We start from the raw sequence: 115,343 nt of genomic DNA, 5'->3' as shown, positions 1-115,343 counted from the left end.
GTCCTTGATAGCTGCGACGGCGTCCGAGACGTTGAGGTCGTCGTAATCTGCAATCGGCAGCTCGTCGGCGTCGAGAATTCCGCCGGCGGAGCGGGCGGTGTGAATTGCGTCGGCCACCGAGTCGACTCCCTCGCTGCGGGTGAAGTCCTCGGCTGCCTCGAGAGCTGCGTCGCGGCTTGCCGCCAGCGTTTTGACTGCCACGTCTCCGGCGTGTGCGCCGCGACCGAGCAAGGCGCTGAGCCGGTCCGGCGTGCCGCGAGCAGCGTCGAGTGCCCGGTCGAGACCACGCGCAGACCAGTTGGCCGGAGCGTTGACGATCTTCACCGCTGTACCCGCGGCAGCCTGGAACGGGGTGCGGCGCAGTGCCGCGGGTCCGCCCAGAGCGTCTTCTGCGAGCACGGTCTCGAGCCAGTCGACTGTGGCAGCATGCGCCGTGGACAGCCGAGTTGCCAGAGCGACCACGGTCGGTTCGTTCGCTGCGGTCGCCAGTGCCTTGATGTACTTGGCGCGGCCCAGCAGCTGCTGCTCGAGTGCGAGATCGCCCAGCAGGGCTTCGTCGAACGGCTGCGCCTGCTCGGCAACCGACTTCACTGCCGCGAGCGTGCGTCCCAGGAACGGCGCGATGACATCGGGCAATCCGCCGAGATGGCGAAGTGCCTCCTCGATGGCGACAGCGCGGTCGCGGCCGTTCGCGGCGTTCTGGGTCAATTCCCTACGAACCGCCTCGGTGCGCGCCTGAACGACGCGGGTTTCCGCGATCTGGATCTCGGTGTTCGTCAGCTGCAGCGCTACGCGCAACTGGGCGATCAACGTGTTCGTGCTCATGGTGCCCCTTCCGGTGGTGGTCGATTTCTTACGGCCGATGCTTGTGGGTCACAGCGTCATACTCGGCCCTGTTCGGTCATTACCCGTCGGTAGGTTCGATCAAACAGGAGTCGCGGATGTGTGAACAGCGACACGTACCGGTCGGTTGTGTTCGTGAGCCGTCCAGATGCGTCGGTTTCGACCGACCGCCGAGTGGACATCCGAGACCGATGAACACCGCGCTCTACACAGCAACAGTCTCTGCCACCGCAACGGGAGTGACCTCCGACGATGGGGGCCTTTCGCTCGAAGTACGCGAACCCGAGCCGCTCGGAGGGCCGGGGAATGCCACCAACCCCGAGCAGTTGATGGCCGCCGCTCTGTCGAGTTGCCTGGTCGAGTCTCTGCGTATCGCGCTGGGAACGGTCGGCGGCAGCACCGATGAGATGGCAGTGAAAGGCATCGTCGTTCTCACCGACTCGGACGAATCCGGTTACGACGCGTCGTTCGCGCTCTCGGTTTCGCTGCCCGGCACGGACAACCCCGAAGCGGTACTGGCACAAGCTACGTCGATCTGCCCGTTCTTGAAGGTCATCGACGGTGTGGACGTGACCCTTGAATGACGCCGTATCGGCGTCGTGTGGCACATTTCCCACGTGACGACGATTCGTACCCGGGCGGGTAGGGGGCTCGACGCGATCAGAGCCGGCTTTGCCCGCGAGGACACCACGTTGATCGCGGGTGGCCTCACCTTCTACGCCGTCATCGCCGTCGTGCCACTGCTCCTGCTCACCATTCGCGCCACTGCTCTGCTGGGATCGGCGGAATGGGTGCGTGCCGGATTCGATGCCGTGTCGGCTCTGCTACCCGATGCGTTGGACGCGCGGGCTGCGGTGAACGGTTTGGCTACCGCCGGAATCGAACTCGGTCCGCTCGGGGTCCTGATCTCGATCTTTCCGGCAACGTTCTACGGGGAAGGACTACGCAGGGCAATCGTGCGGTTCTCTCCGACGCGGGAATCCTTCACCGGCTGGCGCGGCCGATTGGCGATGGTGCCGTTCTTCGCGGCCGCACCGATACTGCTGGCAGGTGTGCTGGCCGTTGCGCGGCTTCTCGAAGCAACGACCGGTGGCGGCGGCGTCGGTGCCATGGCGGTGCGCGTGTTCCTCGGCTTCAATTGCCTGTGGCTGATCTTGGCGATCCCCCTGGCATGGACGTATCGGGTGATCGCGCCGCGCGCTGTCGGGTGGCGGGCGTTGACGGTCGGATCACTGGTCACCTCGTCCATAGTCACCGGTTTCGTACACGGGTTCATCCTCTTCCTGGCCATACCGGTGGATCTGGGTGCGCCGTTCGGCGGCCTCACTGCTATCGGCGGGGGTGTGGCAATCATGCTGTGGATGTTCGTATTTCATGTGTTGGCACTCGCCGGCTGGCTGGTCACCGCGGAGCTCGATCGGCCCGACGATGCAACCCGAACATCAACTGGGTGAAGCCGAGAACGGCAAGTGTGCACGTCACGGAAATACCGATGGTCGCCGAAGTACCGGCACTCGCCGGAGCGGCACCGGCAACCGTTGCCGTGACCGCTGCAGCGATCACCCGAGAAGGACGCTCCCACACCGTCAGAAAGCCGACGTCGGGGATGCCCGCACCCACTGCCCGGGCTCGGGCCATCTCGTGCAGCAATGTCGTCACCCCGACAGCGACGACGAGAGGCATCGGGGCTCCCAGCGCGAACCCGCTCGCCAGCAGCAGCAGGTCGCTGCAGCGATCCGCGACGGTATCGAGCAGATAACCCCACTGAGATTGGGAACGGCCGATCATCGCGACGCCGCCGTCGATACTGTCGAGCAGGCCGGAGAGGGCGATGAGCACGGCCGCGAGCAGCGGTGCCGAGGTGCCGGGCCGAGACAGCGCGACCGCCGCCCCGGCTACGACGACGGCGGTGCAGGTGACGGCATGGGCGGACACGGATGCTCGGACCAGCGGAGCACTCAGCGCGTAGACCGCTCTGAGCCACCACCTGACCAGCGTCGACGAGGACGGATCGATGTCGTTGTGCAGCGTCGACCACGTCGACATGTATTCGGCGCGGGTCGCCGGGCGAACCGGAGCGTCCAGCCGACTGGACGCATTGCCCTGACTGGACGCATTGCCCTGACTGGACGCATTGCCCTGACTGGACGCACTGCGTTGATTGACCATCGACGATCCTTGCTCGGCACCGATACTGGAGACCCGACGATCAACCGAACACGCGGTGTGGTCGAGACTTCCATTCCGAGTACCCGTCGCAGGCAGTCTCAATCGGTGTCGGAGTTGCTCTCTCGCCTGCGTGCCTTCAACCGAGCGATCTTGATGCTCACGGCCGCGAGCACGATCAACCATCCCGAGATCAGTACGCCGCCACCTACGAACGCCGCGCGGCGCAGCGGATGCGCTTCGGCATAGACGTAACCGACTGTGCCCCATAACAATGCAACGAAGGCGATGATCGCCATCATGCAGATCATCGAATACAGCGTTCTGTTCATCTCTACCCGACCTTGCTGTTCACGTCGTCCCGACCAGCTCTGACATGTTCTTTCCTCAACGATCTTCACTGAATGGTTCGCTCTGTTCCGACACGGTATTACCCGTTACCAGGCCAGGTGCGGCTGCTGCTCGCCGATCGACAACCCGAATTCGACACCCGTGCGATGCGAACAACCGAACAACGACTCCGCCAATTCCTGCGGTGCGTGCCCGAGGATCGGTGCCCACCGCGCCGCACGCGCACTCGACCGTGAACTACAGAACTCGACGACTCCCGTACCGCCGACGTCCACTGTCATTCGGTCGGCCCCGCTGGCAAGCATTCGGCGAAGAGACTGCTCGCCGAACAACACCGGGCCGCGGACGTGCACGACGGCGTGGCTTCGCCCGGTATCGCTCGGCTGCCCCTCGTTCACCCGCGGATCGATGTCCCCCCACGGCCGCCGTAACTCGGCTGCGGCGGGGCCGTGAATCCACACCGCGCAATCACGTTCGCGCAGGACAGATCCAACCGTTCGAAGTAGAGAAGCCGAGGTGTGTCCCGCGGAATCGACGAAGGCCACGATCTCGGGTACGGCGTAGACCAGACCGTGGGTGCGCGCGGCCGGGTCCGTGATGCGCGAGGCCAGCATCATGGCCTCCAGGTTCTTTCGTTCGCGGTCTCCGCCCGTCCGCTCGGCCCAGTCCGGCCCGTCGTGCCAGGCGATTGCGCGGGGCAGGTGCGCCAGCACCGCGCCGGCGTCGTAGGCGCGGTGCGCGAAATCCCAGTCCTCTCCGCCGTATCCGACGATGCTCTCGTCGAATCCGCCGATCTCCGTGAAGAGTTCACGAGTGCACGACATGACGGCACTGATGATGTACCGGTATGACCGTCGATCGGCGTCGAGCAAATCACGGGAGTCCGCGTACCCGTCCCGGAGCCACTGCGGCTCCGGCAATTCCGGCGGTCCGGCCGATCGTCCGACGAGCCACTCTCGAACGTCCTCGCCGGACCAGCCGTCCAGATCGGCGTGTCGTCGGCGCCCCACGGCGAGGGCGTCGGGGACGGCAGAGATCAGCCGAGCCGATTCCGCGACGTATCCGGGCTCGGGAACGGTATCCGCGTCGAGAAAACAGAGAATCTCACCCACCGCGACCGACGCGCCGAGATTGCGCGCGGCCGCCGCACGAAAGCCGAGATCGGGCTGCCGTACGACAGTGACGTCGAGCATCGAACGAAAGGCATCGACGTTCGGCGGTTCGGGGGACCCGTCGTCGGCCACGATCACTTGAATACGAGCGGCCGGATACGTTTGCACGGTCAGCGCCGTCAGAACGAACGCCAACCGGCGTTGCTGCTCGAAGTACGGAATCACCACCGACACCAACGGGGCCCGGTCGACGGCCGGCGCCGAGTCCCACCGATTGCCCGGTACCACCCAGCGGCCGTCGGGTAGCTCCTGCGCGCTCGAGGGACGCTGCTCGCGAAACAGTGCGCGGTACAGAGCGGCTGCCTGGTGAAGCGTCGGATAGGGAACGACGCCCGGCCGCTGCCAGGTCTTGTCGGGACGACGCATCGCGTCGGTCATCGCCGCAGCGAGGCCGTCGACGGAGTTCTCGTGAATCCAGAGTGTCCCCGGAGAATTCGCCTCGATCTCCTCCACGTACCGACCGCGCGGGACGAGCGGTCTGCGGCCTGCCGCGATCCAGGAGTTGATCGAACCGGATGCCGACAGGTGACGGTGAAATGCGACCGGTATTGCGATCGACCGAAGTAGCTCGTCGAGATCGGCATCGGGAACGAAACCGGTCGAATCGAACGAGCGGCCGAGTGTCTTTGCAGTACAAGCAAGTTCGTCGATCATGGTCTCGTGGCCCGGCGATGCGGATCCGATCGAGAGGAGGTCGACAGCGGTATCCAGAGACCTCATGGCCGCGAGTACCTCCTCGTGCCCCTTGCCCGGGTACACGAAACCCAGCACGCCGACGGCGCTGAGCACGGTGCCGCGCTGTCCTGGGGGCGGCGTGGCGCGGTCGATCGGGAGCGGGATGACGCGAACGTCGACACGACGGTGCGGTACGTCATCGAGTAGCAGCCGCTCGTGCATGCTGGATACGACGACCGCAGAGGCGCAGTCGATCACCCGTCGGTAGCAATCCTTCCGCACGTCGAATGCACGTCCGTCCGATGGCTGCGGGATGTCGTGCAGCGTGACGGTGATCGGAGCTCGGTGCCGTGTCGCCGCTGAGACGAATGCGTCAGCGGCCTCGTCCGCGGTTCGGCCGAAGAGCCGGTCGGTGAAATGTATGTGAACGGGAACATCGGAGGGGAGCTCCTGCAAGTCGGAGATCATCGGACTGGCAGTCGCGGCGGCCAACTCGCGCGCGCAGCGAACGACGCCGTGCTCGGGTGGGCCCGTGACGAGGTGGTGCACCGGGTGCGTCACGGCAACAGCTCCAGAATGCGAACCAGTTCGGCGTGCCGGACCAGCGCGGCATCGACGAACTCGGGATGGGCTGCGTACCAATGTAAGTGAGCACGGTGGACCGAGTCCGGTGAGTACGCGGTGCCGTTCACCGACCAGTCCGTCCGTGCATCACCGTCGAAGCCGAGAGCGTCGAGCACTCGCCGCTCGACGGGAGCCCGGACACCACCGAGCAACTCGCGACCCGGATCCCGGACGATGCAGCCGGTATCGAGGTGGTCGAGTATCCGCTGGGCCAGAGCAGTGAGCACCACATTCGTCGGGTGGTTGATCGTGTGGGTCGCGTTGTGCTCGGCGTCCGCGAACAGGTCGGATACAGCGATGTCGGTGTCTCGGCTCTCGCGTCGACGTAGCTCGTCGAGGCTCGCCTCGGCTGCGCGTCGTAGGCCGTCGTTCGAGACCGTCCGGTCCCAGGGTTCGGCTTCGTCGAGTCCGAGCCGAGCTGCGATTATCGTGCGTAAATCGTGGTAGGGCACCATGTCCGGGACGGCCGCGGGGTCGCTCGGGTGTCTGACGATGACCTGAAAAGGGTGCAGCCCCGCATACCTGAGCACTGGCCATCGCACGACAGTTGCGTCGGGGGGCAGTGCCTCGACGAGGTCCGGAACCCCGAGCGGTAGTGAACGATAGCCGGCCCGAACCGGTTGGGTGAGAAGCACCGATGTCCGATCGAGGAGCCGGCCGACATGGCGTAGGTCCGAGGCGTCGAGTTCGTGAACGGGCGGCACACGCACTGTCCTCAGGGGCATGGTCGGATCCGAAGCGAGCAGGATGCGCAATGCCTCTGCCTGACAATTTCCCCACACGAGAAGTAGTGGCCTGTGGTCGTCCGTCGCGGCGGAACGATCGAGGTCTGTCAGCGCGTAGAAATCGCCGTAGTGGCGGGTGTGACCGTCCATGCGTGCCCCGGCGTCGTGAATTGGTTCGTGTTGGTCCATTCTCTCGTCAACGTAGCCCCGGCAGACCCGCTGCGCCAACCCGGATTGAAGCCCGCGGCAAGTGGGTACTGGAGACTTGTCGCGTGTCGGGAACAGGCACGATTCACCAGCTCACACCCGAAGGACATCATGATTCGCGTGGCATCGGTTCCGTCTTCGCACGTCTACGTGCAGCATCTGCAGACCGTGTTCGGCAGTACCGACGCAGCGGGGTCCACCCGTGGATCGTTCACGTTGCTGCCCGATCCTTCCCCGGTCCGCGTGGATGTACCAGGGCAGTGGTGGCCGCCGCGATTGCTCGATGCCCAATGGCTCTCCGAACAGACCGATGTCGACTTCGACGTCCTGCACGTCCACTTCGGATTCGAATCGTTCGATCCCGAGGAGCTGGCGCGTACCGTCGCCCATCTGCGTGCCCACCGTCAGCCGCTGGTTCTGACCGTGCACGATCTGCACAATCCGCATTTCGCGGACGACAGCGTTCACCTGCGGCAACTGGACGTTCTGGTGCGCGGTGCCGATGCCGTGATCACCTTGACCACAGGCGCGGCCGGCTGGATCCACGATCGTTGGGGGGTGCGGACGACGGTGGTGGAGCATCCGCATGTCGTGCCGCTCGAACGAATGAACCGTGCACGTTCGCCGTCGGACTCGTTCGTGATCGGCGTGCACGCCAAGAATTTGCGGGCCAACATCGACCCGTTGGCAGTGATGGATGCGGTGGTCGAGAGCGCGAGATCGCTGCCCGACGCGACGGTTCGATTGGATATCGACGAGGACGTCTTCGAGTACACCAGTCATTGGTACAACCCGACAATCGGGGCAAAATTATTGAACTACAACGCTTTTCCTGATGTCGATGTGCGAGTGCACCGCCGTTTCGACGACGACGAACTGTGGGATTATCTCTGCGAGATCGACGTCTCGGTGCTGCCGTATCGATTCGGCACCCACTCGGGCTGGCTCGAAGCGTGCCGCGATCTCGGAACGTCCGTGGTGGTATCGGATTGCGGTTTCCATGCAGACCAGGCCTCGGTGCACAGCTTCCGAATGGGACTCGATTCGTTCGATGCAGACACCCTCGTCGCTGCCGTTCGGGCATCACACACCCATCGCGCGCCCGCTCTCGATCCTGCTGTCCGCGCGGAGCAAAGGCAGCGAATAGCGCACACCCATGCAGCAATCTATTCGGCAGTGACAGAGGAGATGCGTTGAACGAGAATCCACTTCGCATCGCGGTGCTGGCATCGTCGAGTTTTCCGGTGGCGCAGCCTTTCGCGGGCGGTCTGGAGGCACATGTCTACAACCTGGTGCGGGCGCTCACCGAGCGTGGGCATCAGGTGAGTCTGTTCGCAGCACCGGGATCGAGTATCGATCTGGACGCCACGCTGTTGCCGGTGAGGACACTGGACCTGACCCCGATATCCATCGCCGACGTCGCGATCACACCGGTCGCCATTCGCGAACATCACGCGTATCTGGCGATCATGATGGAACTGGCCGGGACACTGTCGGAGTCGTTCGACATCGTCCACAACCACAGCTTGCACTACCTGCCGCTGGCGATGTCGTCCACGCTGTCGGTGCCGATGGTGACGACCCTGCACACGCCGCCGTTCGCGTGGTTGGAGTCGGCCGTGGCCCTGGCCCCTCCAGGTGTCAATACCTTCGCTGCGGTCAGTGAGTTCGCTGCCTCGCAATGGGCCGATGTGACTGCCGGGACCGTCGTCATTCGCAACGGGATTTCGTTGGAGGAGTGGCCCTTCGGCACCGGCGGTGACTACCTGGTGTGGTCGGGGAGGGTGGTCCCGGAAAAGGGATTGCACCTGGCCATCGCCGCCGCGAAGCACGCAGGACGCACGCTGCGCATCGCGGGCCCACTGAGCAACCTCGACTACTTCCACACCGCCGTCGAACCGCTGCTGGACGACGATATTCGCTACGTCGGGCACCTCGATCAGCCCGCGTTGGCGGCGTTGGTGGCCGGTGCCGAGGTCGCGCTGGTCTCGCCGGTGTGGTCCGAGCCGTACGGTCTTGTGGTTGCGGAAGCGTTGGCGTGCGGCACCCCCGTTGCCGCGTTCGCCAGAGGCGGTATTCCGGAGATCGTCGACGCGTCCTCGGGAGTTCTCGTCCCGGCCGACGATGTGCAGGGCCTCGCCGCGGCAATCCCGCAGGCGGCCGCTCTGAACAGACGTGATGTCCGGGCGCGAGCCGAAGACGTGTGCTCGATGGATCGAATGGTCGACGAGTACGAGGAGCTGTATCGCTCGACGCTTGCCCCGGCCGTCGACTCGATCGACGATCGGCTCGCGATCGCATGATCGGCTACTACGCGCACCACCAAGGGGTCGGGCACATCACCCGCGCCGACGCCATCGCGCGCTCGATGGCGCAGTCGGTGACCGTGCTGTCCTCGCGTAGTCGACCGGCAGGGCATGCGGCGACCGAGTGGCTCTCACTGCCGCTCGATGTGGACGAGTCCACGGACGCTCTCGCACAGGACAGTTCGGCGGGAGGTGTGCTGCACTGGGCCCCGCACGACGTGGACGGCCTGACCGAGCGGATGGCATTGATCGCGGAGTGGGTGGCTCGCGAGAACCCGTCGGCGGTCGTGGTCGACGTATCGGTGGAAGTGGCGATGTTTCTGCGTCTCATGGGTGTTCGGGTCATCGTCATGGCCGTACCGGGGGAGCGAGAGGATCCGATCCACAGCATCGCCTATCGGGCGGCGACGCACATCGTCGCGCCGTGGTCACAACAGGTCTACGACCCGGTCTGGTTGCACCCCCATGCCGACAAGACGACGTACTCGGGCTCGATCAGCCGATTCGCCGGTCGCGAGCGAACGTCGGTGCCCAGGGATCGGACTGTCGTGATTCTGGGTGCGGCAGGCGGTACGTCGCTGAACCGGGATCTGGTGGCTTCCTGGTCGGCGGTGGACGCCCGCTTCGAGTTTCGCGCACTCGGGGTCGCCGGCGGCGGTTGGGTGGACGACGTCTGGCCGCTGTTGTGCTCGGCGGCACTCGTAATCACCCATGCCGGGCAGAATGCCGTCGCCGACGTGGCCGCGTCCGGCGTACCCGCCATCGTCGTGCCGCAGGCTCGGCCCTTCGGCGAGCAGCGCGCGACGGGTAAGGCATTGGCGGACTGCTCGATCGCCGAAGTACTCGACGCGTGGCCGTCCGTCGCACAGTGGTGCGCTGCTGCGGACCGAGCTCTCGATCTGGGGGGCGACGGGTGGTCGATGCTGCACACCGACGGCGCACCCGCGCGAGCGGCACAGGCCATCGAGCAGGCGGCAACCAGGCGGAGCCGGAAGTGAAGATCGTCCTCGTCACCGTGGTGTCGGGTCGCCACGAGCACCTGGTCGCGCAGGTACGCGGCCTGCAGAGCTCCACCGTGGCACCGGTCGAGCACATTGTCGTATCCATGGGCGACACGGCTATTGCCGGCGTCCTCGCCCGCTGCGGTTCTTCTGCCACGTGTATCGAGATGCCTGCGAACAACACGCTGCCGCTGGCACGGGCGCGCAACCTCGGCGCGGCGGCGGCCGTCGCTCGCGGTGCCGAATTGCTCGTGTTTCTCGACGTCGACTGCATCCCAGGCGCGGAGTTGATCGAGCGATACCGCGGCGCTGCAACAACACCCGGTAACGAACGGTCCTTGCTCTGCGGCCCGGTGACCTATTTGAAGGAAGACGTCGCCACTGATACCGCGGCGCTGGCCTCACTGACCGCGCCGCATCCAGCGCGCCCGAATCCGCCCGTCGGTGCCGTCGAGCACGGCGACAACTTCGACCTGTTCTGGTCTCTGTCTTTCGCGGTCGACAGCGCAACCTGGCGCGAACTCGGTGGTTTCTGTGAGGACTACACCGGTTACGGCGGCGAGGACACCGATTTCGCTGCTACCGCGGAGGCGTCGGGAATGGGGTTGCGGTGGGTGGGCGGGGCGCACGCCTATCACCAGTTCCATCCGGTGTCCGATCCTCCGGTCGAGCACCTCGACGACATCGTGCTCAATGCCCGAACGTTCTTCGATCGATGGGGACGGTGGCCGATGATCGGCTGGCTCGACGCCTTCGCAGCCCGCGGGCTCGTCGAGTTCGACGCCATCGGGATTCGCCGCACTGCCGGATGAATCGATGCGCGCAGCAGTGCGGGCGATCGGCCGTCCGGCCGATCGCCCGCACTGGGTAGAGCTGCGCGAGTTGATTATCCGCCGGTGATGGGCGAGTTGTATGCACATGGGATCGACTTCGTGGAGAAGCCCTTCGGATCCAGTGCATTCTTCACGATTCCGATGGCACGCAGCGAGACCGAAATGGACAGGTGGTCCGACAGGTCGATCGGGCAGCCGTCCTGCAGGGTGACGTTCTTGACCGTGGCACCGGGGCCCGCGGTGAGAAACGTCGTCTTGTACGGAGTGACGACCTCGTCGTACTTGGTGCCGATCACGGTGTAGTTGATGCCGGGGTCGGTGTCACCGCCCACAGCCAATCCCTTGACCAGCGGTGAGTCGATGACCTGATCCGAGGCGGCCGGCCCGGCGATGGCACCGACGACGCCGAGCACGTTCAGACCCAGGTTGTTGATGGTGCGACCCAGGGTGCCGATTCCGACGAGAGTCGTGCCGTGGTTGGAGCCGGCGACGCTGACGACGGTGTTCACCTTGTTCTGCGTGGGGTCGGCCAGGTTGGCACCGCCCTCGAAACGTAGGTACTGACGGGTGACGAGTCCACCCTGCGAGTGGCCGACGATATCGACCTGGGCGGAGCCGGTGGCGGCCCGGACTGCGTCGACGTAGGTGGCGATCTCCTTGGCGCTCGAGGCGACGGAGGCCGTGCCGCGCAGCGACTTGAGGTGACCGACCGCGCTCGCGTCCTGGTCACCGTAGTTCAACGCGAAGACGCAGTAGCCCTCCTTTTTCAGAGAAGGCGACATGCGCGCGAAGTTGTTGAAGGCGTTCTCCCAGGTACCGTGCAGCAGAACCACCGGACGCGGATGCGCCGCGGACGGCTTGCAGTTCCAGTCGTTGGCACCCTGCGGCGCTACGTCGGGGTTGACGACGCTGTAGAGGAAGCCGGCCAGGAAGTTCGTGAACGCCGGCCCGTATCCCTTGGTCTCGGTCTGCGGATCGTAGGTGCTGGTCGCGGGGGTAGCGGAGTCGATGCTCGGCGGAACGATGCCCTGGTCGGCAGCCTTGGGTGTCGCCTCGGTCGGTTCGGGCGGGATGACTTCGTCTCCCTGCACGGTGGCGGGCGGAGCGGGAGCGGTAGCGGGCTGGGCCTGTGCCGCAACACCGGAACCGAGGGCAAGAGAGCACGCCATTGCCGCAATCATCGCAGCGCGCACCGTGGTGGCCTTCCTCGTTGTGCGGAAGGTGGACCGAGTAGTGGTCATTGAGCCTGACTTTCGACGAGGGTTGCTTGGACAAGTCGGAACAGTAGGCCTCCGTTTCGTCGAATCATGCTCACTGGCATGGCGTTTGGAATCTGCCGGTAACCGATGCGTCATTTGTGAGATGGGATCACAACTGACGGGATCCGCCCGATTTCCGAACGGACTGCCGGATAGATTGGCGAAAACAATCCTTGGGTTTGATTTTTGGCCTAGTATTCGTGAGGCTGCTCATCCGTCATCGGATCGGTGCTGGGTGCAGTCGAGCGACGGACATGGTCGGTGCTGCAGCGTGCGGGCATCGACCGAAGTTGACACAGACCTGTTGCAGGTTTCGAGTTCGAGGGGTGGGTTTTGGTGACCGCGACTGAAAGCGTGCATGTGCCGCAAGAGGATTACGTCGGTGGGCGCCGAGCCTCGGACCGTCTGCGGACGCCGCGGGAGACGGCAGCGCGGATGTTGGATCAGTACATAGCTGAACCCGAGGACACTCCACCGCCGCGTGATTGTGCCCGTGGTGAGCTCGACGACATGACGACGACCTGCTGCGAACTGGCGGCAGGAGTCCTCGATTCCGGTCGGCTACCCGTAGCGGGTGCCATGGACATCTTTCGCGACGCGGCCACCCGTTGGGCCCGCGACGGCGTTCCGCTCGGGCGGATCCAGCACGCGATCAACGAGGGCTGCGCACTGGGATTGCGCAGTGGGTCGCGCGTGGTCGAGGAGAGTGCGAGCAGTCCGGTGGTCGACGGCACCATCCTTGTCATGGAGCTCCTCGACGTCGTCACCGAAGCAGTGTCCGATGCCTACCTTGCAGAATTTCGCACCCTGACTCAGAACGGTCCCCGGCACGATGCGGAACTGCTCGATGCGCTGCTCACCGGTGACGGGACGGCTCGCAAGATCGCTGATCGTATGGGAGCGCTGCTTGCTGAGGATTATCACGTTGTCGCCCTGCACTTTCCGGCGCATACCGACGAAGGCGGCAGGCGCGGCGACACAGCTATGATGGCGGCAAGAAAGCTGCGACGGATTCACGCGGCGCTGGCGACGTACGACGGAGAGGGTGCCCCGATCGCGTCGATGAGCACCAACGGTGGAACCGTTCTGCTGCCCGACGTCGCAGGCACCGACGTCGGCGAGCTCGTCGAGCGGCTCGCGGAGGCCGGTCAGGTTCCGGTGACGGCGACAACCGGGTCCGCTGCGGCCGACGACATCGCCGTCACCGCACCGCACCTGTACGAACTGCTCGGTCTCGTTCGCCGGCTGCGGTACGCGCCGGGTCTGTATCGGATGTCGGATCTGGTGTTCGAGTACCAGGTGAGCAGGCCGGGCCTGGGTCGCAAGCACCTCGTGACCTTGATCGATCCGCTGCGCGACTCGGTCGATCTGCTGCCGACGCTGCACGCGTTCGTCGACTCGGATTCCAACCGAAAGAAGACTGCCACCTGGCTGACGGTGCACCCCAATACCGTCGATTACCGGCTCAAGCGGGTGGAACAGCTCACCGGACTCGATCCGATGAAGCCGTCCGGACTTCGCCGTCTTCACGCTGCGCTGATCGCCGACCGCCTCGAAGCACGTCGAGTCACGGTGGACGAGCGACAACTATGACGGTTCCGAACGGTGCTGTGCTGGCAGCATCGGCAGCGCTCGACTCGGTCGAGTCCGTCGCTGCGATGTTTCAACCCGTTGTCGAGCTGTCCACCGGGACCGTCGTCGGATACGAGGCTCTGGCCAGGTGGCCTTCTCCGAGCCTGGCGCTTCCCGAGGACGTGTTCGCCCTGGCCCGTGAGCGCGGAATGGTGGGCCGCGTCGATGTCGCATGCAGGGCGGCTGCGCTGCGGGCAGCCCGCGAGCGCGCGTACTCGCATCGGGTGCGGTTCTTTCTCAACATCGAACCGGGCTGCTTCGTCGACGAACAGGATGTCGACGCGCACCTCGACGCGATCGGTGACGATCTGGACGTCGTGCTCGAGATAACCGAGCGTGACCTCGACCGCAACGTACCGCTGTTGATGGCTCTGGTTCGAGGTGCTCGCGCCCGCGGACTGGCGGTGGCCATGGACGATGTCGGGGCTACGCCGGCAACACTGGAGTTGCTGGCTGCGGTCGCGCCGGACATCGTCAAACTCGACGCATCGATTGTGCGGTCACCGTTCCGGTCGCGCGCCGCGATGCGGCAAGTGCAAGCATATGTGCGAACGAGCGATGCAGTCCTGCTGGCCGAAGGGATCGAGAACCGCCGGCACCTTCGTCGAGCGATAGCGCTCGGCGCAACCCTGGGGCAAGGGTGGCTGTTCGGTCGCCCGATGCCACTGCCCAGCATCTGACGACAGACGAGTTGTGGAAACGAAGAACCCCGCACCCTTCGAAGGCCGATGAGCCTGGGTACGGGGTCCTGACAGACCGATCGATCCGTTCAGTTCGTGAACTTGTCCTTGATGTCGCCTGCGGTATCGGAGATGTCGTCGCCGACCTGCTTGGTCTTGCCCGACGCCTGATCCTTCGCGCCTTCGGCAGCAAGGTCGTCGTTGTCGGTCTTCTCGCCGGCAGTTTCCTTGGCGTTGCCCATGAGCTCTTCAGCCTTGTGCTTTGCCTTGTCGATGAAATCAGCCATGTGCACTCCTCGAGATCGATTGTTCTATCCTTCCGCAGAAGCTATACCCGGGAACGAAAGCAGTAATCATCGATGCCTGGTCGGGTTGTTCGGGTGTGATCCGGGTAAGCGTCGGCCATGAATTCAGAGATCAGTGCACAGCAGACGCCCTCGCCCGCACATCAGCGTCCGAGCGGTGTGGATGATGCAACCGTGGCCGCCACGGGGAAGCTGTCCGAGGCGCTCGAATGCGTCGAGCGTGCCCGAGGCCACCTCTATTCGTTCCACCAATTGATGGGGCACTCCGACCTCTTGCTCGGAGAAGCCGTCGAGGCCTTGGCCGAAGCGGGCCACGAGGCGATCGCGCAGCGAATCGACGACGACATGATCGGCAGAAACATCGCGCCCGGGCGCTGGACGTTCCAGCTCGTCGAGGAATTCGACGACGGATACTGGAGTCCACTGCGCGAGCACGATCGGGCTGTTCGGGACGAGTTGCTGGAGGGCCGTCGCCACGTTTTCGAAGCCGAAATGAAGGAGCGCCGTCGAACCCATGGCCGTAGCGGGCACGAAGCGCGACCGTCCGATTGACGCTGGTCGTACATCTGAAAAAGCACCGACCCGCGCCGGTAGCGGCGGGGTCGGTGCTCGGGGCGTGATTTTTCAGCCTGCCTGCGACGCTGCGTCGATCTCGCTGTCGGCGTGCGCGGTGGACAGCTGGCCGCCGGAGTTCTCCAGGTGCGCACGGACGAACCAGTGGAAAAGCTCGAGCTGAGCGCTCTGACCGATGAGCATGTCCTCGGTGATGGGGTCGATATCGCCGACCTCCGCGATGTTCTTGCGGGTGGTCTCGATGACGCCGGTGTAGACCAGGTCGAGAGCGCCGAGGTGTTCGATCGCAGTTGCGCGGCCGATCGAGTAGTCGTCCCAGGTGCGTTCGGAAACGATGGTCCCTGGTGTGCCCTTGGCCGACGAGCCCAGCGTCGCGATGCGCTCGGCAACGTCGTCCGCAAATCCGCGAACCGCTTCGACCTGCGGATCGAGCATCTCGTGAACCGAGATGAAATTCGGCCCGACGACGTTCCAGTGGATGTGCTTGAGCGTCAGGTGGAGATCGTTGAATGCGTTGAGACGATCCTGCAGAATCGCGGCGACGCGTGCGCCCTTTTCCGAGGTGAGTCCGGGAACGGTGTACGAGTTCTTTTCAGCCATGTTCATGGTTTGCCCCAACCCTTCCGAACACAAACATGCCCCGCCGAACCGAATCGGCGGGGCACGAGTGACGACGGGTCAGGACTCGTCGAGTCTCGGTGTCTCCCTACCCGACGTTCCGCCGGGCGAAGTGCCGGCCGAGGACGTTCCGTCGGTCGGGTCGACGATCGGGCTGTCGGCAGCCACCTCCTCGATCACGTCGGCAGTGTCGTCTTCCTTCGGGGGGTTCTTCAGGCTCAGGACGATCGATCCTGCCAGAACCGCGATGATGACGACCAGGCTGACCAACGACGGAATCTCGGGGATCGAGGTGCTGATCACCTTGTGTCCGGCCTGCAGAATCAGCTTCACACCGATGAACGCGAGGATGATCGCCAGTCCCTTGGACAGGTAGTGGAACTTCTCCAGCAGCCCTGCGAGCAGGAAGTACAGGGCACGCAGGCCGAGGATGGCGAACGCGTTCGAGGAGTAGACGATGAACGGGTCATCGGTCACCGCCAGAACCGCAGGGACGCTGTCCACCGCGAACACCAGGTCGGCGGCCTCGATCGCCACCACGACGGCGAGCAGTGGCGTGGCCACGCGCTTGCCGGCTTCCTTGACGAAGAACTTGGTGCCGGCGTACTCGTCACGGACGGGCACGATCTTGCGGAGCAGTCGAACCGCGATCGAGGTGCTCGGGTCGTACGACTCTTCCTCGTCTTTCATCAGCTTCCATGCGCTGTAGAGCAGGATGGCCGCGAAGACGAACAGAACTGCAGCGAACTTGCTGACGATGGCCACGCCTGCGGCCAGGAAGATCGCCCGGAACACGAGGGCACCGATCACACCGAAGAACAGCACCCGGTGCTGGTACTCACGGGGAACCTTGAAGTAGCCGAAGATCAACGCGAAGACGAAGAGATTGTCGACCGACAGACTCTTCTCCAGCAGCCAAGCCGTGGTGTATTCGACGCCGGCCGTGGTGCCCAGCGTGAAGAACACGACGATGCCGAAGACGATCGCCACGCCGACCCAGAGGGCACTCCACCAGGCGGCCTCCTTGAAGCCGATGATGTGCGCACCGCGGTGCGCCAGTAGGTCGATTGCCAAGAGGATCAGGACGACGGCACCGAATGCCGCCCATGCCCACCACGGGACACTCATGAACGGGCCCCCTCACTCGTGAATGTGCTGCCGAGCTTCTGCGTCGATGCCATCTGGCACACGCTCCTTACGTTCTCGTCTGTCCGATCGTGCGGTTCGACCGCGATTACTCCAGTGTGGCTGTTCGGTTTCCTGCAGGCATGGTCGTTTTGCGGATATGTTTCGTCTGATTCGATTGCCGGGTTACGGCAATTCGACTGCGCCGACGAAGGCTAGGTCGGTCGGCGGTTGTTCGGCCAGTCGAGCAGCGTTGCGCCGAGCACCGCCGTGTGCAGCGCGAATGCCTCGACGGGATTGCTCACATCCTGGCCGGTCAGATCCTTTATTCGCGACAACCTGTACGTGACTGCTCGCACGGACAGGTGCATTCGTCTGGCGGTGGACGCGGAATTCGCGCCGGTGTCGAAGTACACCTGCAATGTCTGCATCAGTGGGCCCGGACCACCGCGGGCAGCGAGCAGCGGGGTCAGCAGTGTGTCGATCAGATCGGCGATGGCGGCGCGATCACTGATCAGAACTCGGTAGACGAGCAGATCACGGGCATCGACCATGGGTGTATCGAGCCCGAGCACAGAGGCCAGTTCGAGTGCGTCGAGCGCCTCTCGGTAGGACGCCGCCACCCCGACCGCTCCACTGCGGGCGCGGCCGACGCCGATCTGCGCCCGCCCGTACTCACCCTTCCGCCGGAGGTCCACCGATCCACTCGGACCGCGCGGGGACATTCCCAGGGCACGCCCGGCCCGAGTGAGCACGTGGTCGACGGCCTCGCGATCGGGTGCCGGGAACACCAGGACCAACCGGTCCTGCTTGGTTGCGACGAGCAATTCGGCATCACCCTTGCTGCCCTGCACGCTGCGTTCGACGAGGCCGATAGCAGAGCTGGCATCGGTGAAGGGCTTGGTCGACGTCACCACGGCCACCGTGTGCGGACTCGACAGGTCGAGTCCGAATGTCCGGGCTCGCCCGAGTACGCCTGCGAGATCGGCGGTACCCGAGAGCAGATCGTCGACGAATTCACGCCGGGCAAGCACCTCGACGCGCACAAGGGTGCGTCGGGCGAGCTGATAGCCCTCGGCCAGTTCGGCCACCGCGTCGTCGACGGCACGCAGCATGACCTCGCCTGCTGTGACGACACCGGCGGGATTCTCGGCGGCCGCCTTCACCGCGGGCAGCTCTCGCCACAGCCGCCACGCGGAGCTCAGATACAGGTCGAGCAGGGCGCGCAGTGCCACGCCTGCGCGGGCCGCGGCGTCGCCCTGCGCGCGAAATTCGCGTAGTTGCTTGCGGCTCAACGGGACGCCTGCATCCACTGCATCGGTGAGAACGTCCAGAAAGCTGCCCAGGAGGGTGGCGTCGAGTCCGCCGGCGTCCGACGCAGCCAGCGCAGCGACTGCGTCGAGCGGTCCCGCGTCCCGCTGTGTGGCCATCTCTCTCGTATCTCCCATCCGACTGAAGGTCAATGGTAGGCACCGCAACGCCGGTCCTGAAACTTTCTCTGCCTCTATCGGCGCATTTCGTGGCGTGTTCGATGTGCGAGAGGCGCTACCTGGGAGCACAATCAGCCGATCCGCACGTTCGTCTCCACGTTGGGAGTCGGTTACATGACCTCGTCGAGCAGACCCGCATCGGGCCTGAGAGCACAGCTGCTCCGCAAGAAGCCGATCACCGATCCCGACCAGCAAGCGGACGGCGGACTGGAACGGACCATCGGCACGTTCCAGCTGACCATGTTCGGTGTCGGTGCCACCATCGGCACCGGTATCTTCTTCGTGCTGTCGCTGGCGGTCCCCGAAGCCGGTCCTGCAGTGGTGCTTTCGTTCCTGGCGGCGGGTATCGCGGCCGGTCTCGCCGCTATCTGTTACGCCGAAATGGCCTCGGCGGTGCCGGTATCGGGCTCGACCTATTCCTACGCCTACGTGACGATGGGCGAGGTGGTCGCGATGGGAGTCGCGGCCTGCCTGCTGCTCGAGTACGGAGTGTCGAGCGCTGCCGTTGCCGTCGGGTGGAGCGGTTACCTCAACGAACTGCTGAACAACCTCTTCGGCTTCACCATCCCGCACGCGCTGTCCGCTGCGCCCGGCGACTCCGACCCTGGCGTCATGAATCTGCCCGCCGTCGTGCTGATAGTGCTGTGCGCTCTGTTGCTCATTCGCGGTGCCAGCGAATCCGCGGCCGTCAACGCAGTCATGGTCGTCATCAAACTCGGTGTATTGGCGCTGTTCGCCATCGTCGGATTCAGTGCCTTCGACTCGGGCAATTTCTCCGATTTCATGCCGCTGGGAACGGCAGGTGTCACTGCTGCCGCAGGGACCATCTTCTTCTCGTTCATCGGTCTCGATGCGGTGTCCACCGCAGGCGACGAGGTGAAAAATCCGCAGAAGACCATGCCGCGAGCCATCATTGCTGCGCTGATCGTCGTCATCGTCTTCTACCTCGTGGTTGCGGTGGCCGCTCTCGGCACCCAACCGTGGACCGCCTTCGCGGGCCAGGAGGAAGCCGGGTTGGCCGAGATCCTGCGCAACGTCACCGGGCGGGCCTGGCCCGCAACGATCCTCGCCGCGGGAGCAGTGATCTCGATCTTCTCGGTGACGCTGGTGACGATGTACGGGCAGACTCGTATTCTCTTCGCGATGGGGCGAGACGGCATGTTGCCCAAAGCCTTCGCCAAGGTCAGTCCCCGTACTCACACCCCGGTGAACAATACGATCGTCGTTGCAGTGATAATCTCGATTCTCGCTGCGTTCGTTCCTCTGGACAAGCTGGCCGATCTGGTGTCGATCGGCACCCTCGTCGCGTTCATCGTCGTGGCGATCGGGGTGATGGTGCTTCGTCGGACCATGCCGAACCTCGAACGGCCGTTCAAGGTACCGGGATATCCGGTGACGCCGGTGCTGTCGGTCCTGGCCTGTGTGTACATCCTCTCCGGCCTGCGGTGGACGACGTGGTTCTGGTTCGGGCTCTGGCTCGCAGTGGTTCTCGCGTTCTACTTTCTGTGGGGTCGGCATCATTCGGCGCTCCGATCGGTCGCAAAGGATGCGCGATGAGCACTCTGATCGCCTTCGCGCCGGGAAAGGGAAGTGTGGGCGCACTCGATCTCGGGGCGCAATTGGCAAGGTCGTCGGGAACGACGATCGACGTCGCGACGGTGGTGCCCAAGCCGTGGTCGACGCCGTCGATGGCACGCGTCGATGCCGAGTTCGCGGACTGGGCTGCGGCCACGGCAGCCGAGTCGGAGGCGAAGGCGCGGCACTACCTCGAGGATCGGGCACCCGACATCGCCGCGTCGTTCCACCGCCTGGCCCACCGCTCGGTGTCGACGGCGTTGACGGAAGCCGCACAGAGCCTGTCGGCATCGGTGCTGGTACTCGGGTCATCGGGCGACGGCGCACTCGGACAGGTCGTCGTGGGGTCGACAGCAGACAAACTTCTGCACTCCTCGCCGGTGACCGTGGCCCTGGCACCTCGCGGTTACCGCGTGCGCGAACGGGCGACCCTGACGCGGATCACGGTTGCGTTCTCCGGTGACAGTGAGGCCTCGCGTGTGGTGGGGCCGACTGCGGAGCTGGCCCGGGATGCGGGAATTCCGCTGAGGCTGGCGTCGTTCGTCGTCCGCGGGGCGTCGATGTATCCACCCGAAGTGGGACTACGCGCAGAGGACGACGTGGCCGCCGAGCTTTCTCGAGGGCTGAGCGAGGCACTCACCGCCGCGGTGGACGACGCAGTGGCGGTGGGACTATCGGCAGATCAGGTGACGACCGAACTGGCCTCGGCCGGTAGTTGGCGCGAAGCCCTCGACGAACTGCAGTGGCAGGACGGCGAGGTGCTGACCATCGGATCGTCCGGACCACTGGGACCGATTGCTCGCGTGTTCCTCGGCTCACGGGCAACCAAGATCATTCGTCATTCACCGGTCCCGATCCTGGTGTTGCCGCGGCGGTGACTGCCGGGATCGACGTCAGCGGTTGAGTGCCAGTACCGAAAGCAATTCGTAGGCAACGTGAGCCGCCGCGATTCCGGTGATCTCGGCGTGGTCGTATGCGGGTGCCACCTCGACGATGTCGGCACCGACCACGTTCAGCCCGACCAGTCCGCGCAGAGTGTTCAACAGTTCGCGGGAGGTCATGCCGCCGGCCTCGGGAGTGCCGGTGCCCGGCGCGTGTGCGGGGTCGAGAACGTCGATGTCGACCGAGACGTAGACGGGGCCGCCGTCGAGGCGTTTACGCATGCGCTCGACGATGCTGGCCACTCCGTCGACCTCGTAGTCGTCGGAACGAATCACCTGGAAACCGAGCACACGATCGTCCTCGAGATCCTGCTCGCTGTAGAGCGGGCCACGAATACCGATGTGCTGTGATCGTTCGAGGTCGATGAGTCCCTCCTCGCTGGCCCGCCGGAAGGGGGTGCCGTGCGTGTAGGGCGCACCGAAGTATGTGTCCCAGGTGTCGAGGTGAGCATCGAAGTGCAGCACTGCTATCGGTCCGTGGTCGCGTGCGAGCGAACGCAGGATCGGCAGAGCGATGGTGTGATCGCCGCCGAGAGTCAGAACCGCCGAGCCGTCGGCGCGCAGGTCCGTCACCGCGTCGTGCACCGTGGTCAGCGCCTCGGTGATGTCGAACGGATTGACCCCGATATCACCGAAGTCCGCCACTTGCTGACGGGCGAAGGGCGAGACCTTCAGGGCGGGGTTGTAGGGCCGCAACAGCTTCGAGGCCGCTCTGATGTGGCCCGGACCGAAACGTGCACCGGGCCGATAGCTCACCCCGGAATCGAACGGCACGCCGAGGATGGTGACGTCGGCACGAGAGACCTCGTCGAGTCGGGGTAGCCGGGCGAACGTGGTCGGTTCGGCGAAGCGCGGAACCTTGGTGGCGTCGACCGGACCGACCGGTGGGTGCTCGGGATTGCTCGGGTTCATCGAGAATTCCTTTTCGAAGTCGAGGAGTCCGGTGACAGTTGAGTCGACCAGTTCGCTCGGCAAGCGTTACTCTGATGCACGATCTTGTCAACACGAGTTTCCTGAGAGGTGAGAACGGTGTCTGTTGCTACGTCGGTCGAGAACGACGCACCGCGTATCGGTGCGCGGCTCAAGGAGGCGCGGCAGAAGAAGCGACTGACTCTCGACGCGCTCGCCGACACCTGTGGGGTCACCAAGGGGTACCTGTCCAAGCTCGAGCGCGATCAGGTGAACGCGTCGGTCGCGTCGTTGGTGCGGGTCTGCGCTGCCCTCGACGTGCCGGTCGGCTCGCTGTTCGACGATGCTCCGGCGGGTGAGGTGGTGCGGGCAGAGTCGCTGCCGCGCATCGTCTTCGGGGGCGAGGCAATGACCGAGTATCTGCTGACGCCGGTGGGGGAGCGTCGCGTTCAAGTGCTGCTGGGCCACATCGAGGCCGGCGGCGGGAGCGGTGCGGAGGCGTACACCCTGCCGTTGGACGTCACCTTCGTGCATGTGCTGTCCGGCGAGGTTCGGGTGATCTTCGAGGCCGATCCCGACGGCACTTTCGGCAGTGACGACGTTCTGCTCGGCGCGGGCGACGCATTCACGTTCTCACCGCGGCGACCGCACAGCTTTCGCAGCGAAGGGGGCGGCGATGCCCGAGTTCTGTGGGTATTGGCCCCGGCGCTGCCCGAGGAGTTGCCCATGAAGAAACAGGAGTTTCGATCGTGACAGCAACCGTGTCCCTCTTTCAAGGGCCCGAACTTTCCGGCGATGTCGAGGCCAACCTCGCCGCGCTCGACGCCGCTGCGGCCGGCGCGGCCGCAGCGGGGGCGTCGATCCTGGTGACCCCGGAGATGTCGGTCAGCGGCTACGACATCGGTGACCTCGTGCTCGAGCGGGCGGAGCCGTTCGACGGTCCCAACTTTCAGCGCGTCGCCGCGATCGCTCGAACCCGTTCTGTCGCAATCGTGTACGGATATCCCGAGCGCAGTGGTGACTCGGTGTTCAATTCGGTGCAGGTGGTCGATGCATCCGGACGATCACTGGCGCGCTACCGCAAGACCCACCTGTTCGGCGAACTCGATCGCACTCACTTCGCTCCCGGGCCGGAGTTGCTGGTGCAGTTCGACTTCGACGGCCTGCGCTGCGGTCTGCTCACCTGCTACGACGTCGAATTCCCGGAAACGGTGCGCGCGCACGCCGATGCCGGAACGCAATGGTTGATCGTTCCTACCGGTTTGATGACCCCGTTCGAGATCATCGCAACCCATGTGGTTCCGACGAGGGCGTACGAGAGCCAACTGTTCATCACCTACGTCAACCGCTGTGGAACCGAGGCGAGCCTGACGTACTGCGGGTTGAGCTGTGCTGTCGCGCCGGGTGGCAACGACATCGCGCGAGCCGGTGCACACGAACAACTTCTGACGGTGCAGCTCGATCCCGCCGAACTCACTCGATCACGCGCCGTCAACACCCATCTGACCGATCGCCGACCCGATCTGTACCGGACAGTTCTCTACCCGACAGGACCCTCGCGGGCCGAGCAGGAGACCGACCGATGACCACACCCGTCACCCCGGACAGCGCAATCGCATCCGAGGACGAGCAGCCGCTGACCATGTTCGGCCCGGACTTCCCGTTTGCCTACGACGACTACCTCGCGCACCCGGCCGGTCTCGGCAGCATTCCCGACGCGGCCCTCGGTACCCAGGTTGCCGTGATCGGCGGTGGCCTCGCGGGCATGGTCGTCGCCCATGAACTGCTGCGTCTCGGTCTCGAACCGGTTGTGTACGAATCGGATCGGATCGGCGGACGAATGCGCTCGGTTCCGTTCGACGGATATCCAGGTGTGGTGGCCGAGATGGGTGCGATGCGGTTTCCGCCGTCGTCTACGGCACTGTTCCACTACCTCGATGCCGTCGGGCTCGAGACGACGCCGTTCCCGAATCCTCTGGCCGAGGTGACCCCCAGCACGGTGATCGACCTCAAAGGCGAGAGCCATTACGCGCAGAAGCTGGACGACCTCCCCCCGATATTCGCCGAAGTTGCCGAGGCGTGGAACAACACGCTCGAGGAACACGCCGAACTGGTTCCACTGCAGCGCGCCATTCGAATGCGGGACGTAGCGGAGATCAAACGAATCTGGAACGAACTGATCGTGAAGTTCGACGATCAGACGTTCTACGGATTCCTCGCCGCGTCCGAGCATTTCTCGTCGTTTCGGACGCGAGAGCTGTTCGGCCAGGTCGGTTTCGGAACGGGTGGTTGGGACACCGACTATCCCAACTCCATCCTCGAGATCCTTCGAGTCGTCAGCACGGCGGCGGACGACCACCATCGAGGGATTGTCGGAGGGTCACAGCAGTTGCCGATGCGGCTGTGGACCGACTCGCCCGCGAACATGGTGCACTGGCCCGAGGGCACCTCGGTGGCTTCGCTGGGCGGCGGTGCCACCATGCCTCGCGTCACCGAAATCAGGCGCACCGACGGGGGAACCACGATCCACGACGATCGCGGCAACATCCGTACGTACGCCGCTGCCGTGGTGACCGCCCAGAGTTGGATGTTGCTCAGCAACATCAGATGTGACGACGATCTGTTCCCCATCGATCACTGGACGGCCATCGAGCGCACCCACTACATGGGGTCGACCAAAGTATTCGCACTAGTCGATCGACCGTTCTGGAAGGACAAGGATCCGGTCACCGGTCGCGACCTGGTCAGCATGACGCTGACCGACAGGATGAGCCGCGGAACCTACCTACTCGATCAGGGCGAGGGTAAGCCGGGACTTATCTGCCTGTCCTACACCTGGTCCGACGACTCGCTCAAGCTGCTCGCCCTCGACCCGACCGAGCGGATGAACATCATGCTGCGATCCCTGGAAGAGATCTATCCCGGGGTCGACTTCCGCAGCCACATCATCTCCACACCGGTGACGCTCTCCTGGGAAACCGAGCGCAATTTCATGGGTGCATTCAAGGCAAACCTGCCGGGGCACTACCGGTACCAGGAAAGACTGTTCACCCACTTCGTTCAGGACGAACTCGAGCCTCGGCACCGAGGAATCTTCCTCGCCGGCGACGACATCTCCTGGACCGCAGGTTGGGCGGAAGGTGCTATCCACACCGCACTGAACGCCGTCTGGGGCGTGGTGCATCACCTGGGCGGAGCGTCGGCCGAAAGCAACCCGGGACCGGGCGACGTCTTCGAGTCCATCGCACCGCTTCGGTTGGGCGACTAGCCCTTCGACGATGCGGCGAGAAGTGACAGCAACAATTCCGCGCGCACCCGGGCCGACGTCAGATCCACCGCCAGCAATTCCTCGCACCGCGTGATCCGGTTGCGCAGCGTGTGACGATGAACGGACAGGCGCACCGCGGCGGTTTCCCAATGCCCGTTGGCCTCGAGGAAAGCGCGAAGTGAACCCACCAGATCGGCACTGTGGCTGCGGTCGTACTCCGCGAGTACCGCGATGGTCATGGCGGCCATGGCGCGCAACGATTCCTGCACCGGTTCCGAGGCCAGCAGCATCGACCCGGAGAACTCCACGGTGCGATCGTGGGGCCCGGCGGCGGCGCACGCGAGCGTGGCTTGTCGCAGACCCGCGGGGGATTCGGTGATGGGTAGGCGAGAACTGAGACCGACACACACCGAGCGCGGAAGTGAATCGACGAGGCGTGCAACGAACGCAGCGTCGTCGGAGCCGCGCAGCAGGAGGTCGCAGCCGGTGTCGGTGACTCGGGCGAAGGTGGGCCGTGACCTGAGCCGGCACTGCGCATCGAGTGCCTCGACGATCCGCTCGGACGGTCCGCGGACCACCGCGACCCGGATTGCCGAGTCGTCGTCGGCAGCATCGGCGAGATAACTCGGCGGGTGCTCATCGAGGGCAGAGAGCAGATGCCCGTCGAGCAGCAACCCGAGTGCGAGGCTGTTGAGTCGAGATTGCTCGGCGCGTAGCCGCGTTGGCTTCTCGAGTTCGAGGGTCACCAGCGATACGGCATGGCCCAGCAGGATTTGCTCGACTCCCGTCATCGGGCCGGTGGTTCGAATGGCCAGGAAGGTCGGAGCGCTGCCGGTGATCGGCACGGAGTGCAGGCTCACGGTGCGCCCCGGTTCGCTCACCGACACCGTGGCCGGCGCCGAGGACGGGCGGATGCTGCGCGCGATCTCGCCGGCCTGCTCCACGAGATCGGATGCGTCCATCGGATGGAACGACTCGGTGCGCCTGCCGATCAGCGCCACCGCCGTCGACGTGGCAAGGGCGAGTTCACGGACGATCGCGTCGACCCCGCCGTGCAGGGCTGCCCGGGTGATCCGGTTCTGCACCGACGCAGCACGAACGACCTGCTCGTACTCCTGCTCGGAAATACGTTTCATGATCGCGCGAATGACGGCAGCGAACGGAATGTCGTAGGGAACCTCCACGACCGGAAGTCCCACGTCGTCTGCCGCATCGAGAATATTCCGCGGAATGGTGCTGTGCGAGAGGCCGATTCCGAAACCGAGGCAGGCAACGCCGGCAGTCGCCAGGGTTCGGACGTAGGTGTCGAGCGAGGGGCCGTCGGAGTCGAAACCGAGACCGGTGGTCAGAATCAGCTCACCGCCCGACAGCCAGGGGCTGGGATCGGTGAGCTCGGTCGCCTGCGCGAACGTGATGGGTGCAGCGCTGCGCTCGGGTCCGCCGCGATGGCTCAGTCGAAGGTGTCGCTGCCTCAGCAGCCAGGACATCTGCACGCTCACTCGGTGCACTGTAATCGACCTATGGACGAAATGGTGTGCAACTGCTCCATGTACTGGACGAAATGGCACGCGTTCCCTCGGGGTGGACAGTCGCATACTTGCTGAACAAGCCCAGACGAAAGGTGCGACCATGGCCTCGATCGAGTACCGACTTCCGCAGGAGCGCAAGATCGTCACCGCGTTCCCCGGACCCAGATCGTCCGCGTTGGCGGAGCGGCGTAAGGCCGTTGTCGGTGCAGGGGTGGCGTCGACGCTGCCGGTCTACGTGGCCGACGCAAACGGCGGCGTCGTCGTCGATGTGGACGGCAACTCGTTGATCGACCTGGGCGCCGGAATCGCTGTGACGACCGTGGGTGCCTCCAACCCGGCCGTCGTTGCCGCCGTGCAGGATCAGGTCGCGCACTTCACCCACACCTGTTTCATGATCGCCCCGTACGAGGGCTACATCGCGGTTGCCGAGAAGCTGGCCGAACTGACACCCGGTGATCACGACAAGCGCACTGTGTTGTTCAACAGCGGGGCCGAGGCCGTCGAGAATGCAGTCAAGATCGCGCGTCATGCCACCGGCCGCTCCGCTGTCGTCGTGTTCGACCACGCCTACCACGGACGCACCAACCTGACGATGGCACTGACCTCGAAGTCGATGCCGTACAAGAGTGGTTTCGGCCCGTTCGCTCCCGAGGTGTACCGGGTTCCGATGTCCTACCCGTTCCGCGAGGGCCTGAACGCCGACGGTTCCTCGGTGACCGGTGCCGACGCTGCTGCCCGAGCGATCTCTGCGATCGAAAAGCAGGTGGGTGCAGGTAATCTCGCCGCCATTCTGATCGAGCCGATTCAGGGCGAAGGCGGGTTCGTGGTTCCTGCAGAAGGGTTCTTGCCTGCACTGGCCACCTGGGCGCGAGAGAACGACGTCGTGTTCATCGCCGATGAGGTGCAGTCCGGATTCACCCGCACGGGGGCCTGGTTCGCCAGCGATCACGAGGGCATCGTGCCGGACCTGATCACGATGGCGAAAGGAATTGCGGGCGGGATGCCGCTGGCGGCGGTCACCGGCCGCGCCGACCTGATCGATGCCGTGCACCCGGGCGGACTCGGCGGTACCTACGGCGGCAACCCCGTTGCCTGCGCCGCAGCGCTGGCGTCGATCGAGCAGATGGACACTCTCGATCTCAACGCGCGTGCTCGCGACATCGAGCGCATCGTGCTCGATCGACTCAACGCATTGACACCCGCCGTCGGCATCATCGGTGAGGTCCGGGGCCGCGGAGCCATGCTGGCCGTGGAGCTCGTCGTACCGGGTGGGCGCGAGCCGAACCCCGAGGCCACCAAAGCAGTTGCGGCTGCGGCACTCGAGGCCGGCGTCATCGTGCTGACGTGCGGCACCTACGGCAACGTGATCCGTCTGCTCCCGCCACTGGTGATCTCGGACGAGCTGCTCGATGAGGCGCTCACCGTCCTCGAGGACGCGCTTCGCAACGCGGCACAGGCCCACTGACATGGTGGTCCGCGAGCTGATCTCTTCTTTGCCCACCGACCTGTGGCTCGGCGGGCAGCAGACCCCGGCCGCCTCGGGGGCGCGATTCGCTGTGATCGACCCGGCCACCGGCGACGAACTCACGACCGTCGCCGACGCCACAGCGGCCGACGGCATCACGGCACTGGATCTCGCGGCTGCGGTACAACCGGAGTGGGCGGCGACGCCTCCGCGCGAGCGAGCGGAGATTCTGCGGCGTGCGTTCGAGCTACTACAGGACCGCGCAGCCGATTTCGCTCTGCTGATGACACTCGAAATGGGAAAGTCGTTGGCGGAGAGCCGCGGTGAGGTGAACTACGGCAGCGAATTCCTGCGCTGGTTCAGCGAGGAGGCCGTGCGGATCGGTGGTCGGTTCAGCTCTGCACCGGCAGGTAACGGCCGAATCCTGGTGACCAAGTCGCCGGTCGGCCCGGTCTTGGCCATCACGCCCTGGAATTTTCCGTTGGCGATGGGTACTCGCAAGATCGGGCCCGCACTGGCCGCGGGGTGCACCGTCATCGTCAAGCCGGCCGAGGACACTCCGCTGACGATGCTTCTTCTCGGGCAGGTCTTCGCCGACGCCGGTCTGCCCAGCGGCGTGCTTTCGATCCTCCCGACCTCCGATGCGGCGGCCGTCAGCGGCCCGTTGATGGATGATCCGAGACTCAGGAAGATCACGTTCACCGGATCGACCGGCGTGGGAAAGCTGTTGGTACGTAACGCCGCCGATCGATTGCTGCGCACCTCGATGGAGCTCGGCGGCAACGCCCCGTTCATCGTGTTCGACGACGCGAACATCGACGCCGCCGTCGACGGGGCGATGCTGGCCAAGATGCGCAACGGCGGCGAGGCGTGCACGGCGGCCAACCGTCTGTACGTCGCGAACTCCGTACGTGAGGAGTTCACCGCGAAGTTGACCGCGCGGATCGAGGCGCTGACAGTGGGACCGGGTGATCGGAACGGTACCGACATCGGGCCGCTCATCAACGACAAGCAGCGCAAGACCGTGTCTGCACTCGTCGACGATGCCGTCGCAAAGGGTGCTCGGGTGCGCACCGGAGGAAAGGCGAAGGAGGGGCCCGGATTCTTCTATGCGCCCACGGTGCTGGACCGGATACCCGTGGATGCACATCTGTTGCAGGAGGAGATCTTCGGGCCGGTCGCGGTGATCGTCGGATTCGACACCGAGGACGAGGCGATCGCTGCGGCGAACGACACCCGATACGGTTTGGTGGCGTACTTCTTCACCGAGAGCCTCGACCGCACCCTGCGGGTATCGGCGGCGCTCGACACCGGGATGGTCGGCGTCAATCGTGGTGCCATCTCCGACGCCGCAGCTCCCTTCGGAGGCGTCAAGGAATCGGGATTCGGACGCGAGGGCGGCTCGGAAGGCATCGAGGAATACCTCGAGACCAAGTACATCGCGCTTGCATAGACGTGCACGTATCGCTCCACTCCATGGCAGAGGATCCGGTAATCCCTGATCGACAGCCCGGAGTGGAGCGAGAAGTGCTCGGCCGTTGCTCAGTGCCCGGCGGCCGCGATGCGGTTCTCGGCCAGGCGATCGGCCGCTGCACCCAGCAGCATGCCCTCGGCCCGCGCGATGGCGAAGATGCCGGCAACGGTGTCGCGGATCTGTCCGATCGTGGCCATCACCTCGGCCGAATCCTTGCCGCGCAGTTCACCTTCCACCTGGATCAACCCGCCTGCGTTGGCGACGTAATCGGGCACCCAGACGATTCCGCGCGCAGCCAGCATCATCTCGACGTCGGGCGTGAGCAGCTGGTTGTTGGCCGCGCCGCAGACGATGGATGCCGACAAACGGGCCACCGAGGTTGCGTCGAGGGTTGCTCCCATGGCGCACGGTGCGTAGACGTCGATATCGGCACCGATGATGTCGGATCCGATGGTGACGCCGGGGAAGTTGTCGACGATGCGATCGAGTGCGGGCGCGTAGGAGTCGCCGACGACCACCTCGGCGCCGGCATCTCGGAGTAGGCCGACGAGGTTGTAGCCCACTTTGCCCGCACCTTCGACGCCGACGCGCCTTCCGGCCAGATCATCGGAGCCCCAGCATGATTCGGCTGCAGCGCGGAGCGAGAGAAAGACCCCGAGCGCAGTCTGCGGTCCACTGTCGCCGGTGCCGCCGGCGGTGGTGTTCTTGCCCACCACGTGTGTGGTCTCTTCTGCGATGATGTCGAGATCGTCACTGTTCGTGCCCACATCGCCTGCCGTGACGTAGCTTCCACCGAGCGACTCGACGAACCGGCCGTAGGCGTTCAGCAACGTCGGGGTCTTGACGGCAGTGGGATCGCCGATGATCACCGCTTTGCCGCCACCGAGATCGACTCCCGCAACCGCCGCCTTGTAGGTCATCCCGCGCGAGAGCCGCAGCACATCGGTCAACGCGTCCTGCTCGGATGCGTAGGGGTAGAAGCGCGTTCCGCCCAGAGCCGGTCCGAGTGCAGTGGAGTGGACCGCGATGATCGCTCGCAGCCCGGTGTCGCGATCCTGGCAGAACACGACGCGTTCGTGCGCCGAGTCGTGCGGCATATCAGGACGGTCGAAGACGCCTGCTGCGGCTGAGGACGCGTCGGACGAGGGGCTGGATACGGCGGCGGAACGGTCGGCAACGACGGACACAGGCGGACTCTTTCGGTGATGAACGGCGGCACCCGAGACGGTGATACCCGGGAAGGCTTGTTCGTCAGAGACTGTCGCGAAGGTGCACGGTGGTCAACCTCGGCTGCCGAAAACGTGCATGTTGCACGGTGTGGCCCCGGCTCGACCCGGCAGCGGTGGTCGGCATGCTCAGCGGCGTCCGTCCTCGGCGAGTTGTTCGAGCAGCGGCTTGGTGCGGTACTGGATGAGCTCCGACATCGCGATGGACATATTGGTGCGCTCGACTCCTGGGATGTCGAGGATGAGACCGGCAATGCGATAGAGGTCCTCGGCGTCGACAGCGGCGATACGAATATGCATGTCCGCGGCCCCCGACAGTCCGAACACTTCGAGTACCTCCGGGATCGTGCGCAGGTGCTCGGTTACCGCTGCCAGGGTGTGTTGGTTGACCTGTGCAGTGACGAAGGCCTGCAGCGGGCGACCCAACGATCTCGGCGGGATGCGGTGATCGATCGGGGTGAGCGACCCCTTCTCGTCCCATCGGCCGAGCCGCGCCTGCACCGTGTTGCGAGACAGGCCGAGCGTCGTCGCCAGCTCGACGCCGGTGGCCCGCGGCTTACCGCAGAGGGCGAGGAGGAGTCGGGCGTCGGTCTTGTCCAGATCGGTCATTGCGCACTTCCTGTAGCTCGGTCGTCACCCAATATTGTGCATGGTGCGCAGTTGTGAAGTCATCACTTGTGCACACTGGACGTCGGTGGTGTCCTTGTGAAGGACATCACACCAGGACGGAGAGTGCCGCGACCATGAACACCACCTCGCTGGTACAGCTGATCAAAGAGTCGGGAACCGTGGTCCGCAACGAGACCTACTCGCCTCTCGTTGCAGACATCGACACCGCCGCAATGATGGATATGTATCGCGATCTCGTTGTCGTTCGACGCATCGATACCGAGGCCACTGCGCTGCAGAGACAAGGTGAACTGGGGTTGTGGGCACCGTTGCTGGGTCAGGAAGCAGCGCAGGTCGGTTCGGCGCGGGCGCTGGAGACCGAGGACTTCGTGTTCGCCAGCTACCGAGAGCACGGCGTCGCCTACTGCCGCGGTGTGGATCCCACCCGGATGCTGCGGTTCTGGCGTGGATCGACCCTGTCCGGTTGGGACCCGTACGAATACCGCATGACCACTCCGGCGATCATCGTCGGATCGCAGGGCCTGCACGCGACCGGGTACGCAATCGGCATGCAGCTCGAGGGTGCCGACGGTGCCGCCATCACCTACTTCGGTGATGGCGCGACCAGCCAGGGGGACATCTCCGAGGCGCTCGGTTTCGCGGCCAGCTTCCACGCTCCGGTGGTGTTCTTCTGTCAGAACAACCAGTGGGCGATCTCCGAACCGGTGACCGTGCAGACGAAGGCGACGATCGCAGCCCGAGGCGAGGGGTACGGAATCCCCTCGGTGCGCGTCGACGGCAACGACGTTCTCGCCGTACTGGCGGTGACCAGGGCGGCGCTGGCCCGAGCACGGGAAGGCAGTGGCCCGACGCTCATCGAGGCCGTCACCTACCGCATGGGCCCGCACACCACGTCCGACGATCCGACGCGGTACCGCTCCGGTGCCACCGACGACGAATGGCGTGCGAAAGATCCGATCGACCGAATCGAGAAGCTGCTCACACGAATCGGCGTGTTCGACGACGCATTCGTCGCCTCGGTGAAGCGCACCGCCGACGACGTCGCCGCCGAGCTTCGTCGTGGGTGCCTCGAGACCGTCGAACCCCCGGCGATGTCGGTGTTCGACAACGTATACGCCGACCCGCACCCCCTCCTGGACGAGGAACGCGCGCAATACGCCGCGTACCAGGCCGGATTCGAAGGAGCCACGTCATGACCACGCTGGAGCATCCTGTGCAGCAACGGCCCACCGGCCTTCCGTTGGGCAAGGCCATCAACGCAGGTCTGCGGCGAGCGATGGAGGACGATCCGAAAGTCCTGCTGATGGGCGAGGACATCGGCAAGCTCGGTGGCGTCTTCCGCATCACCGACGGCCTGCAGAAGGACTTCGGTCCCGGCCGCGTACTCGATATGCCACTGGCCGAGTCGGGCATCATCGGCACCGCAGTCGGCCTGGCGATGCGGGGATTTCGGCCGGTGTGCGAGATCCAGTTCGACGGTTTCATCTACCCGGCGTTCGACCAAATCGTCTCTCAGGTCGCCAAACTGCATTACCGCACGAGCGGAAATGTCAAGATTCCGATGACGATTCGAGTGCCGTACGGCGGCGGAATCGGTGCCGTAGAGCACCATTCGGAGTCTCCCGAGGGATATTTCGCGCAGACCGCGGGCCTTCGCGTCGTCACCTGCGCCAACGCCGCCGACGGCTACTCGATGATTCAGCAGGCCATCGCCAGCGACGACCCGGTGCTGTTCTTCGAGCCCAAGCGCCGGTACTGGGAGAAGGGCCCGATCGATCTGGATGACACCGATCTGGCCGGGGCGTATCCACTGCATCGGGCACGGGTGGTCACCGAGGGCACCGATGTCACCCTGCTCGCCTACGGGCCGCTCGTCTCCACCGCCCGCAAAGCCGCCGAAGTTGCTGCGCACGAGGGCATCTCGATCGAGGTCATCGATCTGCGATCGCTCTCGCCGATCGACTTCGAGACCATCGAGGCCTCGGTGCGCAAGACCGGACGGCTGGTGGTAACCCATGAGGCTCCGGTATTCATGGGACTCGGATCGGAGATCGCCGCCCGAATTTCCGAACGGTGTTTCTACAACCTCGAAGCACCGGTGCTACGCGTCGGCGGATTCGGCACCCCGTACCCCGCGTCGAAACTCGAGAAGTTCTACCTACCCGACGTAGACCGGATGCTCGACGCGGTAGACCGCTGCCGCTCTCACTGACCTCGCCTACACCGACCACTGACGCTGCATACCGAACAGGATTCGATGATGCCCACCATCAAGAGCTTTCCGTTGCCCGATCTCGGGGAGGGCCTCACCGAGGCCGATCTGTTGACCTGGCTGGTCGGCGTCGGTGACACCGTCGAGTTGAACCAGAACATCGCCGAGGTCGAAACAGCCAAGGCGGCCGTCGAACTTCCGTCACCGTTCGCGGGTGTCGTCGCTGCACTGCACGTGTCCGAAGGCGACACCGTCGAGGTCGGGGTGCCGATCATCGACATCAGGGTCGACGGTGGCGACGAGGACGTGGCCGCGCCCGAGAGCCCAGCAGCCGAGAGCCCAGCCCCCGAGAGTGTCGAGGACGCTCCCGAGGCGGACCGAGCACGCTCGCCCGAGGACGGCGAGGAGCGCGTTCCGGTTCTGGTCGGATACGGAGTGGTGAAGGAAGGCTCGAGTCGACGCGGCGGTAGAGCGGGAGCACCGGTCTCGACGGTGCCGAACGGGCAGAACGGCAAGCCGTTGGCGGCGCCGCCGGTGCGAAAGCTCGCGAAGGACAACGCGGTCGACCTTGCCGAGATACCCGCGACCGGAACGCGCGGTGACGTCACCCGCGAGGACGTCGAGTCGTACCTGCAGGGAGAGAACACGGTAGGAGAGGTGGAACCGCAGCGAAGCGGCCGTGAAGAGCGCACCCCGATCAAAGGGGTGCGCAAACACACCGCGGATGCCATGGTGCGCAGTGCGTTCACGGCCCCGCATGTCACCGAATTCGTCACTGTGGACGTCACCGAGACCCTGACGTTGTTGGACTCGCTGCGGTCCTCGGCCCACTTCGCGGAGGTTCGGCTGACCCCGCTGGCATTGGTGGCCAAAGCGGTTCTTGTGGCGTTGAAATCGAATCCGTCGCTGAACTCCTCGTGGGACGAGGCGAATCAGGAGATCGTCACCAAGTACTACGTCAACCTGGGGATCGCCGCGGCGACCCCACGCGGATTGATGGTGCCCAACATCAAGAATGCGCACGAACTCTCGTTCGTGGACCTCGCGCGCGCACTGGCAGATCTGACCCGCACCGCCAAAGAAGGCAAGAGCAGTCCGGTCGATCTTTCCGACGGCACGATCACGATCACCAATGTGGGCGTTTTCGGAGTCGATGCCGGTACGCCGATCCTCAACCCCGGCGAAGCCGGCATCCTGTGTTTCGGTTCGATCCGCCGTATGCCCTGGGAATATCAGGGCGAGATCGCTTTGCGGTCGGTGACGACGTTGTCACTGTCGTTCGATCACCGGCTCGTCGACGGCCGGCAAGGGTCTGAGTTCCTCGCCCTCGTCGGGCGATTGTTGTCCGATCCGCTGAACCTGATCGCTCTGGGCTGAGTACTGCTGAATCAGTGCTCGGCGGGTGTCGACAGACCCGGTCGATCGGCCGACAGATCGACGCCGCGTAGACCTCTGTCCGCTACGTCCTCCGGAAGTGCCTGTCCACGAACGAGTGCCGCGCCCACTCTGGCGAGTGCCGCACACGTCTGGATCCCGTAGCCACCCTGCCCGGCGCACCAGAAGAAACCCTCGACTTCCGAATCGAATCCGACGACCGGGGTGCGGTCGGGAACGAAACTGCGTAGACCGGCCCAGGACGAACGAACATGCCGCGCAGTCAACGTGGTGGCCTCGGCAATGTCGTCGAACGCCCGCGCGATCTCGAGCTCGTCCGGGCGGGCGTCACTCGGCTCGGTGGGGTTTCATCGGCAGGTGAGCACAGGAGTTGTGCGCCTTCGGGTTTGATGTAGAACTTCTCGTCGATATCGCTCAAGGTCGCCAGATCTGCGGTACTCAGGCCGTCGGGTGCGGCAACCATGAACACCGATCGGCGCATGGGTACGAGTCCGATGGGGTGGGCCCCGGCCATCGCGCCGAGGACATCCGCCCACGCGCCGGCCGCGTCGACGACGAGGGGAGCCGTGAATCTGGAGCCGTCCGAGGTGGTGATATGCCACAGGCCGTCGACGCGCTCGAGTGATGTCACCCCGGCTCCGGTGTGTACTCGTCCGCCGCGATCGCGCAACCCCCGCACGAAGCCCTGATGCAACGCGTGCACATCGACCTCCATCGAATGTGGCTCGTACAGAGCGCAATCGATCAGTTCGGGGCGTAGTGGCGGAAAGAACTCACGAGCCTCGGAAGGGGAAATGAGCTGCGCGTCCGGGGTGAGGCCGGTGATGTCGGCGTACATCGCTTCCAACGCGTGGCCACGTCCGGTGGCCGCGAGCTGCAGCAGTGGGCGCGGGGTGAGGAGTTCGGATCGAAAGTGCTCCGGTGGGTTCACCAAGAAGTCTCGACTGGCCGTCGTCAGGGCGCGAATGGTGCTGTTGCCGTAGGTTTCGAGGAACAGCGCAGCCGAGCGCCCGGTGGTGTGAAAGGCCAGGGTCTTCTCGCGCTCGAGCAGCGTGACTCGGCGATCGCTCGCAAGCTCGTAGCCGAGCGATACGCCACCGATTCCACCCCCGACGACGATCACGTCGCTACGGTTCGTGTCGCCGTTGGAAGTGTTCATGGCTTTCTCCCTTTCGTCTTCTCCGCAGACCACTGCGCGCCGGGCCCGATCGCCTCGTCGAAGATCAGCCAGGTTCGCGTCGACAGTATCCCGTCGAGTCCCTGGAGCTTGTCGAGCACCAGATGTCGCAGCGCCGACGTATCTGGAGCCCGGACCAGAACGAGCGCGTCGAAATCACCGCCCATGAGGCTGACGTGTTCGACGAACGGAAAGGTGCTCAGGTCGTCGGCGACGGCACGCCACGAATCCTGCCGAATGGACAGTGCCACGTAGGCGGATGCGCTCAAACCGGCCTTCTCGTATGCGATGCGCGCGGTGAAGCCCTCGATGACGCCTTCGTCGATGAGCCGATCGACGCGCACGTAAGCATGCGCTCGGGAGATGTGGGTCGCTTCGGCCAGGGCCCGCATGGACATGCGTCCGTCGCGGCTGAGCTCGGTGACGATGCGTCGATCCACGTCGTCGAGTTCGTACTCGGGTTCGTACTCGGGTTCGTACTCGGGTTCGGTCTGTGCCATCCGTCCACTCCAGGTCGTTCGAGAGAGGCAATCGTGGACGAATCGTCACACGCAGCTCCGGTGGGAGCCATCAATCTTCGATTGTGCTCTCGGTTTGATGTTAGGTCCACCAGGAACCAGGCTGTGTAGAACATCCATGTTCAGGGAGAACACGCAGAAGGGGTACCGAATGACCACGGCCGACACGCTCGATCACGTCACGACCTCGGTTGCGCGACGTGTTCGCCAGGGCTACGAAGCAGAGTTCGTGGAGTGGACCGAGCGCGGAATCGATCTCGTCCGAACCTTTCCCGGATTCCTCGGTGGCGGTTGGTTGCGCAGTTCCGGCGACTCGACCGATTACCACGTGATGTACCGATTCGAGACCCACGATCACCTCGACGCATGGCTGCAGTCCCAGGCTCGACGCGGCTGGCTCAGCACCGGCCGTTCCATCGCCGATGATGTTGCGACACATCGACTGTCCGGTGTGGAGGGGTGGTTCGAGCCGCAGTCCAACCTCACCGAGGCGGTTCGAGTGATCGGTGGTCCGCCGCCGCGGTGGAAGCAGGCCGTGTCGATCGGTGTGGCCTTCTATGCCGTCAGTCTGCTGGTCAACATCGTCGTCACGCCGCACCTGACGAGTGTGAACGTAGCGCTGCGCACTGCCCTCGTGGTGATGATGTGTACGCCGCTCATGGTGTACGTCGTGATGCCGTTCGTCACTGCGCGGCTGCGCCGGTGGCTGGTGCCGCGCAGCTAGAACAGGTGTCGGCCTTCGGTACAGTCGAGCCCATGCCGGACGCCTGTGTAGACGATCAATTCTTCCTCGACGGGGCATGGAACTTCCGCGATCTCGGCGGTGTGCGCGCGAGGGACGGTGCGGCCGTCCGCCCCGGATCGTTCTATCGCGCTTCCGAATTGAGCGCCCTGAGCGACGAAGGCCGGCGCGCTGTCGCAGGCCTCGGAATCAGCACGGTGTTCGACTTCCGTGGTGACTCGGAGATCGGTCGAAGCGGCAAAGATCGAGTTCCGTCAGGCGTGGAGTCGATCTCGGTACCGTTCGACAACGAACGAGGCGAGCGCGCCCCACACGAGGCGCCGATTCAGGACGAGCACAGTCAAGTGGACTACATGATGCGGGCCTATGCGTCGTTCCCGACCCTCGACGGGGCGTCACACGCGATCAAGCGGGTGGTGGACGCACTCGCCGAGCGGCGCGGTGGAGTTCTGGTGCATTGCGCCGCGGGCAAGGACCGCGCGGGCTGGACGGTCGCGACCGTCCTGCGGGCGGCCGGGGTCAGCGAGGACGACATCGTCGCGGACTACCTGAAGAGCAATGACGCCATGGCGCCGCTGCTGGCTCACGTGCGTCGAACCTGGGCGGGAGCCGCCGACGCGGACGGCTTTGCCGCCGACGCGATGTTGGGCGTGCGCGTGTCCTATCTCGAGCACGGTATGGCGGCCATGGAGTCGGCGCACGGCTCGTTCGATGGGTATCTGGCACATCTGGGGATCGATTCCGATCTACGACGGCGATTGAGTGCGGCCCTGGTCGATTCGTAGCGGTAGCCTCGCCGCATGCGTATCGGGACGACGGCACCGGATTTCGACCTACCGGATCATTCCGGCGAATTTCGTGCACTCACGGAGCTGACTGCAGCGGGGCCGGTCGTCCTGTTCTTCTACCCGGCCGCCAACACTCCCATCTGCACCGCCGAGGCTTGTCACTTTCGGGACCTGGGTGCGGAATTCGACAGGTTCGGCGCTCAGCGGGTCGGCATCAGCACCGACACCCGCGACAGAAATCTTCATTTCGCGCTGCAGAGGTCGTTCGATTTTCCGTTGCTGTCCGATTCGGATGGCGCGGTCGCCGAGCAGTTCGGGGTGCGGCGGGGTGGGTGGTTCGCCCGCAGGCATCGGCTTCGTGAGCTCGAACGCGGGCACTCGAACGCCGCTCGACGAGGTCTGTTGCGGCAATTGCTGTCCGTCAAGCGGACGACGTTCGTGATCGATCGACAGCGAGTGGTGCGAATGGTGGTGCAGAGCGAGCGCGGTCATGTCCATGCGACCAAGGCATTGGAGTACCTGCGCTACCTGTCGTGACGGTGCAGTGCGTCGTTATTCGTTGGTGCCGCTGAACAGAGCGGTGTAGACGGCCGGCTTCGACGACTCGGCGTGCGCATCGGTGGACGCATCGTCGGGGTGGCTGAAGAGCGCCTCGTTCTTTTCTTTGTGTTCCATTCCTCGAGCATGCCCCTGATCGACTGCAATAGCCACTCGCCGCGCGCAATATGCACGCGTACCGGATGGGATACTGCTCGGATGCCCGATGAATCCCTGTTCGACGCCCTGCGCCGCGAGCCCGACGCCGAGGCACCCAACCTGCACGCCGTCGACGCCGCGGATCGACTCGTTCTCGACACCGTCGACGAGCGGCCGGACATCGACAGAACGGCACCGATCGCGGTGATCGGTGACCGATACGGTGCTCTCACGCTCGGTGCCGTCGGGTTGGGATTCACGAACGTGCGGGTTCACCAGGACGCGGTCACCGGCATACGGGCACTCGAGTTGAACGCCGCGCGGGTGTCGATGATCGGCTCGTACACCCAGCACGAACTCGGTGCCGCGCTGCTCGACGGCGTCGGCACGGTGTTGATGCAGTTGCCGCGAGGTCTGGCCGAGCTCACCGAGATGGCCGAGCACATCGCGGCCCATGCGCGGGCGGACGTCGTCGTACTGGCCGGTGGGCGGGACAAGCACATGACCCCCGCGATGAACGACGTACTGCGACGGTCGTTCGAGACGGTCACGGCCGGCCGAGGACGGCAGAAGGCGCGAGTGCTCACCGCAACCGGGGCGGTGGCGTCGGGCCCGACGTATCCGGTGAGCAAGCGAATCGCAGACCTGGACATGACGGTCGTCGCGCACGGTGCGGTGTTCGCGGGAGCCGGTCTCGACCTGGGCACGCGGTTTCTGCTCGAGTACGTTCCCAAGATGTCGCCGCGAGCTCGCACGGCTGTCGACTTGGGTTGCGGCACAGGAATTCTCGCAACCGAACTCGCTCGCACCAGGCCCGGTCTCGACGTGATCGCCACCGACCGCTCGTCTGCAGCCACCGCCTCGGCGGCGGCGACAGCGGTGGCCAACGGAACCACGATTTCGGTCGTCGCGGACGACGCGATGTCGACATTCGAGTCCGAGTCGATCGACCTGGTGGTGTGCAACCCGCCGTTCCACGAGGGCGCGGCAGTGCACACGGGTGGAGCGAGCAAATTGTTCGCCGCCGCCGGTCGGGTCCTGCGGCCGGGCGGACAACTGTGGACGGTGTACAACACTCATCTGAACTATCGACGCGAACTGGCCGACGCCGTGGGCCCGACCGACTCGATGGGACGCAACAGCAAGTTCACCGTCGCTCGCTCGGTACGCCCGAGCGAGCGGTGAACGTCAGGTGACGGGGCCGCCGTCTTCCGGAGATCCGTCGATCTGGCCCCGGTTGCGGCCGAGGTCCTCGACGAGAGTGCCCTCGACGATCTCGGCCTGACGCTGACCTTCCGCGTAGTCGATGTCGGGATCCTCGTCCGATTCCTCGACGACATGGTCGACCAATTCCTCGGTCAACTCGGCGTCGGGAGTCTCGGCGACCGGGCGGTCCAGATCTTCCTCGACGCTGACATCGGGCTCTTCCTCGCTGAGCTTGAGGTCGAGGCTCTCGCCCTCGGAAGCCTCACGAGCGGTGGTTCCGAAACTGTTGGCCTCGCTCCAATGGTCGGGGGCATCGACCACGGTGTCGCCGTCGTCGTTGCGTACCTCGTCCGAGTCGACGCTTTCGCTGGTGTCCAAAGTCTGGTCGGGTCCGTCTTCGATTGCCATTCCCTCATAGTGCCCGTTTCGATTCGGTGTCACACACGCGGTCGTCCACGCGTGTCGAGGTTGCACCCGGTAGAGTCCGTTTTGTCCGTCGTCGAAGTATCCCCTCGGGAACTTTTGTCCGGATGTCGGACGTTGACATGATGACCGACGGGGAGATCCCCGGTGGGGATCAGAACTTACGAAGGGAAGAGACACGGTGCGCACCTCCAGCAACCCGGTGTTCCGCAACCTGCCCAAACAGCAGGGCGGCGGCTACGCCACATTCGGATCTGCGACGGCTGGAGCCTCGCAGGCCGCAACCTTCGGCCAGCATCCCGGAACGCAGGCCGAGCCCTACACCACACAGCCCGCGCAGCGGGCCATGACGATCGACGACGTCGTCACCAAGACCGGCATCACCCTCGGCGTGCTGAGCGTCACCGCGATCATCTCGTACCTGTACGCCTCGGCGAATCCATCGGTAGCGCCCGCGCTGCTCATCGCCGGTGGCCTCATCGGCTTCGGTCTGGTCATGTTCGCGACATTCGGGCGCAAAATGGACAACAAGTTCATCGTGCTTGCCTACGCTGCCGCGGAGGGAGTATTCCTCGGCGCACTGTCGCTGGTGTTCACCGGTGAGTCGTTCGGAATGAGTGGCGGGTCCGCACTCATCGGCCAGGCAATCCTCGGCACGTTCGGCGTGTTCTTCGGCATGCTGATCGTCTACAAGACCGGCGCAATTCGGGTCACCCCGCGTTTGACCCGCATGATCGTCGGTGCCCTGATCGGCGTCGTCGTACTGATGCTCGGCAACCTGGTTGCCAGCTTCTTCATGGACGGTGGATTCGGACTGCGTGACGGCGGACCCATCGCCATCATCTTCAGCCTCGTCTGCATCGGTATCGCAGCGTTCAGCTTCCTGCTCGACTTCGACCAGGCGGATCAGCTGATCCGTGCACAGGCTCCCGAGAAGGCAGCCTGGGGCGTCGCCCTCGGCCTGACCATCACCCTGGTGTGGCTGTACGTCGAAATCCTGCGTCTGCTGAGCTACTTCCAGAACGACTAGTACTCACGAGAAAAGCCCCGCACTCCATCGAAGAGGGCGGGGCTTTTTCGTTGTCCAAGGGAGCTACGGCTCAGCTGAGTCGTTCCAGCACCATGGCCATACCCATGCCGCCGCCGACGCACATGGTCTCGACGCCGAACGTCTTGTCCTGTGTCGTCAGGTTGTTGAGCAGCGTGGTGGTGATGCGGGCACCGGTCATTCCGAACGGGTGGCCGACCGCAATAGCGCCACCGGAGATGTTCAGCTTGTCCTCCTCGATGCCGAGGTCGCGGGCCGAACCGAGGACCTGCACTGCGAAGGCCTCGTTGATCTCGAACAGGTCGATGTCGGAGATCGACATGCCCGCGATCTTCAGTGCCTTGCGGGTGGCCTCGATGGGTCCCAGGCCCATGATCTCGGGAGACGTGCCGGTGACTCCGGTGGAAACGATGCGGGCCAGCGGCGTCAGGCCGAGTTCCTTGGCCTTGGTGTCGCTCATGATGACGAGCGCTGCTGCGCCGTCGTTCAGCGGGCACGCGTTACCGGCGGTGATGGTGCCGTTCGGACGGAAGACCGGCTTGAGCTGGCTGATCTTCTCGTACGTGGTGCCGGCGCGGGGCCCATCGTCGGTGTTGACGACGGTGCCGTCGGGCAAGGTCACCGGGGTGATCTCGCGCTCGAAGAAGCCGGAGTTGATGGCCTCTTCGGCGCGGTTCTGGCTGCGGACGCCCCAGTGGTCCTGATCCTCACGGCTGATGCCGGTGAGCAGGGCGACGTTCTCGGCCGTCTGGCCCATCGCGATGTACGCGTCGGGCAGCTCGCCGTTCTCGCGGGGGTCGGTCCAGCTGTCCGCGCCCTCTTCCTGTGCCTTCTTGGTGCGGGCCTCGGCGTCGGCGAAGATCGGGTTGTGGCTCTCGGGAAGCGAGTCGGAGCTGCCGTGGATGAAGCTCGACACACTCTCGACGCCGGCGGAGATGAACACGTCACCCTCGCCTGCCTTGATCGCGTGCAGCGCCATCCGGGTGGTCTGCAGCGAAGACGAGCAGTATCGGGTGATCGTCGTTCCGGGCAGAGAGTCGTAGCCGAGCTGCACTGCGACGATCCGGGCGAGGTTGTTGCCCTGCATGCCGCCGGGCAGGCCACAGCCCAGGAGTAGATCGTCGATGTCCTTCGGATCGAGCGAGGGCACCTTGGCCAGCGCAGCGGCGACCATCTGAGCGGTGAGGTCGTCGGGACGAATGTCTTTGAGCGAACCCTTCATCGCTCGGCCGATCGGTGAGCGCGCGGTGGCGACGATGACTGCCTCTGGCATGAGATCTCCTTGTGAATCGATATTGCCGAACTGCTGTGTTACCGCCGGGTAGGCGATGTCTCCTGTCCGAACTTACAACGCTGCCGATCCGCCCCCGACAGGACGTACGAGATCCTCCGACGCTGTGCTGATTTCGGCGTCGAGCTCAGCGGTTCTTCGCCGGAGGAAGCGGTCGAATGCGGCCGTGGCGCGGGGGATTGCTCTGCGTGATTCGGCGGCAGCGGAGACGGTCGGTAGCTCGGGCAACGGGCCACCGTGCCATACACCCAAGGCGGACGCGAGCACCGGCAGAATCTGTTGGGCGGCCAATTCGTACCCCGCCGCCGACGGGTGGAAGCGGTCCGCCGAGAACATGGTGTCCGGGGCCGCGAGAAACTCGGGGGAGAGCAGATCCGCCAGCGCCACCGGATGGCCGCCCGCGCCGAGAGTCCTGGCCGTCTGGGCATGGGCGAGGCGTCGACCCCAATTGCGGACGACGGTGCGCAGCGGCTGCGGAATGGCCGTCACGACGCCGAGATCCGGGCACGTGCCCACGGCGACGACGCAGCCCTTGGCCGTCAGTCGCTCGACCGCGTCACCCAGTCTTGCCGCCGATGCGGGAATGGAGAACTTCTTGGTGACGTCGTTCGCGCCGATGAAGATCACCGCAGCGTCGGGTGGCGGTCCGGCGACGAACATGGCGTCGACCTGGCCTTCGAGTCCCTTGGAGGTGGCACCGGCGATTGCTTTGGTACTCAATCGAATTCGTTGGCCGGTTTCCTCGGCCAGCCCGCGAGCGAGCAATACGCCGGGCACTTCGTCGGCAACGATGCAGCCCACGCCGGCCGCGGTGGAGTCGCCGAAGATCATCAGATGAATATCTGCTGAACTTCCCATCCGCCACCGTTCCGGGGCCGCGCAGCCCGCGGTGTAGACGCCGTCCGCCTCGGGTGGTTTGGCGGTGGTGCGCCCGATCACCCCGCGCGCCGCAGCGGCCTGGCCCATCAAATGTCGGTACGCGGCCCAGGACGCCGTCCCTGCTCCGGAGCCTGCAAGTACCGTTGCGGCGCTCGCCTTCGCAGCGGTACGCCATCCGCTCGCCGTCACAGATCGATCCCTCTCCTCGCGCCGTCGACACCATCGTATGCGGGGTATCGACGGCCGTGACCGAGAGTGAAATACGCGCATCTGGGAAGATGGGGCAATGCGCATTGCTCAGCACATCACCGAACTCATCGGCAACACCCCGTTGGTGAAGTTGTCCACCGTCATCGGCGACGGTGCCGGAACGGTCGCGGCCAAGATCGAGTACCTCAACCCGGGGGGTTCGTCCAAGGACCGCATCGCGGTGAAGATGATCGACGCAGCCGAGGCGTCCGGCGAATTGAAGCCCGGCGGCACCATCGTCGAACCGACGTCCGGCAACACCGGCGTCGGCCTCGCACTCGTTGCTCAGCAGCGCGGCTACAAGTGCGTGTTCGTGTGCCCCGACAAGGTCGGTGAGGACAAGCGCAACGTGCTGCGCGCCTACGGAGCCGAGGTCGTCGTCTGCCCCACGGCCGTTGCGCCCGACGACCCCAACAGCTACTACAGCGTCTCCGATCGACTCGTCCGCGAGATCGACGGAGCCTGGAAGCCGAACCAGTACTCCAATCCGGCCGGCCCGGCCAGCCACTACGAGACCACCGGTCCCGAGATCTGGGCCGACACCGATGGCAAGATCACGCACTTCGTCGCGGGAGTCGGTACCGGCGGAACCATCTCCGGCACCGGCAAGTACCTCAAGGAGGTCTCCGGCGGCAAGGTCAAGGTCATCGGCGTCGACCCCGAGGGCTCGGTGTACTCGGGCGGCACCGGACGGCCGTACCTCGTCGAGGGCGTCGGTGAGGACTTCTGGCCGACCGCCTACGACCCGTCCATCCCGGACGAGATCATCGCCGTGTCCGACAACGACTCGTTCGACATGACCCGTCGCCTCGCACGGGAAGAGGGCCTGTTGGTCGGCGGCTCGTGCGGCATGGCTGCTGTGGCTGCGATCCAGGTCGCCGAGCGCGAAGGGCCCGACGCACTGGTCGTCGTGCTACTGCCCGACGGCGGTCGCGGCTACCTGGCCAAGATCTTCAACGACTCGTGGATGTCCTCGTACGGGTTCCTGCGTTCACGTCTGGACGGCACCACGAAGGAGACGTCGGTCGGCGCTGTCTTGCGCGGAAAGTCCGGTGCCCTGCCGGACCTGGTGCACACCCACCCGTCGGAGACCGTGCGCGACGCCATCGAGATCCTGCGTGAATACGGCGTCTCGCAGATGCCGGTCGTCGGTGCCGAGCCGCCCGTCATGGCAGGCGAGGTCGCCGGCAGCGTCACCGAACGCGATCTGCTCAGCGCCGTGTTCGAGGGTCGCGCCACATTGGCCGACCCGGTCGCCCAGCACATGAGCGAGCCGTTCCCGCTCATCGGTGCCGGTGAAACCGTCTCCGACGCCACCAAGGCACTCGGCGAATCCGATGCGCTGATGGTCGTCGAAGAAGGTAAGCCCGTCGGCGTCATCACCCGGCACGACCTGCTCGGATTCCTCAGCAAGGCCTAGGCCTGGCGGCCTCGTGCGCCTTTTGCATACCTGGAGGGGTGCAAAAGGCGCACGAGGGCGAAGCCCTACCTGAACGCGCTCGAGCCGGTCAGTGCCTGCCCGATCACCAGTTGATGAACCTCGGACGTGCCCTCGTAGGTGAGTACGGATTCGAGGTTGTTGGCGTGACGGAGCACCGGGTACTCCAGTGTGATTCCGTTGGCGGCCAGAATTGTTCGGCACTCGCGAGCGATCTTGATGGCCTCGCGCACATTGTTGAGCTTGCCCAGCGACACCCGTTCGCCGGGCAGCTCGCCCTTGTCCTTGAGTCGGCCCAGGTGCAGCGCGAGCAGCTCGCCCTTGCCGAGTTCGAGAGCCATGTTCGCAAGCTTGGCCTGCGTGAGCTGGTACGCGGCGAGGGGCTTGTCGAACACCGCGCGGGTCGTGGAGTACTCGACGGCCGATTCGATGCAATCTCGAGCCGCGCCCATCGCGCCGAAGATGATGCCGAAGCGAGCCTCGTTCAGGCAGCTCAACGGTCCGCTCAGGCCGCGGGCCTCGGGCAGCATGGCGTCTGCCGGCAATCGGACGTCGTCGAAGACCAGCTCACCGGTGATCGACGCCCGCAGCGACAGCTTCTTCTTCACCGTGTTGGCGGTGAATCCCGGGCTGTCGGTGGGGACGACGAAACCGCGGACCTTGTCGTCGGTCTGCGCCCACACGACGGCGACGTCGGCGACCGGACCGTTGGTGATCCACATCTTGCTGCCGTTGAGAATCCAATCGTCACCGTCGCGCTTGGCGCGGGTGAGCATGCCGCCGGGATTGGAGCCGAAATCGGCTTCGGTGAGCCCGAAGCAGCCGATCAGCGATCCCTCGGCCATCCCCGGTAGCCACTGCTGCTTCTGCTCCTCCGAGCCGTACTTCCAGATGGCGAACATCGCCAGCGAACCCTGTACCGAGACCAGCGAGCGGATGCCGGAATCGATGGCTTCGAGTTCGAGGCAGGCCAGGCCGTATGCCGTCGCAGACGTTCCGGCGCAGCCGTAGCCCTCGAGGTGCATGCCCAGCAGTCCGAGAGACCCCAGCTCTTTGGCCAGTTCGCGGACCGGCACCGTGCCTTCTTCGAACCAATCGGCGATGTGCGGTCTGATGCGTTCGTTGCCGAGCTTGCGGACGGTATCTCGGATCTGGCGTTCCTCGTCGTCGAGGAGTGAATCGATCGCGAACAGTTCGTCGACGCTCTGGGAGTTGGCCACGGTGCCTCTTTCCGCTGGGGGTGGTCTTCGCAGGCTACCCACGCCCGCAGCCGATGACGCAGGCCGATTACTGTGGAGGCCATGAGTGAGCAGCGCAGCAAGGCAGACAACTCGTCCTGGCAGGGCTTTTCCACCAAGGCGGTGCATGCCGGTTACGAGCCGGATCCCCTGACCGGCGCAGTGAATGTGCCGATCTACGCCAGCTCCACCTTCGCGCAGGACGGCGTCGGCGGCATGCGCAGCGGATTCGAGTACGCGCGCACCGGCAACCCGACGCGTCGGCCGCTCGAGGCCAACCTGGCGGCGCTGGAGTCCGGTCACTTCGGGAGGGCGTTCTCCTCCGGTATGGCAGCTACGGACTGCGCGCTGCGCACCATCCTGCGGCCCGGCGATCACCTCGTCATTCCGAACGACGCATACGGCGGCACGTTTCGGTTGATCGACAAGGTCTTCACCCAGTGGGGCATCGAGTATTCGGTGGCACCGGTGTCCGACGTCGACGCCGTGCGCGACGCCATTCGGCCGAACACCAAGCTCGTCTGGGTCGAGACCCCCACCAACCCGCTGCTCAACGTCGGCGACATCGAAGCACTGGCGGCCGTCGCGCACGAGGCCGGAACGAAGATGTTGGTGGACAACACCTTTGCGTCTCCCTACCTGCAGCAGCCCCTCACACTAGGGGCCGACATAGTGCTGCATTCGACCACCAAGTACATCGGCGGACACTCCGATGTGGTCGGCGGCGCACTGATCACCAACGACGAAGAGCTCGACACCGGCTTCGCATTCCTGCAGAACGGTTCCGGCGGCGTACCGGGCCCGTTCGACGCGTTCCTGACGATGCGCGGCATCAAGACGCTCGCTCTGCGCATGGAGCAGCACAGCACCAACGCCGAGAAGATCGTCGAATTCCTCGACAGCCATCCGGCTATCTCTCAGGTCATCTACCCCGGACTCGAATCCCACCCGTCCCACGCGGTCGCCGCGAAGCAGATGCGACGCTTCGGCGGCATGGTCTCGGTGCGGTTGGCCGGCGGCAAGCAGGCAGCGCTCGACTTCTGCGCGAAGACCGAGATCTTCACTCTCGCCGAGTCGCTGGGCGGCGTCGAATCGTTGATCGAGCACCCCGGTGCGATGACACACGCATCGACGGCCGGTTCGTTGCTCGAGGTGCCCGACGACCTGGTGCGGCTGTCGGTGGGTATCGAGGACGGTGCCGACCTGGTCGGTGACGTCGAGCAAGCATTGGCATGATCGTCGCACTGATCGACTCGGGCCTGGGAATGGTTCCGACGGCAGCGAGGCTGCGCCACCTGCGTCCCGAGCTCGATCTGGTGCTGATGATGGATCCCGAGAACGCCCCGTGGGGACCGAAGCCGGACGCGTGGGTAGTCGATCGGGTGGTCGGCACGGCGCAACATGCCGTCGAACTCGGTGCCGAGGTGGTCGTACTACCGTGCAATACCGCCAGTGTGACGGCGCTGAGCCACGTCCGGGCCGCGCTGGGCGAATCGGTACCTGTGGTGGGTACGGTTCCCGCGATCAAACCCGCTGCGGCGGTCAGTGATCGCATCGCGATCTGGGCAACGGCAGCAACGACGGCCAGCGCGTATCAAGCGCGCTTGATCGAGGAGTTCGCTTCGCGTCGGACGGTGACGAGCGTGGCGTGCCACGGTTTGGCCGACTCGATCGACCGGGGAGATGCGCGCGGTATCAGCGCAGCCATCGCCGCCGCGGTGGCAGCCACTCCGGACGATGTCGAGTCGATCGTGATGGGTTGCACGCATTACCCGCTGGTACTCGAGGAGATCGTCTCGCAGCTGCCCAGCGACGTCACGATGTTCGACAGCGCCGAGGCCGTCGCCAACCAGACGGTACGACGCGTGGACGAGGTCGGTTCGAGCAGTTCCGGTACCGGCCGCGTATCGGTGTGGCTCAGTGGGGTCGAGGGCGAATTGCCCGTGAGCGCGCAGCGCTACCGCGAGGGAAAGCTGCTGCTCGAAGGGGTCGGAGCCGACCAACACTGACCCGGCGGGAATGCGCGAGGTTGTCAGGCGTTGTCCTTCACTGAGCTAATGGGTCGGTGCGGTGGAGGGAAAACACATGGTCGACGTCGAAGTACGGGGTGGTGCTGGAAGAGCTGCGGTGCGGATGCCGCATCGGTATGCCTTCTGGGTGGTGGGCGTCGCCTTCGTCGTTCTGATGGCATCCTCGGCGGCACCGTCCCCGTTGTATCCCGTGTACCAGCAATCCTGGGGATTCAGCGCGATCACGCTCACGGTGATCTTTGCGGTCTATGCGGTCGCGTTGCTGTCGACGTTGCTCACCGTCGGCAGTTTGTCGGACCACATCGGGCGCAAACCGATCTTGATCTCGTCGCTGCTGTTGCTGGTCGTGAGCCTGGTGTTGTTCATCGTCGCCGACAGCGTCCCTCTCCTCATTGCCGCACGCATCGTGCAGGGAATTGCAGCGGGTGCAGCCACGGGTGCGATGAGCGCGGCGGTCATCGATCTGCAGCCCGACGCCTCCACCGGACCGTTGCTCAACAGCGTCGCTCCTTCCCTCGGGTTGGCGGGTGGAGCGCTCGGTGCCGGGCTGTTGGTGCAGTTGGCACCTGCGCCGGAGATCCTCGTGTTCGCGCTGTTGATCGCCGCCGCGTTGACCCTGGCCCTGGCGCTGCTGTTCGTTCCCGAGACGTCGGCGTTGCGCGGCTTCGATTCCAGGCGTCACCTCGCGTCGACTCTGCTTCCACGAGCGTCGATCCCGAAATCGGTACGGGCACCGTTCCTTCTCATCGCTCCTGCTCTGTTCGCGACCTGGTCGCTCGGCGGGTTCCATCTCTCGCTCGGACCGTCGATCGTCGGCACCGTCTTCGGTATCGACAATCACATCGTGGGCGGGTTGGAGATCTTCGCGCTGTTCGCGTCGGGTTCGGTGGCGGCGGCTGTGGTGCGCAACCAGTTTCCCCGCACGGTGATGATGATCGGGGCGTCGGTGTTGGCGGCGGGCGTGGCGCTGACGTTGGTGTCGGTGCAGATCGATTCGATCGCGGCGTATTTCGTCGGGGCCGTGATCGCCGGCGCGGGCTGGGGAGCGACCTTTCTCGGCGCTATGCGCACACTCGGCGCACTGGTCCCCGCCGCCGAGCGAGGCGGAGTGTTCGCCACGACGTTCGTCATCAGCTATCTGGCATTCAGCGTGCCCGCGGTGGTTGCCGGGCTGGCCGTGCACCGACTCGGGCTCAGCACGACGGTGGAGTTGTACGGGTCGTTCGTCATCGCGCTCGCACTGATTTCAGTTGTCGGATTCTCGCTTGCCCAGCGGCGAGATCGATAGAGCAGCGGCGAGATCGATAGTGCGGCAATCTCGGTCGGGCGTCCCCTACCGACGATGAGCGAACGGTCCTGCCCGATCGGGTAGTTCGCCCGGCTCGTTGGCAGGGTTCGCAGCTCGAGGTGTTCCCATTGCGCCGTCGGGCAGACAGTGTGGTCCTCAGTGAGACGCCAATCACAAGACAGTGCGTCTTTCACTCACACTCACCGAGGAGACACCGATGGCTATCGAGCTCAATCAGATCTGGGAATTCCCCATCAAGGAGTTTCACCCCCTGCCGCGCGCCAAGCTGGGGGTCGGCGCTCACGACATGATCGGCGTCGAGGCGAAGGAACTCGGATTCAAGCGTGCGTTGCTCGTCACCACGGGACTGCGCGGGTCCGGAATCATCGAGGAATTGACCGGCAAGATCGAGTACCAGGGCGTCGAGGTGGTTCTGTACGACAAGGTCGAGTCCAACCCCAAGGACTACAACGTCATGGACGGTGCCGCGCTCTACCAGAAGGAGAAGTGCGACAGCGTCATCTCCGTCGGTGGTGGCTCGAGCCACGATGCAGCCAAAGGCATCCGCGTCGTCGTCGCGCACGACGGCCGCAACATCAACGAGTTCGAGGGATTCTCCAAGTCCACGAACAAGCAGAACCCGCCGCACATCGCCGTATCGACCACTGCCGGAACGGGTTCGGAGACCTCGTGGGCCTATGTCATCACCGACACCTCGGACATGGAGAAGCCGCACAAGTGGCTCGCCTTCGACGAGGCGTCCACACCCACTCTGGCACTCGATGATCCGCTGCTCTACTACACCTGCCCCCAGCAGTGGACGGCGTTCTGCGGCTTCGACGTCCTCGCCCACGGTGCCGAGCCGTACGTGTCGCGGCTGGACTTCGCGCCGTCGCTGGGCAATGCGATCTACTCGATCGGCTTGGTGTCCAAGCACCTTCGCGAGGCCGTGTACGACCCGGGCAACCTGAAGGCACGCGAGGGCATGATGAACGCCCAGTACATTGCCACGCAGGCCTTCAACTCCGGCGGACTCGGCGTCATTCACTCGATCTCGCACGCCGTCAGCGCCTTCTACGACAGCGCTCACGGTCTGAACAACGCCATCGCCCTGCCGCGCGTGTGGGAGTACAACCTGCCTTCGCGCTTCGAGCGATACGCCGAGATCGCCGTCGCCATGGGCGTCGACACCAAGAACATGACCACCGTGCAAGCTGCCGACGCTGCAGTGGAAGCGGCTATCAGGCTCGCCAAGGACGTCGGCATTCCCGACAACTTCGGCTCGATTCGTTCTGCGACGTATGACAAGAACCGGATGAACACCGGCAAGTATGCGGGTAAGGGCGACGTGATCAAGGGCGACGAGAAGTCGGTTCTGAAGATCTCCGAGCACATCCAGGACGACTGGTGCACCCCGGGCAACCCCCGAGAGGTGACCGTCGAGTCGATGATCCCTGTCGTCTCGCACGCGATCAACGAGTCGTACTAACTGCCACCCATGTGAGCGGAACTTCGTAGCAGGGTACGAAGTTCCGCTCACATGCGGCGCAGCCGCCTCCCGAAGGGAAACACATGACCTCGCTGTCGACAGTGCGTAGCGACGACACCGGCACAGTTCGATTCACCGACGCGGCTCATCTGCAGCGCGCACTCGCGGAGCAGGACTACATCGCCGACGACGACCTCGCCACCGTGGTGCATCTGGCGACAGCGCTGGACCGGCCGCTGTTGCTCGAAGGCCCCGCGGGAGTGGGCAAGACCGAGCTCGCGAAATCCCTCGCTGCGGCGAGCGGCCGAAAGCTGGTTCGCCTGCAGTGCTACGAGGGTCTCGACGACAACCGCGCACTGTACGAGTGGGACTACGCCAAACAGCTTCTGCACGTGCAGATGCTGCGCGAACACATCGGCGCACTCACCCAGCATGTCACCGACATCGACGATGCCTCGACACTGCTTGCTGCCAAGGACTTCGGCCTGTACTCGGAGCCATTTCTCTCCGTGCGGCCCCTGTTGGAATCGGTACTGTCCGAGGAACCGGTGGTGCTGCTCGTCGACGAGGTGGACCGCACCGAGGAATCGATGGAGGCGCTGTTGCTCGAGGTGCTCGCCGAGAAGCAGGTGACGATCCCCGAGGTCGGCACCTTCACTGCGCGCAGCGATCCGTGGGTAATATTGACGTCCAACGATACTCGCGAGCTGTCCTCGGCCCTCAAGCGTCGTTGCCTGCACTTCCACCTCGATTACCCGACCGCCGCACGGGAACGCGAAATCGTCACCGCCCGCGCCCCCGAAGTGCCGGCGGACGTCGCCGCCGAGATTGTCGCGCTGGCAACGGAACTGCGCGGGTTACCCCTTCGCAAGAGTCCGTCGATCTCGGAAGTGATCGACGCGGCTCGCATCGCCACAGTCCTCGGGTGCACCGACGACACGCGCAAATACCTGCTCGCCGCGCTGGTGAAGTACTCGTCGGACATGAAGATCGCGCTCGCCGGCCCGGTCGTGCAGACACCCTCTGCGGCACCATCGCTGGGAGTCGTTGCCAATACGACCGCTACGGCATTCCGCGGGCACGGTGGACGCGACAAGGGTGGCATCGGAATACGACGATGACTGTGGCACAGACCTTCTCGGCATCGGTGGTACTCGACGTGCTGGCGGCGGTGTTCGGGCGGATGCTGCGCCGCTTCGGAGTCGCCGCATCGCCCGCCGAGGTCATCGAGGTACGACGCGTCCTCGGCCTGCTCGGGGCCCGTCATCTCACGGTATTGCAGGCGGCGCTGCGCGCGACCTGCGCGAAGTACGACCACGAACAGCACGGTTTCGATCTCGCGTTCGAGTCGATGTTCGGGGCCTTCGTCGACAATGCCGAGGACGAGCAGCGTTCACACCTCGGCGCGCAGGTAGCGGGCGGACTGCCGACCGATCTGGATGTGGGAGCAGACCAGGAGGCAGCGAAATACGCCGAGTACAACGAGCGTGCCGTCGAAATCGGGGACCTGCTCGACGCCCCGGAGGCAGACAAGGGCTTCAACCCGCACAAGGACGACGACGACATCAGCCTCTCGTCCGAGGACCACGATCTGTCCATCGATACGGACGGTGACATGGGTCGACGGGGTGTCACCTACACCGTCGACCTGGAGCGCTCCGGTTCGACCGCGGCGGGGGAGTTGGCGTCGAGCACCAGTGGAGCGGTTGCGGGCCAACTGAACTGGGAGGATCCGGCGGGAATTCTGGCGTGGTTCGATGCCTACGATCCGCGCAGCGTCTACGGCGATAGTGGTGATTTGGGTCCGCTCAGTGCAGCGTTGCTCGACCGGATCACCGATGCCGTCGAAGCCTTCGTGGCGGCACTGGGGGACGTGACGGGGACGATGTCGTCACCTGTGCCGGTCGACGGCGCGGAGCAGGCGATCGGCCGGCACGCCGAGATCGAACGTGCCAGCCACGAAGTGCTGCGGCACATGCGCGGTACTCCGCGCCCGCGGCCCCGCGAGCACTCACGCGGGCCGCTGGACATGCGGCGGACCGTGCGGTCGAGTCTGCGTACCGACGGGATCCCGTTCCGACTCATCACGAAAACACCGGTCCCCGACAAGGTCCGACTCCTCGTTCTGGCGGACGTGTCGCTGTCGGTTCGGCCGATCACGGCGTTCACACTGCGACTGGCGCAGGCCATGCATTCGCGCGCGCACCGGTGCACGGTGATGGGGTTCGTCGATGCGCCGGTGGACGTGACGACCACCCTGCTCGGCAGTACCGGAGACGGTGCGCTGGCTGCGGTTCTCGCCGACGCGCGACTGGACCTCGAAGCCAGCAGTGACTACGGCAGAACCTTCGGCGATCTGCTGGATTCGCACGGGGACGTGTTGAACAAGCGCACCGCCGTCATCATCGTGGGGGACGGCCGGTGCAACGGACGGCCACCGGGACTGGAGGCGTTGGAAAAGATTCGGTCCAAGGTGCACCGCATCGCGTGGATCACCCCCGAAGCGCGGCGCTATTGGGCGCAGGCAGCGTGCTCGATGCAGGACTACGAGCAGATATGCGACCGCGTGGTGGTGGCGCGCGACGGCGAACAGTTGACCGCGCAGGCGGCCGAACTGGGGCATGCATTGTCCTGATCGGGTTCCTACCTGACCGTCCACATCGCCGTACCTGCCCGATCGGGCAGGTACGGAACTGGTCCGGTGCTGGTGGGAACGAATCGGTTTACCTCGTAAGGTTGTAACCTGAATCACAGGTCTGGATGTTTTCGGACCGGAGGACAGCGAGGGTGAACCGTGGACCAGGCAGCCACTGCGGATGTCGGTAGGGCTCTGCACGATCTCGACGTGCAGCGCAGCCGCGCCGAGGCACCGCGAGTACTGAAGTTCCATGCTCCCGAGATCGTGTTCGGTCAGAACTCGTTGGGCGAGGCGGCCCACGCAGCTCGTCGTCTGGGCGGGGTCCGTCCGATGGTCGTCACGGACGCGGGGTTGATCGACAGCGGCTGGGCCGGGCAACTGGTCGACCTGCTCGTTGCGCAGGGCCTCGAGCCTCAGGTGTGGAGCGCTCTGACGCCCAATCCCAAGGACTTCGAGATCGAGGCAGGGAACGTCGCTTACACCGAACTCGGCTGCGATGTGCTGGTAGCAATCGGCGGGGGTCGGTGATGGATGCGGCCAAAGGGATTGCCATCCTTGCCGGCAACGGCGGCAGAATCCTCGATTACGAGGGTGTCGATCAGGCCACGCGGCCGATCCCACCTCTGGTGATGGTGCCGACGACATCGGGCACCGGGGCCGACGTCTCGCAGTTCTGCATCGTCACCGATACCGCACGCTCGACCAAGATCACCATTCTCGGCCGGGCACTCGTTCCCGATATCACCGTGATCGATCCGGTGTTGCTGACCACGATGCCCGAATGGCTCAATGCTGCAACGGGTTTGGATGCCCTGACGCACGGAATCGAGGCATTCGTCTCGCTCGGTCACAACCAGCTCACCGATCACCACGCACTCCGAGCGATCACCATGGTGATGTCCCAATTGGCTCGGACCATCGACGATCCCACCGACATGGTCGCACGGGCATCGATGGCGCAGGCCAGCTTGGAGGCCGGGTTGGCGTTCACCAACGCGATTCTCGGTGCCACGCATGCGATGAGCCATCAGGTGGGGGGACTGCTCGACCTACCGCACGGGGTGATCAACGGCGTGTTGCTGCCCCACGTCATCCGCTTCAACGCCGCGCAGGATCCATTGCCGTACGTGGCGATCGCGACGAGCCTGGGATTGCCCGAGGGCAGAGCTACGCCGGAAGAGGCTGCCATGGCCGTCGCAGACCGCGTGGATCGCCTCGCGCGTCGAGTCGGGGTTCCTACCGGTCTGGCTCAGATCGGTGTCAGTGAGTCCGATCTGGATGTGTTGGCGACCAACGCACTCCTCGATGCGTGCATGTCCACCAATCCCCGTTCGGCCACACATCGCGAGATGGTCGATCTGTTCAGGGTGGCACTGTGACGTCTGAACCTGATGTCACGTCCGGACCGGATTTGTCTCTGTTGACTGGGCTGCGCTCGGGAAAGAACACGTTCTATCCCCAGTATCGCGGCGCGGCAGAGCGTTTGGAACGCGTGGTCTATGCGCTGGAGCTCATTTCACGCGCGCTGGTACGCACGGTCGACGGTCCGGAAACGCTGGTATGCGCGGTGGCCGAGGCTGCTCGCGCTCACCTGAGTGCACGGTGGGTCGTGTTCGCTCTCGCCGATGGTGCGCTCCCGGACGCCGGCCCTCGACGGTTGGTGCTCGGACCCGATGCAACGCCGTTCCTGGTCGACAACGTCGAGGGGCCGCCGCTGCCGGACGACGTCATCGACTGCCTCGAGTCGATCCAGAAGTCGACGTGCGGGGGCGGCCTGACTCCGGTGATCTCGGCCCATCACGCCTTCGTGCCGATCGCGTTCGACGGAGGTGTCGTCGGGGCGTTCGCGGCGTGGACCGGCGAGCAGCGGGTCCTCGACGGCACGGACGCCGCGGTGTTGAGCATTCTCGCCAGCCAAACTGCGGTGGCACTGCAGAATTCGGCTCTGTTCCAGAGTCGAAGGCAACTGCTCGAGCGCACCGAGAACGCCTATGCTCAGGCGAACCGGACAGCAGCCGATCTGGCGGCCCGAAATGCCGAACTGCAGCTGACGCAGCGACAGCTGGGTGCCGCGCATCAGCATCAGGTGCTCGACGACGAACGCCACCGCATTGCCCGCGAACTGCACGACAGCGTCACCCAGGCGGTTCTGTCCGCGGGTATGCAGATCGAAGTGTGTCGCAGCGACATCTCCGTCGAGGAGCGTGGTGAAAGACTGGATCTGGCCAAGGATCTGACGCGACGAGCAGTGGAACAGCTGCGGTCGGCGATCTACGCGCTCAATCATCCACAGGACGTCGATAGAACGTCGCTTCCCGAAATGCTCGAACAGCTCTCGATAGTCCACATGCCCGACGAGCTGCAGGTGTCGTTGCGGGTCGAAGGAACTCCCGTCGAATTGAGTGGCGAATGCGAGCATTCACTGCTCCGCATCGCGGGCGAAGCACTGTTCAACACCGCGGTGCACGCACACGCATCGCGGGCAATACTTCGATTGACGTATTCGCCCGATCAGGTGCAGCTCTCGATTGCCGATGATGGCGACGGAGATCCGGCCCATCTGCGCATGATGCTGCATATGGCCGAGACCACCGACGTCGATGGCCGGCACCGCGGATTGGCGAACATGGCGGCCCGCACCCGCGAACACGGTGGCACTCTCGAGATCCGCCGCGCCCGTACCGGGGGTGTGCGCGTGGCAGTGCGTATTCCCTTCCAGGAACAATCCGAGAAGGGCGAAACACAGTGAGCGTTCCGACGGTTCGCACGGGCATCGGTCAGGTGGCGGCACCCACCGTCCGCATCGTGCTGGTCGACGATCATGCCATTCTCAGGGACGGGCTGCGGTCGGTGCTCCAACGCGAGTCGGATCTGACGATCGTGGGGGAGGCGTCGAACCGGGAAGAGGGATTGGCCGTTGTCGCGCGGGTCGAGCCCGACATCGTGTTGATGGACCTCAAGCTCTCCGCCAGCTCGGACTACGAGGGCCTGGCGCTGTGTGCGCAATTGGCCAAGGTACACAACGGAATCGGTCTGCTCGTGTTGACGACCTTTCTGGACGACCGACTCGTGGTGGAGGCCGTGCACGCCGGAGCTCGGGGATACGTGGTCAAGGACGTCGATACCACCGAGTTGGTTCGGGCAATCCGGGCCGTCTCGCGTGGGGAGAGCGCCTTCGATTCGCGCAGCGCCTCGGCTGTCGTCCGATCACTCAACGGCACTCCGAGCAGCATCGAGCGCTTGACCGAGCGCGAACTCGAGGTGCTTCGACTGCTTGCGACAGGACTGTCCAACAACATGATCGGAACACGACTGTTCATCTCGGCCACGACGGTGAAATTTCACGTCAGCAATATCATGCGGAAACTCGCGGTCAGCCGAAGAGCGGAAGCGGTGTATGCGGCAAGTAAGCAGGGGCTGATCTGACATCCACCGGCTTGTCGAGACCATCGGCAGGTCAGGCGAACTGGGGTGCCGAGATCTTGTCGATCACGAGCCACCCGCCGTGGTGCTCCGAGGTCTGGAATTCCAGCCCCGTCGAGCGACCGAGCTCGACCAATGCAGCCTCGTCGAACGTGCGGACGTGTCCGTGGCAGGCGGTGGTCGCGGTCTCGAAGGGCACGGCGATGACGACGCGGCAGCGTGCGGTGCGCAAGGCTTCGGCAACGATGCGGGAGCCGGTATCGGCGTCGACGTGTTCGAGAAGATGCAGTGCCGTCACGGTGTCGACGCTGTTGTCCGCAACTGGGACGTCAGTCGCGTCGCAGACCAGAGTGTCGAGAGTGATCCCGAGATGCGGAGCAACGGTAGCGAGCAACCGCATGGTGCCGGCGGACAGGTCCGTGGCAGTGACGGAGTGGCCCTTCATCGCCAGTCGCAGCGGAAAGAAACCGAAGCACGATCCGAGATCGAGTACCGAGCCGACGATCAAGGACTCTGCGCGCTCATGGACGGGAGCGAAATCGGCAGAGCCGGAAACCAGCTCGTCCAATGAGTTTCGGTAGTACGTGGCCCAGGCATCGATCGGATCGGACACAGTGCTGCGGACGATTCCCACCAACACCAACTCGAACTCACGCTGGGAAAGGCCGACGTGGCGGGCTTGGGCAGTAACGATGGGAACGAGACGTTCACCGATCTCGGCCGAGGTGAGCCCGTGGCTTACTTGCACGGTGGATCCTGTTCTCACAGCATCGAACTCGAGTCCGGGTATGCGTCGCACCACGACGTTCTCGTGAGCCCAGACGTCGTCGGGACTCGGTGCGAGTGCGTCAAGTTCGGTCATCTCGATAGCCTTCTGTATTCGGGTGCGCTAAGGCGGTGGTTTCAGGCCGGACTGCAGTGGTGCGATCCCGGCGGTGAGTAGCTCGGCCAAATCCTCGCGGTCATCGGTCAGCCACTGCTCGTATGCCGAGATTGCCACACCGAGGACCATCCAGCCCACCGTTCGCGGAAAGTGGTCTGTGGGATCGGAAGCGCTTCGTGCGGCGACGTATTCGGCGATGACAGCTCGCCATCCCTCGTACATGACCATCGAATAGCTCTGCAGTGCCGGATTGCCCAGAATCAACGCCATCCGCTGCCGGTGAACCGCGGCTTCTTCCTCGGGAAAAGTATTGAACTGCACCAAAGCGGAACGCAATCCATCCGCTAGGCCCATATCTTCGGGAAGGCCGTCGAGATGGATCCTCAGCGCGGCGAGTTGAGACTCGAAGTCACCCCAGGGAACCGCGTTCTTGGACGGGAAGTAGCGGAAGAACGTTCGCCTCGCGATGCCTGCCGCGTCGGCTATGTCGTCGACGCTGGTCTCCTCGAAGCCTTTGGAGGCGAACAATTCGATCCCGATATCGCTCAGTTCGCCCAGCGTCGTGGACGGGCGCCGACCTACCCGACTGGACGGTTTCGCGCTCCTGGCCATATTTTCCTCGCATCTTCTGTCTTTATGCACCCAGTGCCATTATGGTAGTGATCCAAGCCACTGTCGATCTCGAGTGTGGTCCCCATCAATCTCCGGAGGTTTCAGATGTCGAAGAAGAACGAGAACGCTGTGGTCGGCACGGCTGTCGTCGAGTCCGATCTGGTCGAAGAATCGTTGGTCGAGGAAGTATCCATCGACGGCATGTGCGGCGTGTACTGATCATGACTGCTGCAGTGCAGGACGCACTCGATCTGGACGTGCCGTGGGCATTGCATCCGCAGGTGGCGCTGCGTCCCGAATCATTCGGGGCGCTGCTCTACCACTTCGGAACCCGCAAGCTCTCGTTTCTGAAGAACCGCACGATCGTGGCGATCATCGAATCTTTCCCCGATCACCCGGACATGCGCTCCGCGATCACGGCTGCGGGCATCACCGAGTCGGGATCGGCTCCCTATGTGAAAGCACTCGCGACGTTGGCCGACTCGAAGATGATCACGCGCCGCTAAGGACCCTTGACCCTCGAACTTTTTCTGGACAGGACAGCCCCCATGACTTCCACACTCGAAAGACCAGCTCCGGTAGGAAAACTGGTCGATCAATTCGAACTCGGACTCGACGCGCCCATCTGTCTGACGTGGGAGTTGACCTACGCCTGCAATCTCTCGTGCGTGCATTGCCTGTCCTCGTCGGGTCGCCGTGATCCGCGCGAACTCAGTACCGAACAGTGCAAGTCGATCATCGACGAGCTGCAGAAGATGCAGGTGTTCTACGTCAATATCGGCGGCGGTGAGCCGACGGTGCGGTCGGATTTCTGGGAGCTCGTCGACTATGCGACGGCGCATCAGGTAGGTGTGAAGTTCTCCACCAACGGGGTCAAGATCGACAAGAAGGTCGCCGCGCGCCTCGCTGCGTCGGACTACGTCGATGTACAGATCTCCATCGACGGCGCGACCGCGGAGGTCAACGACGCGGTGCGCGGACCCGGTTCGTTCGACATGGCGTGCCGCGCCCTGGAGAACCTGAAGGAAGCGGGATTCCGGGACGCGAAGATCTCGGTCGTCGTCACCCGTCACAATGTCTCGCAGCTCGACGACTTCAAGGCCCTGGCCGACAAATATGCTGCAACGCTGCGCATTACGCGATTACGGCCGTCGGGTCGTGGTGCGGATGTGTGGGACGATCTGCACCCCACGGCGGGTCAACAGCGCGAGCTGTACAACTGGCTCGTCGCCAACGGTGAAGGCGTTCTGACCGGTGACTCGTTCTTCCATCTGTCCGCTTTCGGTGACGCGTTGCCGGGTCTGAACCTGTGCGGTGCCGGACGCGTCGTGTGCTTGATCGACCCGATCGGCGATGTGTACGCGTGCCCGTTCGCCATTCACGAGAACTTCCTTGCCGGCAACATCGTCCGTGACGCAAAAGATGGCATGGGCGGCTTCCAAACGGTGTGGCAAACATCGGAACTGTTCCAGGAGTTGCGCTCACCGCAGACCTCGGGTGCGTGCACCAAGTGTGCGCATTTCGATTCGTGCCGCGGCGGTTGTATGGCGGCGAAATTCTTCACCGGACTGCCCATGGACGGTCCGGATCCCGAATGCGTCATCGGTAACGGTGAAATGGCGTTGGCGGCGGCGGGGGAGATCCCGAAGTCGAGTGTCGACCATTCCCGTACCGGGGAACGGAAGACCCCTCGAAAGTCGGTGCCGCTCACGTTGATGATGCGTCCCCCGGCGAAAATCTGCGACGAGAACCCGCTCGCGGGAATGGAACAGGAAGCACAGTAATGGCCAAGAGTGCGTGGTTCGAGACCGTTGCCGAAGCGCAGCGGCGGGCGAAGAAGCGTCTACCGAAGTCCGTGTACGCCGCCCTGGTGGCGGGCTCGGAGCGTGGTCTGACGATCGATGACAACATGGCGGCGTTCGGCGAACTCGGGTTCGCTCCGCATGTGGCGGGGTTGTCGGACAAACGTGATCTGTCGACGACGGTGATGGGGCAGTCGCTGTCGTTTCCGGTGATGATCTCCCCGACGGGTGTGCAGGCGGTGCATCCGGACGGTGAGGTCGCAGTCGCGAGAGCTGCTGCGGCGCGGGGTATTCCGATCGGCTTGTCGTCGTTCGCCAGCAAGTCCGTCGAAGAGGTAGCGGCGGCGAATCCGCAGACCTTCTTCCAGATGTACTGGGTGGGTTCGCGCGAGGTTCTTCTGCAACGGATGGAGCGGGCCCGCGCAGCGGGGGCAGTCGGGTTGATCATGACCCTGGACTGGTCGTTCTCCAACGGCCGTGATTGGGGCAGCCCGTCGATCCCGGAGAAGATGGACCTCAAGGCGATGGTGCGGTTCGCGCCAGAGGGCATCATGCGGCCGAAGTGGTTGTGGGAGTTCGGCAAGACGGGCAAGATCCCCGATTTGACGACTCCGAACCTGACGCCGCCCACCGGCGGTCCTGCTCCGACGTTCTTCGGTGCGTACGGCGAGTGGATGGGTACCCCGTTGCCGACGTGGGAGGACGTTGCGTGGCTGCGTGAGCAGTGGGGCGGTCCGTTCATGCTCAAGGGCGTCATGCGGGTCGACGACGCGAAGAAGGCAGTCGACGCCGGCGTCACGGCCATCTCCGTGTCCAATCATGGCGGCAACAATCTCGACGGAACTCCGGCTCCGATTCGGGCGTTGCCCGCGATCGCGGAGGCTGTAGGCGATCAAATCGAGATCACCCTCGACGGCGGAATCCGGCGTGGCAGTGATGTGGTGAAGGCGCTGGCACTCGGTGCGCGTGCGGTGCTGATCGGGCGGGCGTATCTGTGGGGTCTGTCGGCGAACGGTCAGGCCGGTGTGGAGAACGTGCTCGACATCCTCCGCGGCGGAGTCGATTCCGCGGTCCTGGGGCTCGGGCACACCTCGGTACACGATCTGTCACCGTCGGATGTGGTGATGCCGGCAGGGTTCGATCGCAGGCTGGGTGTGTGACCGACTGGTTCGAGTCGGTTGCCGAGGCGCAGCGGCGAGCGCGGAAGCGACTTCCCAGGTCGGTGTATTCGGCGCTGGTGGCGGGATCGGAGGAGGGTCTGACCACCCGTGACAACACCGACGCGTTCGCTGAACTCGGGTTCGCTCCGCACGTGGCGGGGCTGTCGGATACGCGTGGGCTGTCGACGACGCTGATGGGGCAACCGCTGTCGTTTCCGGTGATGATCTCCCCGACGGGCGTGCAAGCAGTGCATCCCGATGGGGAGGTCGCCGTCGCGAGGGCGGCAGCGGCCCGTGGCGTATCGATGGGTTTGTCGTTGTTCGCGAGCAAGCCGATCGAGGAGGTCGTCGCGGCGAACCCGCAGACGTTCTTTCAGCTCCATTGGGTCGGTTCGCGAGAATTGTTGCTGCACATGCTCTATCGCGCTGAAGAGGCAGGTGCCGTCGGCCTGATTCTGACGATGGACTGGTCGTTCTCCGAAGGCCGAGACTGGGGGAGTCCGGTGATACCGGAACGCCTCGACGCGCGGGCCATTGTGCGGTTGGCACCGGAAGTGCTGGCCCGTCCGCGGTGGCTCGCGCAGTGGGCTCGGTCGGGTACGTATCCGGATCTGACGGCACCGAATCTCGCCGAGCCCGGAAAATCAGCGCCGACGTTCTTCGCGGCCTACCAGGAGTGGACGTCCACCCCGCTGCCGACGTGGGAGGACATCGCCTGGCTACGCGAGCAGTGGGACGGCCCGTTCATGCTCAAGGGCATTTCGCGGGTCGACGACGCACTGCGGGCCGTCGACGCCGGTGCCACGGCGATCTCGGTGTCCAATCACGGCGGCAACAATCTCGACGGTGCACCGGCGTCGATCCGAGTGTTACCTACCATTGTCGAGGCCGTGGGGGACCAGGTCGAGATCGCCGTCGACGGCGGTATTCGGCGGGGCAGTGACGTGGCGAAAGCGCTCGCACTCGGTGCCCGGGCGGTGCTGATCGGACGAGCATATCTGTGGGGCTTGGCGGCGAACGGTCAGGCCGGGGTCGAGAATGTGCTCGACATCCTGCGCGCCGGCCTGGACTCCGCGGTACTCGGGCTCGGACATTCATCGGTACACACGCTCGGACCGTCGGATGTTGTCGTGCCCGTGGACTTCGCTCGCGCGAATCAGCTCCCCGGTCTGGGATATCCGACGCCGATCGGAGTCCGATACACAGAACCGAGGGGCTGATTCGGTAGGAACAGCACAGTGGTGCCGTCTCAGAGACGGCTGAAACCCTGCAGCATCCCGGTGTACCGCTTGGTCGGAGGGTTTGCGAATTCGCCGCGTTTTCCCGTGCCCAGCCCCAGAGAGATCAGGGACTGCACGAACAGCGTTCCCGCGGCCACACCGTCGACCACCGGTACGCCGATTTCGTCCGAAATATGACTGCACAGATCGGCCATCCCCGCGCATCCGAGGACCACGGCATCGCTGCCGTCCGTCTCGACGGCGACGCGGCACGCCTCGGTGACGATCTTGCGGGCGTCGGGGTCGGTCTCGAGATCCAGTACAGGCAGCTCGCAGGCATGTACGCCGAGGCACTGTCGTCCGAAGCCGTAGTGGTTCGCCAGATCCTGTGCTCGCCCGATGGTGCGTCCGAGCGTGGTGACGACACTGAATCCTCGGCCGAGGAAAGTCGCGGCGTGCATCGCGGCCTCGGCGATACCGATGACCGGCCCCGATGCCAGTTCACGGGCTGCATCGATGCCGGGATCGCCGAAGCAGGCTATGACGTAACCGTCGACGCCTGCGGCCTCGCCGCTGGCGATCTCGGCGAGAATGCCGGGGACACTGAGGGCTTCGTCGACGTGACTTTCGATCGACGCCGGCCCCATGGAGGGACTGACCGCCTCGACGACGGTGCCCGGGCCGATTACGGCCCGGGCACAATCGCCGATCGTTGCGGTCATCGAACTGGTGGTGTTCGGATTGATGACCTTGATGAGCACGTACGAAATCCTATGCTTTCGCTGGAACGTCGAAGTTGGTGACTGCCAGCTTGGTTCGCGTCGCCAGGTAGTAGTACATGACGAATCCGATGCCGCAACCGATGAACCAGCTGTACTTCGACGCCGTCGACATACCAGCGATCTCCATGCCGTCGATGGCCCCGTTGAAGAGCACGGTGAACATGGCTACCACCGCGCCGACGATAGTGGAGTACACCGCTGCCGGGTTGTAGCCCTTTGAGTACCAGTAGAGCCCGGTGGGCGACATCGAGAACAGTTCGTCGACCACGACCTTCTGCTTGCGAACGAGGTAGTAGTCGGCGATGAGGATGCCGAACAACGGCCCGATGAATGCGCCGAGGGTCTCCAGCGTCAGGTGAATGACATCGGGATTGTTGTACAGATTCCACGGCGTGATCAGGATCGAACCGATGGCCGCGATCATGCCACCTGCGCGCCAGCTGATGCGCTGTGGGCTGACGTTGGAGAAGTCGAACGCCGGGGAGATGAAGTTGGCGACGATGTTGATGCCGATGGTGGCGATCGTGAAGGTCAAGGCGCCGAGGACGATGGCGAACGTGCTGTCGATCCGTGCGACGGTTTCGACCGGGTCGGTGATGAGCTCGCCGAACACCGGAAGCGTCAGAGATGCGGTGACGACGACGAGAATCGAGAACACCAAGAAGTTGACCGGCAGGCCGAGGAAGTTGCCCTTCTTCACCGCGGCGTAGGACTTTCCGTAGCGCGAGAAGTCGCCGAAGTTGAGCATCGGACCGGAGAAGTAGGAGACGACCAGCGCGATGGCGCCGAGCATGACCGGGACCGAGCTCCAGCCGGTGTGCTCCACCCCCTGAAGATTGAGATCGATTGCACCCCAACCGGCTTTCCATATCAGGTAGCCGCACAGCATGAACATCACGACGTAGACGGCAGGACCACAGAAGTCGATGAACTTCCGAATGGACTCCATGCCGCGCCAGAACACCGCGGCCTGGACGACCCACAGGAACAGGAAGCTTGCCCAGCCCAGCAGCGAGAGTCCTGCGAAACCGTAGTCGGCGGTGATGGCGTACGGAGCCAGCGACGGGAACAGCTTGATCAGCACGATGTCGAGGGCAGCCGACGCGAGGAACGTCTGAATGCCGTACCAGGCCACTGCGATCAAACCGCGAATGATGGCCGGGATATTGGCTCCGAGAACACCGAACACGCTGCGGCAGATGACCGGATAAGGAACTCCCGACACCTGACTCGGCTTGGCGACGAGGTTACAGAAGAAGTAGACGATCGAGATGCCGACGAGGAGAGCGATCAACACCTGCCAGCTGGCCAACCCGAGCGCGAACAGACTGCCCGCCGTCACGTACCCACCGACCGAGTGCACGTCCGACATCCAGAAGGCGAAAAGGTTGTACGAGGTCCAGGTCTGCTTCTTCAGTGGAGCGAGGTCTTCGTTGGTCAGCCGTGGGTCGTAGCTGTCCTTGATCAGTCCACCACCGACGGGTTGGCCCGCGGCTTCCACGAGATCTCCCGTTTGGACGGGACCGTGCGCTGTATCTGTCATCGATGCTCCTGACGGCATGGCGTATGAGGTGAACGAAGGAGATGAACGAGTGAATGAGGAAAAGTTAGCGGGGAAGTGTTGCGCACTCGTGACGAGAGCGATATATCTTTTGGATCGCTCATCCGGGCTCCACCCGAGTAACTCGCGCGGGCCTATTCCGGCGACGGATCCGCAAGTAATCCGTGATCGTTGGACAGTGTCGAAATGACCGAATTGAGACGCGTGTGATGGTGCTGGGCGGCACGTAGCAAGGCCGCTGAATCTCCGGCGAGGAAAGCGGTGATCATATCGGCGTGATCGCCGTGCAGCGATGCTCTGTCCGACCCGTCGACATGCACCATCGGCTGCACTGGTTCGGTTATGTTCCAGGCTGATTCGAGCATGTGCAGTAGCCGATGCATGCGCGACGGACGGGTCAGAGACAGGTGGAATTCGCGGGAGAGGCGATGGTATTCCCGCGAGTCGTCCTGCGTCAGCGACGCCTCGAGCTGTCGATTCACCTCGATGAGATGTGCTCGGTCGGCGTCGGTGGCGAGCTCGACCGCCACCGGTAGTGCTGCTGTCTCGAGAACCTCTCGCACGATGTACATTTCGCGAAGTTCAGCTGCGGTCAGCTGCGCAACCGTGTACCCCAGATTCGGACGATGGTCGACCAAACCCTCGCCGATCAGAGTCTTGAGCGATTCGCGCACCGGTATTCTGCTCACTCCGAACAGTTCCGCCACTTCGTTGAGCGGAATAGGTGTATTCGGCGGAGCGTCGCCGGCGAGAATTACTCGTCGTAGTTCTTGCAGAATCGAGGGCTGCGGGCCACCCGGTGCCGATATCGACAATTGAGAGAGCAATATCGACCGACGGCGGGGTGGCACGAAGGGAACATTAGTGACCCTGTGTTTCATCGGCGTGACGACCCGGTTCCATCCGATAGCATCAGCATCCATGGCCACGGACCCACTCGGCACTCAGTTCTGGCCACGCGTCGACGGTTCGAGAATTCTGGTGGTCCCGGTCGGTTCGATCGAACAGCACGGGCCGCATCTTCCGCTCGATACCGACACCCGCATCGCCGACGCGGTGGCGCACACCATTCCGGATGCGCTGGTGGGTCCCGCGATCGCGTACGGAGCCAGTGGCGAACACGAGGGCTTTCCCGGCACTGTCTCGATCGGAACCGCTGCGCTCGAAGCGGTGCTGGTGGAGTACGGGCGCTCCGCGTGCCGATGGTCGGACCGAGTGGTGTTCGTCAACGGGCACGGCGGCAACGGACCCGCCGTGCGTTCGGCAGTGCTGCTGCTGCGCTACGAGGGCCGCGACGTCGTCTGGTTCCCGTGCGCGGTGCCGGGAGCAGATGCTCACGCCGGGCGTACCGAAACGTCGATGCTGCTGCACGTTTCGCCCGAGGTGGTGGATATGACGAAGGCGGAGGTGGGAAATGTGACCGACATCGCGTCGTTGCTCCCTGCGCTCCGCGGCGGCGGCTTGGCACCGATCACCGCCAACGGTGTGCTCGGCGACCCCACCGGGGCCGATTCGGAGGAGGGGCGTCGGGTGTTCGAGCAACTGTGCACCCGCGCGGCCGATGCGGTGCAGAGATGGAGTCCCTCCGAGCACGGAGTGATCTCGTGACCGAGCGTGGAAATACGCCTGGTGAGAGCCCGATCGTCGAGTCCGCAGAAACAGGGGGCAGGTATGTTCCGCCCGATTTCTCGGGTGGTCGACACTTCGGCGTGTTGTCCGCTTACGATCTCCTGATGGGTGAAGGTCGATTGCCTGATGGCTTCGGGGTGCGAGTCGATCCACGCGTACGTACTTACTCCGAAGGGCGCGTCCTGATCGGTGGCTCACCGACACGAATGCTCAAGCTCGCACCGACGGCCGCCGCGATGATCGGCGACGGTTTCATCGAAGTGACCGACTCACAATCCGCTCTGGTGGCACGCAAACTGCTCGACTCGGGCGTCGGTAACCCACGCCCGATGTCCATTCCGTCGCCGTCCGACGTCACGGTCGTCGTGCCGCTCAAGAACAACGAGGCAGGGCTCGCACGCCTGATCACTGCGCTTCACGGCCTGCACGTCATCATCATCGACGACGGGTCCGACGTTCCGGTCGCAGTGCCACGGATCTCGTGGAGTGTGGGCAGTGTGACGGTATTGCGGCACGAGCGCTCGCGCGGTCCCGCAGCAGCGCGAAACACGGGATTGCGATGCGCTACAACAGACTTTGTCGCTTTTCTTGATTCGGACGTCGTTCCGCGCAAGGGATGGCTCGAAGTGATGCTCGGGCACTTCTCGGATCCGGCCGTCGCCTTGGTTGCACCCAGAATCGTCGCTCTCGAACCCGAGGGCAGTGCACTCGCCCGATACGAACACGCCCGCTCGTCCCTGGATCTCGGGCGCAAGGAGGCGGCTGTGCGAGCAGGCAGTGCGGTGTCCTACGTGCCCAGCGCCGCGATGTTGATGCGCCGATCGGTGGCACTGGATTGCGACGGGTTCGACGAGTCGATGCACGTGGCCGAGGATGTCGACCTGTGCTGGCGGCTGCAGGAGGCCGGCTGGCGGTTGCGGTACGAACCCGTCGCCCACGTCGCGCACGAGCATCGCGTCACGTTCGTCGAGTGGTTCGCACGCAAGCTGTTCTACGGGACCGGAGCAACACCGTTGTCCGCTCGCCATCCGGGAATGGTGCCGCCGATCGCGATGTCTCCGTGGACGCTGGTGGCTTGCCTGATGGCAGCGAGCCTGACGCGGCTCGGACTCCTCGGTGCAGCCGCAACACTGTCCGTCACGATAGTTCGCCTGCGCAAGATGTTCGTCGGTCTGGATCAGCCCACGCGGATCGCGGCCATTCTCGCCGCCGAGGGTTTCGTTGCGGGGCTGTGGCAGCTGGCCTCGGCGCTGTGTCGACACTATTGGCCGATCACGTTGCTTGCGGTGCTGCTGTCCAGTCGAATCCGAAAGATCGCGCTGGGATTAGCTGTGGCAGAAGCATTTTCGGATTGGTACAAGCATCGCGAACTCGGTGGACTCGATCCCGTGCGCTACGCCTTCTTCAAGCGAGCCGACGACATCGCCTACGGCGCCGGCTTGTGGACAGGTGCCCTGTCCGCGCGAAGCATCGACGCGCTCAAACCCCGCCTGGATGGTTGACGGGGTGCGAGCCCTTCTCGCATCGCGGACGGCGTGAAGCCGATCGAGTTCGCCGACGTCGTCGTCGTCGGAGGTGGCTCGTGCGGAAGTGTGGTGGCCGCACGTCTGAGCGAGAATCCAGATCGTTCGGTGTTGCTCCTCGAGGCGGGCCCCACTTTCTCCGGTGTCGCCGATGTCCCGGCCGCGTTGGTCGATGCGTCGATGCTGCCCGTAGGACCCGGCAGTGAATGGGTGGGAACGTACGGTGCCGAACTCGCCCCTGGCATCGGCCGGACGATCGCCCGGGGTCGAGTGCTGGGCGGTTCCGGTGCAGTGAACGGCGGCTACTTCGTCCGCGCCACTCCCGGCGACTTCGACGCCTGGCCGCAGTCGGTGTGGTCCTTCGATCAGGTGCTGCCGTACTACGTCCGATCCGAAACCGACATCGATGGTTGCGGGTCGAGCCAGTGGCACGGGTCGCGCGGGCCGATGCCGGTGGCGCGCACCCCCGAGAACGCTCGGCATCCGCTGACCGCGGCATTCGTGGACTCTGCGGTGCGCGCCGGATTTCGGATGTACGAGGACATGAACGCTCCCGACGCGGCCTCAGGGGGAGTGGGAGCCGTGCCGCTGAACATTCGCAACGGGACCCGGGTAAGCGCAGCCCTCGCATATCTTTTGCCGATCACCGGTCGAAATAACTTACGCGTGCAGGGAAATACGACGGTGGCATCGTTGATGTTCAAGGGCACCAGGGTGATCGGCGTCGAGATGATCGTCGACGGGGTGCGCAGAATCGTGAGGTCCGACACCGTGATTCTGTCGGCCGGAGCCGTGCACACCCCGGCAGTGCTGCTTCGATCCGGCATCGGGTGTGCTGACGACGCTGTGGCGCTGGGGATCTCGGTGACAGTCGACAGTCCGGGAGTGGGTCATGGCTTCAGCGACCATCCTGAGATTACTGTTCCCGTCGCAACTGGCAACGATCCTTCCGCGACCTCGCCTGCGTTGGAGGCGGTACTGCATGCCGGCGATGTGGAGATCAGGCCGTACACCCGAAGGTTCGACCAACTCATCCACGGTCTCCCTCGTGGACCGCATGTGGTGGGCGTCGGCCTCATGCGATCGGCGGGTCGCGGGAGTATTGCGTTGCGCAGCACGGACCCCTTCGAGGCACCCGAGGTGAGGTATCGCTATCTCGAATCGGAGGGCGACCGGCGGGCGATGCGAGAGGGCGTCGAACTCACGCGAGAATTGCTGGCGTCGGCGCGCCTGTCCGGCGAGGTTGCAGCCCCGGGAACCGACGATCCGCTCTCAGCGCTCGGTACGTCACTGCACCTGTCCAGCAGCGCCAAGATGGGCCCGGAATCCGATCCGGTGTCGGTGCTCGACGATCATTGCCGCGTGCGCGGCGTCGAGGGGCTGCTCGTGATCGATACCTCGGCGTTTCCGGTGGTGCCCAGTCGTGGACCGCATGCGACGGCGATCATGTTCGCCGAGCGCGCCGTAGCGCTCATGGGAGTGGAGCCTGCGGAATGACCCGTGTGTTCGGAGTGGAGCCTGCGGAATGACCCGTGTGTTCGGAGTGGAGCCTGCGGAATGACCCGTGTGTTCGGAGTGGAGCCTGCGGAATGACCCGTGTGTTCGGAGTGGAGCCTGCGGAATGACCCGTGTGTTCGGAGTGGAGCCTGCGGAACGACCCTTTGCGGTTGCTGACCACGCCGGGCCTGCGGAGGCGTAGCGTTCGTGGTCTGGGGACCGTTCAGGTTCCCCAATAGATGGGTTACTGCCATGTCGGACAAATCGCCCCGCAACACGATGACCAAGAAATCCGGCAAATCTCTCAAGGACAAGCGCGCTGACAAGCGGGCCAAGTCCAGTGGTGACACCAGCAACGACATCATCACCTCGGCCGTCAAGAAGAAGTAGGGCCGGAAGCCGACGCGACCGGGCCTGCCGCTCGTGTCGGCCACGGCTGTATCCTTGTTTGTGAGCTGGGTTACAGCACTGTGGACGGGTCACGGAGGAAGTGTCGAATGGCAAGCCGATCGAACAGTGGCGGAAACCCCTGGGTCGCAGTGCGACCCGGTGAGGACGTCGCTGTGCTCGCGCGCCAAATGTCCACTGCCCATCAATCTTTCGTCGACGACATCCGTACTCACGGCTCGACGGTCAGGTCCGTCGTGCTCGACTCGTGGATGCGCAGTCGCATCAAGGGCGTCGATCCCGACGGTGGTAACAACACGCCGACGCTGACCGGGCCCGACCTCGAGCGCTACCGCAACGGTCATCCGATGGCCATCATCCGCCCGGTCATTCGTAAGTTGCTGGTCGAGGACGCGTCCGATACCGGATTGCTCGTCGCGATCTCCGATGCGGAGGGGCGACTGCTGTGGGTCGAGGGCGACTCCGCGGCGAAGGATCGAGCCGTTGCGATGGAGTTCGCCGAAGGGGTCGACTGGAGCGAGGAGAGCAAAGGCACCAATGCCCCCGGTACCGCGCTTGCGGTCGATCACAGTGTGCAGATCTTCGCGTCCGAGCACTTTTCTCGGTCGGTGCACGAGTGGAGTTGCTCTGCTGCTCCGGTTCACCACCCCACCAGCGGTCACATTCTGGGAGCCATCGACATCACCGGCGGCCCCCGAGTGGCGGTCCCCGAGGTGCTGTCGCTGGTACGCGCGACTGTCGCCGCTGCCGAATCCGAGTTGCGCCTACACCTGATGAACTCGCCGAAATCATTGGGCGACATGGCTCCTCGGCTCGAGGTCCTCGGATCGGGACGGCCGGGAGTGGTTCGTGGATCCGGCCGGATACCGCTCTCTCAGCGGCACGCCGAGATTCTGCTGCTCCTGGGCGAGCACCCCGAAGGGCTCAGTTCGGACCACCTCGCGGTGCTCCTGGACGAGCAAGAACTCGACTCCGTGACCATCCGCGCCGAGATGTCGAGACTGCGCAAGACCTTCGGTACTGCCGGCCTGGCGTCGCGGCCCTACCGTCTGGTCGGCGAGTTGTCCTCCGATGTCGGCGATATCCGACGCGCCCTGGATCGCGGCGACGTCGACGCTGCTCTGCGTATCTACTCCGGCCCGGTGCTCCCGGGGTCGTCCGCTCCCGGTATCGAGGAAATTCGCGAGGAGTTGCGGGTGCGGATGCAGGCCGCACTGATGAGGGCGGGCGATCCGGTGCTGCTGGCTCGCTGGACCGCGTCGGTGCACGGCCGCGAGGATGCGACGGCATGGACCGCCTATCTGTCTTCGCTGGATCCGGCCACCGCGCTGTATTCGCAAGTCGAGGCTCGTCTGGACATGCTCGGTCAGTGAACGGTGTCACCGCCTGGTCGACTGCGGTGAATGGAGTTGTCGAGCCACTGGGCCAGGCGTGGGACAACGGCCTCCAGGTTCGGTTCGACCTCGGTGTCGAGCATGTCCGATGCGAGCTGGCGTACGGCGTAGACGATGCCGACGAGGGCATCGATGGAGAGATCCGGATCGAGATCGGGGTCGTCCTGCGCGTGTCGTCGTAGTTCGGCGTGAAGCAGTTCGGCCACTCCGCGCAGGGCGGTTCGTCGCCTTACACGGGTGAGGGATCCGGCTGAATCCATCTCCACCTGAAAGGCTCTCGCGACGACGAGGTCCGACTGTAGGGCGGAGAAGTACGTCGACAGAACTCGAAACACATCCTGCGTCGATCGGTGAACGAGGTGGCTCATCATCCGGTCGACGAGTACCGATATGAACCGGCCGTATGCGGCCTCGGCGCAGGACTCCTTCGAGTCGAAGCAGTCGTAGAACGCAGATCTCGACACACTCGAGCGTTCTACGATCTCGCGCACCCCGGCATCGGAATATCCGTTCGCCGCCACCAGTTCGGTGAACGAGATCATCAGTCGTTCGCGGTGCGTGGTGAGTACTTCCTCGCGTGAGAGGCGGTGGGGCCCGCGCGGAAGTTTCGGTGGCGTTGTGAAGAAGATTCCCTCGGTGATGCGCGGTACATCCGATTCGTCCGAAGTGGTGTCCATTTCCGTCTTCCCGTTGTAAAGTACGCACTCGTACTTTACAACGTTCGATCATGGGGGAGAGCATGAGGCACAGGTTTCGGCGTGCTGGGTCGTTGGCAATGGCGGGGTGCGTGGCGGCCGCGGGCGTACTGATGGGGACGGGGCATGCCGGCGCGGACCCTGCGGCCGACTTCTCGAGCGACGACATGATGGAGACGGTTCGAGACCTGACGGAGATCGCACCGCGGGCGACCGGTTCGCCGGGAGGGCTCGAGGCCGCGGAATACGTAGCAGATCGCTACCGCCGTGCCGGCCTGTCGGACGTGCACTTCGAGGAAGTGACGTCCTACGACTGGACGGCCTCCGGTGCCGCCCTCGCCGTCGGTGATTCTGCGATCGACGCAGCACCCGTTGCGCATTCGTTCATTCCCGCCGACGCCGGTCCCGGATACCGCACGACAGGAACCGACGGACTGACCGCTCCGGTAGTGGACATCGGCACGGGTTCGGTCGAGGGTGTCGACGTACGCGGGAAGATCGTGCTGTTCGACCTCGACTTCATTCTGCCGGTGTTTGGGTTGCTTCCTTTCGCGGAAGCGATCCACGACCCCGACAACGATCGCTTCGATCCCGAGTTGCTGTTCGGTGCCAATCCCTATGTCACCTCCCTCGAATCCACGGTGCGCGCTGCTCAGGCCGCAGGCGCAGTGGGCTTCGTGGGTGTGCTGGCCGAGTACTTCGACTCGAACCGCTACCACAACGAGTACTACCGCCGACTCGCGATGACGATCCCCGGCATGTGGGTGACCCGAAACGAAGGCGCACGGGTTCGAGATCTGTTGCCGCAGAACGCCGGAAACATCCGCATCGACCTCACCGTCGATCGCCGACCCGTGACGGCACGGACCGTGGTCGGAATGCTCCCGGGCCGGTCGGCGGATACCGTCATGATTCAGTCCCACCACGACTCGGTCGGAACGGGAGCGGTGGAAGACGCCAGCGGCACCGCAGAGGTCATCGCTCTCGCCGACCACTACGGCGCCGAGGCGCAGCGTCCCGGTGCGTCGCTGCGCGAAAAGAGCCTGATGTTCGTCACCTTCGATACCCACTTCACCGGATATCAAAGTCATATGGCGTTCGTGAAGAAGTACATCCAGGACCGCGCGACACCGTGGAACATCGTGGCCAACGCGACCATCGAGCACGTCGGAAAACATGCGCGTATCGCGGAAGACGGGAAACTCATCACCCTCGACCGTCCGGAACCGAAGGGCATTTTCGAGAACCTCAACCTCGGGATGAAGTTCGAGATGGCAGAGACGCTGCGTCGCAACGATGTCCGCGGTACGACGTTGCTCAACGCCACGATTCCGCAAGCACTGGGGGGAATCCCCACCGATGCGTCCTTCGTGCTCGTGGCAGGTGTGCCGACGGTGAGCCTGATCGCGGGACCGCTGTACATGTACGACGACGCGGACACGATCGACAAGGTCGACACCACACAACTGGTTCCCGTCGCGCAGTTCTACCGCGATGTCGTCGACCGGCTCGACTTCGAACCGTCTGCCGGGATCGGACTCCTCCCCGGACCGATCCGGTGATCCGCCGAACTGCGCTGATCGGTTCGCTGATCACGATGAGCATGCTCGTCTGTCCCGTCGCTTCCGCCGAGCGCGCGACCGGTCCGGTGATCGTCTCGGAGAAGACGGTCGCCGACGGTCCGGTAGCTCATCCCAACGCCGCGCGGACGGTCGTCTTCCGGCACACCTCGCACGGTGTGGACGGGTCGGCGGTGGAGATGTCCGGGTCGTATCTGCTTCCGCGAACACCGCCACCGCCGGGTGGGTGGCCGATTGCGGTCTTCTCGCACATGACCGTCGGCGGAGCCGACAAGTGTGCGCCGTCCTCGATGGTCGCCGGGCACCCGGAGATCGTCCGAGCCAACTCCGGTGACGCGATAGTCGCCCGCATGCTGGACGCAGGCTTCGTCGTTGTGCGGCCGGATTACGAAGGGATCGGTACACCGGGTCCGCACCCATATCTCATGGGTGCCTCGCTCGCCCGCGCAGTCATCGACGGCGCGCTGGCAGTGCACGCGAGGGAGGCCAGTGTGGGGTCGGACGTGGTCCTCGTCGGCCATTCCGAAGGAGCCGTGGCATCGCTCTTCGCGGCTGCGTCCGATCCTGCAGAGTGGGGCCCGCTGAGACTGCGCGGGGTAGCGGCGGTCACCCCGCCGACGGAGATGCGGGCTGTGCTCGAACTCTTCTCAGTGGTACCGGTGGCAGCACCGGGGATCGGAGACGTCGTCGGACTTGCCGCGCTACTGACCGTCGGTGCGAGCGCCGTGGACCCGGACTTCGCCCGGATCGTGGCCGAGGGAGGGCTCTCGCCCGCTGCGACAGCGCTACTGTCCGAGGTCGAGTCGCGATGCTTCGGTGAATTGTCTTCACCGGACTCTTTCGGTGGCCTCGCGCCCTCCGAGCTCGTCGGTGCCCACGGCAGGGTTGCGTTGGACATGCTCGCAGACATCGCCGACGCCAACGACGTTCGCCACCTCCGTATCGATCCCTCGATCCCGATTCGCATCGACGCGGGTTGGCTTGATCCGGTGGTTCCGGTACCGCTGGCTTCGGGGCTTGCGGACACCTATCGGGCCGCGGGAAACGACGTGACGTTCGCGGTGCACGCCGGTGGACACACTGCTGTGCCGACATCGCCGGAGGCCGCGGCAGCCATCTCGACCTGGTTGATCGCCGCGGTTTCATCCTCCGGGTGAGTGGCGATCAAGACGCAACGTAGTTGCAACCCTTCGACGTCTAGTGTTCCGGATCACATCAGTTCTGTTGATCAGAAGGAGTCGCTAGATGTCCGTCTACGCCCGTCCAGGTACCGCCGACGCAATCATGTCGTTCCAGCCACGCTACGAGAACTGGATCGGTGGCGAATGGGTGCCACCGGTCAAGGGCCAGTACTTCGAGAACCCGACTCCGGTCACCGGCGAGAATTTCTGCGAGGTAGCGCGCTCCACTTCCGAGGACATCGAGCTCGCACTCGACGCTGCACACGCCGCTGCCCCCGCGTGGGGCAAGACATCTGCGGCCGAGCGCGCCGTGATCCTCAACAAGATTGCCGACCGCATCGCCGAGAACCTCGAGTCCATCGCGCTGGCGGAGTCCTGGGACAACGGCAAGCCGATCCGCGAGACCCTCAACGCGGACATCCCGTTGGCCGTCGATCACTTCCGCTACTTCGCCGGCTGCATCCGGGCGCAAGAGGGCTCACTGTCCGAAATCGACTCCGACACAGTCGCTTACCACTTCCACGAGCCCCTGGGCGTCGTCGGCCAGATCATCCCGTGGAACTTCCCGATCCTGATGGCCGTGTGGAAGCTCGCTCCCGCACTCGCCGCCGGTAACGCCGTGGTGCTCAAGCCCGCCGAGCAGACCCCCGCGTCGATCCTGCACCTGATCTCTATCATCGGTGACCTGCTGCCCGCCGGCGTGCTGAACATCGTCAACGGATTCGGCGTCGAAGCAGGCAAGCCGCTGGCATCGAGCCCGCGCATCGCCAAGATCGCGTTCACCGGTGAGACCACCACCGGCCGTCTGATCATGCAGTACGCATCGCAGAACCTCATCCCGGTGACGCTGGAGCTCGGTGGCAAGAGCCCCAACGTCTTCTTCTCCGACGTGTTGCAGGCCAACGACGACTACCAGGACAAGGCCCTCGAGGGCTTCACGATGTTCGCCCTCAACCAGGGTGAAGTGTGCACCTGCCCGTCGCGTTCGCTGATCCAGGCGGACATCTTCGACGAGTTCCTTGCGCTGGCTGCCATCCGCACCAAGGCTGTGCGTCAGGGAGATCCGCTCGACACCGAGACCATGATCGGCGCTCAGGCATCGAACGATCAGCTCGAGAAGATCCTCTCCTACATCGAGATCGGCAAAGGCGAAGGCGCACAGGTCGTCACCGGTGGCGAGCGCGCACAGCTCGGCGGCGACCTCAACGGCGGCTACTACGTGCAGCCGACGATCTTCACCGGCAAGAACAACATGCGCATCTTCCAGGAGGAGATCTTCGGACCCGTCGTCTCGGTGACGTCGTTCACCGATTACGACGATGCGATCTCCCAGGCGAACGACACTTTGTACGGACTCGGTGCCGGAGTGTGGTCGCGTGACGGCGGCATCGCCTACCGTGCGGGTCGTGATATTCAGGCCGGTCGGGTGTGGACCAACACCTACCATCAGTACCCCGCGCACGCTGCGTTCGGTGGCTACAAGCAGTCCGGCATCGGCCGCGAGAACCACAAGATGATGCTCGATCACTACCAGCAGACCAAGAACCTGTTGGTCAGTTACGCGCAGAAGGCACAGGGCTTCTTCTGATGAACACCCCTCGGCCGCCCGCGCGGCTGAAGACAACCGTCGAGGCGATGGACCTGCTCCGTCGCCTCGGCGGTATCCACGGCGAGCTGATGATGCATCAGTCCGGGGGATGCTGCGACGGGTCGTCGCCGATGTGTTACCCCGCAGGAGAATTCATCGTGGGTGACCGCGATGTCCTGCTCGGGTACATCGACCTCCGGCTCGGTGTCGGCGAGATACCCCAGGACTTGCCGACCGGTGAAGATGGTGTGCCGGTCTGGATTTCGGGATCGCAGTTCCAGGCGTGGAAGCATACCCAGCTCGTGCTCGACGTGGTGCCCGGCCGCGGTGGCGGGTTCTCGCTCGAATCGCCCGAAGGAGTGCGCTTCCTCAGTCGCGGGCGGGCATACACGGCCGAGGAGAACGAGATCCTCACCGAGCATCCACCGCTCGTCGGCGTCGACTGGGAAGAAGGCCGACGGCCCGAGGTTCCCGACGACCCGTTGGTGGTTGCCGAGGCAGTCGACGCATGTCCCGTCCCGGGGATGCTCCAGGGCTGAGTGCGGCTGCGCGGAGCGCATACAGTGCGAAAGATGAAGAGCACAACGAAGTCCGACGCGGCCGATGGCGGCGAGAGCATGCGGACCGTCGCCATTGCGTTCGTGGCCAATCTCGGTGTCGCGATCGCCAAAACCTTCGCCGCCGTGTTCACCGGGTCGGCGTCGATGGTCGCCGAGGCCGCGCACTCGTGGGCCGATACCGGTAACGAGATCTTCCTGCTCGTGGCCAATCGTCGAGGATCGCGCGGGCCGGACGAGCAGCGGCCACTCGGGTACGGACGCGAGACGTACTTCTGGTCGACGCTCGCGGCGATCGGACTCTTCGTCGCAGGCGCGGCCGTGTCGGTGTGGCATGGCATCACCTCGCTACTGGCTGGCGAATCGAGCAGCGAGAACTACCTCGTCGCCTACGTGGTTCTGGCCCTCGCGTTCGTGCTCGAGGGACTGTCGTTTCTGCAATCGGTTCGGCAGATTCGGGGCGAGGCGGCCGAGTACGACAGGGACTTTCTCGACTACGCGCTCGAGACCTCGGACCCGACGTTGCGCGCAGTGTTCGCCGAGGACAGCGCCGCACTGGTCGGCATCGTCATCGCCGGTGCTGGAATCGGATTGCATCAGCTGACCGGCTCGGCCGCCTTCGATGCCATCGGTTCCATTCTGGTGGGTGTACTGCTCGGGTTCGTCGCCTTCGTGCTCATCGATCGAAACCGTCGATTCCTCACCGGTGAACCAGGATCGAGAGCATTATGGAACGCGGTGGTGCAACGAATCGAGGGACTCCCCGAGGTGGCCTCGGTCCGGTTCGTGCGCATCGAGTTCGTCGGTCCCAAGCAGATCTACCTGGTGGCGAGTGTCGACCTCGTCGGTGACTTCGCGGAGTCACGTATCGCACGCACGCTCCGGCGACTGGAGCGTGAGCTGGAAACCAACAGGGCTGTGGTGGACGCGGTACTGACAGTCGCCGAACCGGACGAGGGCGACATCGGTGACGTCAACACCGTGGGTCATCAGTCGTAATTCGACCGTCATCTATCGATGACGCGACGCTCACACAATGGGCCTATCTTTATCCGAATTCGCGCGCCACACATGTTGTGAATCGTTCCCTCGGGCGTAACCCTCGCTCCGAGCGCATTGGCCAGGAGAGGCTTGCAATGTCAGTGAAAGATCCTCAGTCGCCTCAGCCGAAATCGGGTACCAGCGAGAGCTCTCAGTCGCATGTCGAGGGGGATGACTATCTCGCCAAGCGGACCTTGAAGAAGGGGACCGCGGGCTGGGTGCTGCTGGCCGGTCTCGGAGTCAGCTACGTCATCTCCGGCGACTACTCCGGGTGGAACCTCGGTCTCGCCGAAGGCGGTTTCGGCGGTCTGTTCATCGCCGCGATCATCATCGCCGGCATGTACCTGGCGATGGTTCTCGGTATGGCCGAGATGTCCTCGGCGCTGCCCGCTGCGGGCGGCGGCTACACCTTCGCCCGCCGGGCCCTGGGTCCGTGGGGTGGATTTGCCACCGGCACAGCAATTCTCATCGAATACGCCATCGCTCCCGCAGCGATCGCGACGTTCATCGGTGCCTACGTCGAATCGCTCGGGTTGTTCGGCATCACCGACGGCTGGTGGGTCTACCTGGTGGTCTACGCAGTGTTCATCGGAATCCACCTCTCCGGCGCAGGCGAAGCGCTCAAGATCATGTTCGTCATCACCGGTATCGCCTTGGTCGGACTGGTGGTGTTCGCCATCGCCGCCATCGGCCAGTTCGACGCGAGCAACCTGACCGACATCGCGCCCACCGACGCTGCCGGGGCCTCCGGATTCCTGCCGTTCGGCTACCTCGGTATCTGGGCCGCAGTTCCGTTCGCCATCTGGTTCTTCCTGGCCATCGAAGGCGTGCCGCTGGCCGCCGAGGAGGCCAAGGATCCGACGAAGAACGTTCCGCGCGGCATCATCGCCGCCATGGGCATTCTGCTCGTCACCGGTGCCGTCGTGCTGTTCCTCGTCACCGGCGCGGGCGGAGCCGACGCAGTCAAGGAGTCGGGAAATCCGTTGGTGGAAGCACTCGGGGACGGAACGGCGAGCAAGATCGTCAACTACATCGGCCTGGCCGGCTTGGTCGCGTCCTTCTTCTCCATCATGTACGCGTACTCGCGTCAGCTCTTCGCTCTCTCGCGCGCCGGATACCTGCCGAAAACCCTCTCCATCACCAACTCTCGCAAGGCTCCGACGCTCGCGCTGATCGTGCCCGGCGTCATCGGCTTCCTGCTCTCGCTGACCGGCCAGGGCGGAATGTTGCTCAACATGGCTGTGTTCGGGGCTGCTCTGAGCTACGTTCTGATGATGGTCAGCCACATCGTGCTTCGTCGCCGCGAGCCGAACATGGACCGGCCGTACCGCACTCCCGGCGGCGTGGTGACCACGGGATTCGCATTGGTCGTCGCCGCGCTCGCCGTCGTCGCGACGTTCGTCGTCGATTCCACTGCAGCACTGTGGTGCCTCGGCGTATTCGTGGCCTTCATGGCCTACTTCGGTTTGTACAGCAGGCACCACCTCGTCGCCAATTCGCCGGACGAGGAGTTCGCTGCGCTGGCCGCGGCCGAGGCCGAACTGGAATGACGGTCTACACCCAGCAGGTCTCGGGCACCACCTACTCGTTCGACGGTCTGGTCGACCTGATGGCCAAGGCGACACCATTGCGATCGGGCGACGAATTGGCCGGCTGCGCAGCCTCGTCGGATGCCGAGCGGGCGGCGGCGCAGTGGGCGCTGTCGGAGGTCTCACTCGAGGTGTTCCTCAACGATCTGCTCGTTCCGTACGAGACCGACGAGGTCACTCGGCTCATCATCGATTCACACGACCGCATCGCCTTCGGGGCGATCTCGCACCTGACGGTGGGAGGGCTGCGGGACTGGCTGCTGCAGGTCACGGCCGCCCCCGATGCCGCCGCGACGCTGCGTTCGGTGGCCGCCGGACTGACTCCGGAGATGGTGGCGGCGGTCAGCAAGATCATGCGCAATCAGGATCTGATCGCGGTGTCCCGGGCCGCGCAGGTGACGTCGGCATTCCGGACCACGGTGGGACTGCCAGGAACCCTCACCACGCGGTTGCAACCGAACCATCCGACCGACGATCCCCGCGGAATAGCGGCGGCCACGCTGGACGGACTGCTCCTCGGTTCGGGGGACGCGGTGATCGGGATCAACCCCGCGACCGATTCGCCCCAGGCGACGGCGGAGTTGTTGCATCTGCTGGACGATATCCGCCAGCGCTTCGAGATCCCCACGCAGTCGTGTGTGCTCTCGCACGTGACGACAACGATGGAACTGATCGACAAGGGCGTCCCGGTCGATCTGGTGTTTCAATCCATCGCGGGTACCGAAGGAGCCAATTCGAGCTTCGGAGTGAACATCCCGCTACTTCGGCAAGCCAACGAGGCCGGCCGATCCCTGCACCGCGGAACCGTCGGAAACAACGTCATGTACCTCGAAACAGGGCAGGGTTCGGCGTTGTCGGCCGGCGCACATATCGGTACCGGCGACCGTCCCGTCGATCAGCAGACGCTCGAAACTCGCGCGTACGCGGTGGCCCGCGATCTCGAGCCGCTGCTGATCAACACGGTCGTCGGGTTCATCGGGCCCGAGTATTTGTACGACGGCAAGCAGATCATCAGAGCAGGACTCGAAGATCACTTCTGCGGCAAGCTGCTGGGCCTGCCGATGGGCGTGGACGTGTGCTACACCAATCACGCCGAGGCCGATCAGGACGACATGGATACGTTGTTGACGCTGCTCGGTGCAGCCGGGGTCGCGTTCGTCATCGCGGTGCCCGGTGCCGACGACGTCATGCTCGGGTACCAATCGCTGAGCTTCCACGATGTGCTCTACGTTCGGCAGGTACTCGGCCTGCGTCCTGCACCGGAGTTCGAGTCGTGGCTCTCGCGACTGGGAATGGTGGACGCCGACGGTCGAGTCCTCGACGTCGACGCTGCGGGATCGCCGTTGCGAGCCTTGATGAGTGCGCGATGACCGAACCAGTCGAACAATCGGGAGCGGCAGGAGTGGAGCCTGCGGAACGACCGGAAGCAGAGTTCTGGGGCGAGTTGCGAGCGATGACGCAGGCGCGGATCGGGTTGGGACGCATCGGCGATTCGTTGCCGACGACGCGGGTGCTCGAGTTTCGGTCGGCGCACGCTGCGGCGCGGGATGCTGTGCACCAGCCGCTCGATGTCGAGGAGTTCGTGGGTCGGGTGGAGCAGGTGGGTCTCGGTGCGCCATCGGTGGTGACGTCGCTGGCGACGAGTCGGGCGGAGTATCTACGACGGCCCGACATGGGTCGGCAGCCGGAGGATCTGTCGGCGATCACGCTCTCGGAGGACGAGATCGGCATCGTGTTGAGCGACGGATTGTCTCCGCGTGCTCTCGCCGATCACGGTGTACCGATGCTGGAAGCGTTGAAAACAGAACTGGCGGATCGGTATTCGATTGCGGCTCCGGTGATCGCGACCGAGGCGCGGGTGGCGTTGGGAGATCACATCGCCGCGGCGATGGGCGTGCGGACGGTGTTGGTTCTGATCGGGGAGCGCCCGGGTTTGTCGGTGGCAGACAGTCTCGGTATCTACCTGACGCATCTGCCGAAGCCGGGCCGCACGGACGCCGATCGCAACTGCATCTCGAACATCCATCCGCCCGAGGGGCAGGGGTACGCCCAGTCGGCTCGGATCGTCGCTGGTCTGCTGGCCGGCGCGAGGAAACTCGGGCGGTCCGGAGTGGCGCTGAAGGATACGTCTCGAGCCGATGTGCTCGAGGCCGCCGAGGCCCTCACTCTGGAGTGAGGCCCCTATTCGGGGGTGGCTGTGGGTGATCGGCGTCACTACCGTGTAGGCCATGGACAGTTACTCCTCCGGTACGTCGGACACAGCGGTTCTGGACGACACGATCGGCACGAATCTGGATCGAACCGCAGCGAAGTACTCCGATCGTGACGCGCTGATCGATGTGACCTCCGGGCGTCGCTGGACCTATTCGGAATTCGTGGCCGACGTCGATCTGTTGGCGGCCGGACTGCTCGTGGCCGGCGTCGCTGTCGGTGACCGCGTCGGGATGTGGGCACCGAACTGTCCGGAGTGGGTGCTGGCGCAATACGCGACCGCCAAGATCGGTGCGGTGCTGGTCAACATCAATCCCGCGTACCGTGCGCACGAGCTGCAGTTCGTACTGAAGCAGGCCGGGGTCTCGGTATTGTTGTCGGCCGGCGAGTTCAAGGGTTCGGACTATGCGGCGATCATCGCCGGTGTGCGTCCCGAGGTGCCGACGCTGCGTGAGGTTCTCTTCATCGGCACCATTCAATGGGAGGCGATGACCGATCGCGGACATCGCGCATTGGCGAAGACTCCGAAGATGATCACCGACGTATCCGAGCAGCTGCGCGCAGACGATGCGATCAACATCCAGTACACCTCGGGAACAACAGGTTTTCCGAAGGGTGCGACGCTGAGTCATCGGAACATTCTGAACAACGGCTTCTTCGTCGGCGAGCTCTGCCATTACACCGCGGAGGACCGGGTGTGTATCCCGGTGCCGTTCTATCACTGCTTCGGCATGGTGATGGGCAATCTCGCGTGCACCTCGCACGGGGCGGCGATGGTCATTCCCGGCCCGTCGTTCGACCCGGTCGCGACGTTGACTGCGGTGGCGTCGGAAAAGTGCACGTCTCTCTACGGCGTCCCCACCATGTTCATCGCCGAACTCGCCCTCGAGAACTTCGGAGAGTTCGACCTCGGCAGCCTGCGCACCGGAATCATGGCCGGCTCGCCGTGCCCCACCGAGGTGATGAAGCAGGTGATCGATCGCATGGGAATGACGGAGGTGTCCATCTGTTACGGCATGACCGAGACCTCGCCGGTATCGCTGCAGACCCGAAGCGACGACTCGATCGAACAGCGGGTGTCCACCGTCGGACGCGTCGGGCCGCATCTCGAGGTGAAGATCGTCGATCCGGTCCTGGGCCACACGGTGCCGCGCGGAGACGCAGGCGAGCTGTGCACCCGCGGTTATTCGGTGATGTTGGGATATTGGGAGCAGCCGGAGAAAACGGCGGAGGCCATCGACGACGAGCGTTGGATGCACACCGGCGACATCGGGGTGATGGACGAAGACGGCTATGTGGCGATCACCGGACGGATCAAGGACATGGTGATTCGCGGCGGTGAAAACGTCTATCCGCGCGAAGTGGAGGAGTTCCTCTATACCCACCCCGACATCCTCGACGCACAGGTCATCGGTGTGCCCGATGCGAAGTACGGTGAGGAGCTGATGGTGTGGATCAGAATGAGAGACGTTGCTGCGCCGCTCGATTCGGCCGCCGTGCGCGCATTCTGCGATGGCCGGCTCGCGCACTACAAGATTCCGCGGTACGTGCACGTCGTCGACGAGTTCCCGATGACAGTCACCGGCAAGGTCAGGAAGGTGGAGATGCGAGAACGCTCGCTCGGATTGATCTGAGAGCGACCGTTCGGCTGCCATACTTCCTTCCATGATCAGTGCGCTGTGGACGCCGACGGATGCCGATGTGGACGAGGCCAGGGTGACCGAGTTCGCGCGGTTCGTCGAGCAACGTCACGAGGTGACACTGCCGGACTATCGGAGTTTGTGGCGATGGTCGATCGACGAGCTGGAATCGTTCTGGCGGGCCGTGTGGGATTTCTTCGAGATCCGATCCGACACCGAGCCGACGAGGGTGCTCGAGAACCGCGGTATGCCGGGTGCCCAGTGGTTTCCGGGGACCGAACTGAACTACGTGGACCAGGTGATCCGGCACGCTCGACCCGATCGTGCGGCCATCGTTCATGCTCGTGAGGACGGCTCGGTCCGGACCGTGACGTGGGCAGAGATGGTCGAGCAAGCGGGAGCGCTCGCGGGCACGCTCGCCGATGCAGGCGTCGGCCGCGGCGATCGCGTCGTCGGGTACCTGCCGAACATTCCCGAGGCCGTGATCGCATTCCTCGCGACCGCGAGCCTGGGTGCAGTGTGGTCCGCATGCGGGCAGGACTATTCGGCCTCCGCGGCAATCGACCGATTGGGACAACTCGAACCCGCTGCGTTGATCACCGCCTCCGGGTACAGCTACGGAGGACAATTTCGGGACAAGTCCAGCGATGTCGGCGCGGTGGTGGACGCATTGACAACGGTGCGGGTGGTCGTCACTGTCGGCGACGCGTCGGGAAGTTCCCGGAGCTGGTCGAATGCGACGGCCGAACGACGACAATTGTCGCCTGTGGCTGTGCCGTTCGAGCACCCGCTGTGGATCGTATTCTCCTCGGGCACCACGGGTCTGCCCAAGGGGATCGTGCACGGCCACGGAGGCGTGGTGCTCGAACACCTGAAATCTGTTGCACTGCAGTCGGACCTAAGTTCAGAAGATGTGTTCTTCTGGTACACCAGCCCGAGCTGGATGATGTGGAACTTCCAGATCGCCGGGCTGCTGACCGGTGCCACGATCGTGTGCGCCGACGGCAGTCCAGCGTTTCCGAAGCCGGATGCATTGTGGGACATCGCAGCCAGGCTGGGGGTGACCTACCTCGGAACCAGTCCCGGCTACGTGCTCGCGTGTATCAAGGCCGATACTCGTCCAGGCACCGATCACGACCTGAAGGCACTGCGAGGCATCGGTATCACCGGTTCTGCGATGCCGGCCTCGTCGTCGATCTGGTTGTCGGAGAACGTCGGCGCGCAGGTGCCCGTCTTTTCCATCTCGGGCGGAACCGACGTGGTGTCGGCCTTCGCCGGGGGAGTGCGGACCGCGCCCGTGTGGGCAGGGGAGCTGTCGGTCCCGTTCCTCGGTGTCGCGCTCGACGCCTACGACGAGAACGGTGGATCGATGCAGGGGACGGTCGGTGAACTGGTCGTCACCGAGCCCATGCCGTCGATGCCGTTGTATTTCTGGAACGACGCCGACGGCAGTCGATACCGAGACGCCTACTTCGACACCTATCCGGGGATATGGCGTCACGGCGACTGGATCACGGTGACCGAGCACGGCAGTGTTCTCGTCCACGGACGATCCGATTCGACACTCAACCGCAACGGGATTCGCATGGGCAGCGCTGATATCTACCAGGCGGTCGAATCGCTGAACGAGGTCACCGAAGCTCTCGTGCTCGGCATCGAACTGCCGGACGGCGGGTACTGGATGCCCCTGTTCGTCGTGGTCCCGGACGGGTTGACCGACGAGCTGCGCGAACGCATCGACGCTGTCATCAGAACGCAGGCGTCACCGCGGCACGTCCCCGACGACATCATCGCCGCGCCCGCCATTCCGCACACTCGGACCGGGAAGAAGCTCGAGGTGCCACTCAAACGTATTTTTCAAGGTGCCGCTGCTGCAGGAACTCTCGATACCAGTGCCGTCGACGACCCTGCAGCTGTGCAGTGGTTCGTCGACCGCGCGGCCGAGAATCAGCGAGTCCACCGCGCGAGATAGGCCTTCTCCTCCGGCGAGATTCGACGCAGGGTCTCGGCACCGACGTCGACCATCGCCATCCGCGTGGTCGCCACCACCGCGGGCGGTGAATCGGGCGCGGCACCCGCAGCCCGCACCTCGTATCCGATGGTGAAGTCGACCGCACGTACCTTTTCGAACCACAACGTGACGTCGAGCGGGCCGTCCGAGTGTCGAAGCGGCTTCTTGTACGCGATGGCCACGTTGGCGATCAAGGCACTCTTGATCAGCGACTCGTTGGCCTCACCTTCGCTGAGCAGCCACTCGATACGGGCCTCCTCGAGGAGGGTCACCATGCGCGCGTGATTGATGTGCGCGAAGGCGTCCATGTCCGACCAGCGCACGGTGACGGTCGCGTGATACCCGACGGGATCGGTCCGATCTGTCTGCATCGCAACAGGCTCTGTTTTCATTGCAAGAGGATGGCATGCGCGCTCGCCGAGGTGACGCTCTAGAGTCCCACTGGTGATTATCGGCAACGTCGCGCTGGATGGCTCCGGCGTGCTTTTCGACATCGAACTTGCGGGTTCGGCCATCGCGTCGATCACCCCTGCCGGGCAGCGACGCAGTCTCGGCGACGAGGTGCTCGACGGTGGGGGTGGGGTCGCCCTGCCAGGGTTCGTGGACAGTCACGTACATCTGACTCAGTGGGCGGCGGCGCGGCGGCGAATCGACGTCGGACCGGCATTGTCGGCGGCCGACGCGGTCGCACTGGTGTACCCCTACGCGAGAACAGCAGGTGATTCAGTGGTGCGCGCCAACGGCTTCCGTGACGCGCACTGGCCCGAGGAGCCGCACAAGGATCTGCTCGAAAATGCGCTGCCCGGGGTTCGCGTGGCGATGACGAGCATGGACCTGCACACGCTGTGGCTGAGCCCCGCGCTGCTCGGTGATCTGGGAATCGATCACCCCACCGGTGTTCTGCGCGATGTGGACGGTCTCGAAGCGGTCATGGCACTCGAAGAGCAGGAGGACCCGGCCGAACTCGATCGGGCGGTGCTCGACGCCACCGCGGTACTGGCGGTCCGCGGTGTCACCGGCGTCGTGGATTTCGAGTTCGCCGACAACCGGACCGTCTGGGATCGTCGACTGTCCGCCGGTTCGCCTGCGGTGCGTGTCGACACGACGGTGTGGCCGCAATGGCTGGACGAAGCACTCGATCTCGGCGAGCGGACCGGCGACGTCTCGGCGCTCTCGGAATTGATCCGGCGCGGCCCGCTCAAGGTGATGCTCGACGGCTCGCTGAACACCCGAACGGCGTGCTGCCACGATCGGTACCCGGGCGTCGACGGCGACGACGCGTACGGTCTGCTGCTCGAGACGCGGGAGAGCCTGTTCGAGCTCGTCTCACGGGCATCGCGCGGGGGCATAGTCCCGGCCATTCACGCAATCGGTGACCGCGCCAACGGCCTCGCGCTCGACGCGTTCGAGCACGCCGGCTGCGGCGGTCGAATCGAACATGCGCAGCAGGTGCTGCCCGAGGACATCGCACGTTTCGCCGCGTTGGGCGTCGCGGCATCGGTGCAGCCTCAGCACGCCATGTCCGATCGTGACATCGCCGAGCACCTGTGGTCCGGACGGCGCTCGGTCGGCTACGGGTACGGCTCTCTGTATCGCAGCGGTGCCACGTTGCTCTTCGGTTCGGACGCCCCCGTCAGCCCACCGGAGCCGCTCGCCGGCGTCGCGGCCGCAGTCTTTCGAACCGACGACGACCGACCTGCGTGGCATCCCGAGGAAGCCGTCCCGCTCGACGCGTCGCTGCGGGCCGCGAGCGGAGGACGCGGGGTACTGCGAGTGGGGGACGCGGCGGACATCGTCGTTCTCGTCGAGCATCCCGAGCATCGCTCGGTGCACGATCTGGCCGACACGGAGATCAGGGCGACGATCTGCGCCGGCGCGCTCACCCATGCAGCGGTATAGGGCTTCGCCCTCGTGCGCCTTTTGCATACCCAGAGGGATGCAAAAGGCGCACGACGGCGAAGCCCGCGTAGCGTGGTTTCGATGACCTCGTTCACCGACCCGCGCGTACGTGAATTCCTCTCCGCAGGTACCCGCACCGGAAAACTCGGGTACCTGGCCTCGGACGGCAGGCCCCTGGTGGCACCGATCTGGTTCGTCGTCGAGGGCGAGGAGATCGTGTTCAACACCGGGGCCGATACGGCCAAGGGACGGGCGATCCGTCGTGATCCACGAGTGGTGTTGACCGTCGATCTCGAAGAGCCGCCGTACGGTTTCGTCCAGGTTCAGGGCATCGCCTCGGTGGACGAGGATCCCGAGGAGTTGATCCGCACCGCGACGGAGATCGGCGCCCGGTACATGGGCAGCGAACGGGCCGCAGAGTTCGGTGCTCGCAACGGTGTTCCGGGTGAATTGATCGTTCGAGTGACACCGAACAAGGTGATTGCAGCTTTCGACATGACGGCATGACGACAGCACCTCTCCACGCAGTCGGCACTGTAGATTGACCGGGTGCGCAATCGCGTCGGTCGCTCTCGGACGGTCCGGTCCGACGCGCTCGATGGATGTGTTTCGGTGTAACGCTCAGGTACGTTCACGCGGATATGTACTGAAAGGTAACTTTCGAGTTGTTCGCGGTGAGAAAATAGAGAACGAAGTAGTCAGTGTGCTCTACGTGTTCGGTGCCCACCGATCGCTGCCCGTCCGGCAGCCGGTGGGGGCGCGTGTGATTGTGGAAAAGAGAGGCATCGATTGGACCCGCTAGGTGTGGAGGGTGCTGGACACGACGACGGAGTCGGCAGTCCGCAACATTCGTCGTTCCCACTGTCACCGGCCCAATTGGGAATGTGGTTCGCGCAGCACGTGGACCCCTCGGTACCCGCGAACATCGCCCAGTACATCGAGCTGCGAGGCGAACTCGACGTGGAGCTCCTGCGCCGAGCCTCGTCGCAGGCTGCGCTGGAACTGCAATCCGGATTCGTGCGGCTCCTCGAGGTCGATGCCGAGCCCCGACAAATCGTCGACCCCACTCTCGACGACTCCCTGAACTATCTGGATCTGCGCAACGAAGCCGACCCTCGTGCGGCAGCGCTGGAGTGGATGCACGGCGACTACAGCGCGCCGATCGACATTCTCCGCGACCGACTGATCGCCGCTACCGTGCTACGACTCGAGGACGATGTCTGGTTCTGGTACGAGCGCGTGCATCACGTGGTGCTCGACGGTTTCGGTGCCGTCACCTTCATGAACCGCGCGGCGGAGCTCTACACGGCGGAGGTGGAGGGCACCGAGCCGAGCAAGAATTTGGCTTCGGATCTGACCAAGGTCTACGACATCGACGTGGCGTACCGAGACTCGACTCGCTTCGACGCGGACCGAGAGTACTGGGCGTCGCGTATCGACGGCATCGACGGAGTCACCACCCTCGCCGGGCACACGGCCGCACCCGCAGCGAAAAGCCAGATCGACAGCACCGGTCTGTCCGCCGAGACCATGGAACGGCTCGAAGCTCTGCGGGTAGAGACCGACACGACGATGGCGACCATCGTCATCGCCGCGTTCGCCGCGTATCTCGCCCAGATGACCGGCCGCGAGGATGTCGTGCTCTCGCTCCCGGTGACCGCGCGCACCACCGCGGTACTGCGCCGCTCCGGCGGCATGGTCTCCAACGTCGTGCCCCTGCGGCTCGACGTGGCGGGGGACACCACCGTCGAGACGTTGCTCGCACGCGTCAATGCCGAGGTTTCCGGTGCGCTGCGACACCAGCGATACCGGCACGAGGACATCCGCCGCGACGCCGGCGGTGCCAGCGGACAGGCATCGTTCTTCGGCCCGTGGGTCAACATCATGCTGTTCTTCGGCGAGGTGCGCCTCGGATCGATGGTCGGCGGCCTCAACATTCTTTCGACCGGCCTCATCGAAGATTTCGGGCTGAACCTCTACAAGAGCGTTGCCGGGTCCTCAACGCACATCGACTTCGAGTCCAATCCGAACCTGTACGGGCCGGAGCAGGCCGGGCGCAACCACGAGCGATTCGTCGATTTCATCGACCGGTTCGTGGCGTCCGGACCGACGGACCGGGTGTGGGATCTGGCACTGACCGACGGTGTCGAACGCGAACTCGTCGTGGCCGAATGGAACTCCACCGATCACGAGACGGTCCCGCTCACACTGCTGTCTGCATTCGAGGCTGCTGCGTCGGCGCAGCCCGACGCGACCGCCCTGGTGTACGAGGGTGAGGCGCTCACCTACGGCGAACTCTCGGCTCGCGTGAACGGTCTCGCTCGCCATCTCATCGACATGGGCGTCGGCCCGGAAACTCTCGTCGGGCTCTCGATCCGCCGTTCGTTCGACCTCGTCGTGGGCATGTATGCGATCGTGGCTGCCGGTGGTGCCTGGGTGCCGATCGACCCCGATCATCCCGCCGATCGGACGGCGTACATTCTGGACTCCGCACAGCCGCGCTGCGTACTGATCTCATCGCGCGACGACGTTGTGCTCCCCGAGGGAACCGAGACGGTAGCGGTCGATCTCGTCGACTGCCCCTCGCGGTCTGTGGAGCCGGTCCTGGACGTCGAACGCTCTGCACCGCTGCGGCTTTCGAACACCGCCTATGTGATCTACACGTCCGGTTCGACCGGAAAGCCGAAGGGTGTTGCGGTCGAGCATGCGGCGATCCACAACCAGATGGAGTGGATGCTCTCGGAGTACCCGATGGACAGCTCCGATGTCTATCTGCAGAAGACGGCCACCACCTTCGACGTCTCGCTCTGGGGCTTCTTCCTCCCGTTGCGGGTAGGCGCGACGATGGTGCTCGCGACTCCCGACGGACATCGCGATTCGGTGTACGTGGCGAACAAGATCGCCGAACATCGCGTCACGGTGACCGATTTCGTGCCGTCGATGCTGACGGTGTTCGTCGCCAACGCGCCTGTGAACACCTGCAGTTCGCTGCGGCACGTGTTCGTGATCGGTGAGGCGCTACCGGTCGAGACCGCCGCGTCGTTCCGCTCGTTGAGCCGAGCGGGGCTGCACAATCTCTACGGTCCCACCGAGGCTGCCGTCTCGGTGACCTACCACCCCAGCAGCCCACAGGACACCCGCACCGTTCCCATCGGTGTGCCCGAGTGGAACACGAAAGCGTTCGTACTCGACAGTCGGTTGCGCCCCACCCCGATCGGCGAATCGGGCGAACTGTATCTCGCCGGCGTCCAGCTTGCGCGAGGCTATGTGGGTCGACCGGATCTGAGCTCGGATCGCTTCGTGGCCAACCCCTTCGGTGTCGGCGGGGAACGGATGTACCGCACCGGTGACCTCGTGCGTTGGCGCAGCGACGGGGTGCTGGACTACATCGGCCGGACCGATTTCCAGGTCAAGTTCCGCGGCCAACGCATCGAACTCGGTGAGATCGAGACGGTTCTGCTCTCTCACGAATCGATTTCACAGGCAGTGACCCTGGTGATGCAAACGGTCACCGGTGACCAGTTGGTGGCCTACGTCGTCGCGAGTCCGGGACGATCGATCGAATCTGCCGCGGCGATCGAATTCGCAGGACACGCGCTGCCCTCGTACATGGTGCCGGCAGCGGTGCTCGTCCTCGACGCTCTGCCGCTCAACACCAGCGGGAAGCTGGATCGAAAAGCGTTGCCGGAACCGGTGTTCAGCAGTGCGAAGAAGTACCGGGCCCCGCAGAGCCGCGCGGACTACGTGGTCGCGGGTATCTACGAGGATCTGCTCGGTGCGTCCAAGGTCGGTCTGGACGAGGACTTCTTCGAGCTCGGCGGCAACTCGCTGATCGCCACGCAATTGGTGACCCGGGTCGGCAATGCGCTGGGAGTGCGACTGGGAGTGCGCGAGCTGTTCGAGGCTCCGACGGTCGGCGCGCTTGCGGCCAGGGCGGAATCGGCGGCCGGTCGCGGAGCCGGGACTCCTACTCTGGAGTCCCGAGAACGTCCCGAGCGAATTCCGCTGTCTCCTGCGCAGCAGCGCATGTGGTTCCTCAACCGTTTCGACGCCACCACCGCGGCCTACAACCTGCCGTTCTCCGTCCGTCTGACCGGTCCTCTCGACGTGGTCGCACTGTCGGCTGCATTCGCCGACGTCGTCGATCGGCACGAGACGTTGCGCACCGTGTACCCGGAGGTCGACGGCTCACCCGAACAGGTCGTGCTCACGGCGGCGCGAACACCGGCCACGATTCTGCCGGTCCGCATCGAACGCCACGAACTGGGCGGTCGCCTGCACGAATTGGTCGCGAAGGGATTCGACGTCACTGTCGACACCCCTTTCCGAATTGCCCTCTTCGAGATTTCACCCAGCGAGCACGAACTCGCCATGGTGCTCCACCACATCGCCGCCGACGGCGCGTCTTTCGGTCCGCTGGCACGGGACGTGCTCATGGCATACTCGAGCCGAATCATGGGGCGCGAACCCGAGTGGGCGCCGCTCGAGGTTCAGTACGCCGATTACGCACTGTGGCAGCGTGCGGTGCTCGGTCCCGAGACCGATCCGCTGTCTCTCGCCTCTCGCGAAATCGCCTACTGGAGCGCCACTCTGGAGGATCTGCCGGATCAGTTGGCGCTGCCGTCGAGCCGCCCTCGTCCCGCCGTGTCTTCGAACGCAGGCAGCAAGCTGCGCATCGATGTTCCGGCACGGTTGCACGCCTCGCTGGCAAACCTGGCCCGGTCGAACAATGCCTCGCTGTTCATGGTCATGCAGTCGGCCTATGCGCTGCTGCTCGCCCGGCTCAGCGGTACCACCGACATCGCCATCGGAGCGCCGGTCGCGGGCCGCGGCGAACCGGCACTCGACGACTTGGTCGGTATGTTCGTCAACACTCTGGTGTTGCGCACGGTCGTAGATCCGGCGTTGACGTTCGAGGAACTTCTGGACCGAGTTCGGGACACCGACCTCTCCGCGTTCGCACATGCAGACGTGCCGTTCGAGCGGCTCGTCGAGGTGCTCAATCCGGTGCGCTCGACGTCACGGCACCCACTGTTCCAGGTCGCGATCTCACTGGAAACAGCGATGTCGCGCGAACTGACCGTCGGTGGCCTGCGTGCGGAGGCTGCCGAATTCGACGTTCCGATCGCCAAATTCGACGTTCAGTTGTGGCTGACGGAGCAGCTCGACGACGGAGTGCCCGCGGGCATCGACGCGGTGTTCGAGTACGCCACCGACCTGTTCGATGCCGAACTCGTCGAGAGTTTCGCTCGTCGTTTCCTGGCCATTCTGGACGCTGTCACCACGGATCCGACGGTTCCCGTCGGTGACGTGGACATCGTCGATGCCGCGGAGTACGAGGCCGTGGTGTCGCGGTGGAACGTCTCGGGAGACGATGTCTCTCGTGAGCTGACGTTGGTCGACCTTCTCGATGCTGCGGCGTCGAGCGGTCCGGACACCGTCGCGGTGCGCTCCGGCGGCACGTCGTTGACGTACGCCGAGTTCGATTCGTACTCCAATCGCCTTGCGCGCGTACTCATCTCGAACGGTGTTGGCCCCGAAAGCCTCGTCGCAGTTGCCCTGCCCAGGTCGGCGGAGCTGATCGTCGCGCTGGTCGCGGTGATCAAGGCCGGCGGCGGCTACCTCCCGGTCGATCCGAGCTACCCACTCGATCGCGTCGAGTACATGCTCGACGACGCACGTCCGACGACTGTTCTGTACTCCGGTGCCGATCCCGTCGAACTACCTTCGGACCTCGAATCACGCACTGGCGCATCATTACTCGACATCGATACCGTCGAGCTGTCCGAGGTGGCGGACGGCCGCATCACCGATGACGATCGACTGCGTCCCTTGCGACCGGACAACGTCGCATACGTGATCTACACCTCGGGTTCGACGGGCCGTCCCAAGGGCGTGATGATTCCGCACCGGAACGTGGTGCGGCTACTCGCCAACACCGACGCGGTCTACGGCTTCGGTGCCGACGACGTGTGGACGATGTTCCACTCGTACGCTTTCGATTTCTCCGTGTGGGAACTGTGGGGCCCGCTGCTGTACGGCGGGACGCTGGTGGTCGTCGACTACTTCACCTCTCGGTCGCCCGAGGCGTTCCACACGTTGCTCGTCGACGAGCGAGTGACGGTGCTCAACCAGACGCCGTCGGCGTTCTACCAACTCTCCGAGGCCGACCGCATCGCGGGAACCGATCGTGGTGAACTGTCGCTGCGCTACGTGATTTTCGGCGGTGAAGCACTCGAGCAGCGGCGGCTGACCGGGTGGTTCGAGCGGCACGGGGACACAGCTCCGCAGCTGATCAATATGTACGGCATCACCGAGACGACCGTGCACGTGTCGTTTCAGGCGCTCGGCGCGGCCTCCGTCGGTACGAGCGCGTCGGTGGTCGGCAAGCCGATCGCCGGCTTGCGCGTGTACGTTCTCGACACTCGCCTGCATCCGGTTCCGGTCGGCGTGCCCGGTGAGATGTACGTTGCCGGTGGACAACTCGCTCGCGGGTACCTCGGCCGTCGCGAGCTGACGTCGGTCCGCTTCGTGGCGAACCCCTTCACCTCTGGGGCCGAGGACGGCTCACTGCTGTATCGAACCGGTGACCTCGCGCAGTGGAATGCGGCAGGCGAACTCGAGTATCTCGGGCGTTCGGACGATCAGGTCAAGGTTCGCGGTTTCCGCATCGAGCTCGGCGAGATCGAGGCCGCGGTGACGGCGCACCCGACCGTCACCCAGGCTGCCGTCGTCGTGCGGGAGGATTCGCCCGGCGCCGCGCGCCTGGTGGCCTACGTGGTCTCCGGCGCGGTGGAGGGTCGGCCGATCGTCGACCTCGAAGACCTCAGAAGCGGTATCGCCGAAGTCCTTCCGGAGTACATGGTGCCGTCGGCGTTCGTCGTGCTCGACGCGATTCCGTTGACTGTCAACGGCAAACTCGATCGTCGTGCGTTGCCCGCCCCGGTGTTCGAGGTGCGTGAATTTCGTGCTCCGACAACACCGATCGAGGAGATCGTGGCCGACGTCTTCGCGGACGTGCTCGGCGTGGAACGTGTCGGGCTGGACGACGACTTCTTCGAGCTCGGTGGCAACTCGCTGATCGCCACCCAGGTCGTCTCGCGCCTGGGGGTTGCACTCGATGCCACCGTCCCGGTGCGCATGCTGTTCGAGGCATCGACCGTGGCGATGTTGGCGGTCCGGGTGGAGCAGGCGGCCGGGGAAGGCGGACGTATCGCGCTCGTCGCCACCGTCCGGCCCGAGCGCATCCCGCTCTCGCTCGCGCAGCAGCGGATGTGGTTCCTCAACCGGTTCGACGCCGATTCCACGGCGTACAACATTCCGTTCGCCCTGAAATTGACCGGCGAACTCGACGTAGCGGCCCTGCAGGTCGCCATCATGGACGTCATCGATCGGCACGAGTCTCTCCGGACCGTCTACCCCGACACCGCGCAAGGCCCGCGGCAAATGATTCTCGATGCCGCCCAGACGGTGCCGAACCTCATGCCGATCCCCACCTCTGCAACCGATATTCAGCGGCAAGTGTTCACGCTGGCATCGACGACGTTCGACGTGACGGTCAATGTCCCGATCCAGGCTCGACTGTTCGAGATCGGTCAACGCGAGCACGTCATCGCCATGGTGGTGCACCACATTTCCGCCGACGGCTGGTCGATGGGGCCATTGGCCCGCGACATCATGATCGCGTACGCGTCGCGTACCGCATGGGAGAACCCGGCCTGGATACCGCTCGACGTGCAATACGCCGATTACAGCCTGTGGCAGCGTTCGGTTCTGGGCTCCGAGGACGACCCGCAATCGCTGATCTCCGGCCAGGTCGATTACTGGGCCGACATGCTCGCAGGTCTGCCCGATCAGTTGGATCTGCCGACCGATCGGCCGCGTCCGAATCGTCAGTCCTACCAAGGATCTTCGATTCGTTTCGAGGTACCTGCCGAGGTGCACCGCGGCCTGTCTGCGCTGGCGCACACGCACAACGCGTCGCTGTTCATGGTTGTACACGCCGCTCTGGCGGTGCTGCTGGCACGTTTGTCGGGCACCGAGGACATTGCCATCGGTACCCCCGTTGCCGGCCGTGGCGACGCGGCGCTCGACGACGTAGTGGGTATGTTCGTCAACACCCTGGTATTGCGCACCGATATCCAGCCTGAGCGGACGTTCTCCGAACAGGTCGGCCGTGCACGAGAGGTGGCACTCGGGGCCTTCGGGCACGCCGATCTTCCCTTCGAGCGTTTGGTCGAGGTACTGAACCCGTCGCGCTCACAGGCGCGGCACCCGCTGTTCCAGGTGATGCTTTCTTTCGAGAATCTCACTCGCACGCACGTGGACCTACCGGGACTGTCGGTGGACAGCGTCGCCCTCGATGCCGAGGTGGCGAAGTTCGACCTGCAGCTGACCGTCACCGAGTCCATCGGAGTGGACGGCCGCGGACAGGGAATGGCTGCCGAGCTCACCTACGCGACCGACCTCTTCGACGCCGAGACGGTTCGCGGCTTCTCCGAACGATTCGTCCGGATGCTCACCGCGGTGGTGTCCGACCCCTCGGTGTCGGTGGGAGATATCGACCTGCTCGACGACGACGAGCGCGAGCGCGTCGTCAGGGCGTGGAACGACACCGAACACCCAGTGCCGGAGCACGTGACGCTGGTCGACCTGTTCGATCGGCAGGTAGCGGAGACTCCCGACGCAACGGCGCTGGTGTTCGAGGGTGAACGGCTGACGTACGCGCAATTCGCTACGAAGGCCAATCGTCTTGCACGACACTTGGTCTCGCTCGGAGTGCAGCCGGACTCGCTCGTCGGACTCGCCGTCGGGAGAAGCCTGGAACTGTTCATCGGTATGTACGCGATCGTGAAGGCAGGTGCCGGGTACGTCCCGATCGATCCGACACAGCCCGCCGATCGCAACGAGTACATCGTGGCCACGGCAGCGCCGATCTGCGTGTTGTCCACCGCCGGCGATCACTCGGAGTTCGCCGGCGTCGAGACGATCGACATCGACACTCTCGACGTGTCCGGACTGTCTGCGACACCGCTGACCGATGCCGATCGGATCGCGCCGCTGCGGCCGTCCAACACCGCCTACGTGATCTTCACGTCGGGATCGACCGGTCGCCCCAAGGGCGTCGGAGTCTCGCACCACGCGATCGTCAACCGGTTGCTGTGGATGCAGAACGAATACGGACTGACCGCCGCCGACGTGGTGCTGCAGAAGACGCCGTCCACGTTCGATGTGTCGGTGTGGGAGTTCTTCTGGGCGTTGCAGAACGGCGCTTCGGTGGCCATCGCGGTCCCGGGCGGCCATCGTGATGCGCAATACCTGCTCGATCTCATTGCCCGCGAACAGGTTTCGGTGGTGCACTTCGTGCCGTCGATGATGTCGGTCTTCGTCCCCGAGGTGGAGCGCCGCCGGGCGTCGGGTGCCTCGCTGAGACTGGTGTTCGCCTCCGGTGAGGCGCTGGCTCCCACCACCGCCCGTGCACTGCGCCGCGCAGTGAAAGCAGTGGCACTGCACAATCTGTACGGACCGACAGAGGCCGCGGTCGACGTCACCTACCACGAGGTCACGGACGATGACTCGGACGTGATGCCGATCGGCGCACCGGTGTGGAACACGGCCGTATACGTGTTGGATTCGCGTCTGAATCCCACTCCGGTGGGCGTCGCGGGCGAGCTCTATCTCGCGGGCACCCAGTTGGCTCGCGGCTATGTGGGACGTCCCGACCTGACCGCTGACCGATTCGTGGCGCATCCGTACGCCACGAGTGGGCAGCGGCTGTACCGGACCGGCGACGTCGTGCGCTGGAACCGCAACGGAGAACTCGAGTACGTCGGGCGCTCGGACTTCCAGGTGAAGCTGCGCGGCCTGCGCATCGAACTCGGAGAGATCGAATCGGCATTACTGGCACACCGTTCGATCTCCCAATCGGTCGTGGTCGTCCGCCACGAACAACTGGTCGGATACGTCGTGCCGGCCGGGGTGTCGGTGGACACCGCGGCGGTACTGGCGACGCTGCGGGCCCGCCTGGCCGAGTACATGGTGCCGTCGACACTGATCGTCATCGACGAGTTCCCGCTCGGCGCGAGCGGAAAACTCGACCGCCAGGCCTTGCCCGATCCCGCTTTCGAGGTGACCGAGTACCGGGAACCGACGAACGACATCGAACGCACCGTCGCTGACGTCTTCGCCCAGGTGCTCGGTATCGAGCGGGTCGGCCTGGACGACGACTTCTTCGAGCTCGGCGGAAACTCCCTGATCGCAACGCAACTGGTGTCGCGGTTGGGCGTTGCGATGGACACCCGCATTGCAGTGCGGGAGCTGTTCGACACCTCCACGGTGATCGGTCTCGCTGCCCGGTTGGGCACACTGGTAGCCACCGGCAGCCGGCCTGCGCTGGTACCGCAGGAACGGCCGGAACACATCCCGCTGTCGCTGGCACAGCAGCGCATGTGGTTTCTCAACAAGTTCGACACGGAATCGGCGGCCAACAACATCCCGATCGCCGTGCGACTGTCCGGTCTACTGGACCGTCGCGCGATGCAGATCGCGGTGGCGGACGTCGTGGCCAGGCATGAATCCCTCCGCACCGTGTTCCCCGAGACCGACGGCACAGCACATCAGTTCATCGTCGACGCAGCCTCGGCCACACCGGAACTGACGCCCATCGAAATTGCGGCCGACCTGGTCGCCCACGCCATGCGTGAGCTGGCGACCACGGGATTCGATCTGTCGCAGGATCTGCCGTTCCGAACCCGGCTCTTCGAGATCAGTCCGACCGAACACCTGCTGGTGTTCGTCGTGCACCACATCGCAGCCGACGGTTTCTCGCTGGGGCCGCTGACCCGCGACGTGATGAACGCGTATGCGGCCAGGTCGATGAACCAGGATCCGTACTGGTCGCCGCTTCAGGTGGACTACGCCGACTACAGCCTGTGGCAACGGAAGGTGCTCGGCTCCGAGGACGACCCGCAGTCGGTGGTCTCGCAACAGATCGACTACTGGACAACCGCATTGGCCGGCCTGCCGGATCAGCTCGATGTGCCGTCCGACCGGCCCAGGCCCGCGGTGGCGTCGAACAGTGGTGCGCTCGTGCGTTTTTCGATCGACGAGGACCTGCATCGCACCCTGATCGATGCGGCCCGTCGCGAGAATGCCTCGCTGTTCATGCTGGTGCACACTGCACTCGCAGTGTTGCTGTCCCGATTGTCCGGCGAAACCGACATCGCCATCGGTACCCCGGTGGCCGGTCGCGGTGAAGCCGCGCTCGACGACCTGATCGGCATGTTCGTCAACACACTCGTGTTGCGCACCGAGATCGACACCGCGCGTCGATTCGATCAGGTCCTCGCCGATACCCGCGAGACCGATCTGTCCGCATTGGCCCATGTCGATGTGCCATTCGAGCGGTTGGTCGAGATCCTCAACCCCGCCCGATCCACCGCGCGGCACCCGCTCGTTCAGGTGGTCCTCGCGTTCCAGAACCTGGGCCAGAAGGATCTCGAGCTGCCGGGACTGTCGGTCTCCGGTGTCGACTTCGAGACGCTGGTTGCGCTGTTCGACCTGCAGTTCACGTTCGTCGAATCGATCGGACCCAGCGGTGGCCCGCAGGGCATGACCGTCGACGTCACCTACGCCACCGATCTGTTCGACGAGTCCACGGTCGTCACGCTCGGTGAGCGTCTGATCACAGTTCTCGAAGCGGTGGCTGACAACCTCTCCACAGTGGTCGGCGACATCGAACTGCTCGAGCCCGTCGAACGCAGTCGAGTGCTGGTCGAGTGGAACGATACCGAGTACGAGCTGGACCGGGCTCAGACTTTGACCTCGCTCGCTCGGCCGGTGGACTCCTCCTCCGTTGCATTGGTATTCGGGGACGACACGCTCACCTACGGCGACTTTCACGCACAGGTCGCACGGCTCGCGCGATACCTGATCGCACACGGAGTCGGACCGGAGAGTGCAGTGGGCATCGCCGCCCGTCGCTCGACCGAACTGCTCGTCGGAATCCACGCGATCGTCGCTGCAGGGGGCGCGTACGTACCGATCGATCCGGATCAGCCGGCCGAGCGGATCGCGCACATTCTCGCAACCGCAGCACCGGTCTGCGTGCTCACCACGTCACGAGACGCGGTGGAGGCAGCGGGGGTCGAGGTCCTCGACATCGACACCCTCGACGTGTCCGAGTTCTCCGATGCGCCGATCACCGACACGGACCGCATCAGTGCCTTGGCAGCGTCCAACACCGCTTACGTCATCTTCACCTCCGGGTCGACCGGTCAGCCCAAGGGCGTGGCCGTCACGCACGAGGCAATCGTCAACCGCCTGCTGTGGATGCAGTCGGAATACAAGCTCGGAACCGACGATGTCGTGCTGCAGAAAACCCCCGTTACGTTCGACGTATCGGTCTGGGAACTGTTCTGGCCGTTGCAGATCGGCGCGACGCTGGTCATCGCGAAGCCGGACGGGCATCGTGATCCCCAGTACCTGCTCGAGACAATGGAAACGCAGTCGGTCACGACGGCACACTTCGTCCCTTCGCTGCTCGAGGTATTCGTCTCCGTCGTAGCAGCCGAGTCGTCGCCCTCGGCCACCTCGTTACGGATGCTGTTCGCCTCGGGCGAAGCCTTGCCCGCCGAGGTCGGTGATCGCGTCCGACGTGTCCTGCCGGGCGTGTCGCTGCACAACCTCTACGGTCCCACCGAGGCGGCCGTCGACGTTACGTACCACGCCGTGTCGGCGGAGGACGTCGACCTCGTTCCGATCGGTGTTCCGGTGTGGAACACCCGAACGTACGTCCTCGACGGTCGACTGTCTCCGGTTGCTCCCGGTGTGGCCGGCGAACTGTACCTGGCCGGAGTCCAACTGGCCCGCGGATATCTCGGACGAACAGACCTGACGGCCGATCGATTCCTGCCCGACCCGTTCGGAGAACCGGGTACACGCATGTACCGCACCGGCGATCTGGTGCGTTGGCGTGCAGAGTCCTCCGGCTCCGGACGGTTGGGGTACTTGGGGCGCACAGACTTCCAGGTCAAGCTCCGGGGACTGCGCATCGAACTCGGCGAGATCGAGACCGTCCTGCGCAGACATCCGTCGGTCGAATCCGCCGTCGTTCTGGTTCGGCAGACCGCTGCCGCAGGCGATCAGCTGGTCGCCTACGTCGTCCCCACGAGCGGTGGGACCGTCGACGCCGGCGAACTGACGGACTTCGCCTCGCGATCGCTCGCGAGTTACATGGTCCCGGCTGCGACGGTCGTCCTCGACGCCCTTCCATTGACGTCCAACGGCAAGCTCGACCGTCGTGCTCTGCCGGAGCCGAACATCGAACAACGCGCCTTCCGCGCTCCGGCGACAACCTCGGAAACCGTCGTGGCAGAAGTGTTCCGCGACGTACTGGGCATCGACGTGGTCGGTGCCGACGACGAGTTCTTCGCCCTCGGCGGCAACTCGCTCGTTGCGACCAGGGTGGCGTCGCGCATCGGTGCCGCGACGGACACCACGGTCAGTGTTCGGACCATCTTCGAGGCGTCGACGGTGGCGGCTCTGGCGGCGAAGCTGGACGCACTCTCGGGATCGGGACGAAAGATTCCGCTCGTGCGTACCGAGTTGCCGGACTTCGTTCCGCTGTCGCTCGCACAGCGCAGGATGTGGTTCCTCAACCGTTTCGACGTCGATTCGGCAACGGAAAATCTGCCCGTAGCCATCGAACTGATCGGTGACCTCGACGTCGCAGCGCTGCGCTCTGCCGTGGCCGACGTGATCGAACGGCACGAATCGCTGCGCACCGTCTACCCCGAGGTGGACGGGGTGGCGTCTCAGGTGATCGTCCCCGCAGCACAGGTGGCTCCGGAGCTGGCACCGACGAGGGTCACCTCCGACGACGTCACCGCCGCCCTGACCGAGTTCTTCGTGCAGGGTTTCGACGTCACGGCCGCACCCCCACTCCGCGCCATCCTGCTCGAACTCGACTCGAACCGGCATGTGCTGGCGTTGGCCACACATCACATTGCCGCCGACGGATTCTCGATCGGACCGATGACCCGCGACCTCATGGTCGCGTATGCGGCCCGGAGTGCAGGAAGCGAACCGGGTTGGGCACCGCTCGCGGTTCGCTACGCCGACTACACCCTGTGGCAGCAGACCGTGCTCGGTTCCGAGAGCGATCCCGATTCACCGGTGTCCGGCCAGATCCGACATTGGACGCGAACGCTGTCGGGACTGCCGGACGAGAGCACGTTCCCCGGCGACCGAGTGCGTCCCGATCGATCGTCTTACCGCGGCGGCAACATTCGGCTGACGCTCGATGCGCAGACGCATGTGCGCCTCGGCACGGTCGCCCGCGCCAATCAGAGTTCACTGTTCATGGTGTTGCACTCTGCTCTCGCGGTGTTGCTCTCCCGGTTGTCGGGCGAAACCGACATCGCCATCGGTACTCCGGTCGCCGGTCGCGGTGAGGCGGCACTCGACGACGTCATCGGTATGTTCGTCAACACCCTCGTGCTGCGCACCGAGATCGATCCAGGTGCTGCCTTCACCGACCTGCTCGCCCGTACGCGCAACACCGATCTGTCGGCGTTCGCGCACGCGGAGGTGCCGTTCGAGCGACTCGTCGAGGTACTCGACCCACCGAGGTCGGCCGCGCGGCATCCGCTGATCCAGGTGATGCTGACCGTGCAGAACATGGAGCAGACCGAACTCGAGCTCCCGGGCCTGACCGTGCGCGGAGTCGACCTCGACGTCGACACGGCGAAGTTCGACATCCAGTTCACGTTCACCGAGAACCAGGCGGACGGCACCTCGGCCATCGACGTGACGTACGCCCGTGATCTCTACGACGACGACACGGCTCGCGCTTTCGGTGAGCGTCTGATCCGCGTGCTGGAGTCGGTCGGTACCGATGCCGAGCAGCCCGTCGGGGACATCCCGGTGATGGATGCGGCCGAGCGCAATCATGTTCTCGCCCTTGCCCAGGACGCACCGGCGGTCGCGGATTCTCCCGACTCCATCGTCTCCCTGTTCGCAGCCAGGGTCGCAGAGAACCCGGACGCGGCCGCCGTGGTATTCGACGGTCGTTCGCGCACCTACGGCGCCATCGACACGGAGTCGACGGCACTGGCGAAAGTTCTCGTCGCACAAGGTGTCGGCCCTGATTCCGCGGTCGCCGTCGTACTGCCCCGCACGGCGGAACTCGTGGTGGCGCTGCTCGCGGTGCTCAAGGCCGGAGGTGCATACGTCCCGATCGATCCGTCGTACCCTACCGATCGCATCGAGTTCGTGCTCGCCGATTCTCGGCCCGCCGCGGTACTGACCTGGACCGGCGTCGAGGTCGCACTGCCGCCGGAGCTGCCCAGGGTCGATATGGACACCTCGGCCGACGAGTCCGAGTTCGCAACGGACGCTCTTCCCGCGGTCACGGCCGCAGAAGCTGCGTACGTCATCTATACCTCGGGTTCGACCGGCACCCCCAAGGGCGTCGTCGTCCCGCACCGCAACGTCGTCCGCCTGCTGGCGAACACCCAGCGGCACTTCGATTTCGGTCCCGCTGACGTCTGGACTCTGTTCCACTCGTATGCGTTCGACTTCTCCGTCTGGGAGCTGTGGGGCCCGCTCACCACGGGTGGCACCGTCGTCGTGGTCGACTACTTCACGTCGAGGTCGCCGGAAGCGCTGCGCGAGTTGTTGATTCGCGAACGAGTGACCGTGCTCAACCAGACCCCGTCTGCCTTCTATCAGTTCGACCAGGCCGACCGCACGGCATCGGGCGCTGCCGAGTACGCGTTGCGCTACGTCGTCTTCGGCGGAGAAGCGTTGGAGCTGCGTCGATTGAGCGGTTGGTTCGATCGGCACGGCGATCGGTCCCCACTGCTGGTCAACATGTACGGCATCACCGAAACCACCGTCCACGTCTCGCATCGGGCGCTCGATGCGCAGGCGGCTGCGGAGGCATCGGGGTCACTGGTGGGTCGTGCGATCTCCGGGCTGTCGGTGTACGTGTTGGACCCGCGTCTCGGCCTCGTGCCGGCGGGTGTCCCGGGAGAGATGTACGTCTCGGGCGGCCAGGTGGCGCGGGGATACCTGGGTCGGCCGGACCTGACGGCGACACGATTCGTGGCAGATCCCTTCGCCGGCGACGGATCCGTGCTCTATCGCACCGGCGACGTCGCCCGCTGGTCGCCCACCGGCGAGCTCGAATTCGTCGGTCGCGCAGACGATCAGGTCAAGATCCGCGGCTTCCGCATCGAACTGGGCGAAGTCGAATCGTCGGTTCTGTCGGCTCCGGCCGTCGGACAGGCCGCGGTGATCGTGCGCGAGGACACTCCAGGTGCCGCGCGCCTGGTCGCTTACCTGGTGCCCGCAACCGGTTCCACGATCGACGTCGACGCCGTCCGAGCGTCGGTGGCCGAGCAGTTGCCCGAGTACATGGTGCCATCGGCGTTCGTGGTGCTCGACGCAATTCCGTTGACCACCAACGGAAAGCTGGACCGGCGAGCGTTGCCCGAACCGGCCGCGCGAACCCGCGAGTTCCGGCAGCCGACGACTCCGATCGAGTCCATGGTCGCCGAGGTGTTCGCCGACGTCCTCGGTCTCGACCGGGTCGGTCTCGACGACGACTTCTTCGAACTCGGCGGCAACTCGCTGGTGGCCACCCAGGTGGTGTCCCGGCTCGGTGCCTCCGCCGACACGACTGTCCCGGTCCGGGCATTGTTCGAGGCCCCGACGGTCGCGGCACTCGCCGCGAGGATCGAGCAGGGCTCGGGCGCGCGGCCGGCGCTGGTGCCCAAGCCTCGTCCCGAACGAGTTCCACTCTCGCTCGCGCAGCAGCGGATGTGGTTCCTCAACCGGTTCGACTCGGACTCGACGGCGTACAACATCCCGTTCGCTCTGCGGCTGAGCGGCGATCTGAACGTCGGCGCGTTGCAGAGCGCGGTCTCGGAGGTCATCGAGCGGCACGAGACACTGCGATCGGTGTACCCGGATTCACCCGAGGGGCCGCATCAGGTTGTCGTGCCGATGTCCCAGGTAGCAAAGACTCTCGACGTGATCGACACCGACGCGGAATCGGTGACCGCTCGGGTCCTGGAACTGTTGGCGTCGACGTTCGACGTGACCGCAGAGGTTCCGTTGAAGACCTCGCTGTTCCGAGTCTCCGACACCGAATTCGTACTGGCGATGGTGGTCCACCACATCAGCGCCGATGGTCTGTCGATGATGCCGTTGTCGACCGACGTCATGACGGCCTATGCCGCCCGGACCCGGCAGTCCGATCCCGCGTGGGCACCGCTGCCGGTGCAGTACGCCGACTACGCGCTCTGGCAACGCGACGTTCTCGGCTCCGAGGACGACGCCGAATCGATTGCAGCGCAACAAATTCACTACTGGTCTGCTGCGCTGTCGGAGTTGCCCGAGCAGATCGAGCTCCCTCTCGACCGCCCGCGTCCGGCCAGCCAGACCTTCCGGGGCAATCGCATCGATTTCCGAATCGACGTCGACGCGCACGCCCGTCTCGCGGAACTGGCTCGTGCGCACAACGCGACCGTCTTCATGTCCGTGCATGCGGCCTTCGCAGTGCTGCTCTCGCGGATCTCGGGGTCCTCGGACATCGTCGTCGGGACACCCATCGCAGGTCGCGGCGAGGCCGAGATCGAGAACCTCGTCGGCATGTTCGTCAACACCTTGGTATTGCGACTGGATGTACCGGGCGAGGCGACCTTCGGTGATCTCCTCGACGCCGCACGAGAAACCGATCTGCAGGCGTTCGCCAACTCGGATATCCCGTTCGAGCGGCTGGTCGATGTGGTCAACCCCACGCGCTCGACGGCTCGGCACCCGCTGTTCCAGGTCGGCTTCTCGTTCCAGAACTTCGCTCGCCGCGAGTTCGAGCTCGACGGGTTGGAGATCTCGGCGCTCGACGCCGAGACCGGCAACTCGCAGTTCGATCTGCATCTGATCGTGTCCGACGCCCCGCAGGGCGACGGCGCGGCAGGTGGCTTCGATGCCCTGTTGACCTACGCGACGGATCTCTTCGACGAGAGCACCGCCCGTTCACTCGTGGCCCGCTTCGAGGCCGTGCTGGCCGCGGTCGTTGCGTCGCCGTCGACACCCATCGGTGATCTCGACGTGCTGCTGGACGGCGAGCGATCTGCGATCGTCGAGGACTGGAACGACACGGTTCACGATTTCGGTGCGGTCGAAGGCGCGACCCTGCCCGATCTGTTCGCTGCAGCCGCCGAACGCGACCGCGCTGCAGTCGCACTCGTCCACGAGGACGGCGTGGTGACGTACGGAGAGTTCGCCGAGCGGGTCTCGCAGCTCGCACGTCACCTGATCGGCATGGGTGTCGGTCCGGAAGTGCCTGTCGGCCTTGCCATTCGACGCTCGGTCGATCTCCTTGTGGGTATGTACGCCATTTCGACGGCGGGCGGGGCGTACATTCCGATCGATCCCGACCAGCCGGCCGAGCGCAACGCGTTGGTCCTCGAGACAGCCGCTCCTGCGTGCATTCTGATCTCTGGGGACGTGGGTGCCGAGATCACGGATGCGGCCCCGATCGTGGATCTGGCCCGGTTCGACGCCGATGCCTACTCGGGCGCTCCGGTGGACGAGTCCGAACGCACTGGATCGCTTACTGCAGCCAACATCGCGTACGTCATCTTCACGTCCGGATCGACCGGTCGTCCGAAGGGCGTCGCGGTCTCGCACGGTGCCGTCGTCAACCAGCTGAACTGGCTGCGTGCGGAGTACGGACTCGACGAGACCGACGCAGCGCTGCTGAAGACCGCAGCGACGTTCGACCTGTCGGTGTGGGAGTTCTGGTCGCAGCTGACCTCCGGCGGACGGCTCGTCGTGGCCAAGGCCGACGGTCATCGCGACCCCGACTACCTGCTGAATCTGGTTCGCACGCAGGCGGTGACGACACTGCACCTGGTGCCGTCGATGCTGTCGATGCTCGGCACCGTCGCCGCGGGCGAGGTATCGCCGAGCCTGTGGCGGGTGCTGGCGATCGGTGAGGCACTGCCTGCAGCCGCCGCACAGGAGTTCCGTAAGCGGAACGGATCGACCGAACTGCACAACCTGTACGGGCCGACCGAGGCAGCGGTGTCGGTGACCGCGCACGCAGTGACGGACGCCGACACGACCGCGGTGCCGATCGGTGTTCCCGAGGCGAACACGACAGTGTTCGTGCTCGACTCGCGGCTGCATCCGGTGCCTGCGGGCGTCAGTGGCGAGCTCTATCTGGCGGGCGCGCAGCTGGCGCGCGGCTACTTCGGGCGCGCGGACCTGACGTCGGAGCGGTTCGTGGCCAATCCGTTCGACACCAATGGTTCTCGGATGTATCGCACCGGCGATCTGGTGCGCTGGCGGATGCCCGTCGTCGACGGAACGCCGGCCCCGGCGCACCTCGAGTACATCGATCGAGCCGACTTCCAGGTCAAGATTCGCGGATTCCGCATCGAGCTCGGTGAGATCGAAGCGGCCTTGCGGTCGCAGCCGGCAGTGGCAGATTCTGCCGTTGTAGTGCTCACCGGCGAGTCCATGGGTGACCAGTTGGTGGCCTACGTCGTCGCCCGGGCCGGCGAGGTCGTCGACGTCGCGAACGTCGAATCGGAACTCTCACATCTCGTTCCGTCGTACATGGTGCCTGCGGCATTCGTGGTGCTCGAAGCGCTACCGCTCAACGCCAACGGAAAGCTCGACCGAAAGGCGCTGCCCGCGCCGCACTTCGAGGCCGCGGAGTTCCGCGCACCGGTCACCCCGATCGAGGAGATCGTCGCGGCAACCGTTGCCGAACTGCTCGGGCTGGACCGCGCCGGGTTGGACGACGACTTCTTCGCCCTCGGCGGAAACTCTTTGATCGCAACCCAATTGGTCTCGCGCCTCGGTCAGGCTCTCGACGCGCAGATTCCGGTCCGATCGGTGTTCGCGGCGTCCACGGTGGCAGGCCTCGCTGAACACATCGCTCCGCTCGTCGGCGGCGGTGCCCGCCGAGAACTGACGGTCCGTGAGCGTCCCGATCGACTACCCCTGTCGATCGCCCAGGAACGGATGTGGACGATCAACCGCATCGACCCTGGCTCGTCCGCGTACAACATCCCCGTTGCGGTGCGGTTGACCGGTGCCCTCGACATCGCCTCCCTTCGAGGCGCGTTCGACGATGTGCTCGGACGTCACGAGATTCTGCGGACGGCGTACCCGGATTCGGTCGACGGCCCGGTGCAGCAGATCGGTGGCGTCGGCGACGTCGGGGTGGATCTCCAAACCGAACAGGTGGCACCGGATGCTGTGGTGTCCCGCCTTACCGACGTACTCGGTGCCGGATTCGACGTGACGAAGACCGTTCCGGTCCGGGCTGCGCTGCTGCAGGTCGGCGACAACGAACACGTCCTCGCCGTGGTGGCTCACCACATCGCCGCCGACGGGTTCTCGATGGGGCCGTTGAACGTGACGTCATGGTCGCCTACACCGCTCGGGTGGCGGGGGAGATGCCGTCGTGGGCACCGCTGCCGGTGCAGTACGCCGACTTCGCGCTGTGGCAGCGTGACGTACTCGGCCGCGAGGAGGACCCGGACAGTCCGTTGTCGAAGCAGCTGGCCTACTGGACCACCGAGCTGGCGGGAGCGCCGGAACAACTGGCGCTGCCGCTCGATCGTCCACGGCCACCTCGACCGACCATGGAAGGCGCGTCGTACGGCTTCACGTTCGGCACCGACGTGGCGTCGGCCGTCGAGAAGATCGCCCGCGAGCATGCGGCGACGACGTTCATGGTGGTGCACAGCGCGTTCGCGGTGCTGCTGGGCAGGTTGAGTAACTCGTCGGACATCAGCATCGGCACCCCGACCGCAGGACGCGGCGAGCAGCAACTGGACGACCTGGTCGGCATGTTCGTCAACACGTTGGTGCTGCGCACGCAGATCGATCCGAACGGGACGTTCCTCGACCTGGTGCGTCAGGCGAAAGACAAGGACCTCGCAGCGTTCGGCCACGCGGACGTTCCGTTCGAGCGGCTGGTCGATGCGCTCGGCCGCGCTCGGTCGAGCGCCTACACACCGCTGTTCCAAGCGATGTTGACGTTCCAGAACCATGTGACGGGCACGTTCGAGTTGCCGGGCCTGCAGGTGCAGGCGCTGCCGGCAGGCGACGATCAGGCCAAGTTCGACCTTCAGCTGACCGCTGTCGAGAACTTCGACGAGGCCGGAGCGCTGCAGGACATCGAGGCGACGTTCACCTACGCGACGTCGATCTTCGACGAATCGACGATCGCGACGTTCGCCGAGCGGCTGTCGAAGATTCTGCGGGCGGTCGTCTCCGATCCCACGGTGGTGCTGCGATCCATCGATATCCTCACGGACGAGGAGAAGGCCGAGTTCGCGCCGCGCGCCAAGCCGAAGACGGTCGACGACTTGCCGCAATTGATTGCCGACGCAGCGGCGACCGCACCCGACGCGGTGGCACTCGAGCACGAATCGACGAGTGTCGACTTTGCGGCCCTCGACGCCAAATTGAGGCAGATGTCGGCGACAATGGGCGCGGCGATGAAGCCGCAGGCTCTGGTGACGGTCACGCTGTCCGCGCTGATTCCGGGCATCTTGCCCGCCCTCGGTGCAGAGGGGTTGTCGACCGCTCTGGCATCGTTGATCGAACGGGCGGAGTCGGTGATCGCGTCGTCGTGACGAAAGCCGAGCTCGCCGGTTGTGCACGTGGATCGATCAGGAGGAATAGTTAGATGGCGGTTGGACGTCGACGCGAGGCAGCATTGACGGTCGAGGACCTTCCGCGCTTGGTTCGGAGCGTCGCTGCGGTCGAACCGGACCGCGTGGCGCTCGCGCACCTCGGTACGGAGTTGACCTACGCCCGGTTGGACGAGGAGATCACCACACTCGATACGGCCATGGGTGGGGTCCTCGGCCCGGACGCGCTGGTTCCGGTCGTGCTGTCCAACACCGTTCCCGGCCTCATCGAGGCCACCGACGGTGGTCTCGACGCGGTGGTCTCGTCGGTGGTCTCCGATGCCGTGTCGGTTGTCGGTGACGACGACTCGGCCTCGAGCCCGGCCGCACCGGAAGCGGCAACCCTCTACGCCCTGTTCGCCGATCAGGCCGAGCGGACACCGGAGGCACCCGCGCTCGTGTTCGGCGGCGAGAGCCGGACCTATGCCGAGTTCGCAGAGTCGGTCGAACGCCTCGCCCGGGTGCTGATCGAGCGGGGAGTCGGTCCCGATTCGACGGTGGGGCTGTCGATCCGCCGCTCGTTGGATCTGCTGGTGGGTATGTATGCCATCTCGGCAGCCGGTGGTGCCTACGTTCCGTTGGACCCCGAGCACCCGGTGGATCGACTCACCTACGTCCTCGAGACCGCGCGACCGGTTCTGGTGCTCACGACATCGGAGGATCTGCCGCAGTTGCCGGTCGGCACGCAGACCCTGCTCGTCGATGCCGTCGACGTCACCGGCGTGACTTCAGGTCGCATCACCGATGCGGACCGGCTCGGCACCCTCGGCGAGGACGATCTCGCGTACGTCATCTTCACTTCCGGCTCGACGGGGCGTCCGAAGGGCGTGGCAGTGAGCCACCGTGCGATCGTCGCCAATATTTCCTGGCGGCAGCGGGCATACACGATGACCCCGGCCGACGTCGTCTTGCAGAAGACGCCGTTCACGTTCGACGTGTCGGTCTGGGAGTTCTTCTGGCCGTTGCAGATCGGCGCGACACTGGTGATCGCCGAGCCCGACGGGCACCGCGACCCCGCCTATCTCGCCCGCATCGTCGCCGAGCACGGCGTGACGGTGACCCACTTCGTACCGTCGATGCTGTCGGTCTACGTTGCCGAACCCACTGCCGCACAGGCCAATTCGCTTCGCATGGTGTTCGCCTCGGGTGAGGCGCTGCCGGCGCGAACCGTCAACGCGTTCCACACGATCTCCGACGCCGAGTTGCACAACCTGTACGGTCCCACCGAGGCAGCCGTCGACGTCACGTACTACCGAACCCAGCAGGTGGAGGACGGCTCGGTGCCGATCGGCGCTGCCGTCGACGACACCGACCTCTACGTGCTCGACGAGGGTCTGCGGCGCTCACCCCGGGGAGTTGAGGGAGAGCTCTATCTCGCGGGCGTGCAGCTCGCTCGCGGATACCTCGGACGCACGGACCTGACGTCCGATCGATTCGTCGCCGACCCGTTCGGCGAGCCGGGGGACCGGATGTATCGCACCGGCGACCTGGTGCGCCGACGCACCGACGGCCTGATCGAATACATCGGACGCACCGACTTTCAGGTCAAACTGCGCGGCCTCCGCATCGAACTCGGCGAGATCGAGCAAGCGCTGCTCGCCGAGCCGGAGGTTACACAGGCCGCGGTACTCGTTCATACCGACCACTCGCAGGCACAGTTGGGCGAGCAGCTGGTCGGCTACGTCGTGAGCACCGAACCCGATATCGATCACGACGGCCTCGCAGATGCAGTGCGCCGCCGCATGCCCGAGTACATGGTGCCGTCGGTGTTCGTCGTGCTGGACGAATTCCCGCTCAACGCCAGCGGCAAGCTGGACCGAAAGGCCCTGCCTGCACCCGATTTAGCCTCGCTCGTACGCGAGTACCGTGCCCCGGGCACCGACACCGAAACTGTTCTGGTGGCAATTTTCGAGACGGTTCTCGGCATCGACCGTATCGGCGTGGACGACGACTTCTTCGTCCTCGGTGGAAACTCGCTCAATGCCACCCGGGTGATCGCGCGGGTCAACGCCGAACTCGGCACTGCGGTGGACGTGCGGTCGTTCTTCGACGCACCGACCGTCGCCGAACTCGCCGTTGCAGTCGATTCGGCAGAATCGGTGCACGCGCGGCCCCCACTGGTCGCGCAACAGCGGCCCGAACGTGTGCCGCTGTCGCTGGCACAGCAGCGGATGTGGTTCCTCAACCGATTCGACCCGGACTCGGCTGTCAACAACATCCCTGTCGCCATCGCGTTGAGCGGTGAACTCGACTTCGAGGCTCTGCAGGCGGCCTTGGTCGACGTGTTGGATCGGCACGAGTCGCTACGTACGGTCTACCCCGATCACGACGGCATCGGCTTCCAGCGAGTTCTCGAATCCGACGCGGTGGCAGTGGAATTGGAGCGAGCGACGGCAACCGAGGCCGACGTTCCCTCCGCACTCCTCGAGTTCGCGCTCAGGCCCTTCGATCTGGCGGTGCAGCTACCCTTCCGGGCGGTGCTTCTCGAGACGTCCGCGACCGATCATGTGCTCGCGTTCGTGGTGCACCACATCGCGGCCGACGGATTCTCGATGGGCCCGCTGACCCGAGACGTGGTGGGCGCGTACGTGGCACGCACCGACGGGGTAGCACCGCAATGGACTGCGCTCACGGTGCAGTACGCCGACTTCACGCTGTGGCAGAGGGCCGTCCTCGGTAGCGAGGACGACCCGGAATCGCTGATCTCGGCGCAGGAGAGTTACTGGCGACACCAGCTCGGTGGTGCTCCCGACCAACTGGAGCTACCCACCGACCGTCCCCGCCCGGCTGTCGCCACGACCAACGGCGGCACACACACGTTCGAGATCGACGCCCGACTGGTCCGCGAACTGGAGAAGCTGGGTCGGGATCACAACGCAACGACGTTCATGGTCGTGCACGCCGCACTTGCAGTGCTGTTGGCCAAGCTCGCGGCCGCCGACGACATCAGTATCGGTACGCCGGTCGCCGGCCGTGGAGACGCGGCCCTCGACGACGTCGTCGGCATGTTCGTCAACACACTGGTGCTGCGAACCGAAGTCGATCCACGGACGTCGTTCGACGATCTGCTGCGCGAGATCCGGGAGGTGGACCTCGCTGCGTTCTCGCACGCCGATGTGCCGTTCGAGCGTCTGGTGGATGTGTTGGCCCCGGTGCGCTCGCAGGCACGGCACCCGCTGTTCCAAGTGATGTTGACGTTCCAGAACCTCGACCGAACTTCGGTCGAACTCCCCGGCTTGACCATCGCGGCGGTCGACTACGAGGCAGACCTGGCGAAGTTCGATCTGCAGGTGACGCTGTGGGATTCGGCACCGGCCGGGTCCGAGCCCGCAGGCCTGACCGTCGCCCTGACCTATGCAGCGGACCTGTTCGACGAAACGACGATGGTGCAGTTCGGGCGGCGGTTCGTTCGTGTTCTCGACGCCGTCGCGCACTCGCCTGCAGCGCCCGTCGGTGACATCGAAGTACTGGACAACTACGAACGGGTGCGAGCGCTCGATCGTGTCCGTCCTGCAGCGACTGCGGCGGCCATGGCCTCCGGCACCGTCCTCGGCGACCGGTTCGACGCTCGGGTTCTCGCGGATCCCGAAGCGGAGGCCGTGACCTTCGAGGGGCGATCGTTGTCGTACGGCGACCTGGCCGCCCGCTCGAACCGCCTCGCGCGCGAGCTCATCGCGCACGGCGCAGGACCTGAAACGCTTGTGGCGGTGGCACTACCGCGTTCGGCCGAGTTGGTCGTGGCGTTGTTGGCAGTACTGAAGTCCGGTGCCGGTTATCTGCCGATCGACACCACCTACCCTGCCGAGCGGCTCGACTTCGTCATGCTTGACGCACGGCCGGTCGTGCTCGTGGTCGATGTGGACAACCACGGCACGCTTCCGGCTTCGGACATTCCGGTTGTCGTGCTCGCTGAGACCACGGCGTCGACGCGCAGTTCGACCCCGGTGACCGACGCGGACCGGCTCCGGCCGGTGCGCGAAGACAACACTGCCTACGTCATCTACACCTCGGGGTCGACCGGCGTGCCCAAGGGCGTGCGGATCTCGCACCGCAACGTCACCCGATTGCTGGACAACACGGCAGAGCTCTATCGATTCGACGACACCGACGTCTGGACGATGTTCCACTCGTTCGCCTTCGACTTCTCGGTGTGGGAATTGTGGGCTCCGCTGCTGTCGGGTGGCCGGGTGGTGGTGGTGGATTTCTTCACCAGTCGCTCACCCGAAGCGATGGTCGAACTCCTCGTCCGCGAACGGGTGACGGTGCTCAACCAAACGCCGTCGGCTTTCTATCAACTGATCGATGCGGAGCGCCGGCTCGACGGTGCTGCGGGAGTACTCTCGCTGCGGTACGTGATTTTCGGCGGCGAGGCACTCGATCCCGCTCGGCTGGATCGGTGGGTCGCCCGCCACGGCGAGCGCCCGATACTGGTGAACATGTACGGCATCACCGAGACCACGGTGCACGTGTCGTTCCGTGAGCTCCACCCCTCGACCGATCGGGCCGCGGCGTCGAGTCCGGTGGGCGACGCGATTCCCGGACTGAGCGTGTTCGTGTTGAACTCGAGGTTGCAGCCTGTCCCACCCGGAGTTGTCGGTGAAATGTACGTCGCGGGTGAGCAACTAGCTCTCGGGTACCTGGATCGGCCGGACCTGTCCGCCGTCCGATTCGTTGCGCATCCTTACTCCCATCACGGCGAGCGGATATACCGCACCGGCGATCTGGCGCGCCTGACTGTAGACGGAGAACTGGACTACGCCGGTCGTAGCGACAGTCAGGTGCAGTTGCGCGGTTTCCGCATCGAACTCGGTGAGGTCGAATCGGTGCTCGAGCGCCACGAATCGGTATTGCGGGCCGTGGTGGAGGTACGTACCGACGACCGAGTCGGCGACAGGTTGGTCGGGTACGTGGTGCCCGAGCACGGATCAGTTGTCGAATCGAATGATCTCGCAGAGTTCGCGGGCGGATTCCTGACCGGATACATGGTGCCCGATGCATTCGTGGTGTTGGATGCGTTACCCCTCACTCCCAACGGCAAGTTGGATCGACGGGCTCTGCCGGTTCCGTTGTTTGCCACTCGAGAGTTCCGTGCTCCTTCGACGCCGGTCGAGGAGATCGTGGCCCAGGTGTTCGGAGACGTCCTCGGGGTCGATCGGGTCGGTGTCGACGACGACTTCTTTGCTCTCGGCGGAAACTCTCTCGTCGCAACGCAGGTGGCCTCGCGGCTGAGTGCCGAACTACGCACGAAAGTGCCGGTTCGAATGCTGTTCGAGGCCAGCGCCGTCGGCGCGCTGGCTGTAGCGCTCGAAAGCCACGTCGGCAGTGGTGTGTCCACGCCGCTGGTCGCTCAGGAACGCCGCGAACGAATTCCGCTCTCTCTCGCCC

84 protein-coding genes and 3 pseudogenes (1 of these 87 running past the window's edge) are annotated in these 115,343 nt (G+C 64.7%); 59 read left to right on the top strand and 28 right to left on the bottom strand.

What is annotated here, in order from left to right; genetic code table 11:
- Positions 1-825 carry the 5' portion of a hypothetical protein gene (locus RHODMAR_RS20890; protein ID WP_008718540.1) on the bottom strand. Its footprint begins 129 nt before the window's first position, so 825 of the gene's 954 nt are visible here — the first part of the coding sequence; it begins with the start codon at positions 823-825; its stop codon lies beyond the left edge, outside the window.
- Between the two features lie 209 nt (positions 826-1,034).
- Here RHODMAR_RS20890 and RHODMAR_RS20885 point away from each other — a divergent pair, with 209 nt between their 5' ends.
- Together RHODMAR_RS20885 and RHODMAR_RS20880 are read left to right on the top strand one after the other, a co-directional pair.
- A complete protein-coding gene (locus RHODMAR_RS20885) occupies positions 1,035-1,427 on the top strand; it encodes an OsmC family protein (RefSeq protein ID WP_008718537.1) in 393 nt (130 codons plus the stop codon).
- A gap of 33 nt (positions 1,428-1,460) precedes the next feature.
- Complete coding sequence (locus tag RHODMAR_RS20880) at positions 1,461-2,297, top strand: YihY/virulence factor BrkB family protein (protein ID WP_051048210.1); 837 nt, start codon at positions 1,461-1,463, stop codon at positions 2,295-2,297.
- On the opposite strand, the gene RHODMAR_RS20875 is transcribed toward RHODMAR_RS20880, so the two are convergent.
- From RHODMAR_RS20875 to RHODMAR_RS20860, 4 genes are all read right to left on the bottom strand, one after another.
- A complete protein-coding gene (locus tag RHODMAR_RS20875) occupies positions 2,245-3,012 on the bottom strand; it encodes a CDP-alcohol phosphatidyltransferase family protein (RefSeq protein ID WP_008718534.1) in 768 nt (255 codons plus the stop codon). The genes RHODMAR_RS20880 and RHODMAR_RS20875 overlap by 53 nt on opposite strands.
- Positions 3,013-3,110: 98 nt before the next feature.
- Positions 3,111-3,341 carry a hypothetical protein gene (locus RHODMAR_RS20870; protein WP_086000278.1) on the bottom strand — a complete coding sequence of 77 codons (231 nt, stop codon included), beginning with the start codon at positions 3,339-3,341 and terminating at the stop codon, positions 3,111-3,113.
- A gap of 105 nt (positions 3,342-3,446) precedes the next feature.
- Complete coding sequence (locus RHODMAR_RS29190; RefSeq protein ID WP_008718528.1) at positions 3,447-5,768, bottom strand: glycosyltransferase; 2,322 nt, start codon at positions 5,766-5,768, stop codon at positions 3,447-3,449.
- Positions 5,765-6,745 carry a WcbI family polysaccharide biosynthesis putative acetyltransferase gene (locus RHODMAR_RS20860; RefSeq protein WP_008718526.1) on the bottom strand — a complete coding sequence of 327 codons (981 nt, stop codon included), beginning with the start codon at positions 6,743-6,745 and terminating at the stop codon, positions 5,765-5,767. Before RHODMAR_RS20860 ends, RHODMAR_RS29190 begins: the two co-directional genes overlap by 4 nt.
- A gap of 129 nt (positions 6,746-6,874) precedes the next feature.
- Here RHODMAR_RS20860 and RHODMAR_RS20855 point away from each other — a divergent pair, with 129 nt between their 5' ends.
- From RHODMAR_RS20855 to RHODMAR_RS20840, 4 genes are read left to right on the top strand one after another with little or no spacing between them, the layout of a single operon-like run.
- Complete coding sequence (locus RHODMAR_RS20855) at positions 6,875-7,960, top strand: glycosyltransferase (protein ID WP_042939989.1); 1,086 nt, start codon at positions 6,875-6,877, stop codon at positions 7,958-7,960.
- Positions 7,957-9,066, top strand: a complete 1,110-nt coding sequence (locus RHODMAR_RS20850) for a glycosyltransferase (RefSeq protein WP_008718522.1) — start codon at positions 7,957-7,959, stop codon at positions 9,064-9,066. The genes RHODMAR_RS20855 and RHODMAR_RS20850 overlap by 4 nt, the downstream gene beginning before the upstream one ends.
- On the top strand, positions 9,063-10,067 hold the full coding sequence (locus RHODMAR_RS20845) for a glycosyltransferase (RefSeq protein ID WP_008718520.1): 1,005 nt from the start codon (positions 9,063-9,065) through the stop codon (positions 10,065-10,067). The genes RHODMAR_RS20850 and RHODMAR_RS20845 overlap by 4 nt, the downstream gene beginning before the upstream one ends.
- Positions 10,064-10,882 carry a glycosyltransferase family 2 protein gene (locus tag RHODMAR_RS20840; RefSeq protein ID WP_008718518.1) on the top strand — a complete coding sequence of 273 codons (819 nt, stop codon included), beginning with the start codon at positions 10,064-10,066 and terminating at the stop codon, positions 10,880-10,882. The genes RHODMAR_RS20845 and RHODMAR_RS20840 overlap by 4 nt, the downstream gene beginning before the upstream one ends.
- 74 nt (positions 10,883-10,956) lie before the next feature.
- On the opposite strand, the gene RHODMAR_RS20835 is transcribed toward RHODMAR_RS20840, so the two are convergent.
- Positions 10,957-12,144 carry an esterase/lipase family protein gene (locus RHODMAR_RS20835; RefSeq protein WP_042939988.1) on the bottom strand — a complete coding sequence of 396 codons (1,188 nt, stop codon included), beginning with the start codon at positions 12,142-12,144 and terminating at the stop codon, positions 10,957-10,959.
- Positions 12,145-12,498: 354 nt separating this feature from the next.
- On the opposite strand from RHODMAR_RS20835, the gene RHODMAR_RS20830 reads away from it, so the two are divergent.
- Together RHODMAR_RS20830 and RHODMAR_RS20825 are read left to right on the top strand one after the other, a co-directional pair.
- Entirely contained in the window at positions 12,499-13,755 is a 1,257-nt protein-coding gene (locus RHODMAR_RS20830) for a PucR family transcriptional regulator (RefSeq protein WP_157226158.1), read from the top strand.
- Positions 13,752-14,474, top strand: a complete 723-nt coding sequence (locus RHODMAR_RS20825) for an EAL domain-containing protein (RefSeq protein WP_008718512.1) — start codon at positions 13,752-13,754, stop codon at positions 14,472-14,474. The genes RHODMAR_RS20830 and RHODMAR_RS20825 overlap by 4 nt, the downstream gene beginning before the upstream one ends.
- 89 nt (positions 14,475-14,563) lie before the next feature.
- On the opposite strand, the gene RHODMAR_RS20820 is transcribed toward RHODMAR_RS20825, so the two are convergent.
- A complete protein-coding gene (locus RHODMAR_RS20820) occupies positions 14,564-14,761 on the bottom strand; it encodes a CsbD family protein (protein WP_008718510.1) in 198 nt (65 codons plus the stop codon).
- Positions 14,762-14,878: 117 nt separating this feature from the next.
- On the opposite strand from RHODMAR_RS20820, the gene RHODMAR_RS20815 reads away from it, so the two are divergent.
- Positions 14,879-15,331, top strand: a complete 453-nt coding sequence (locus RHODMAR_RS20815; RefSeq protein ID WP_008718509.1) for a hypothetical protein — start codon at positions 14,879-14,881, stop codon at positions 15,329-15,331.
- A gap of 72 nt (positions 15,332-15,403) precedes the next feature.
- Here RHODMAR_RS20815 and RHODMAR_RS20810 read toward each other — a convergent pair whose 3' ends face one another.
- The 3 genes from RHODMAR_RS20810 to RHODMAR_RS20800 all read right to left on the bottom strand — a co-directional run bounded on the left by RHODMAR_RS20810 (position 15,404) and on the right by RHODMAR_RS20800 (position 18,525).
- Positions 15,404-15,952, bottom strand: coding sequence for a Dps family protein (locus RHODMAR_RS20810; protein WP_042940006.1), 549 nt, complete (start codon positions 15,950-15,952; stop codon positions 15,404-15,406).
- Between the two features lie 78 nt (positions 15,953-16,030).
- Positions 16,031-17,098, bottom strand: coding sequence for a TerC family protein (locus tag RHODMAR_RS20805; RefSeq protein WP_008718505.1), 1,068 nt, complete (start codon positions 17,096-17,098; stop codon positions 16,031-16,033).
- Positions 17,099-17,310: 212 nt separating this feature from the next.
- A complete protein-coding gene (locus RHODMAR_RS20800; RefSeq protein ID WP_008718503.1) occupies positions 17,311-18,525 on the bottom strand; it encodes a PucR family transcriptional regulator in 1,215 nt (404 codons plus the stop codon).
- Positions 18,526-18,699: 174 nt separating this feature from the next.
- Between RHODMAR_RS20800 and RHODMAR_RS20795 the strand changes: the two genes are divergently transcribed.
- A complete protein-coding gene (locus tag RHODMAR_RS20795) occupies positions 18,700-20,142 on the top strand; it encodes an amino acid permease (protein WP_008718502.1) in 1,443 nt (480 codons plus the stop codon).
- Positions 20,139-21,038, top strand: coding sequence for a universal stress protein (locus RHODMAR_RS20790; protein ID WP_008718499.1), 900 nt, complete (start codon positions 20,139-20,141; stop codon positions 21,036-21,038). The genes RHODMAR_RS20795 and RHODMAR_RS20790 overlap by 4 nt, the downstream gene beginning before the upstream one ends.
- 15 nt (positions 21,039-21,053) lie before the next feature.
- Here the strand turns inward: RHODMAR_RS20790 and speB are convergent, their stop codons facing one another.
- On the bottom strand, positions 21,054-22,013 hold the full coding sequence (gene speB / locus RHODMAR_RS20785; protein ID WP_008718496.1) for an agmatinase: 960 nt from the start codon (positions 22,011-22,013) through the stop codon (positions 21,054-21,056).
- Positions 22,014-22,130: 117 nt separating this feature from the next.
- On the opposite strand from speB, the gene RHODMAR_RS20780 reads away from it, so the two are divergent.
- From RHODMAR_RS20780 to RHODMAR_RS20770, 3 genes are read left to right on the top strand one after another with little or no spacing between them, the layout of a single operon-like run.
- Positions 22,131-22,763, top strand: coding sequence for a helix-turn-helix domain-containing protein (locus tag RHODMAR_RS20780; protein ID WP_008718494.1), 633 nt, complete (start codon positions 22,131-22,133; stop codon positions 22,761-22,763).
- Entirely contained in the window at positions 22,760-23,596 is an 837-nt protein-coding gene (locus tag RHODMAR_RS20775) for a carbon-nitrogen hydrolase family protein (protein ID WP_008718493.1), read from the top strand. Before RHODMAR_RS20780 ends, RHODMAR_RS20775 begins: the two co-directional genes overlap by 4 nt.
- Complete coding sequence (locus tag RHODMAR_RS20770) at positions 23,593-25,278, top strand: flavin monoamine oxidase family protein (RefSeq protein ID WP_008718490.1); 1,686 nt, start codon at positions 23,593-23,595, stop codon at positions 25,276-25,278. The genes RHODMAR_RS20775 and RHODMAR_RS20770 overlap by 4 nt, the downstream gene beginning before the upstream one ends.
- Here the strand turns inward: RHODMAR_RS20770 and RHODMAR_RS20765 are convergent.
- The gene (locus RHODMAR_RS20765) at positions 25,275-26,777 is read right to left on the bottom strand and encodes a PucR family transcriptional regulator (RefSeq protein ID WP_042939987.1); all 1,503 of its coding nucleotides are present in this window, start codon (positions 26,775-26,777) and stop codon (positions 25,275-25,277) included. The two genes, RHODMAR_RS20770 and RHODMAR_RS20765, sit on opposite strands and share 4 nt — an antisense overlap.
- A gap of 130 nt (positions 26,778-26,907) precedes the next feature.
- On the opposite strand from RHODMAR_RS20765, the gene gabT reads away from it, so the two are divergent.
- Complete coding sequence (gabT, locus tag RHODMAR_RS20760) at positions 26,908-28,272, top strand: 4-aminobutyrate--2-oxoglutarate transaminase (protein ID WP_008718486.1); 1,365 nt, start codon at positions 26,908-26,910, stop codon at positions 28,270-28,272.
- A gap of 1 nt (position 28,273) precedes the next feature.
- Positions 28,274-29,725 (top strand): NAD-dependent succinate-semialdehyde dehydrogenase, encoded by a 1,452-nt coding sequence (locus RHODMAR_RS20755; protein WP_008718485.1) that lies wholly within the window; start codon positions 28,274-28,276, stop codon positions 29,723-29,725.
- An 89-nt stretch (positions 29,726-29,814) separates the two neighbouring features.
- Here the strand turns inward: RHODMAR_RS20755 and RHODMAR_RS20750 are convergent, their stop codons facing one another.
- Positions 29,815-30,843, bottom strand: a complete 1,029-nt coding sequence (locus RHODMAR_RS20750; RefSeq protein WP_051048214.1) for a Glu/Leu/Phe/Val family dehydrogenase — start codon at positions 30,841-30,843, stop codon at positions 29,815-29,817.
- 258 nt (positions 30,844-31,101) lie between these two features.
- Positions 31,102-31,581 carry an Lrp/AsnC family transcriptional regulator gene (locus RHODMAR_RS20745; protein ID WP_008718481.1) on the bottom strand — a complete coding sequence of 160 codons (480 nt, stop codon included), beginning with the start codon at positions 31,579-31,581 and terminating at the stop codon, positions 31,102-31,104.
- 134 nt (positions 31,582-31,715) lie between these two features.
- Here RHODMAR_RS20745 and pdhA point away from each other — a divergent pair, with 134 nt between their 5' ends.
- The 3 genes from pdhA to RHODMAR_RS20730 are packed head-to-tail and all read left to right on the top strand — an operon-like array spanning position 31,716 to position 35,191.
- Positions 31,716-32,798, top strand: coding sequence for a pyruvate dehydrogenase (acetyl-transferring) E1 component subunit alpha (gene pdhA, locus RHODMAR_RS20740; RefSeq protein WP_008718478.1), 1,083 nt, complete (start codon positions 31,716-31,718; stop codon positions 32,796-32,798).
- Entirely contained in the window at positions 32,795-33,814 is a 1,020-nt protein-coding gene (locus tag RHODMAR_RS20735; protein WP_008718476.1) for an alpha-ketoacid dehydrogenase subunit beta, read from the top strand. Before pdhA ends, RHODMAR_RS20735 begins: the two co-directional genes overlap by 4 nt.
- A 48-nt stretch (positions 33,815-33,862) precedes the next feature.
- Positions 33,863-35,191, top strand: coding sequence for a dihydrolipoamide acetyltransferase family protein (locus RHODMAR_RS20730; RefSeq protein WP_008718474.1), 1,329 nt, complete (start codon positions 33,863-33,865; stop codon positions 35,189-35,191).
- Positions 35,192-35,202: 11 nt separating this feature from the next.
- Here RHODMAR_RS20730 and RHODMAR_RS20725 read toward each other — a convergent pair.
- A pseudogene (locus RHODMAR_RS20725) lies at positions 35,203-36,368 on the bottom strand (NAD(P)/FAD-dependent oxidoreductase).
- A complete protein-coding gene (locus tag RHODMAR_RS20720) occupies positions 36,365-36,886 on the bottom strand; it encodes an Lrp/AsnC family transcriptional regulator (RefSeq protein WP_008718468.1) in 522 nt (173 codons plus the stop codon). The pseudogene RHODMAR_RS20725 and the gene RHODMAR_RS20720 overlap by 4 nt, the downstream one beginning before the upstream one ends.
- A gap of 169 nt (positions 36,887-37,055) precedes the next feature.
- Here RHODMAR_RS20720 and RHODMAR_RS20715 point away from each other — a divergent pair, with 169 nt between their 5' ends.
- Genes RHODMAR_RS20715 through RHODMAR_RS20705 form a run of 3 tightly spaced genes read left to right on the top strand, consistent with a single transcriptional unit; the run spans position 37,056 to position 38,971 of the window.
- A complete protein-coding gene (locus RHODMAR_RS20715; RefSeq protein ID WP_008718467.1) occupies positions 37,056-37,628 on the top strand; it encodes an antibiotic biosynthesis monooxygenase in 573 nt (190 codons plus the stop codon).
- Positions 37,629-37,660: 32 nt separating this feature from the next.
- A complete protein-coding gene (locus tag RHODMAR_RS20710) occupies positions 37,661-38,431 on the top strand; it encodes a tyrosine-protein phosphatase (RefSeq protein ID WP_042940002.1) in 771 nt (256 codons plus the stop codon).
- 15 nt (positions 38,432-38,446) lie between these two features.
- Positions 38,447-38,971, top strand: a complete 525-nt coding sequence (locus RHODMAR_RS20705) for a peroxiredoxin (RefSeq protein WP_008718464.1) — start codon at positions 38,447-38,449, stop codon at positions 38,969-38,971.
- A 15-nt stretch (positions 38,972-38,986) separates the two neighbouring features.
- On the opposite strand, the gene RHODMAR_RS29440 is transcribed toward RHODMAR_RS20705, so the two are convergent.
- Positions 38,987-39,109, bottom strand: coding sequence for a hypothetical protein (locus RHODMAR_RS29440; protein ID WP_269744633.1), 123 nt, complete (start codon positions 39,107-39,109; stop codon positions 38,987-38,989).
- 81 nt (positions 39,110-39,190) lie between these two features.
- Between RHODMAR_RS29440 and RHODMAR_RS20700 the strand changes: the two genes are divergently transcribed.
- Complete coding sequence (locus RHODMAR_RS20700; RefSeq protein ID WP_042939986.1) at positions 39,191-40,315, top strand: class I SAM-dependent methyltransferase; 1,125 nt, start codon at positions 39,191-39,193, stop codon at positions 40,313-40,315.
- A gap of 3 nt (positions 40,316-40,318) precedes the next feature.
- Here the strand turns inward: RHODMAR_RS20700 and RHODMAR_RS20695 are convergent, their stop codons facing one another.
- Entirely contained in the window at positions 40,319-40,744 is a 426-nt protein-coding gene (locus RHODMAR_RS20695; RefSeq protein WP_008718459.1) for a hypothetical protein, read from the bottom strand.
- 196 nt (positions 40,745-40,940) lie between these two features.
- On the opposite strand from RHODMAR_RS20695, the gene RHODMAR_RS20690 reads away from it, so the two are divergent.
- Entirely contained in the window at positions 40,941-41,789 is an 849-nt protein-coding gene (locus tag RHODMAR_RS20690; protein WP_008718457.1) for a Bax inhibitor-1/YccA family protein, read from the top strand.
- A 70-nt stretch (positions 41,790-41,859) separates the two neighbouring features.
- Here the strand turns inward: RHODMAR_RS20690 and RHODMAR_RS20685 are convergent, their stop codons facing one another.
- A complete protein-coding gene (locus tag RHODMAR_RS20685; RefSeq protein WP_008718453.1) occupies positions 41,860-43,080 on the bottom strand; it encodes an acetyl-CoA C-acetyltransferase in 1,221 nt (406 codons plus the stop codon).
- Positions 43,081-43,152: 72 nt separating this feature from the next.
- Positions 43,153-44,166, bottom strand: a complete 1,014-nt coding sequence (locus tag RHODMAR_RS20680) for an SGNH/GDSL hydrolase family protein (RefSeq protein WP_008718451.1) — start codon at positions 44,164-44,166, stop codon at positions 43,153-43,155.
- A gap of 97 nt (positions 44,167-44,263) precedes the next feature.
- Here RHODMAR_RS20680 and RHODMAR_RS20675 point away from each other — a divergent pair, with 97 nt between their 5' ends.
- Entirely contained in the window at positions 44,264-45,646 is a 1,383-nt protein-coding gene (locus tag RHODMAR_RS20675) for a cystathionine beta-synthase (protein ID WP_008718449.1), read from the top strand.
- A 65-nt stretch (positions 45,647-45,711) separates the two neighbouring features.
- Here RHODMAR_RS20675 and RHODMAR_RS20670 read toward each other — a convergent pair whose 3' ends face one another.
- Positions 45,712-46,884 carry an acyl-CoA dehydrogenase family protein gene (locus tag RHODMAR_RS20670; RefSeq protein ID WP_008718447.1) on the bottom strand — a complete coding sequence of 391 codons (1,173 nt, stop codon included), beginning with the start codon at positions 46,882-46,884 and terminating at the stop codon, positions 45,712-45,714.
- Positions 46,885-46,965: 81 nt separating this feature from the next.
- On the opposite strand from RHODMAR_RS20670, the gene RHODMAR_RS20665 reads away from it, so the two are divergent.
- The 9 genes and pseudogenes from RHODMAR_RS20665 to RHODMAR_RS20625 all read left to right on the top strand — a co-directional run bounded on the left by RHODMAR_RS20665 (position 46,966) and on the right by RHODMAR_RS20625 (position 57,773).
- Positions 46,966-48,138: a cystathionine gamma-synthase gene (locus RHODMAR_RS20665; RefSeq protein ID WP_008718445.1), complete on the top strand. Its 1,173-nt coding sequence runs from the start codon at positions 46,966-46,968 to the stop codon at positions 48,136-48,138.
- Positions 48,135-48,911 (top strand): glutamate racemase, encoded by a 777-nt coding sequence (locus tag RHODMAR_RS20660; protein WP_008718444.1) that lies wholly within the window; start codon positions 48,135-48,137, stop codon positions 48,909-48,911. Before RHODMAR_RS20665 ends, RHODMAR_RS20660 begins: the two co-directional genes overlap by 4 nt.
- A 76-nt stretch (positions 48,912-48,987) precedes the next feature.
- Entirely contained in the window at positions 48,988-50,220 is a 1,233-nt protein-coding gene (locus tag RHODMAR_RS20655; protein WP_042939985.1) for an MFS transporter, read from the top strand.
- A gap of 217 nt (positions 50,221-50,437) precedes the next feature.
- Positions 50,438-51,709, top strand: a complete 1,272-nt coding sequence (gene mdo / locus RHODMAR_RS20650; RefSeq protein ID WP_008718439.1) for an NDMA-dependent methanol dehydrogenase — start codon at positions 50,438-50,440, stop codon at positions 51,707-51,709.
- An 83-nt stretch (positions 51,710-51,792) separates the two neighbouring features.
- Positions 51,793-52,830: a MadB family AAA-type ATPase gene (locus RHODMAR_RS20645; RefSeq protein WP_008718437.1), complete on the top strand. Its 1,038-nt coding sequence runs from the start codon at positions 51,793-51,795 to the stop codon at positions 52,828-52,830.
- The gene (gene madC, locus RHODMAR_RS20640) at positions 52,827-54,344 is read left to right on the top strand and encodes a MadC family VWA domain-containing protein (RefSeq protein ID WP_008718436.1); all 1,518 of its coding nucleotides are present in this window, start codon (positions 52,827-52,829) and stop codon (positions 54,342-54,344) included. Before RHODMAR_RS20645 ends, madC begins: the two co-directional genes overlap by 4 nt.
- Positions 54,345-54,539: 195 nt before the next feature.
- Positions 54,540-55,726, top strand: a pseudogene (locus tag RHODMAR_RS20635) (iron-containing alcohol dehydrogenase).
- Positions 55,723-57,096 (top strand): MadS family sensor histidine kinase, encoded by a 1,374-nt coding sequence (locus tag RHODMAR_RS20630; RefSeq protein WP_008718427.1) that lies wholly within the window; start codon positions 55,723-55,725, stop codon positions 57,094-57,096. The pseudogene RHODMAR_RS20635 and the gene RHODMAR_RS20630 overlap by 4 nt, the downstream one beginning before the upstream one ends.
- The gene (locus RHODMAR_RS20625; protein WP_008718426.1) at positions 57,093-57,773 is read left to right on the top strand and encodes a MadR family response regulator transcription factor; all 681 of its coding nucleotides are present in this window, start codon (positions 57,093-57,095) and stop codon (positions 57,771-57,773) included. Before RHODMAR_RS20630 ends, RHODMAR_RS20625 begins: the two co-directional genes overlap by 4 nt.
- A gap of 31 nt (positions 57,774-57,804) precedes the next feature.
- Here the strand turns inward: RHODMAR_RS20625 and mftM are convergent, their stop codons facing one another.
- Positions 57,805-58,632 carry a mycofactocin oligosaccharide methyltransferase MftM gene (gene mftM / locus RHODMAR_RS20620; protein WP_008718425.1) on the bottom strand — a complete coding sequence of 276 codons (828 nt, stop codon included), beginning with the start codon at positions 58,630-58,632 and terminating at the stop codon, positions 57,805-57,807.
- Between the two features lie 27 nt (positions 58,633-58,659).
- Entirely contained in the window at positions 58,660-59,265 is a 606-nt protein-coding gene (gene mftR / locus RHODMAR_RS20615) for a mycofactocin system transcriptional regulator (RefSeq protein WP_008718424.1), read from the bottom strand.
- Between the two features lie 105 nt (positions 59,266-59,370).
- On the opposite strand from mftR, the gene mftA reads away from it, so the two are divergent.
- From mftA to mftD (RHODMAR_RS20595), 5 genes are read left to right on the top strand one after another with little or no spacing between them, the layout of a single operon-like run.
- Positions 59,371-59,484, top strand: a complete 114-nt coding sequence (mftA, locus tag RHODMAR_RS27705) for a mycofactocin precursor MftA (protein ID WP_080730438.1) — start codon at positions 59,371-59,373, stop codon at positions 59,482-59,484.
- A 2-nt stretch (positions 59,485-59,486) separates the two neighbouring features.
- Positions 59,487-59,771 (top strand): mycofactocin biosynthesis chaperone MftB, encoded by a 285-nt coding sequence (gene mftB, locus RHODMAR_RS20610; RefSeq protein ID WP_008718423.1) that lies wholly within the window; start codon positions 59,487-59,489, stop codon positions 59,769-59,771.
- Between the two features lie 42 nt (positions 59,772-59,813).
- On the top strand, positions 59,814-61,049 hold the full coding sequence (gene mftC / locus RHODMAR_RS20605) for a mycofactocin radical SAM maturase (protein ID WP_042939984.1): 1,236 nt from the start codon (positions 59,814-59,816) through the stop codon (positions 61,047-61,049).
- Entirely contained in the window at positions 61,049-62,227 is a 1,179-nt protein-coding gene (gene mftD / locus RHODMAR_RS20600; protein WP_008718421.1) for a pre-mycofactocin synthase MftD, read from the top strand. The genes mftC and mftD (RHODMAR_RS20600) overlap by 1 nt, the downstream gene beginning before the upstream one ends.
- On the top strand, positions 62,224-63,447 hold the full coding sequence (gene mftD / locus RHODMAR_RS20595; RefSeq protein WP_008718420.1) for a pre-mycofactocin synthase MftD: 1,224 nt from the start codon (positions 62,224-62,226) through the stop codon (positions 63,445-63,447). The genes mftD (RHODMAR_RS20600) and mftD (RHODMAR_RS20595) overlap by 4 nt, the downstream gene beginning before the upstream one ends.
- A 29-nt stretch (positions 63,448-63,476) precedes the next feature.
- On the opposite strand, the gene RHODMAR_RS20590 is transcribed toward mftD (RHODMAR_RS20595), so the two are convergent.
- From RHODMAR_RS20590 to RHODMAR_RS20580, 3 genes are all read right to left on the bottom strand, one after another.
- Positions 63,477-64,208 (bottom strand): aspartate/glutamate racemase family protein, encoded by a 732-nt coding sequence (locus RHODMAR_RS20590; protein ID WP_008718419.1) that lies wholly within the window; start codon positions 64,206-64,208, stop codon positions 63,477-63,479.
- 10 nt (positions 64,209-64,218) lie between these two features.
- A complete protein-coding gene (locus RHODMAR_RS20585) occupies positions 64,219-65,772 on the bottom strand; it encodes an NCS1 family nucleobase:cation symporter-1 (RefSeq protein ID WP_008718418.1) in 1,554 nt (517 codons plus the stop codon).
- A gap of 152 nt (positions 65,773-65,924) precedes the next feature.
- Complete coding sequence (locus RHODMAR_RS20580; RefSeq protein ID WP_042939983.1) at positions 65,925-66,641, bottom strand: GntR family transcriptional regulator; 717 nt, start codon at positions 66,639-66,641, stop codon at positions 65,925-65,927.
- Positions 66,642-66,711: 70 nt separating this feature from the next.
- Here RHODMAR_RS20580 and mftE point away from each other — a divergent pair, with 70 nt between their 5' ends.
- The 5 genes from mftE to RHODMAR_RS20560 all read left to right on the top strand — a co-directional run bounded on the left by mftE (position 66,712) and on the right by RHODMAR_RS20560 (position 72,220).
- The gene (mftE, locus tag RHODMAR_RS20575; RefSeq protein WP_042939999.1) at positions 66,712-67,398 is read left to right on the top strand and encodes a mycofactocin biosynthesis peptidyl-dipeptidase MftE; all 687 of its coding nucleotides are present in this window, start codon (positions 66,712-66,714) and stop codon (positions 67,396-67,398) included.
- Between the two features lie 125 nt (positions 67,399-67,523).
- Positions 67,524-68,921, top strand: a complete 1,398-nt coding sequence (gene mftF, locus RHODMAR_RS20570) for a mycofactocin biosynthesis glycosyltransferase MftF (protein WP_042939998.1) — start codon at positions 67,524-67,526, stop codon at positions 68,919-68,921.
- Between the two features lie 33 nt (positions 68,922-68,954).
- Positions 68,955-70,439: a mycofactocin dehydrogenase MftG gene (mftG, locus tag RHODMAR_RS20565; RefSeq protein ID WP_232433731.1), complete on the top strand. Its 1,485-nt coding sequence runs from the start codon at positions 68,955-68,957 to the stop codon at positions 70,437-70,439.
- 252 nt (positions 70,440-70,691) lie between these two features.
- The gene (locus RHODMAR_RS28740; RefSeq protein ID WP_167326762.1) at positions 70,692-70,829 is read left to right on the top strand and encodes a hypothetical protein; all 138 of its coding nucleotides are present in this window, start codon (positions 70,692-70,694) and stop codon (positions 70,827-70,829) included.
- Between the two features lie 107 nt (positions 70,830-70,936).
- Positions 70,937-72,220: a transcriptional regulator gene (locus RHODMAR_RS20560; RefSeq protein ID WP_008718412.1), complete on the top strand. Its 1,284-nt coding sequence runs from the start codon at positions 70,937-70,939 to the stop codon at positions 72,218-72,220.
- Here the strand turns inward: RHODMAR_RS20560 and RHODMAR_RS20555 are convergent.
- On the bottom strand, positions 72,214-72,918 hold the full coding sequence (locus RHODMAR_RS20555) for a TetR/AcrR family transcriptional regulator (RefSeq protein ID WP_008718410.1): 705 nt from the start codon (positions 72,916-72,918) through the stop codon (positions 72,214-72,216). The genes RHODMAR_RS20560 and RHODMAR_RS20555 overlap by 7 nt on opposite strands.
- A gap of 62 nt (positions 72,919-72,980) precedes the next feature.
- Here RHODMAR_RS20555 and RHODMAR_RS20550 point away from each other — a divergent pair, with 62 nt between their 5' ends.
- From RHODMAR_RS20550 to RHODMAR_RS20505, 10 genes are all read left to right on the top strand, one after another.
- Positions 72,981-74,498 (top strand): M28 family peptidase, encoded by a 1,518-nt coding sequence (locus RHODMAR_RS20550; RefSeq protein ID WP_157226157.1) that lies wholly within the window; start codon positions 72,981-72,983, stop codon positions 74,496-74,498.
- Entirely contained in the window at positions 74,495-75,673 is a 1,179-nt protein-coding gene (locus RHODMAR_RS20545) for a lipase family protein (RefSeq protein WP_008718407.1), read from the top strand. The genes RHODMAR_RS20550 and RHODMAR_RS20545 overlap by 4 nt, the downstream gene beginning before the upstream one ends.
- Before the next feature lie 88 nt (positions 75,674-75,761).
- Complete coding sequence (gene exaC / locus RHODMAR_RS20540; RefSeq protein WP_008718405.1) at positions 75,762-77,285, top strand: acetaldehyde dehydrogenase ExaC; 1,524 nt, start codon at positions 75,762-75,764, stop codon at positions 77,283-77,285.
- Positions 77,285-77,824, top strand: coding sequence for a DUF779 domain-containing protein (locus tag RHODMAR_RS20535; RefSeq protein WP_008718403.1), 540 nt, complete (start codon positions 77,285-77,287; stop codon positions 77,822-77,824). The genes exaC and RHODMAR_RS20535 overlap by 1 nt, the downstream gene beginning before the upstream one ends.
- Before the next feature lie 33 nt (positions 77,825-77,857).
- Positions 77,858-78,841 carry a cation diffusion facilitator family transporter gene (locus RHODMAR_RS20530; RefSeq protein WP_042939996.1) on the top strand — a complete coding sequence of 328 codons (984 nt, stop codon included), beginning with the start codon at positions 77,858-77,860 and terminating at the stop codon, positions 78,839-78,841.
- Positions 78,842-78,978: 137 nt separating this feature from the next.
- A complete protein-coding gene (eat, locus tag RHODMAR_RS20525; protein WP_008718400.1) occupies positions 78,979-80,433 on the top strand; it encodes an ethanolamine permease in 1,455 nt (484 codons plus the stop codon).
- Positions 80,430-81,842: an ethanolamine ammonia-lyase subunit EutB gene (locus tag RHODMAR_RS20520; RefSeq protein WP_008718397.1), complete on the top strand. Its 1,413-nt coding sequence runs from the start codon at positions 80,430-80,432 to the stop codon at positions 81,840-81,842. The genes eat and RHODMAR_RS20520 overlap by 4 nt, the downstream gene beginning before the upstream one ends.
- Positions 81,839-82,648 carry an ethanolamine ammonia-lyase subunit EutC gene (gene eutC / locus RHODMAR_RS20515; protein ID WP_008718395.1) on the top strand — a complete coding sequence of 270 codons (810 nt, stop codon included), beginning with the start codon at positions 81,839-81,841 and terminating at the stop codon, positions 82,646-82,648. Before RHODMAR_RS20520 ends, eutC begins: the two co-directional genes overlap by 4 nt.
- A gap of 52 nt (positions 82,649-82,700) precedes the next feature.
- Complete coding sequence (locus tag RHODMAR_RS20510; RefSeq protein ID WP_008718392.1) at positions 82,701-84,317, top strand: AMP-binding protein; 1,617 nt, start codon at positions 82,701-82,703, stop codon at positions 84,315-84,317.
- Positions 84,318-84,348: 31 nt separating this feature from the next.
- Positions 84,349-86,295, top strand: a complete 1,947-nt coding sequence (locus tag RHODMAR_RS20505; protein ID WP_008718389.1) for an acetoacetate--CoA ligase — start codon at positions 84,349-84,351, stop codon at positions 86,293-86,295.
- Here RHODMAR_RS20505 and RHODMAR_RS20500 read toward each other — a convergent pair.
- Positions 86,271-86,705, bottom strand: a complete 435-nt coding sequence (locus tag RHODMAR_RS20500) for an acyl-CoA thioesterase (RefSeq protein ID WP_008718387.1) — start codon at positions 86,703-86,705, stop codon at positions 86,271-86,273. The genes RHODMAR_RS20505 and RHODMAR_RS20500 overlap by 25 nt on opposite strands.
- Positions 86,706-86,778: 73 nt before the next feature.
- Here RHODMAR_RS20500 and RHODMAR_RS20495 point away from each other — a divergent pair, with 73 nt between their 5' ends.
- The 5 genes and pseudogenes from RHODMAR_RS20495 to RHODMAR_RS20480 form a co-directional block, all read left to right on the top strand.
- Positions 86,779-88,233: an amidohydrolase gene (locus tag RHODMAR_RS20495; RefSeq protein ID WP_008718385.1), complete on the top strand. Its 1,455-nt coding sequence runs from the start codon at positions 86,779-86,781 to the stop codon at positions 88,231-88,233.
- 81 nt (positions 88,234-88,314) lie between these two features.
- On the top strand, positions 88,315-88,740 hold the full coding sequence (locus RHODMAR_RS20490; protein ID WP_042939993.1) for a PPOX class F420-dependent oxidoreductase: 426 nt from the start codon (positions 88,315-88,317) through the stop codon (positions 88,738-88,740).
- A 375-nt stretch (positions 88,741-89,115) separates the two neighbouring features.
- A pseudogene (locus RHODMAR_RS27700) lies at positions 89,116-108,603 on the top strand (non-ribosomal peptide synthase/polyketide synthase); the annotation flags it as partial.
- Between the two features lie 77 nt (positions 108,604-108,680).
- Positions 108,681-109,901, top strand: a complete 1,221-nt coding sequence (locus tag RHODMAR_RS29435) for a condensation domain-containing protein (RefSeq protein WP_332307787.1) — start codon at positions 108,681-108,683, stop codon at positions 109,899-109,901.
- 53 nt (positions 109,902-109,954) lie between these two features.
- Positions 109,955-115,343: non-ribosomal peptide synthetase (locus RHODMAR_RS20480; RefSeq protein ID WP_008718380.1), on the top strand; the 5,389-nt coding region annotated here is incomplete at its 3' end.

Source organism: Rhodococcus sp. AW25M09 (assembly GCF_000333955.1).
In the GTDB taxonomy this organism is placed as follows: Bacteria; Actinomycetota; Actinomycetes; order Mycobacteriales; family Mycobacteriaceae; genus Rhodococcoides.
This window is presented reverse-complemented; position numbering and strand designations above follow the sequence as displayed.

Excerpts from the sequence above, each read along its gene's own strand:
- RHODMAR_RS20885 (WP_008718537.1), top strand. The coding sequence starts at position 1,035 with ATGAACACCGCGCTCTACACAGCAACAGTCTCTGCCACCGCAACGGGA.
- RHODMAR_RS20875 (WP_008718534.1), bottom strand. The coding sequence starts at position 3,012 with ATGGTCAATCAACGCAGTGCGTCCAGTCAGGGCAATGCGTCCAGTCAG.
- RHODMAR_RS20870 (WP_086000278.1), bottom strand. The coding sequence starts at position 3,341 with ATGAACAGAACGCTGTATTCGATGATCTGCATGATGGCGATCATCGCC.
- RHODMAR_RS20860 (WP_008718526.1), bottom strand. The coding sequence starts at position 6,745 with ATGGACCAACACGAACCAATTCACGACGCCGGGGCACGCATGGACGGT.
- RHODMAR_RS20855 (WP_042939989.1), top strand. The coding sequence starts at position 6,875 with ATGATTCGCGTGGCATCGGTTCCGTCTTCGCACGTCTACGTGCAGCAT.
- RHODMAR_RS20845 (WP_008718520.1), top strand. The coding sequence starts at position 9,063 with ATGATCGGCTACTACGCGCACCACCAAGGGGTCGGGCACATCACCCGC.
- RHODMAR_RS20835 (WP_042939988.1), bottom strand. The coding sequence starts at position 12,144 with ATGACCACTACTCGGTCCACCTTCCGCACAACGAGGAAGGCCACCACG.
- RHODMAR_RS20825 (WP_008718512.1), top strand. The coding sequence starts at position 13,752 with ATGACGGTTCCGAACGGTGCTGTGCTGGCAGCATCGGCAGCGCTCGAC.
- RHODMAR_RS20820 (WP_008718510.1), bottom strand. The coding sequence starts at position 14,761 with ATGGCTGATTTCATCGACAAGGCAAAGCACAAGGCTGAAGAGCTCATG.
- RHODMAR_RS20815 (WP_008718509.1), top strand. The coding sequence starts at position 14,879 with ATGAATTCAGAGATCAGTGCACAGCAGACGCCCTCGCCCGCACATCAG.
- RHODMAR_RS20810 (WP_042940006.1), bottom strand. The coding sequence starts at position 15,952 with ATGGCTGAAAAGAACTCGTACACCGTTCCCGGACTCACCTCGGAAAAG.
- RHODMAR_RS20805 (WP_008718505.1), bottom strand. The coding sequence starts at position 17,098 with ATGAGTGTCCCGTGGTGGGCATGGGCGGCATTCGGTGCCGTCGTCCTG.
- RHODMAR_RS20800 (WP_008718503.1), bottom strand. The coding sequence starts at position 18,525 with ATGGCCACACAGCGGGACGCGGGACCGCTCGACGCAGTCGCTGCGCTG.
- RHODMAR_RS20795 (WP_008718502.1), top strand. The coding sequence starts at position 18,700 with ATGACCTCGTCGAGCAGACCCGCATCGGGCCTGAGAGCACAGCTGCTC.
- RHODMAR_RS20790 (WP_008718499.1), top strand. The coding sequence starts at position 20,139 with ATGAGCACTCTGATCGCCTTCGCGCCGGGAAAGGGAAGTGTGGGCGCA.
- speB (WP_008718496.1), bottom strand. The coding sequence starts at position 22,013 with ATGAACCCGAGCAATCCCGAGCACCCACCGGTCGGTCCGGTCGACGCC.
- RHODMAR_RS20770 (WP_008718490.1), top strand. The coding sequence starts at position 23,593 with ATGACCACACCCGTCACCCCGGACAGCGCAATCGCATCCGAGGACGAG.
- gabT (WP_008718486.1), top strand. The coding sequence starts at position 26,908 with ATGGCCTCGATCGAGTACCGACTTCCGCAGGAGCGCAAGATCGTCACC.
- RHODMAR_RS20755 (WP_008718485.1), top strand. The coding sequence starts at position 28,274 with ATGGTGGTCCGCGAGCTGATCTCTTCTTTGCCCACCGACCTGTGGCTC.
- RHODMAR_RS20750 (WP_051048214.1), bottom strand. The coding sequence starts at position 30,843 with ATGCCGCACGACTCGGCGCACGAACGCGTCGTGTTCTGCCAGGATCGC.
- RHODMAR_RS20745 (WP_008718481.1), bottom strand. The coding sequence starts at position 31,581 with ATGACCGATCTGGACAAGACCGACGCCCGACTCCTCCTCGCCCTCTGC.
- pdhA (WP_008718478.1), top strand. The coding sequence starts at position 31,716 with ATGAACACCACCTCGCTGGTACAGCTGATCAAAGAGTCGGGAACCGTG.
- RHODMAR_RS20735 (WP_008718476.1), top strand. The coding sequence starts at position 32,795 with ATGACCACGCTGGAGCATCCTGTGCAGCAACGGCCCACCGGCCTTCCG.
- RHODMAR_RS20730 (WP_008718474.1), top strand. The coding sequence starts at position 33,863 with ATGCCCACCATCAAGAGCTTTCCGTTGCCCGATCTCGGGGAGGGCCTC.
- RHODMAR_RS20720 (WP_008718468.1), bottom strand. The coding sequence starts at position 36,886 with ATGGCACAGACCGAACCCGAGTACGAACCCGAGTACGAACCCGAGTAC.
- RHODMAR_RS20715 (WP_008718467.1), top strand. The coding sequence starts at position 37,056 with ATGACCACGGCCGACACGCTCGATCACGTCACGACCTCGGTTGCGCGA.
- RHODMAR_RS20710 (WP_042940002.1), top strand. The coding sequence starts at position 37,661 with ATGCCGGACGCCTGTGTAGACGATCAATTCTTCCTCGACGGGGCATGG.
- RHODMAR_RS20705 (WP_008718464.1), top strand. The coding sequence starts at position 38,447 with ATGCGTATCGGGACGACGGCACCGGATTTCGACCTACCGGATCATTCC.
- RHODMAR_RS29440 (WP_269744633.1), bottom strand. The coding sequence starts at position 39,109 with ATGGAACACAAAGAAAAGAACGAGGCGCTCTTCAGCCACCCCGACGAT.
- RHODMAR_RS20700 (WP_042939986.1), top strand. The coding sequence starts at position 39,191 with ATGCCCGATGAATCCCTGTTCGACGCCCTGCGCCGCGAGCCCGACGCC.
- RHODMAR_RS20695 (WP_008718459.1), bottom strand. The coding sequence starts at position 40,744 with ATGGCAATCGAAGACGGACCCGACCAGACTTTGGACACCAGCGAAAGC.
- RHODMAR_RS20685 (WP_008718453.1), bottom strand. The coding sequence starts at position 43,080 with ATGCCAGAGGCAGTCATCGTCGCCACCGCGCGCTCACCGATCGGCCGA.
- RHODMAR_RS20675 (WP_008718449.1), top strand. The coding sequence starts at position 44,264 with ATGCGCATTGCTCAGCACATCACCGAACTCATCGGCAACACCCCGTTG.
- RHODMAR_RS20665 (WP_008718445.1), top strand. The coding sequence starts at position 46,966 with ATGAGTGAGCAGCGCAGCAAGGCAGACAACTCGTCCTGGCAGGGCTTT.
- RHODMAR_RS20660 (WP_008718444.1), top strand. The coding sequence starts at position 48,135 with ATGATCGTCGCACTGATCGACTCGGGCCTGGGAATGGTTCCGACGGCA.
- RHODMAR_RS20655 (WP_042939985.1), top strand. The coding sequence starts at position 48,988 with ATGGTCGACGTCGAAGTACGGGGTGGTGCTGGAAGAGCTGCGGTGCGG.
- mdo (WP_008718439.1), top strand. The coding sequence starts at position 50,438 with ATGGCTATCGAGCTCAATCAGATCTGGGAATTCCCCATCAAGGAGTTT.
- RHODMAR_RS20645 (WP_008718437.1), top strand. The coding sequence starts at position 51,793 with ATGACCTCGCTGTCGACAGTGCGTAGCGACGACACCGGCACAGTTCGA.
- madC (WP_008718436.1), top strand. The coding sequence starts at position 52,827 with ATGACTGTGGCACAGACCTTCTCGGCATCGGTGGTACTCGACGTGCTG.
- mftM (WP_008718425.1), bottom strand. The coding sequence starts at position 58,632 with ATGACCGAACTTGACGCACTCGCACCGAGTCCCGACGACGTCTGGGCT.
- mftR (WP_008718424.1), bottom strand. The coding sequence starts at position 59,265 with ATGGCCAGGAGCGCGAAACCGTCCAGTCGGGTAGGTCGGCGCCCGTCC.
- mftA (WP_080730438.1), top strand. The coding sequence starts at position 59,371 with ATGTCGAAGAAGAACGAGAACGCTGTGGTCGGCACGGCTGTCGTCGAG.
- mftB (WP_008718423.1), top strand. The coding sequence starts at position 59,487 with ATGACTGCTGCAGTGCAGGACGCACTCGATCTGGACGTGCCGTGGGCA.
- mftC (WP_042939984.1), top strand. The coding sequence starts at position 59,814 with ATGACTTCCACACTCGAAAGACCAGCTCCGGTAGGAAAACTGGTCGAT.
- mftD (WP_008718421.1), top strand. The coding sequence starts at position 61,049 with ATGGCCAAGAGTGCGTGGTTCGAGACCGTTGCCGAAGCGCAGCGGCGG.
- RHODMAR_RS20585 (WP_008718418.1), bottom strand. The coding sequence starts at position 65,772 with ATGACAGATACAGCGCACGGTCCCGTCCAAACGGGAGATCTCGTGGAA.
- mftE (WP_042939999.1), top strand. The coding sequence starts at position 66,712 with ATGGCCACGGACCCACTCGGCACTCAGTTCTGGCCACGCGTCGACGGT.
- mftF (WP_042939998.1), top strand. The coding sequence starts at position 67,524 with ATGGGTGAAGGTCGATTGCCTGATGGCTTCGGGGTGCGAGTCGATCCA.
- RHODMAR_RS28740 (WP_167326762.1), top strand. The coding sequence starts at position 70,692 with ATGTCGGACAAATCGCCCCGCAACACGATGACCAAGAAATCCGGCAAA.
- RHODMAR_RS20560 (WP_008718412.1), top strand. The coding sequence starts at position 70,937 with ATGGCAAGCCGATCGAACAGTGGCGGAAACCCCTGGGTCGCAGTGCGA.
- RHODMAR_RS20555 (WP_008718410.1), bottom strand. The coding sequence starts at position 72,918 with ATGGACACCACTTCGGACGAATCGGATGTACCGCGCATCACCGAGGGA.
- RHODMAR_RS20550 (WP_157226157.1), top strand. The coding sequence starts at position 72,981 with ATGAGGCACAGGTTTCGGCGTGCTGGGTCGTTGGCAATGGCGGGGTGC.
- exaC (WP_008718405.1), top strand. The coding sequence starts at position 75,762 with ATGTCCGTCTACGCCCGTCCAGGTACCGCCGACGCAATCATGTCGTTC.
- RHODMAR_RS20535 (WP_008718403.1), top strand. The coding sequence starts at position 77,285 with ATGAACACCCCTCGGCCGCCCGCGCGGCTGAAGACAACCGTCGAGGCG.
- RHODMAR_RS20530 (WP_042939996.1), top strand. The coding sequence starts at position 77,858 with ATGAAGAGCACAACGAAGTCCGACGCGGCCGATGGCGGCGAGAGCATG.
- eat (WP_008718400.1), top strand. The coding sequence starts at position 78,979 with ATGTCAGTGAAAGATCCTCAGTCGCCTCAGCCGAAATCGGGTACCAGC.
- RHODMAR_RS20520 (WP_008718397.1), top strand. The coding sequence starts at position 80,430 with ATGACGGTCTACACCCAGCAGGTCTCGGGCACCACCTACTCGTTCGAC.
- eutC (WP_008718395.1), top strand. The coding sequence starts at position 81,839 with ATGACCGAACCAGTCGAACAATCGGGAGCGGCAGGAGTGGAGCCTGCG.
- RHODMAR_RS20510 (WP_008718392.1), top strand. The coding sequence starts at position 82,701 with ATGGACAGTTACTCCTCCGGTACGTCGGACACAGCGGTTCTGGACGAC.
- RHODMAR_RS20505 (WP_008718389.1), top strand. The coding sequence starts at position 84,349 with ATGATCAGTGCGCTGTGGACGCCGACGGATGCCGATGTGGACGAGGCC.
- RHODMAR_RS20500 (WP_008718387.1), bottom strand. The coding sequence starts at position 86,705 with ATGCAGACAGATCGGACCGATCCCGTCGGGTATCACGCGACCGTCACC.
- RHODMAR_RS20490 (WP_042939993.1), top strand. The coding sequence starts at position 88,315 with ATGACCTCGTTCACCGACCCGCGCGTACGTGAATTCCTCTCCGCAGGT.
- RHODMAR_RS29435 (WP_332307787.1), top strand. The coding sequence starts at position 108,681 with ATGGTCGCCTACACCGCTCGGGTGGCGGGGGAGATGCCGTCGTGGGCA.